The following is a 115,343-nucleotide window of genomic DNA, read 5'->3' on the forward strand; positions in this document are numbered from 1 at the left end:
ACCTTCCAACGGGCTTTCCTGCACGGCGCCGTTACTGCTGTATAAGTCTTTTAAGGTACGGTGCAGATGCGTTTCATTATAGGTATTGATCATTCGTTAGATGTATGCACGCAATTCGAGTGCATCCAGCTGTTCCAATATGTAATAAGTCGTCACTATGCCTCTTTCTTCACGGGTACGCTTTCCGGCTACCTGATACACAATCATCTTATTGGTCGGAAGCGGCGGCATTAACCGATTACCGTTCATATCATACAGCGAGCCGATCGCCAAGGTATTGGAAACTTCTTGCGTATCTCCGTCGGGAAATACCATATAATATTCATAAAGCGTCATAGCGACACTATAACAGTTTTTTTTATCCCCACACAAGAGCAAAAGAGTAGGCAACTGCACTAGGAATTTTTTAAACGGCTACCTTTTTTCTGTGCGAAATTTTATCTAAAATTTCGCACACTTTTTCCTAGCAGGCGGATAAACACATCAGGCTGAGTAGATAAAAAGCGCAGAATTATTGAGGCTGTGAGACCATTTGAACCGCGCAGAGGTTCAACTCTGGTTGAATAGCCTCAATAATTCTGCGAGGAATTCAAAAAAAGCCTGATGTGTTTACCCTAGCACGTAAGCGCGCCTTTCCAGAAAAACGCATTGGCAGGACGGATTTTTCGCTCGCCGATAAGCTGCGAAACAAGATTGCCGATGTCGCCGGCGCGCCAAAGCGGAAGGTTGCCGTGTAACAGGCGGATAAGCTGCGGTGCGGTGAACTTCCGTTTATTGGCAGCGATAAACTTGACAAGCTCCCGTTCGTCTTGCGGATACAACAGTGCCGTTCCGCTGCATACATCGCAGCCTGAGCAGGCAATGCTTTCGTCCCCTGCATGAAGCGGAACCGCCCGCACCTCTCCGAGCGCTTCGAGCAATACCTCGCGCCGGCAGCGCTCGCTTTCTGCAAAATCGACCAAAATTTCTGCCCGCTTCCGTTGTTTTTCCGGCATCAGCGCAATCCGAGCCTTATCGTCCGGACTCCATAGCAAAACAGCCTGTGCGGGGCTTCCGTCCCGCCCTCCCCTACCCGCCTCCTGTACGTATGCTTCGGCGGTAGGCGAAGCGTTTAAGTGAATAACGGTGCGTACGTTCTTTTTATCCACTCCCATGCCCCACGCGCAGGTTGTTACCAGTATTGCGCTGTCATGCCGGTGGAACCATTGTTCCACCTCATCTTTTTCGTCCCGCTGCAAACCGGCATGATAAAACCGAATAGCCTTATCCCGCAGCGTATAACGCAAGAACGCAGCGGTTTGCTCGGTGCCGTTCCGCGTCGCGCAGAAAATAACCATCGGCCGCTTCCGCTGCATAACCTCCTGCAAAAGGGCGGGTGCTTTTACGCGGCATTGCCGTACGTAATAGCTGATATTTGTCCGATCCGATTCCCCTCGTACCAGATGCGCCCGCCCGTCAAAGAGCAGCTCGCCGATGCGTTTCAACACATCGCTTCCCGCCGTCGCGGTAAAAGCGGTAACGGCAGGCGGCTTTAACGTTTCGATAACCTGTTTAAGCGTTTGGTAAGCAGGCCGAAAGCTGTCCCCCCATTCACTGACGCAATGAGCCTCATCTATGGCAAGATGGGCAATGCCGCGCTTCGCGATGCGGTTCAGCACCTCCTCCTGCATCAGGATTTCGGGGTTTGCAATGATAAGTTTTGCAGGAGGTTTGCCGTCCGTACCTTCGAGGCGGGCATACTGCGCGGCGCGCTCTTCTCTACTCTGACCGCCGCGGAACAAGACCGGCTCAAGATTCCCTTCGCACATCCGGCGCATCTGGTCGCTCATCAAGGCTAAAAGCGGATAGATAATGAGTGTCGGTTTATCCAATAGCAGCGCCGGTACCTGAAAACAGAGCGATTTTCCCGCACCGGTCGGCAGCAAAACAATCTGCCTGCCCCGCAAAACGCCGTCCTCATCGTACAGCTCAGTCAAAGGTTCCCCGATGCCGGCAGGAAAGTCATTCTCCTGTCCTTCGGCAACCGCAGAATTATTCAGCCGTTCAGCAGCTTCCGCAGCGTGTACGGCATCGAGGATGTTGGCAATGACAAGCCGCTGCCACGGATACAGCGCCGGAATCCCGAATACGGTCTGTGCGCAGATCGAAACGGCATCAGCCGTTTTTTCCAAGCTGTATTCGGGATTATCCGATTCAAAAACTACCGGACAGCTTTCCGTGTCGGGCAGCGCTTCGTCCTGTTCAAAAGGATAAGAATTTACTCCTTGGTAAAGGTTTGTTTCATTGATGATATTCATACCTAGTATATATATCACCAATGAAAAAACGGCTTGAAATTTTGACTATTCGGCGATAATTGCCTCAAGCGCGGTTTGCATCATCGCGGTAAATGATGTCTGCCGCTCTTCCGCAGTGGTTTCCTCGTTGGTAACCATATTATCGGAAATGGTAAGCAGTGCGAGCGCCTGCCGCTTATATTGCGCGGCAAGGGTATACAGTTCTGCGGCTTCCATCTCAATCGCCAAAAGGCCGTACTTTGACCACAGCTTCCATGTTTCAAGCTCGTCGTAAAACACATCCGAAGAAGCGATAGCCCCAACCAGCGGATTATAACCCAGCCGGACGGCTGCATCATACGCATGCTTTAAGAGCTTCCAGTCTGCGGTAGGGGCAAACTGAGTGCCGCGGAAACGGAGAGTGTTTGAACCGGAATTAGTCGCGGCGCTCATACCGATAATCAATGAGCGCAGCGGAATATCCTTCTGCAATGCGCCTGCAGTACCGATACGGATTGCTTTCTGCACGCCGTATTCGCGGAAAAGCTCGTTCGCATAAATAGAAATGGACGGTTGCCCCATGCCGGTGCCTTGTACGGAGACCTTTACCCCCTTATAGGTGCCGGTAAACCCGAACATACCGCGCACTTCGTTGTAGCAGCGAGCATTTTCCAAAAAGTTTTCGGCAACAAATTTTGCCCGCAGCGGGTCGCCCGGCAACAAAATCCGTTCGGCAATCTCGCCTTGCTTTGCCCCAATGTGAACACTCATCATATCCTCCTGTTTATCAAAAAACTTTCTTTTATTGGTAAACCTTAAAAATATCGATTAATCCTTTAATCCTTCCACGGAAAAATAAGATTGCGGATTGACCGAGTACCGACCGTTTCCCTGTCTTCCGCAAGTAATTCATCCCACGGTATTTGCTTCCGCGCAGTCTGAATCGGTATTTCAGGATGCTGCTCCATCCAATCGTACTTGTACATTCTCAACCTAAAGGCATTGTTCCACGCAAGTAAAAGCCCCGAAAAACCCGGCGCCAAAAAAGCTAAGAACGGCGTCAGTACGATAAGGATAAAACTATACAGCACCATAAACAGCGTAAATCCCGTATTGTCAAAAAACACAATAAAGCATTTTTTAAGGCACTTGCGGAAATCCGATTCAAGCCGGCTCCGTATCGGGAAGAACCATAAAAGAGACAGCTGTATCACTGCAAAAATCCATACAACGCTGACGCCGAGAAACAGCCCGAGAAAATTTTGGAATGAAAAATAGTAAGGGACAGCGACTCCTACAACCACCCAACAAAAAGTTTCGATTAATGCGAATAAAACGCCGTGCCGCCACGTATACTTTATTTCTTGGAAAACTTCTTTAAATGAAAACGATTTATAATCGGCTACCCGCGCCATTATATTGGAAATAGCCAATAGCAGGATTCCCATCAGGATAATGCACACGAATAAGCTGAATAAGGACAGCACCGGTAACGCTGAAAGCAAATAGGCAACGCCGAAAAACAAAGAGACAATCAGTATACCGGCAACATTAAAAAGGATGAGCGGAAGGAAATTATCCCATCCGTCAAAAAAATTCTTTTTAAGAAAAAATCCGATCATGCGGCGATACTACCATAAACGCCGGAATAATACTATCGGGAACCTCTAAACACCTCAGTTTTTATAAGCTTTCCTTAGATTTATTTACGGCAAAACCGGCGGTTGCATAAAGACTTCAATTATAGTAGACTGGCGCGCATAATCAAATCAGAGGAAGTGCTAAAAACAATTTTTAGAAATTCCCAAAATTCGGAGAAAGTGATGAAATTCTTTTTAAAAACAGCAAAATCGGCAGCCCAAACGGCAAAATCCGCGGCAGGAAGTCTGTTGTGCCGCACCGGACTATTCTTGTCTGCGCTCTGTTTATCAGCAATACTTGTTTGCTCATGCAGTAAGGCGGAACAGAAACCGCTAAAAATGGTTTTTTATCCCAATGAATCAAGCGAATCTATGAAAGATGCCCGCGCGGCGTTTCAAGAAATATTACGGGAAGCGGTCGGCCGGGACGTCGAAATCCTCACAACGACAGATTATAACATCGCATTGGAAGCACTCGTTTCCGGTAAAGCCGATATGGCGTATGTCGGTGCGGAAGGGTACCTTACCGCTCATAAGCGGAACAATGCCGTTATCCCCATTGCAACAAATTCAGGCCCCAGCGGCACGCTTGACGATGCGAAATATTACAGCTTTATCGGCGTACAGCACAAGGATGCCGACACATATAAAAAAGCGGACGGCAGCTTTGATTTAAGCCTATTGAGAGGTAAAAGAATGTCGTTCGTGGCGGCAAGTTCGACATCGGGTTATGTGATTCCGGCACGTGTTTTAGCCGCAGCTTTTTCGCTTGACAATACCGACGACTTGATATTAAGCGATAAGGTGTTTTCCAAGGTGTTATTTGCCGGCTCTCATCAAGGCTCACAGGTAAACCTTTTCCGCGGCGATGCCGATGCGGCGGCTTTTGCCATCCCTCAAACAATCGGGGTGTATGAACTGCTCGAAGGGGAAGACTATAAAACAGGCGCCGTATACCGCGTAACGGAAGGCGCCGACGAACCCTTTACCTCATTTGCCGGAAGTGAAATGACCGTCATTCGATCCATTCCCGTCTTAAATGCTCCCATTACCGTTAATACAAATACGGTTTCCGCTTCCGATATAAAAAAAATACAAGATGCTCTGACTTCGGATAAAACGGCAAATAACCCCGGAATTTTTAACGTCAAGGACTCCGGTAAAAAAGGTATATATCCCAAGTATTCGGAAAAGACACGGATGGTTGCTACCGATGATGCATGGTATGATGAACTTAGAAATTCTACAAAGTAATGATCCGGTATCTTACGAGAGTTAAAACCGTTGATTACCTTTAAAAATGTTTCAAAGCAATATGCGGGCGGCAGACTTGCGCTGGATTCCGTCAATGTGACAATCGAACAAGGCACGATAGTTTCGGTTATCGGGCCGTCAGGCGCAGGTAAGACAACCTTTATCCGCTGTATCAACAGACTGATTGACTGTACTGCCGGTACAATTGAAATTGACGGCGAAGCGATTCAGCAAATGAACAGTCTCCGTTTAAAACAGCTTCGTAGAAAAATCGGAATGATTTTTCAGAACTACAATTTAGTGGAACGGCTGACTGTTTTGGAAAACACGCTTCACGGCTGCCTCGGCGCTTTGCCGTTCTACCGCAGCTTATGCGGACTGTATCCGCAAAAAGAAAAAGAGCAGGCACTGGCAATACTCGAAGAGCTGGGCATTTCGGATTATCTTTATCAACGGTGTGCCGATTTAAGCGGCGGACAAAAACAGCGTACCGGTATCGCCAGAGCGTTGATGCAAAATCCGCAAATACTCTTGTGCGATGAGCCGGTATCTTCACTTGATCCGCAAAGTGCTCAGGACATACTTGACTATATCGAAAAAATAGTCAGAACACGGAATCTTACCTGCATTATGAATCTGCACCATGTCGAATATGCAAAGCGGTATTCCGACAGGATTCTCGGTTTACGCGGCGGACGACTGTTTTTTGACGGTAAACCGCAAGAACTTTCCGAAGAAATACTGCGCGGTATTTTTTCTTCCGGCTCTCATACGGAAAAGAAAGAACACCATGAAATTTGATCTTCCGACAGGCTTACCGCGGCCGTCCTTTGAATCCCGACAGCACAACCAATCATCTCCTGAAAATTTTTTTAAGAAAAAAAACCTCAGAACATTTACCATTATTTTTACCGCCGCGGTGTTATACATTGCTTCGGCGCTTATGACCGATTTTACTGCGTGGAATGCGCTAACAGGCATCCCGCGCGGACTATATTGGCTGGTACGGAACTTTCTGCCTTCGAGCCAATCGCTTACCGTACTGCCGCTCATTTTTAAAACTTCGCTGCATACTGCCGTCATTGCGGTAACGGCTTCGACTGCAGCCTTTTGCGTTGCCTGTATAGCGGCAATTGCCGGCTCCCAAACCACCGGACGCTTCCGCATCCTGCGTATTGTCTGCGCCGGCACAGCTTCTTTTTGCAGAAACATCCCGCTTCCGGCATGGTCTATCCTATTGCTGTTATCCTTTAAGCAAAATGCCGTAACGGGTTTTTTAGCGCTTTTTTTTATTACCGCCGGACATCTTACACGCGCCTTTACGGAAATTATCGATTCTCATGCCGAAGAATCCTATACAGCCCTGGAAGCGGCCGGTGTACCGTATATCCCGATTATCATCCACGGCGTATTGCCTAACGTTCTTCCGCTCTTTATCTCATGGTTACTCTACGCTATAGAAACCAATGTCAGAGACTCCGCTTTGATCGGCATTTTAACCGGGACGGGAATCGGTTTTCTCTTCAATCTGTATTTTAAGAGTTTCCGCTACCCGGAAGCAGGACTTATTATTTGTATATTGATGATACTGGTACTCTGCATTGACAGCATTTCCAACACGGTGCGGAGGATATTATTATGAAAAGACACTCCCGTACCATCCGCAACGGACAGCTCAAAGAACGATGCACACTCGCTATCGTATTTGCCGTCCTATTCGGTATCAGCATCTGGGGATTTTTTCTGCTGGCGGAAGAAACTATCGATTGGAAAGATTCGTGGCATAATTTACTCCACTACGGACGAATTCTTTTTTTACAGCCGAAACGCTCGGATCATCTTCCGCTCGGCGAACTCGCGTATTCGCTCGGCATCAGCTTTGCACTATCGATTTTAACGACAATCGGCGGCGCGGTTATCGCATTTTTCTTGGCGCTCGGTGCGGCCCGGAATATTGCCCCGCCGGCCGTTGCAAAAATTATCCGTACTATTACCGCGCTTATCCGCGCAATTCCTACAATTATTTGGGTGCTGGTTTTCTCGGTTACGGTGAATATCGGTACGGATGCCGCCGTTATCGGTATGTGCTTCCACAGCATTGCCTATCTGGTAAAGGTTTTTTCCGAGAGCTTTGAGCAGATTAACCGCGACACTATCGACGCCTTACGGGCATGCGGGGCGGGCTTTACCGGCATTATTACGCAAGCGGTTATTCCCGTAGCGGCGACTTCCATTATTTCGTGGACATTCTTCCGTTTTGAAATTAACTTCATAAATGCCGTCGCAATCGGCGCCGCGGCGGGCTCAGGCGGCATCGGATACTATTTATTCATGGCCGGTAATCTTTATTATGATATACGGGAAGTCGGCGTCATCACATATATTATTTTCGGTACGGTTATTTTACTGGAGATGCTTTCCTTACGCCTACGAAAAGGAATAAAGCAGCACTAAGAATATACCGACACTGTATAAGGAACCTCTAAAAACTGCAAGCCTATCGGCTTGTTCTGTAAGGAAATGGTTTGTCATATCCGCTAAAGCGGATTGCGAATCGGTTTTTTAGAGATCCCATAGGGAGTTTTAAATGAAAAAACATATAGCGCATATTTTTGTTTGCTTTTCAATTATATACGCCGCCGCTGCCTTAGAAATAACCGTGCCTGAATTTAACTTCGGGGTATCGGCTGCTAAGCAGCCGTCGAGCTCATCGCAGGTTACTATCGTCCAAGAATCTTCCGTAAACTTCCGTTTACTGCATGGAGAACGTTTTTACAGCGACCTCAACCTTGCGCTATACATTAATGATGTACTCGGTTTCTTTAACCCGCAACTACCGTCGCGCATACCGGGACAATTTACCTTTATAGATTTTTCCCTGAATTTTCCATTTCTCGGAGGCAAGCCGCTCTTTTTATCGATTTTTACGGGGCAGCATCAAAGCCTTACAGGTACACACTACAGCGTTGATTTTCTTAAGCATGGTATACGGCCGATAAAAATGTATGAAAACGATAGCGCCACGCTTTTTACCCCGCCCCACCCGCGTGAAGCAATCGGCATCAGCTTTGCAGGACTTACTTCAAACACCGGATACATCGGCAGCTCCATAGCCTGGAACGGCGAAATGAAAGATAAACAAGAATACAGCATATATGCGCAAGGCGGTGCTTTCTCGAATATTGCACTTATCAACACCTACCTGTCTTTTCATATTACCGATAAAGCGGCGGCACTCTCACTCGCCGCATCCGCTTCCGTGCTTTTTACCATCCATGATAATTTCGGTATCTTTACACAGCTGGGTTTGCACAAAACGAATTTTAGAAGCACAACCTTACAACAGGACGCTGTCGGGAATATCTTTGCATTTTTTGAACCGCGTGTCAGCCTTGAGCATGCAAACTTTGATTTTACGTTCTTCGTATCTAAGATCCGTGAACCGCAGCAGAACGGATTTTTCCCGGCTGCTCCGCTTATAAAGCCGTTTACCGTCTTTCATCACGAACTATACGGCGGGTTGAATATGTTCTTTGGATTCGGAAATCTTGAATTTGATAAAATGCAAGGAGGTCTCTACAGCTTCGTTGCAATGCCTATAACTCGTGCAGTCAATATGTCTTTCGTATTGCTCGCCCTTACGCCGTTTTATACGCTCAATATCGGCCCCTGTGATCTTGAGCTCCGTTGTTCGGTTTATCCGCTCCTCTACGCCACACCCTCCTCAATGTTTGAGGGCAAGATAGCGTTAAAGCGTAATTTGTAAACATGAGTGGATATAAATGTCATTTTTGTGCCGAATGCGACGGACACGGGTGCCTCGGCGAACTGCCCGGAATGGGAGGCGTATTTGAGAGCGCCAATTTCATCGATAATTGCGCCGCTTGGAAAAAGTACCGCACCGATACGATTCGCGATGATGAATTACCGCCTATTCGATTAGCGCCCATTACCGGCGGCGTTGAAAATGTCGGATACAACGATGAGGCCGCGTTCTACTTTGATTTAATAGAAGCCTGCGCCGAAGCAGGTTTTTTGCTCAGTATCGGAGACGGCTGCCCGGATGCAAAGATACAAGGCGGACTTGCAGCCTTGCAGCGCTATAAAAAAACCGGAGCGGTATTCATTAAACCCTATCCGAACGCCCGTATCTTTGAGCGGATAGATTGGGTGCGTAGCTCCGCCGATCTGATAGGGATAGATATCGATTCCTATAACATTGTAACGATGCGCAACCTTGTTCAACTTGAACAAAAAGACGCGCATAGTTTAAAAGAGCTACAGCGGTATGCAAAAATGCCCTTTGCAATTAAGGGAATTTTTTTACCGGAGAATGTCGAGTTGGTAAAAGAACTGCGGCCTGATGTTGCCGTTATCTCCAACCACGGCGGAAGGATAGAAACACGGCGCGGCAGCACTGCCGATTTTCTGGCAGAGTACGGCGATACGCTCCGTAAGTTTGCCGGTGAGGTGTGGGTAGACGGAGGTTTGCGGAGTCGGACGGATATTGCCGCTGCAAAACAACTCGGGGCGGCGCAAGTTATGATTGGGCGTCCCTGCATCACCGCACTATTGAGCGGCGGCGTTACAGGTGTGCGGGAACTGTACCGCCGTCTTACCGAAGATTAACCGATGCTGCTATTGCGGATTAACCGATGGTTGTCAGAATAGATAAAATACTTGCGGCGAACGGACTCGGTTCGCGGAAAGATATCAGGCGGCTTTTACGGAAAGAAGATTTCCGCATCAACGGTACGAGGGTAACCGATGCAGGGACGCTTCTTGACCCGGAACACGACGCGCTGTCCCGCAACGGAGAAACGCTGCATCTCCGTACCTGCTGCTACCTTATGCTCAATAAACCTGCAGGAGTTGTTACCTCCACCGCAGATCCCTTACACAGCACCGTCATGGAACTACTGCCGCCGCCTTTTTCCGCAATGGAGTTATTCCCCATCGGACGGCTCGACCTCGACACCGAAGGACTTCTCATCATTACCAATGACGGTGCTCTTACCCACCGCCTTACCGCCCCGAAATCTGCCTGTATAAAAAGCTATTACCTTGAAACCGCCGAACCTTTTACCGAAAACGCTTTTACCGCCGCCCGGATAGCCTGCGCCGAAGGATTGCCGCTGGGAAAAAACTTTACCTGCCTCCCCGCAACCTTTGAACGTACGACAAGCCAAAGAGTAAAAACGGAATGGGCATTTTTAATGCACATCTGCGAAGGAAAGTATCATCAAGTAAAAAAAATGGTAAAAGCGCTCGGAAATGAGGTTGTATATCTCAAGCGGATTGCTATGGGCGATGTTACGCTCGATCCGCAATTACCGGCAGGTTCTTGCCGTGAGCTTACCCCTGATGAAATTTCGATACTGACCTCACACAATTGATACTGTGCGCTCTGTTGTCCGCTGCCCTTCCTTTTGTTATACTTTAACCGATATTATGAATATGCAATTGACTTCCGCACAAAAAGGAATTTTGTGCATCATTGGTTCGGCGTTCTTTTTTACCGTGATGAATTTATGTGCAAAGCTATCGGGAAATTTGCCGTCTATCCAAAAGGCGTTTTTTAGGAATAGCATTGCCTGCTGCACATCGCTCTTTTTTCTGATAAAGAGTCGCCGGTTTATTTTACCGCAGAAAAAGAATCTGCCCTTTCTGATACTGCGGACTGTATTGGGAACTGCCGGCTTGATTTCAAATTTTTATGCCGTCAGTCACTTAGCGCTTGCCGACGCCTCCATTTTGGCAAAACTTGCGCCTTTTTTTACGATTTTTTTCTCATTCCTTTTTTTAAAAGAGCGTATACGGTTTACCCGCCTGCTCGCAGTGGTATGCGCATTTGCCGCAAGCCTCTTAATTATCAAGCCGGCTTTTGCCGGAGCCGGACATATCTTTGCAGCTTCTATAGCCTGCTTCGGAGGGTTGTGCGCAGGCGGCGCATATACTTGCGTCCGCTATCTGCTAACGCATAAAGAATCCGGTCCGATGGTGGTGTTTTTCTTTTCGACGGGCTCGATGTTGATTTTACTGCCTTTTTTCATCTACAGCTTTGAACCGATGAGCATGCAACAGCTCTTTTGGCTGCTTGCTACCGGAGCTGCGGGTGCAGGAGGGCAATTTACCGTTACCGCCGCGTATTCTTATGCTCCGGCAAAAAATATCGCCGTTTTCGACTATACGCAAATTCTCTTTGCCGCAGCATTCGGCTTTTTACTATTTCATGAAATTCCCGACCGCTACAGCGTCGCCGGTTATGTTATTATCTGTACTATTGCGCTTATACTGTTTTTAAAGAAAGAATAGAGCATCGCTAAAATCCAACCGATTTTTAGCGATACCCTGCTATCGTTTTTTTAAAGCAATTTATGCGGTTACCAGCGGCAGCAGCTCCGACGGTTTTGCGATGATATGCGTTGCCCCCGCTCCTTCCAATTCGGCGCGGTCGCGGAACCCCCACAGTACGCCGACGGTCGTTAAACCCGCACTTGTGCCGGTGTTGATGTCTACTGCAGTATCGCCGATGTAGAGGCATTCCTGTTTTTGGCGGCGTAAAAGCGCTAAAATTTCAAATACGCCGGTAGGATCCGGTTTGAGCGGAACCCCTTCCCGCTGTCCGAAAACGGCAGAAAAAGTACCTTCCGCAAAAAAAGCTCGGATTATTTTTTGAGTAGTCGGCTGCGGCTTATTCGAAAGAACCGCTAGTTGAATACCTCGGTTATGCAATTCGTTAATCATCTCCGCAATGCCGTCGTATAAGGTACACAGGTATAAAAAATCGGCATCATAGGCTGCGTTGTAATCTTTCAAAATCGTGTCTTCTAATGCAGCATCGGTAACGCCGTGGTATGCCAATACCCGATGGATAAGCGTACGTGCGCCGTTTCCCGCAAACCGTTTAAAATTCTCAACCGGTGCAGGGGGCAATCCGTGCTTTGCCGTTTCGGTATTAACAAAATAAGCAAGCGTGCGCACGGTATTGGTCAATGTACCGTCCAAATCAAAAATACAGGCCTTAATCATAATAGAAGAGTATACAAAATCTTTCCTTAAAAAGCCAGACGGCAGCAGGATCGATGCATAGAAGTTGAACAAGGCGTAAAACTTTGAAAACGGGATACATGCACCCAAGACCAATACATCAGTCGGTTACGTACTGCTTATAGTCTCCGTAGCCGGCGGCATCCATTTCTCCGTAGGGAACAAACCGCAGCGAAGCTCCGTTGATGCAGTAGCGCAAGCCCGTTTTATCTTGCGGACCGTCGTCAAAAACGTGCCCCAAATGGGCGCCGCCGGTTTTTGACGTAACCTCAACCCGTTCCATCCCGTGGCTGCTATCGCGTGTAAAATCTACCGCCTGCGAGGTAATCGGTTTGGTAAAACTCGGCCACCCACAGCCTGCATCGTATTTATCGCTCGAAGAAAAAAGCGGTTTTCCCGTCACGATATCTACATAAATGCCCTTTCCGTCAAACTTGTCATATTCGCTGGTGAACGGCCGTTCGGTTGCCTTCTCCTGCGTTACGCTGTATTGCAGCGGTGTCAGTCGTTCCTTGAGCTGCCTTGTATCCGGCGTTTGAAACTGTGCTTCATCGTGCAGCGGCACGGAGGCAAGGTTTAAGTTGATATGGCAGTAGCCGTTAGGATTTTTTTCCAGATAATCTTGATGATATTCTTCCGCTAAGACAAAATTCCGCAGCGGCGCTGTTTCTACCGCAATCGGGCGCGTATACCGTGCCTGCATCCGTTTTAAAAAAGCTTGAATAACCGGTGCATCAGCCTTATCGGTGTAGTAAATTCCGGTGCGGTACTGCCTGCCGATATCATTCCCCTGCTTATTCACGGAAAGCGGGTCGATAATGCGGAAATAATGTTCCAGCAATTCTTCAAGCGCGATAACGCCGCTATTATATGTTATCTTGACCGTTTCGGCATGGTCGGTACCGTGTATTTGCTGATAGTCGGTAGTACCGGTTGTACCGTTTGCATACCCCGTATCGGTCTCGACGACGCCCGCAATGCGGCGGAAATACCCCTCGACGCCCCAAAAGCAGCCACCCGCCAAGTAAATTTCTTTTATATTCCCTGCCGTTATCATAGATACACCTCCGCCCCCGCCGCTTTTCGCCGGGGATATGTTGATTCCGCCCTGCGGTTTATGTATTTCTCCTGCTTGTGCCTTTATACAGCCGCAGAGAGCCAAGGCAATACAGAGCGGTATCGCTAAATGAATACGTTTATAAATCATAATTGTGATTTTCAGCTCCTGTTTAATCCGATTGGAAATTCCCATTGGAAAGTCGGTAATCTTGTCAAAAGCAAGCGATGGTAAACAGAGAGCTGTAGTGCAAAGTTACAAATTAGTAATTATTCCTGTTTTTTCTCTACTGATTTTAATGCGTCGAGCGCAGCTTTGGAATCCTGTTGAGCAACGGCGATAAGTTCGATAATATGCGGGTACTTTGCCAAAAACTCCCCCCATCTTGTCAGTCGCTCTATTTGGAATTGTTCTGAAGCGGAATACTGAGCTTCTTTTGCGGCGGTTTCCGCCAACAGCATTTCCCGCTGCTGCTCATACAGGTTATATGCCTGTTCTGCAATCTTATAGGTATGGATATCGGGAATTGTCAGCTTTGTTAACGTAACGGCTTCTACGGAAAAGTCCGGCTCTGTTGCTTTAGAAAGTTCGTCTTTAATTTTTTCGGAGAGCGTGTGGTAGTCGGTTTTTACTTGCTGATATTCATAAGTGTTGTCGATCAGTTCCGAAACATACCGGTACATAATCGTTTGCAAGGCTGCCTGTATATGCGAATCGATATATGATTCAAGCATTTCCTGCGTTTGGATGGTATCTTTTTCTACGACCGCTACCAGCCGGTCGGATTTTAGTGTAACGAGAGCGTCTATGCCGAATGCCCACGAAAAATTATCCTTTGTATTCAATACTTTGCTATATAAATCAGCCGACGGAAGCGAACCGTCTGCCGCATAGTGTACCGGCCGCGGCGTAAGATCGAATACCAGTATCTGTGCATTTGTGGGAACAATCCGTTCCCATCGCCATGTAAAATTTCCCGGGGTAATTGCCTGCCGATAGTATCCGCCCGACCTTGACAGCATAACGCCGTATTTTCCTGCAGGAATGGAGAATTGTGTCCATCCGAAAAAAAACACCGCCGCTCCGCAAGCGAGTACAATCAGTGCCAAAATCAATAATTTACGAAATGCTTTCATATCCATCCTCTACCGATAGCTAGACTTTAAATTTGCCGACTTCTTCAGTTAAATTTTCAATGCTTCGTTTATTCTTTTGCGTTATTTCGTTTACTTCTTGAACGGCATCATTGATCTGTGCAGCTCCTGCGGCCATTTCGTTCATACCGTCGGTTATGATACGAGTTAGATTATCCAACTTGCGCATTTCTTCCGCTACACCTTCTCCGCCCTTCAGCATCTCCTCTGACCCGGCTTGTACTTCAATCGTAACCATATTGATGTTTTTAATAGCGGCTAATACTTCTTTACTGCCGTTTTCCTGTTCGCGCATTGCTTCGGTAAGGCTGTTACTCATATCTCTTACCTGCCCTGCGAAGTTAAATATGGTATTGAATTTCTCCTCTACGGTCTTTGAAGATGCGGAAAGCGTTTCTATTTCTCCGCTCAGCATTTTAAGCGTTGTGGTAATAGTCTTTCCCTGTGCTGCAGAATCTTCCGCCAATTTGCGGACTTCATCGGCAACGACGGCAAAGCCTTTTCCCGCTTCGCCCGCGTGGGCTGCTTCGATAGCCGCGTTCATTGCGAGTAAGTTCGTTTGCGATGCGATATGCTGAATAACGCTCGACGCTTCCATCAGCGAGCCGGACTCTTCGGCTATTTTTTTCGTTACGGCATTCGAGGTTACCAATGTGGCTTTACCGTCATCGGTTGCGGATGCAAGGCTCTTTACCGCTCCGTTTGTTTTTTCCAGCGTACCGGTAATAGAAGCAATATTTGCTACCATCTGTTCAATCGAAGACGAAGATTGAGCGACGCTTGCCGCTTGCGTTTGAATGCTGTTATTAAGCAGTTTAATAGTGCGGATAATTTCTTCAACGGTTGCCGCCGTTTCGGTAACGCTCGCCGCCTGTGTTAAGGCTTGCTGCTTAACACCCTCGATATTGGTACTGATTTCATGCACCGAACTTGCCGTTTCTACCATATTGTTTGCAAGTTCATTGCCGATATCTTGCATGACGGAACTATTTTCACTGATGGATTTTATCGAATTTCCGATTTTCTCGATGGTCTGATTGAAATACTCGGACATATCGGTAATTTCGTCGTTGCCTATAACCGGAAGTCTGACCGTTAAATTACCTTCTCCTTGCGAAATATCTTTTAATGCGTATACGGCAGTTTGTATGGGCTTTACCAGTTTAAGCGCAACCAGATACACGATGAGAAGCGCTCCGATAAATATACAGATACCGGTAATCATCATAGAGAGCGACATTGTATTGACTTTCCTCATAAATTCCTGATAGGGAGCATTAATAACGATTGTCCAGCCCGCTATTTTGCTTTTTGCGTATGCAGCTATTTTTGAAATTCCTTTATATTCGTAATAACCGGTAGCAGGTGTTTGCGCTTTTAAAGCAATTTGTTCGAAAGTACCAAGACTGGTAAAATTTGAGTCGGTTTTTCCCGCTTCGGAGGCATTAAAAAGCGTTTCCACCAAGGAAGTGTCTCTATCAGCAATAGTCGTTCCCGTTAACCCCATAATATAGCAGATGCCGCTTTTTCCGACGACAATATCTTCAATATTTTTTGAAAGCAGCAATCCGTCAACATCGGCCGAAAGAACACTGTGCACGTTCAGGTTTTCATCAAGAATCGGAACGGCAAGTGTAATAACAAGCGTTCCTCTTGCCCGTTCTCTATACGGTTCTGAAATAAAAGGAGTACCTGAAAGTGCTGTCCGGAACCATAACCTGTCTCCTACTTGCACGGTATTTCCGACATAATAAAATGTGCCGTCCGGATCGGTTACATCCAATTCAATGATTTTACTGTTTGTTGCAGCTTCTTCTTGTAAAAGCGCGACTCTCTGTTGATATGAATATGCAGGATCGGTTAAGAAGGGCATACGGGCAATGCCGTTAAGAAATTGAAAGAGTGCGGTTATTCTTCCGTCAATAATACCCGCAACGTCCACAGCCTTGTCCGTTAAATGCCTTTCAATTTTTTCGGTTACGGCTTTGCGTGCAATAGTAATTGCAAGTACTGCCTCGGTACTACCGGCAAACACGACCAAAAGACCGAAAACAAGAATAAGTTTATAGCGGATAGGAAACCGTTTCGATGTTGTTTTTTTCATAAGGGGGAGGCTCCTTTCCCAAGCATTTGATGCCGCCAATCTAATAGTAATTTCACTGCATCATCCGTACTGATTGTAGCCCTTTTACTTATGAGTGTCTATCCGCATTGTGCTTATGATGCCGTTGCCCTGATAGTGATAACGGTGTCGGCAATGTTGAGCGTCGATGTACGGTGCGAAACAAGCACGATCGTCTTTCCCGCCCCGGATTCCTTCATCGATTTAAGTATGATGCGTTCGTTAAGAGCATCCAGATTGCTTGTAGGCTCATCGAGGAGAAGGAAGGGTGCATCGTGTAAGAAGGCACGGGCAAGTCCGATACGCTGTTTTTCTCCACCCGAAAGGGTGTCGCCGAGTTCTCCGACCGGCGTGTCATAGCCGCCGGGCAGGGTGGTAATAAAATCGTGGATGGAAGCTTTTTGTGCTGCTGCGATAACTTCTTCTTCCGACGCATCCAATTTGCCGATTTTGATGTTGTCGGCAATGGTGCCTTTGAAGAGCTGGCTTTCCTGCGTAACACAGGATTCCATCGCCCGCAATGCGCCGGTCGGCACGGTTTTTATGTCCTCACCCGAAATGCGTATTACACCTTTCTGCACTTCCCAAAACCGCATTAAGAGTTTCAGCAAGGTAGACTTACCCGAACCGCTCGGGCCGTGTATACCGGTAATCGTATCTTTTTTGATGACGGCGCTGTAATCGCTCAGGATAGCTTCTCCCCCGTAGTTGAAATCGATATGATCGGCAGCGGCGCCTTCGAATGAGCGTTGCTTGCCGTCGGCAGGGATTTCTTCTACGAGCGGCTGTTCTTCCAACAAGCTGAGGATACGGTCGCCACTCGCCAGCGTTTGGTTTAAATTATTGGAAAGCTGGGCAAGGGCAAGCACGGGGCCGAAAGAGGCGCTCATACCGAACGTAATTCCCACTGCGGCGGCGAAATCAATGCTTCCTCGCCGGAAGAGAATAATGGAAAGAAAAAGCTGCGCAAAGGTAAAAAACAGGACGGCCGTGTTGGTTTCGACCCGCTGCCGGGCTTCCTGCATGCTTAAATACTCGCCGCGCTTTCCGAGATCTTCCGAGCGCCGCCGCAGTTCGGCACGGATACGGTCGCCTGCGCCGTATTGAATAATTTCTTCCAAGCCGCGCAGGGATTCAAGGACGAAGCTGTTCAAATTCCCGAATTCAGTTCTAAACGCAAGTCCCTCCCCGCTTGTCCGCTTGCCGTTGCGCAGCGGAATAATTACGCCGACCGTGATGTACCCTACAAGTGCGACCGGCACTGCGATAAGGCTGCGGCTGCCGAGAAAGATCAGCATACACACGGAGGTCAGCGCCGCAATAACAATCGGGGAGATGGTATGGGCGTAAAACACTTCCAAAAGCTCGATGTCGGTAGTGATCAGCGTAATCAGGTTTCCCTTGTCTTTACCTTCAAGCTTTGCGGGGGCGAGTTTCCGTAACACGCTGAATACTTTGTGCCGGATAATCGCCAAAAGCTTAAACGCGATATAATGGTTGCAGTATTGCTCGCCGTAGCGGAGCGCTCCCCGCAGCACGGCAAGGATGATTAAGCCTGTAACGATATGCGTAAAACTCAATCCGAAAAGCGTTTGTCCTACCGGTATATGGGTACGGAGCGCGGCGATAAGAGCCTCGCCACCCAGAACGGTAATAAATATCGCGCATAAAAAGCCGAGCACTCCTGCGGTAATTGCAATCAGCATAACGGGAAGGAGCGGGCGGACAAGGGTAATCAGCGAGCCCATAATGGTAAGGGCGCTTCTGCGTTGCGGTGTATTCATAAGCGGTGTATTCATAATTAAAGCTCCTCCTCTGCTGCATGAGCGGCGGCGCTTCCGTACCGTTCCAATTCGGACTGGTTTTTGTACAAAGCGCAATAGCGGGCGTTTAAGGCCATCAATTCGCTGTGAGTGCCTTTTTCCGTAATCCGGCCGTGCTCCATAAAGTAGATGCAGTCGGCGTCTACGCTGTTTGCCAACCGGTGCGAAATCAATAAAACCGTCTTGGTCTGTTTCAGTTCATGGATAACCTGTAATATCCGCTCTTCACTTTCGATATCGATATTGGAGGTTGCTTCGTCAAAAATATAGACGGGGCTGTCAAACAGGAGGGCGCGTGCCAATGCAAGCCGCTGCCGCTGCCCGCCGGAGAAATTCGCACCGCCTTCCTGCAGCTCTGTGTCCAACCCTTTTTGCGTTTCCAAGAAATCGGAAAGGTTTACTTTTTTCAGCGCCGCGGTCATTTCTTCTATAGAAGCGTCCGGCTTCGCAATCCGTAAGTTTGCCGCAACGGTTCCCTTAAAAAGGTACGCATTGTGTTTCACGACGGTAATATGCCGCATGATACGCCGCTCATCGATTGTTTTAAGTTCGGCCTCACCGAAGAGGATGTTTCCCGTATAATTTTTATGCTTTCCCGAAAGGAGCGCGGCGATGGTACTCTTGCCGCATCCGGATTCCCCTGCAAGGGCGATAAAGGAACCGTGAGGAATGGTAAGATTGATATCCGTAAGAATAGCGCGCTGTTCGGTATAGGAAAACGACAGGTCTTTAACGCTGATACCGGCGGCCTCGGCAATTGAACCGTCCGCATCCGCAGGTTCGGGAAGATCGAGCACGTAAAAAAGCTTATCCGAGGCGGCCATACCGTTCATCGCAATGTGGAAAAAAGAGCCGAGCAGCCTGAGCGGGATAAAAAATTCCGCAGCCAACAGGATAATGCTGAATGCCGCCGCAACTGAAATACTTCCTGCAGCAAATTGATAGGCCGCGGTGATGATGCCGGCGGCTGCTCCCCCGTAGGCAATCACATCCATCACGGTAATGGAATTGAGCTGCATACTAAGCACCTTCATCGTGATACGCCGGAAGTGCTCGGCTTCTTTGTCCATTTCTTCTGCCTTTACCTCATCCGCCTGATATATTTTCAGGGTGGTCAGTCCCTGCAGGTTTTCCAAAAAACTATCGCCGAGCCCGGCGTAAGCGCCCCAGTATTTACTAAGCAGCCGCTTAGCGACTTTTTGTACGGCTACGATGGAAAGCGGTATAAGCGGAACGCAGATGAAGAGAATGACCGCAGCCTTAAAACTGACCGGCGCCAGTACCGCAAAAAGGGTGAGCGGCGCGAGGAGGCTGTAGAAAAATTGAGGTAAGTACCTGCCGAAATAGACTTCAAGCTGTTCGATCCCGTCCGAAGCAAGCTGCACTACTTCCGAGGTAGCGATAGCATCCCGATACGAAGCGCCGAGTTTCAACAATTTTGCGTAGAGGGTATCCCGCAAGGTTGTTTTGACATCCCTGCCGGCAAGAAAGGCATAGCGGGTAGCGTACTTTGTTGCGATAGCCCGCACAGCGAGCGCCGCTATGAAAACAGCTGCGGCGGTCAGCATTCCCTTTGAAGAAACCGTGCCGTTGAGCAAAGCTTCCAAAAGCCACCCGATAAAAAACACCGTCACAATCTGCGAAACAAGGGCGATCCACTGCCACAAAACATTAAGATAGACATAGCGCTTTGAGTGCGCCAAGAGTATAATTAATCTTTTCTTTATCATAAATGAACGGGCAGCATAGTATCATGCTATGGCAAAATCGGCAAGCCGTGGGTAACAACCGCGGGCAACAAAACCGGCAAGCCGCAGATCAAACCGCAGATATCGATGAAAAGCCGCTAAAATTCTCATTTGCCAATACGAGAATCATCATATATAATCGAAGATACATCGCATTTCAAGGTAACCTGTTCTAAAACGGAAGTTTCGGAACAGGTTTAATGTTATATGCGAAAACCATTTTCTAGGAGTTCTTATGAGTACAAAAAAGAACAAGGAAGTCTCGGGCTTTCTTAAAGGCGTGGAAAGGATTGGAAACAAGCTGCCGCATCCGGCTATGCTTTTCTTTATCCTCAGTATTATTGTTGTCATCATTTCCGCTATTGTAGCGGCGCTTGGTGCACCTGTTACCTACTTTGACGCGAAGAAAGGACAGGAAGTAACAATAAAGGCTGTTTCGCTTTTGAATGCCGACGGATTTCGCTATATTTTGAACAGCGCAACGAAAAACTTTACCGGTTTTGCACCGCTCGGTACGGTATTGGTTGCAATGCTCGGTATCGGTGTCGCCGAATGGACAGGACTTATCAATACTTCATTGAAAAAGCTCCTCACTAATATTAACCCCAGATTGCTGACTGCCGTTGTCGTTTTTGCCGGTATTATGAGTAATATCGCCTCCGACGCAGGTTACGTCGTGGTTATTCCGCTTGGCGCTATCGTATTTGCGAATGCGGGACGCCATCCTCTGGCAGGTCTTGCCGCAGCCTTTGCCGGCGTTTCCGGCGGTTTCTCAGCAAACTTACTATTGGGAACCACCGATCCGCTCTTAACCGGTATCACAATCGAAGCGTTGCACAATGCCGGTATGGATATTCCGCTTGATCCGACTTGTAACTGGTATTTTATGATTGTTTCAACGTTCCTTCTGACTATTGTAGGTACTCTTGTAACCGAAAAAATCGTAGAAAAGAACTTGGGCGAATACCACGGTACCTATCAGCCGGACAATATGCCTGTTTCCCCCGAAGAAACACAGGGATTAAAGCGTGCCGGTATTTCCATTCTGATTATGGTAGTGTTGCTTGCTATCGGTATGTTCGGATTGCCCGGTCTTCCGTCTCTTGCTATTTTAAGCGAAGTGAATCCTAAAACAGGACTAAGTTCTCTCAGCAACTTTATGCACGGCGGCTTGCTTCCCGTTATCTTAATTCTTTTCTTGGTTCCAGGTTTGGTATACGGTAAAAAATTAGGAAAAATAAAGAACTCGGTAGACCTCGTAAAAGGGATGACTCACGGAATGAGTTCGATGGCAGGATATCTCGTCCTCGCATTCTTTGCCGCACAGTTTGTCAGTTATTTCGGTAAGACAAATCTCGGTACGATTATTTCCGTCAACGGTGCAAACTTTTTAAAGAGCATCGGCTTTACCGGTTTACCGTTGATTATCGCATTCGTTATTATTTCCGCCTTCTTGAACCTCTTTATCGGTTCCGCCTCTGCAAAATGGGCTATTATGGCGCCGATCTTCGTACCGATGATGGTAAACCTCGGCCTCTCACCGGCTTTAACGCAGGTTGCATACCGTATCGGCGATTCAAGCACCAACATCATCACCCCGTTGATGAGTTATTTTGCGATGATCGTAGTCTTCATGAAAAAGTACGACGATGATTCCGGTCTCGGCACATTGATTTCGATGATGCTTCCGTATTCAATCGCATTCTTGCTTTCATGGCTCGGCTTGATGATTGTTTGGTATGTAACCGGTTTACCGCTCGGGCCGGAAGCATTCTTAACATTATAAGAAAATAAGGGAAATATCTAAAAAAACGCCGGAATACAATGTTCCGGCGTTTAAAAAAAGTTTGTAATAGCCTATATCAGGCAGGGCAGCCCTGCCGATAAGTATTTCTATTGCTTTTGGACATCCTCGCAGATATTTTCTTCCGTTTCGTTATCGAAGTAGCGTGCTTTTTCCATAGTCGGGACAAAGTTAAGCGATTCGCCGATTCCCGCTTCGACAGTACCGAATGTTCGGGCAATAACCTGCTGGTTCTTTGAAGCCAGATAAAGATGCGTCTCCGCTCCGAGCGGCTCCTTAACGGTAATCTTAAGCCGCATACTGTTTTGCGCATCATCGCTTTCGGTAACAAGCTGAAGGTCTTCCGGGCGGATACCGAAGAATACATTTTTACCGACATACTTCTTTAAGCGTTTTTGCTGATCTTCGGTAGGATGCAATACGAAGGTACCTTCGTCGATAGCAATGCCGCCGTCTTTTTCTATTACCTTGACGTTTAAGAAGTTCATAGGCGGCGAACCGATAAAGCCCGCTACGAATTTATTTACCGGATGGTTGTAGAGATAAAGCGGCGAACCGATTTGCTGTACCTTTCCGTCCTTCATAACAACGATTTTGTCGCCCATCGTCATTGCTTCAACCTGATCGTGGGTAACATAAATCATGGTAGCTTTTAAGCGGTTGTGCAGGTCGGAAATTTCGGCACGCATCTGAACGCGGAGCTTCGCATCGAGGTTGGAAAGAGGTTCGTCAAATAAGAATACTTTGGGGTTACGGACAATAGCGCGCCCTACTGCGACACGCTGGCGCTGGCCGCCCGAAAGAGCCTTAGGTTTACGGTCAAGCAGCTTTTCAATGTCGAGGATGCGGGCAGCTTCATGTACCCGGCGTTCTATTTCCTGTTTATCGACTTTGCGTATCTTTAATCCGAATGCCATGTTGTCATAGACGGTCATGTGCGGATAAAGCGCATAATTCTGGAAAACCATTGCGATGTTACGGTCTTTCGGGGGAACATCATTCATGCGTTCGCCGTCTATGTAGAGATCGCCTTCGCTGATTTCTTCAAGTCCGGCTATCATACGGAGTGTCGTCGATTTACCACAGCCGGACGGTCCGACAAATACCACAAACTCTTGGTCGTCAATAACAATATTGGCATTTTCTACCGCACGGACATTTCCGTCGTAAATTTTGCCGATATTTTTTAACTCAACTTTTGCCATTACGGCCTCCTAAAAATTATCCTATAAAAAAAGTATACCCTCAAATTCCCTGTCTGTCAAACAACAACAGAAACAATACCTATTTTATTCTGCCGGTGTTTAAAAACAACCTGATGCAACTTGCCCCGGCGGAGCTTGCTAGCCAATTTAGGCGGAATATGCTATAGTAACGCCGGAGTATGCTTGAATTAAAACCGATTATTATAAAAGAAGAAGACGACAAAAACGATGTCTATTATACTCTGACATGGACGGCCTTAACCCGCGCGGACAAATATAAGATAACAACTTCCGTTCCCGCAATAGCCGGTATGTATGAGCTGTATTATATGGATTCTCATAAACGGCTCAATTTACTGGCTATTACGCATGCGTGGTATGGGGGCTTACGGAGTAATTTGCGGCAAGCGGTCGACCCGTTCCATACCCATGACCTTGAAATGCGTGCGCTGCTTGAAGAATCTCCGTTGTACTACCGGTATTCCTGCTCCGATTCCTTCGGGGATCTTTTGGATACCGTGTGGTTCTTACATACTGTTTATTTTCCCGACGATGTGCGGGTGCAGCATTCGCAGCGGTACCGCAAAATTTTTTTACGAGAACAAGCTCCCGATAAAATATATTGGCTGGATTAACCTATGAGTAAACTTACAAAAAAAGAAATCGGTGCGCATATCGCGCTTTTAGTTGCGGCAATGTTCTGGGGAACAACCTTTGTCGCCATCAGCAGTACGAGCGATTATTTTCCTCCTGCTTTTTTAGTCTTTACGCGCTGCGCTATCGGGGTTACCGTGCTGATGCTGGTGTTTATCAAACGGCTAAAAAACTTGTCCCGCTCGTATTTTACCGTTTGCGCCTTTCTCGGCTTCCTTATGACAATCGGATATCTGATGCAAAATCTTTCGATTGCCGCAGGGTGCCCGCCGGGGCGCTGCGGATTCTTGGTTGCGACGTATTGCGTTATCACCCCGTTTATTGCATGGTTCGTTTGGAAAAGAAAACCGAATATCTATCACGTTGTTGCGGCCGTTCTTTGTCTGGTCGGAATCGGCTTTATTTCGATGCCCGATCTTTTAAAGGATTCAATTGTCGGCTTAAACCTCGGTGATTTTCTTGCACTGATAGGAAGCGTGGTTTTTGCGGCCTACCTCGTGTATCTGGGACGGTATGTCGACACCATGGATCCTATTTTGCTGACCATCGGAAATCTTTTCTTCGGCGCCGTGTATGCAGGCCTTTATACTTATTTTTTTGAAGACAACGCTAAAATCGTATGGAACGGGCATTCCGTCTTTGCCGCCCTTTATTTAGGCGTTGTCTGTATGTCGCTAACCAATATACTGCAGGCAATCGGTCAACGGGAGGTTGTTGCATCGACGGCTGCGCTGATCTTTTCCCTCGAATCGGTATTCGGTATTATTCTTGCCGTTTTGTTCTGGCATGAGAAGGTAACGGTTTCGCTTTTCATCGGTTGTGTTCTCATTTTTATCGCCATTGTAATATCCGAAACAAAACTCGGATTCCTCAAGAAAAAACTGAGTAGTAACGTATTTAGAAAAATTTTCTCTCAGATAAAGGAATAACACCCCGATGACCGATAGCGAATGGAAGGCGTTTTCGGCATTTAGAACCGATTTTAAAGCGGTATGCCGAGAGTGGCTTAAGCGCTGCGGCTATGAATATGCAGCACCTGATGAATCGTTGTCCGCCGTGCAAAAATCAACTGCGCAGGGAACGCTGCATCTATTACAGCAGGCTGCGGCGGCGGAAAATGGAACTCCGGCTTACCCGAACGAAACCCCTATTGTATATAACCATAGTTTGGATGCAGTGCAAGCCTCCGATGAAATAAAACTGATCATCATCAGCGATAATCCGGGGAAAAATGAGCAGCTGCATAAAAATCAGCGCTACCTAGTGGGACAGGCTGGAAAGGTTGCGGAAAGCTTTTTCCGCCGCCATCCCGAACTCAACATCGATTTCCGGCGAGATGTTATCATCCTTAATAAAACGCCTGTCCATACCGCAAAGACAAAAGAACTTACCTATTTACTCAAGCACGGCGGTAGGCAATTCCGCAACCTGTTCGAAGAAACTCAAAACCGGCTGGCCGCCCATACCGCTGCCCTGCAGCGAGCGCTGAAGTGTCCGCTGTGGCTGGTAGGATACGGTGAATTAAGAAAAAAATCCCTTTTTACCGCTTATGCGGATGAGCTTCGGCGGCAGTACGGCGGACAGAACGATGCACCGGTCTATGTGTTTCAGCATTTTTCTATGAACTGCTTTGCGATCGATTTTAAAAAATTGAGCGGAGAGCATAAATCTACGGAAGAAAACCTCCGGGCAATAGGCTTGCTGCACCGTAAAGAGATACTAGGTTGGTAATGATTCGGAAGATGTATAGTGTAAGAAAGGCGGAGCCGGGGGATTTAGCGGCGGTGATGCAGGTCGAACGGCAGAGTTTTGAAGAAAACATCGTTGAGGAGGAAAATGTTTTTGCCGAGCGCATTGCGTACGCTTCCGATTGCAATTATGTCCTCATCAAAGCCGATACGCAATCCGTGTGCGGGTATTTTACGGCCGAATTATGGGATTCCGCAAAGATTGAAGCCGATGCATTTGCGCTCGGACATTCGGTACGGGAGCGCTATCAGCCGGCAGGGACGGCGTTATATATCTCTTCGTTTGCGCTGCTGCCCGAAGTACGCGGCCAAAGAATTGCCGAAGCATTTTTTGCCTCCGCTATAGAACACATCTCCGCCGTTTTCCCGCAGTTGGAACGGATTATCCTGCTTGTACATGAAGACTGGCGTAATGCAATCCGTATTTATGAAAAACAAGGCTTTATCCGCATGCAGGTTTTAGACCGATTTGCATGGTTCGGAAATAAGCGGGCTTTTATCTACGAAAAATCAATATAGGCGCCGACGGTGAAATTCTTAATTCATAGTTATGAATTGATAATGCAAAATCCTATAATCTATGCTATAATGCAGTCAGTGAGAGGGAATCGCTATGTCTACTGCGAACAGAAAATATAAAGACTCGGTATTTGTTGACCTATTCAGTGAAGATGAGAAGGCAAAAGAAAACTTCTTATCGCTGTATAATGCTTTACACGGAACAAACCTTCAGCTTTCCTGTCCTGTAGAAAACATAAAGCTTGATAATGTCATGTACATGAATATTGTCAACGATGTTTCCTGCCTTGTAGACAATAAGATTATCGTTCTTGCTGAACACCCTCGCTCAAGAATGTACATCCATGTACATTCTTGAGCTGCAAGTTTGCAGAGCAAACTTGTTCCTGCGTGGAACCAGCGGCATCCATGCCGCTTCTGATACGGAAAAAACTCTACCAATAAAGGGCAAAAACTGATAACCAGACGACAATTTATACGCGCCAGCACTTTTGAAAATAGATGATGCAGATACATCGTCAACAAATGTACATCCGTGTACATTTGTTGACGGCGAGTTTTTGTTGTGCAAAAACATCGCTGTTGTGTGGAACCACTGACATCCTGTCAGTAGACGCAGTAGATGCGCCATATATTTTCAAAAGAGAGGAGGTGATCAATATGTTAATCGCCGAATATGATTATGACACAGATATTGCAGTACAGAGAGAAGAAGCAGGAAAAATAGCCTTTGCCAAAGGAATATCTCAAGGAATATCTCAAGGGATATCTCAAGGGTCCCATCAAAAAGCACTTGAAACGGCACGATTGATGAAACAAGCAAATTGTGAAATTCCATTTATAGCAAAGATGACCGGCCTAACCCAAGCAGAGGTCGAATCAATTGGTAATTTATAATGTGTAATGTGTAATCAATTTGTAATTGGTAATTTGTAATTACCAATTATCCATTACCCATTGAATTACCAATTACCTCCTCTTAGCTTTGCTCCTGACGCGGATTGGTATTGTTGTTGAAAGCAGAGGCTGGTTCCACTGCAACTGCATCATCGGAGTCCGTATTTCCATTTAGTAATTTTTAATTAAAAATGATGAATTATCCTCATTTTTCAAGCCAAAAACATCTAAAAGTCATATAAGGATTGTAGGAGGAGTGAATGACACAAAAACCTTTTGAAGACCTCACCATTGCAGATGATTTCATGTTCTGTAAGGTTATGGAGTATGAACCTATCTGTAAAGAATTTCTTGAGATGCTTTTTAATGCTAAAATCGAGAAAATCACGTATCTATCGTCCCAAAATACCGTTACCGCTAATTCCGGAGCCAAAACCGTCCGACTGGATGTATTAGTAAAAGACAAAGCCGGCACATCCTACGATATTGAAATGCAAGTTGGAAATGAGTATAACATACCGAAACGGATGCGGTATTATCAGGCTGTGCTGGATGTCGCCTTTTTAGATAAAGGCTATTCCTATAAAGCGCTCAACGAAAGTTATATCATCTTTATTTGTCTATTTGACCCTATCGGCAGTAACAGAGCAGTCTACACGTTTGAAAATATCTGTATTGAGGATAAAAGGCTCCCCTTACAAGATGGAACCAAAAAGATTATACTAAATGCGAACTCGTTTAGAACCGCAGATAATAAGGAATTACAAGGCTTTTTACAGTATGTAAAAACCGGCAAAGTAACGACAGCATATACAGGGAGGATAGAGCAAATGATACAAACAGTAAAACGCAACGAACAGCTGCGGAAAGAATACCACATATTACCGGCAGTATTGATGGATGCCTTTGATGAAGGCGAAGCCCGCGGCAAATCACTCGGCCTTGCAGAAGGTGAAGCGAGAGGTCGCTCAGAGGGTTCCCGCCAAGCAAAGCTCGAAACGGCAAAAAATCTTCTACAATTCGGCCTTTCGCAGGAAAAAATAGCGCAAGCGACTGGCCTTACCCAAGCAGAGGTAGAAGCAATTTGTAATGTGTAATCAATTTGTAATTGGTAATGTGTAATTTGTAATTCATAATTACCAATTATCCATTATCCATTACCCATTTCTCCTGTGTTTTGTTATAGCGACGAGGATTTTGATGATTTCTTGGCAGTCTTGGTAGATTGCAGAAAACCCTTCTTCACCGATATATCCGCTTTCGTGTAAAAGCTCCAGCCAATATTCTGTTTCGCTTGCCTCTTTGAGCGAGATATAGAGCTTTGCATAAAAGTCTGCCTTGCTTTGTCCCTGCTGGGCTTCTTTAATGTTTGCTCCGATGCTCGTTCCGCTTTTTAAAAGCTGTTTTGACATAACAAACTCACGGTTCGTATCACAGAGCTTATTCTTAATTTGTAATGGATACTGTGTGATTCATAATTCATAATTCTGAATTGTTTTTCCCTCAGCTTCAGTTTTTATCAAAAAACGATGAATTATCCCCATTTTGTTAGCCATTTCTTCATCCGTGCTTTATATAAAGGGTATGGAGGCAAAAATGGAAGACACCTATAGATTAACACTTAAAAACGATTATTTATTCAAGCTCTTGCTCGGTTCGGAAGAAAATAAAGCCTGCTTGCAGGACTTTCCTGAATGCGTACTGGATATGCCCAGTGGTATGATTGCAGACCTTGAACTGCTGGACAAGGAACTTACCAAAGATGAGATAACCGATAAGACCGGTATTCTTGATGTCAAGCTTCGATTAAAAGACAGCACGACCATAGACATTGAAATACAAAACTCTTGGTCTGCCGAATTTATTCCTCGAACACTGTTCTATTGGTCTAAAATGTACATTGAAGGCTTTAAAGAAGGAGAACCGTATACCAGTCTTACAAGATGCCATCATCACATTCTCAAGCGCCGTAAGGTAGTTGACAAGGTGGAATTGCTGAAAGACCAAGCCGATGGTGTCCCGCCGGACAATCGTCAATTCCTTGGAAGACAATTTTGAAATATCCTGCCCCGCCAGCTCAATCTTGCCGAGCGACGGCTTATCCATACAGCCGATGATGTTCATCAGTGTTGTCTTTCCCGAACCGGACGGCCCCATAATCGACAGCCACTCGCCTTCTTCAACCGTTAAATTTATATTATCCAAGGCTTTAAGATCGCCGTAAATCTTTGAAATTCCGCTCAATGTTAAAATATCCATATAATTCTCCTTTTCTACTCCCCGCGTAAAACCAAGGCGGGGTCGATATCTACCGTGGCGCGCACCGGGAACAAACAGGAAACAATCGTAATGACAATCGATGCGATGACCGTAAACGGCGCGAGCTGCACCGGGAACGACACTTCGCGGGCAAATACGCTGATGCTCACGTTATCGGCAAACACATAGCCTAATACCACGCCGAAGATACCGCCGATTAAGCCGAGCATCACCGCTTCGCCCATAAAGTCTTTAACGACGCTGCTGTTCGAAGCGCCGAGCGCTTTTTTAAGGCCGATTTCTTTTCTGCGCTCCGCAACAACCGCCATCATCGTTGTCGTTACGCAAATCATCGTTAAGAACAACACGATGATGGTAACAATCCACACGAGCGCCTGCAGCTTGCTTAAAACCACATCCTGAGATTCCGTTACGCGCTTTACAAGCCGCGGCGTAATACCGCTCACTTGCTTCGATACGGTGTCGGCTATCGATTTCAGGTATTCCTGATTGCCATCGATGCTGCATTCAATAACATCGAACCGATCGTCATACCCGATAATCCCCTTGATGTCCTCAAGGCTCATAAAGATGAATTCTTCTTCCACGCCGCCGGTGGTAACAATGCCCGACACGGTGCATTCGGTGACGGTTACATCGCCGTTCGGTTTCGGCGTATTGACGATAAAAGTATCGCCGACCGACAATTCAATGTTGCGGCTTATTTCATGTCCGATCAGCACTTCTTTTTTATTGTGCGGCCAGTCCCCGCGGACAAGCCAATACGGACTATTACTTTTTGCACTTTCCAGATCGGTCGCGGCGATCATATACGGCTGCTCGTTCACCTTTGCAGACTGATAGATGTACGGCGCAAAACCGACCAGCTTATCGGGATCGATTGCCTGTTTAATAGCACCGATTTGCTCCTCCATAATCTTGGCTTCGCTTCCCGCCGGAAGGAATATCAAATTTGCGCCGTATGAGCGGAACACCGTCCCCATCTGGCGCGGAATATCATAGTAAATAGTCAGCAAGCCCGACAGCACCGTAGAACCGATTGCGATTGCCAGCAACGCGACAAGCATCCGCGACCGGCGGCGTACCAGCGAACTGGTAATCATCTTTAAATACATTCTGTTTCTTGTCATAGCGCTTCACTCCCGTATCCGCTTTCCGCTTGAATCTTATTTTCCATGCAGCACCTCCGTAGGATTCAGCTTGAGTAAATACCGTACCGAAGGCAGACTGCCCAACAGGGTAATAAGGAAGATGATAAGCACGACAATCGGAATAACCATCGGCGCGGGAGGAATAGCCGAACCGAATACGCTTCTCCCGATAATCTGCGTAAGTCCCAATCCTGCAAAGTAACCGATCGTTCCGCCGATTAAACCGATAATCATAATCTCCGTCAGCACCGAAACCGTAACCGCCGCGTTGCTTGCACCGATAGCTTTCTTTAAGCCTATTTCCGCGCGTCTATCCATTACGCTTGCCGTTACGAGGTTTGAGATTCCCAGTGCAGAAGCGAGCAAACTTAACACCGTTATTAAAAGCATTAGCAGCGTGGTCTTATTCAAAATCGCACCTTCGGATTCGGCGACCTGCCGTACCGGTTTTGCAACGGCATCGGTAATCACCTCCTGAATCTGATAGCAGATACTGCTGACATACGCGGTGCAGTACCATACCTCCATCTCTTTGATGGTTAAGCTTAAAGGGTTCCGCGCAGCCTTTCGTGCAAGGTCGTTATCGGGTGTTGTAAGGGCGCTTACTTCGATACTTTCGCATACGCCGGTCTTGCCCAATAACCGCTGCGCCGTATGAAGGGGTGTAAAGATGTATTCATCTTCGTTACTGCCCGAATTGAATATACCGGAGACTTTCAGCGCTTCGGTTCCGGCAGGTCCTGTTACTTCGATAACATCGCCGACATGGATGGCGTTTCTTCCTGCAAAGAGGCTGCCGATCATGCAGCTTGAATCATCGTCATCGGAAGCCCATGCGCCGGTTACTTCCCACCACGTCCGCATACGCCTGATACCGGTGATAACTTCCTGTCCGGTGTGCAAATCTATTTTATAATCGAACCACGTACCGGTCAGGCGGACGGGTTTATTTTGTCCCTTATATTCGACGGACACGTTTAAAAACGGAGCATAGTCAACAATGTTGTATGCCCAAAATATAGTCTTAATTTTATACAGCTCGTCTTCACGCAAATACTTTTTGGTGCTCCCCGACTCTACTCCGTAAATATCATCCAAAAGCGAGGCTTCTTTATGCACGACATTGATATTCGCCCCGTAGGTTTTAAGCTCTTGGTTTACCTTATCCCCTACTCCGAGCATCGTATTGAGCATTGCGCTTGAAAGGCTTGCCCCCAGCGCAATGGTAAATGCAATCATCGCCATCTTCCCTTTTTGACGGAAGAGGGAACCGGCTATCATTCTCCAAAACATTGCTATCGAACCTCCATCATTTAAAGCGGTGCGCTTCCGCTTCGAGATCGGCTATCTTTATTTTGATCTTTTCGTCATGGATGATGTATGCAATCGGCACGGGGTTGCATCCGCCGGGGAATCCGATGGTTCCCTTATTCATAACGACATCGCAGAGTTTACAGATAACCTCTCCGTTCCGTTCAAAATATCCGGTAGGACCGCAGATATCGCACGCATCAAGCCCTACGCCATAAGAGCCTTCGCTCTTTTTAATGGCAATAAACCGGACTTCAATTCCCTGCTCCGAAGTATACGCATACCGATGCAGCTTATCATCTTCCAATTCCGAAATAGGAATCATCGCCATACCGTCGGCAATCGTATAATTTTCCGGAGGCGAAAGCGGAACTTCCCGGTCGACATAGTGCCGCAAAACGGACAGAGATAAAACCGAACCGATCAGCAAGACCAGCGAAAATTTCGCCCACCGGCGTGCGTTGCGCTTTTGCGCTTTCAGTTTTCGCAGCTCGGCATTGTTGTGATACACCTCCGTAATTGTCCGGTTCTTCTGCCAGAGGATTATCGGCGGAATCATAATGAATAGGATAATAGCGAAGGTAAAGAAATTGGCATGGTTTACTACCGTTGCAATGAATGCAAAGATAAAGTCATTGCGGGGGATAATACCTAAAGAATAGAGGCGCTGTAAAATAACGACAACCTGCGTAACACCGAAAATACAAAGCGCACCGGCAACTGACAGTTTAAGCTCTATATCGGATAACTTAACCAGCGTTTTATAGATAGCCAAGCCGGCGCACAGCATACTCACAAGGCCGAGCACATAACCTATCAGTCTAAACAAGACAATCGTGCTTACCGCGCTTTCGCCGTAATTGACCAATGTGGTTGCCAGCATGATGATAACGGGAAGATAGTAAAATATCATCGAAGCCGCATATAAAAAGACCGCCGCACTAAAAAGATTTTCATAGAGGCGCGCCCGTTTCCCTTTATGATTGGTAGAAGTAAAAAGCAGGATAAGTAAAAATACAAGCGAGATGGTAACAGGAACCATGCACCAAAAGGCAAAACGCGTCCTGTTGATATAATTGGGAATTGATCTAAGAATTGCTGAAACAATACTGCCGGCAATACCCAGCAGAATACTTACTAAAACGACAAACCGTTTTTTTTTTCGGATTCTTCCGTTCTCTCGGACTCTTGAGTTTTAAATGAAGCAAATACAACGGCTAACACCAATGCAAAGGCGATACCTGCTTCAAAAACTCTTATATAAAATTTTAAGATGATACACCTCCAAGAAAAAACCGGCGGTAACCGCCACTCTTTCCCAAAACATACCTTTCAATAGGAGTATCTTGCAAAGAAAGAATAACGATTACCGCTTAGTGTGGCAAAGCAGTTTCCAAGACAACCTATCCCGAAACGGAAGTTTCCAAACAGGTTGATTGTAAGACATACCGATTAACTATTTAAATGAACCGGCACCGCCTTAAAACTGCATACTGTTTACCACTGAGGTCCTTTCCATTCAAAATCTTTCCATTCGACAACGAGCGGTTCCGTCCAGAAACGGCCGGTAACACCGGTTTCTTTGTCAACGTGCAACAGGTAATCGTTACCCGGAGCTTTGATTTCGAATTTGACATTGTATTTGCCGAGACCTTCTTCGAACTTCATGTTTGCACCATAGTGGGGGCCGTCATCGGCATTCATCGGCATAAATGCAACTTCCTGCACTTTGCTCGAGCCTTGCTTTTGAACATAAGCCTTAACATGAAGATACGGAACAAAGTCGCCTACGCCGTAACCGAGCGCTTTACCCTCATCATTTGCGTGGATATCCGCTTCGATGTGGCAGTCAGCTTCGTTCTTGGAAAGGCTGTTTCCGGCAGGTTCCATGTCAACCGGCTGGAAGTAAACGCCACCGATGTGGAGCGGGCCTACATCCTGTTCGTCTCCGATTGGGAACTCATCAAAACCTGCAGCTTCTTCTTCAGTCGGTGCAGGAGCCGCAGCTTTTTGTTCTGCAGCGGGTTTTGCCATTTCCTGCTTTTGCGCAGGTTTTTCACATGATGCAAGCACAAAAGCGATTGCAATCAGTGCAAAAAGAAAAGATACGGTTTTCTTCATTTTGAAACTATCCTCCTATAAATATCTTTATTTTCTTTTTGTTTCACATTCATTACAGCCTTGCAGGACACCGGTTATTTTCCGCAATCCGGCAGCCCAAAAGCAGTTGTCATCGGCGATCTCAAAAACTTTGCTTTTGAGATCGCCCTATATTTTTTTTACTTTTGCCCAATCTTCGCCTTTTCAGCTTCAATTTGAGCACGCTGTTGTTTATTCTTTTTTGCATATACAACAGACATTATGATAATCACCGCAAGTACGATAATCTGCGGAATGAGACTTTCATACGTTGCATAAATACCGAGGAAGTCCATTTCAAAGCCCATCCACGGAATAACGGTCTTATTGACAACACCGGCAGCTTGCAGTTCCGACACACCTTTTCCGGTAAACGAAAAGCACATCGCATACATCAATACGCTGGTAACCAAGAAGAAAGGTTTAAGCGGAAGACGCACGGTTAAGAACCTAAATACTAGGAACACCGCAATCAAAACAACCGCTGATAGCACAATCGCCAAGATCATTGCATTCCGGCCGCTCGTTCCATGAATGGGAACACCCTGGAAAAAGAGAATAAGCTCGGCGCCTTCACGCGCAACTGCAATAAAGGCCGCGAAAATTAAGACCCATTTATTTCCGGTAGAAACCGATGCTTCAACCTTCTTATGAATGTACCGTTCCCATGCTTCGGTTTCGGACTTTGAAAGCATCCAGTTACTGACATAGAACAACACGATAACTGCGACAAACATACCGATGCCTTCAAAAACTTCCTGAGCGATGCCGCTCTGAGCACCGGCAACAGCGCCGAACAAAAAGGCCAGCAGAATACTAACCAAGATACCGCCCAACGCACCGACATATACCGACATGATATATTTCTTTTTTCCCGTTTTTACAAGATAGGCGATAATAGCGGCGATAACAAGGATTGCTTCCAAGCCTTCGCGGAGTACCAATACAAAACAGGAAATAAACGTTGCAACAACTGCCGATTGAGCGGTATTTGCAGTCTCGCTGCCGCTTTCGTCCAACGTGCCGTCAAGCTCGGCTGCATCATGGTAAAGCATTGCAATAAGCTTATCTTTATGCGCTTTTACCATCTCGCTGTCTTTATCGCTGTAGACATTTCGACGATATTCATAAAACGCATTTTCCACCGTTGTTTTACGGGCACCGGAAAGATACCCCATCGTTATCTTTTCCATCCCTTTAGATTCATAAAACCTAAAGTAGGCAACGTTCACTTCGTCATACGCCTCTTTGGATTTCCCTTGAGTATAAAGATCGTAGGCATTATTGAGGTGCACTTCCATCTTTTTTACAATTCCTGTCCACGAATCCAGCACCTCTTCGTCGTTTGCGGCATACAGTCCGCTAACCGGAATAAATATGAACGATAAAGCGAACAAAATTGCGGCAAAGGTATGTTTTTTATTCTGTGTAATATACATAAAGCCCTCAACTAATTAGCTAAAACTTACAAATACGCCGCTAGTATATCACTCATAAAAATAATGTCAAGGGTTAAACCGGCACTTGTCAAACCGGCCGTTCAGCTCCGATAGTAGTCGGCGGACCATGCCCGGGAAAAAGAAGGAACGAATCATCATAGACAAACAGCTTCTTTTCAAGCTGCTCGGCAAGCGTTTTGGCTGCAAAACTGTGCAGCGTAGTACCGGGGACTCCTGCGGAAAGACTGTCGCCGGTAAAAATGCAATTATCTATTTTAAATAAATAAGAATCAGGCGAATGACCGGGCACCGACAAGCATTCAACGGAAAACCCTGCAATTGAAAGCGTGCAATCCCCCCGCAGCATTTTCCCATGTTTACCGACAAGCGCTTGATCGGCTGCATAGATGCGCGGGTTATAAATTTTTAGCAGCGTCGGAAGCCCGTACCCGTAATGACGGATATGATTATGCGTAATGCATACACCGGTAAGCGTATACCCGTTTTTTTCGATATGCGCGATTACCTCACCGGTTATCTTTCCCGGATCGATAATCAATGCCTCTTTGCTCACCTCGTTTCCGACAAGATAGCTGTTTACGGTGCCTTGCGATGAATAGTGGGGATATATCTTCATCGTACAAATTCCTCAGTATCAAAATGAGCGACGCGCGTATTGGAAGATTTAAACGATACGTCATTATATATGTTTTTTAAAAAAGACACTTTTTTGATATTGCAGTTTTCAAACGGCGTATTATGTAACGAGCACCGGATAAAACGGGAAGCGTATAAATCCGAATCCTTAAAGCCGCATTTATGCGTTTTAATCCCGGTAAAATTATTGATGAGCAATTCGGCATCGGTAAAAACGGTATCGTCAAAAGAGCTTCCCGCAAAGCAGGAAAACTGAATATCGGCTTTATCGAATATGCAATGCTCAAAACGGGCAAAGTCAAAAAAAGACATCCGGATACGCGTGCCGATAAAAGAGCAGTTCGTAAAACAAGCATGAGCAAACGAGCAGCCGGTCAGCCTTTTCCCGGAAAAGTCAACACCGCTCAGAGTAAGCCCTGCAAAATTCATGCTGTTAAGATCGGAACCCGACTCCAGCGCTGCAGTCAAATCCGTGTAAGACAGTTTTTTATCCATGTTGAACATACCGGTAGGCTCCTGTTGAAATCGTGTTAGCACCTATTATACTGACTCTATCCTATTTGTCAAAGTTAGTGCCTTTTGAAATATACGGCGCATCTACTGCGTCGCCTTGCCAAAAGTGTACATCCTTGTACACTTTTGGCAGCGAGTTTCGACTTTGTCGAAACATCGCTTCTGATATAACCAGCGGCATCCATGCCGCTGCTGAAAATCCTCAACGTATCATAGATACGCCTGCGGTACTTTTTTGCCTATCTCCTATGTTTTTTGTCAAGCAGAAGAGCAAAATTTTTTAGTTTATTAACCGTATTAGGCAAAAATTTGATTTCCATGCGGGAATCACGGACATCAGCATAGAAAAATAAGAGATTTTGTGATATAATCAATCTATCTTAATTTAAAGAGAGGGTGCATTTATGTCTTATGACGCTATGGTAGAGCAAATAAAAACTGTTCCTCAAGAATGCCTCGTCGATATAGAAAATTATATACAGTTTGTTTTGTATCGATACAATCTTAACTCTAGAACTGAGAAAAATAAAAATTTATCAAAATATTTCGGTTCTGTGAAGTTCAATAAGGATGCTCTTGTATTCCAACAGGAAATAAGAAATGAATGGAATTGACTTTCTCGCAGATACAAATGCATTGATTTATTTGCTTAATTGCAGCCTCTGCCATCGTAAATAACTTGCCCCTTATTACTGCTGATAAAGGTTTTAACCAAATTGAAGAATTGAATTTGCAAGTAATTGCGCCGATTGTGTAACAAAAACTAACATTTTCCCTGTCAAAAATACAAGCAAAAAACATCCCTCCCCCCCTCCCCCCAATAAGACAGTTGATGAATGGAACTTCGGTAAGACGGTTTTGTCCGGTAAAGGTCTTGCATTTGAACAAACTGCGGAGCTTTCTCATGCCGAAAACAATACCATTGCAGTCAGTTATACACTGCGGGATATAGCCAATCTAACGCTTAACTTCGATGCTGTAAAACTAAAGGTTGAAGCGGAACAAACGAGAACATGGAATGATCTTACGAGCGGTTCGTCAATTCAAGAAAACACTCAGCTGCGGCTGACTGCGATAGGACTTTCCGCCGACACTCCCATACAGGCATGGAAAATAGGAAATACAATCGTTCCGGCAAAGGGGCATGAGCTTACGTATACCGTACGGAAAGCCGATGTCGAGGACGGCGTCATTACCATCAGCTACGCACCAAAGACCGCGAAGAAGTTTACCCTCAAGTTTGAGGGAGCAAAGATGACGGTAACAATACAGCAGCAGCACGGGTCGTGGAAAAAGCTTTCAAGCGACGCACAGGTGGAAGAAGGAACGCAAATCCGCATTGTAGCCGACAACCTTCCGGCGGGGCATCTCGTAGATACATGGACTATCCGAAAGAGAACAGAAGAAGCTAATGGTAACAGCACTTGGTTCCGCGTCGGTTCAGACTATACCGAGGGTAACGCCATTAACATCAGCTACACAACAAAGAATAAATAGCAGATGAATAATAGTTATATCATAATTCTCGACATAATGGTAGAGGAAAATAACTGCTTTTTTCAAGGTATTAGATAGGTCTACGGTGGTGGTGAACACCGATGGTTAAACTCTTGGCGGTTCTGATACGTTGAGGATTATCAGAAGCGGCATGGATGCCGCTGGTTATATCAGAAGCGATGTTTCGACTTTGTCGAAACTCGCTGCCAAAAGCATACAAGGAAGTATGCTTTTGGCAATGCGACGCAGTAGATGCGTCGTATATTTGGAACAAACCTTTTTGAAAATAGCTCTGCCGTCAGCCTTTTGAAATAGACGATGCAGATGCTAGGAGCGTACAAAAAACACCCGCAGGCGTACTTGATGTACGTCGAGGACTGTTTTTTGTTAAGCGACAACGCAGATGCACCGTATATTTCAAAAGGGCTAGGCGTGCCACTCCATATCCTTATCCATCGGATACATCGGACTCGGCAGATGTTTGTAGTGCAGACGGGAGAACACTTCGTTGGTACTTCCGTCGGTAAGGACGAGCATCGAGCGTTTTGCAATGGCGCGGATTTCCGGTTCAAGGTATCCGAGCTTAACGACGATGATCTTACGCTCAGTCGGTTCAACCCCGAGCGCCCGCATCATTTCGGGGTCATAGCAGCCGACATGCTTTGACGTTACGACGACATCGACGCCGCTTACATCCAACAACGCCATATCGCTGTTCTGTGCTTCAGCCCATGCCTTGCATAGTTTTTTTACCGTTGCTTTTACCTGAATGGGTGAACTCTTTTCCTTGTCGAAGGCGGCGCCGAGCGTTCCCTCTACAATATGCCCCTCTCCCGCTTTAAAGGATGCCGCGACTAAGGAAGGGTCATAAAAGGCCTGATAGCAGAGCGGCGGATTTAACGAGGTTAAGAAGGGGTCTGCAAGGATTGCTTTTAAGAAGTTGGTTACATCCTGCGAGGAACCGGCGGTAGGGTTGTCTCCCGAATCGGACAGCACGACAGGATAAACGCCTGCTTCAACACTCGATCGGGCATGAACAAGAGCGTCGGCGGGTTCACGGGTTTCGTTGTAAAAACAGAATTCTTTTCGGGTATCCCAGAACAGCTGCGCAAGCTCCCGTGCCTTTTCCGTTGCGAGCTGCTTATCGCCGTCGGTTACCACCATCGCCGTAACACCGTTGTCGGCGGTATCCGCCCACGGAAAGCCGAGCAGGTAAGAAGCGGCCATAATGTGGGGCTGTTTTTCGTATTCGCGTAATGTCGCCGTCAGTTTTTTCATCGGCTCTACGCTGGTTTCAGACTGTTCCCCGGCAATAAGGAACGGAATCTTAACCGCCGACATAACCGGCCGGATGCCTTTTTCCAAGGTTTCGATAGTCATACGCGCCGCATGGATACCGATTTCATACGTGTCCGTATGCGGGGCGCACTTGTAGCCTACATAACCGTCTACATAGTCGAGCATCCGCTGCGAAATCGTTGCGTGCATATCGAGCGACGACAAGATGGGAATGTCGGGACAGATTTTGCGGATATCTTCCAGTAAATCGCCTTCCGCTTCCCCGATTTCGCGTACCCGCATCGAACCGTGCAGGGAAAGACAGAGCGCATCCAGCGGCAGCGCATCCTTAATAGCCTGCAAGAATTCTTTTTTCAACGAAAGGTAGTAGTCCTTATCCCATTCACCGTTCGGGACTGCCCGCGCGATAAGTGCCGGAATAACTTCGTATCCCGCTTCTTTCAGCGTTGCGATAGAACCGAACACGGAACTTTGTCCTTTCCCCTCTAAAAGATCTTTTCCCCGTAATACCCAAATGTCATCGATTCCTGTGGTAATCGGGTTAAAAGTATCGGACTCATGGTGCATTCCGCCCACAAGTACGCGCTTTTTTCTATTATTCATTTAAAAACTCCTTCAATGATGTTCGAGATGTCCTTTAGCCGGAGCGGCAGGTCTTTATTCTTTTAAAGCGCCTTCTCCAAAGCCCTTAATCAGCTGTGCATGGAAGATAATATAGAACACAATCATCGGGAGCACGCCGATAACAAGGGAGGCATACTGCAACCCGTAGTCGATGTTCAGCCGTCCTGCAAATTGAGTGATTGCAACCGGTAAACTTTTTAGTGCAGTCTTGGTCGTAAACACGAACACAAATAAAAATTCATTCCAGTGCTGCAGGAAGGATAGAATAACCATTGTCGCAATGACGGGAACGGATAACGGCATAATCATCGTCCAGAATATATAGCGGTACTTTGCACCGTCTATTTCCGCCGATTCAATGAGCGCATTGGGAATACCACGGACATACGACATCGCAATCATAATGGAAATCGGCAAGTCGAATGCAATATACGGAATAATAACGCCCAAACGCGTATTCACCATGCCGAGTTTCGCTTCCAGTTGGAACAACGGAATAATAACCGCATGAACGCTGATCATCAAACCGAACGCAAAAATCGAGGTAAACACCTTCGCCGATTTAAACGGGAATTTTGTTAAGCCGAATGCTGCAGCCATTGCAAGAAGCATGGTAGAGACGGTTGCCGTAACCGTATAAATAAAACTGTTCACCAGCGCAATACCTAAACCGCCCTTTGCCCACGATTCAGTATAGTTAAAAAAGGTTGGGGCTTCCGGCAGCGCCAATGGATGCATCATAATTTCCGCATTCAGTTTAAAAGACGAATAAAAAAGCCAAATAAGCGGGAATAGCGTAAGCACCGCAAAGGTCAGCATAAGGATATAAGCGCTTGCTTGCCAACCCTGAGAGGCTTGCTGCAGCATATTTCGTTTCATTATCATATCAAGCCTCCTAATAATCAAAGCGTTTTGTTACGGCACGGCTTATCAGCAGGGCAGTAACGGTAAAGATAATAATGATAACGGCCAACGCGCTGCCGTATCCGTAATTTTGGAACACAAAAGTCGTATTGTACATATAAACGGCGATAACTTCCGTAAAATGCGCGGGGCCTCCGCCGGTCATTGAATAGATAAGATCAAAACTCTTAAAGCTGCCCGAAACCGCAAGAATGGTATTGATAAAGATAACGTTTGCAAGCATCGGTGCAATAAGACGGGTAAAAATCGTTCCTTCCCGCGCACCTTCCAGCTGCGCCGCTTCTATAACGCTGTAGGGTATCCGCTGCAAGTTTGCTAAAAAGATAACCATATACAGACTGGTATGCTGCCACAGCAGAACAAACAGAATCGGGACAATCGCAAGATATTTATCTTCAAATATCGTCATGATATAGTCCTGATTACCGGTTAAATCCCGTATAATCGCAGGGATAACGCCGACGGGAGAAAATATCCGGTTCCACAGCTGTGCAACGATAACGGAGGAAATAGTTATCGGTAAGAAAATCAGTACTTCAAAAAAATTCTCATGTTTTACCATTTTCCGGTAAAGCATATACGCAAGCAGCAGTCCGAGCGGAATCTGCCCTAATACCGAAATCAGTACGATGAGGATATTATTCCGCAAACCGATATAGAAAACGGGATCGGTAAACATTCTGATATAGTTGCCGAGCCCGATAAATTCCATTTTTCCGTAGCCTTTCCACTTTGTCAGGCTTAAATAAAAGCTGAACAATACGGGAAAGATAATGATTCCGATGTAAATAATAAAAGCAGGCAAGATAAAAGAAAAATAGCTCGTCCGCTTTTGACGTAAGTAAGTCATATACCGTAAACCGCCTCGTTGTTAATTCTTAATTTTGAATTTTCTGCCGGGAAATGTTGCTTCTCACAAGGAACGGGGCGCGTCGGGGATGTCGAAAAAGTAACCGACGTTTGAGACATCCCCGTTTTCCCCTTATATTTTTTTACTTCTTGCGATGAGAATCGTTAGCGGAAACCCATGCTTCGTATTCGTTTGCAAGCTGTGCGGGAGTTTTCTGCCCAATCATAACTGCTTGAATACCGGGGTTCAGTATGCTATTGACACCTTCGCTGTCCATCTTCGCATCGATAACATAACCCATGCTCTGGTTATCGATAAGGTTGATGTATTGCTTTGTCAGCTGGTCGATATCGAACTTGGAAAGATCAAGCTTATAAGTAGTGGTAGTACCGTACTTTGTTAAAATTTCGCAAGCTTCTTTACCGGACGTAAAGGCAATGAATTTCCATGCCGCATCGGCTTTTGCGCCCGTCAATTTTGCATTCATACCGAAAGCTTCGCCGATTGTCGCGGCGCTTGAACCGTGTGTAACCTCGCCTGCAACAGCGGGGAACGCCATCAGCTGATACTGTGCATAGTCTTCGGGTTTTGCAGCATTTTTCAATGCGGAAATACGCCAGCCGGCATCCAAAAGGTATACGGCCTTATCCGCAATAAATTCACCCCAAGAAGCGGTTCCTTCCATCTGGTTTACTCCGGGAGGGAAGAGTTTAGCATCGGTCATTGTTTTAATAACGTTGATTGCATCGACGAATTGCTTGTCGGAGAATTTAGCTTTTCCGACCATTGCATTATCAAACCATGCGGTACCTGCCATGCGGTCGGTCAACATGGACAATAAAAGCGATTGAGCCTGCCACTGTCCCTTATTTGCAAATGCAAGCGGGGTTAAACCGGCTGCTCTGATCGCCGGGACCTGAGCAATCATTTCGTTAAGCGTTTTCGGAGTTGTTAAACCGAGTTTCTTCTGCAGTTTCGGATTGACATAGACAACCGTACATACCGCGAGGTTTTGAGAAATAATGTAGATTTCTCCATTCGGCCCCTGAGGCGCCCAAACGGCAGGATTGTACTGTTTTTTTAAATCGTCCGTCAGATACGGGCGGAGATCTTTTACCATACCGCGGTCGAGCACATAACCGGAACGGGCACCTGCATAAGTGGTGAACACATCCGGAATATCGCCGGAAGCAGCCATAATCTGGAACTTATCATGGAAAGCTTCGCCGCTTACATATTCGAATTCAAGTTTGATATTCGGATATTTCTTTTCAAAAGCCGCGACGGTTTCGGGCCAGTAGGCAGACTGCGGGTTTGCCAAATCCATTTGCATGTATACCGAAAGGGTTACCGGTGCATTCGGATCGGCCTTGGAATTATCCCCCTGCCCCATTGCAAAAACCAATGCAGCGGTACACAAGCACACAAACAATAGCGCAATGCTCTTTTTCATTGCATCCTCCTCAGGTAGACAATCATTACCGTAAAAAACCGATTTTAATTGTCAACTTTAAATTAGTAGATAAAAAATAGTATAGCATTGGTTTGTGCTTTTTACCAGTAAAATTTTTTCAAAATTTAACGGATTTTTCTATTAAATTTCTATTACATTTAAACGGCAACGCTTCGGTTACCTATCAAGCAGTGCCTGTTTAAGGTATTCAAAACATTCCTGCAGGTCGGTACAGCGGAGAACCGCATAATCGTCAAAATATGTCGGCTGTTCGTTGACTATGGCAACCGCTCCGCCTGCCTGCAGGGTCAGCTGCGGTAGGGCTGCGGCAGGATATACGGTAAGGCTGCTGCCTAATACCAGCAATAAATCCGCCCTGCCGCATTCTTTTTGAGCTTCCGTTATCGCAGCGGACGGGAGCGCCTCCCCGAAAAACGTAATATCAGGCTTTAATGCGTGCCCGCATTTGGGGCACAGCGGCACTTGTCCCGTACGGGCAACCTCGACGACATCTTCAAAAGTTGTGCTGTATGAACAATATGTACAGCTGTGCCGAGAAGGAGAACCGTGCACTTCGATAACGTGTTTACTTCCGGCTTTTTGATGCAATAAGTCGATATTTTGGGTAATAAGCGCTTTTAATAGTCCTTTAGCTTCCAAACCGGCAAGCACCTGATGCACAATTGACGGCTCTTTTTCCTGTAACCCGTAGATAAATTCCTTTGCAAGCCGGTAGTACACGGACGGGTTTTCTCTAAAGACTTCTATATCGAACATCTTATCGGTTTCGGGCAGCGTATAGAGGCCGTTCTTTCCTCTAAAATCCCGAATACCGGACAAGGTACTAACCCCTGCACCCGTAAATGCAACGCAATGCCGCGCCGCCGCTATGCGATCCGCTAATTCCCGATATGTTGTTTCGTTAGTTTTCATACAGGTCTCCTATCACTTCTGTCGAATATCTCCAATTATTCAATTCTTAATTGATAATGCATTCAAGGGCATTATTCAAGGATATCCCTAAAAACCGAAGTTTTTAGAGGTGCCTGTAAGCACTCATTTTCTTCCATGGAATAAAGCGGTTGACCCGTCTGCAATACGCGGCATATTCATCGCCGAAACGTTCTGCAAGCCATTTTTCTTCCGTCAGCTTCATAAACACGGTGAGGTATAGCCAGAAAAGCGGCGGTAAAATCAATACATACCAATTTCTGCAAAACAGCAGCGCACCGGTACAGATAAAAAGAAAGGCTGAATAAATCGGATTACGCACAAAGGCATATACGCCGCCGGTTTCAAGCTGATTTGATTTTATCTTAATATCGATGCGGGAACCCATTACTGCAGAACACCACAATATAATACCGCCTACAACGCACAAGATGCCTGCAATGACAAAAATGAGCGTAAGATTTGTGCCGACCGTCCCGCTTGTAAGCATGCCGAATGTTACCGGAGCAATACCGGCGGCGGTAAATGCAATCATAATTGCAATACACACCGGTCCGATTCCCATTACCGGCAGATGGTCTTGTTCGTTTTGTTTCATAGCCGAAAGCTCCTTTTTACTACGGATGGTACCGATAAGATGCTGTAAACTCAACACAGGATGCTGGAACAGCATACGCGGCCCGCTATACCGCATAACTATGCGGATTTGCCGCCGCATTTCCGGTTTATAGCAGTGTACGGGACAGACATTACAAAACGGCTTTTCCGGTTCATTGCGGTATCGGCATTGTGCAATCCGCTTATGTGTATAAGCCTTTAAACCTTCCGAATCGATAACCTCCGTATCAGACATGGGCTGGTCAGTCCGGTGCGCCGCAGCATATACATCGATCATCGAATCAACTAAATGCACCTCATCTTCTATCGTCATCTTATGCATATCGATACCTTATGAGCAAAAACACTGGGGATGTCTCAAAAGTCGGTTACTTTTTCAACATCCCCGCGTCTAAACTCGTTTCTGCGTAAACCCCAGACATCCTCGCCCAAGAATGAACCTCCATGTTCATTCTTGGGCTGCAAGTTTACCTTGCAAACTTGTTTCTGCTTGGAACCAGCGGCATCCTCGCTCAACAATGAACCTCCATGTTCATTGTTGAGCTGCAAGTTTGCAAGGCAAACTTGTTACTGCATAGAACCACCGCCATCCTTGGCGGTTCTGTGCCGCTTCCTTACGCCTTTACAATCGGCACCCAGAGTTCCATCCGGTAATCGGGGCTATACATATCCCCCTCCGAATATGCTTCAAAGTCGGGGGTGCCGGCATGGCAGTAGCCTTGTTCGGGGAAGAAGGTTTCCATAACGTACTTCCAGCCTTGGTGGATACAGCCGGGAACTGCACCGTGCAGCCGGACGACTGCGTATTCAGCTTCGGGAATGTGCATCACCGCTAAGCCGAGCGCTGCCGCCTTTTGTTCGTCGCAGCAATCGTATGCTGCGGTATAAATGAAGGTTTTCCCGCCTTTCACCTCGGAACAGACGCCGAAGCTCTTACCGTTTCCAAGTTTCGCAAGCTCCTCATGCGGTGCTTTTTTAAAAAGGCTTCCCCACACTTTCGGAAACTCACTTGTTTGATCCGCTGCAATCTGCACGCCTGCAAGCGTAAATCCGCTCTTTTTTTCAATTTTAACTTCCATAGTTTGCCCTCCATTGACGGTTAAAGATAGTTTAATCGGAGCAAACGACTTAAATGCTTTTCCGTTCCGTACTCCGCTCGGGCTGACACCGTGGAATTTTTTAAACGCAGCGGCAAAGGAGTCTGGCGATTCATAGCCGTAGGCGAGCGCAATGTCGATAATCTTTGCATCGGTATTGCGTAAATCCGCGGCAGCCAGGCTAAGCTTTCTAAAACGGAGATATTCAGTTAAGGGATACCCGACCAATATCGAAAAAATTCTGCTGAACAGCGGATAGGAATAACCGGAAATGCGCGCAATCTCCGCTTCATCATATCCCGTCTCAAGCGTCTTTTCAATATAAGCCATTGTTCCGTTAAATGATTGAATGATATTCATCTTTTGCTCCAAAAACTATGGAGAGTATAATGCATATAAAAAGAGCCGTCCCGATATTTGCAGTACAAAAAAACTCGTTAGCTAAGCGGTGTATATGCGGGTATATTCAGAATCGGCAGGGTTTCCGGAGAAGTTACCTTTATGCCGTAGTTGGTACCGTCGTCCGCTCTTTCTTCTAATAATACATAGTATACCGAGAAAGAAGGCTGGGGACAATCAATATTGTGCATAATATGCAGTTGCTAACGCTAGTGTAGAGCGTATTCGGTTTCCGTTCTTTCGGCGATATGCGGGAGTTGTTTCAGCATATCCTGAGAAACGGCAGTATAGTTGCGGATTAAGTCGGCGACGCTGCTGCCGAAACGCTGACGTTCCAGCATAGCATAAAAGATGCAAAAAAGATCGGTGATTTCCTGTTTTGAGGCGAATACTTCCGTAAGCGTTTTTGTCAATTCGGTGTAAGTTGCGCTTAAAAAATACGCTTCATCTTTTGCGGGAACAACCGAAGCGGTGTCCGTACACAGCGCCTGTATATATTCGCGAAGGCAGCGGTCAATTGATGCATACCAGTTTTCTACGGCTCTCTTCGTATCTTCTTTAACTTCGCCGGTAAAGCCGGGGTTTCCCTCGGCGGAATTTCGGCTTGTGCCGGTAGTAGTCTCGGCAGCCGGTATGCACTTTTGAATTTTCCGCGCTTCTTTATAGAGCCGCTTTAATTGCTTTCGCAGTGCGGCACGCCGTTTTTTTGCCGTCCCAACTGTTGTTTTTCTCAATTTTCGAAGCAGCAGCCATGCTCCGGTGCTTACCAGTGCAAGGAAGCCGGCGCCCAAAACGGCCGCGCCGTATAACAAAAAGTCTGTTCCCGGAATCATCAGCGGCGGCTTCGGCTGCTGGAGACTTATCCGTTCGCCGGTTGCCAAAAGCGAAGAAACGGTGATTGCCGGGAGCTTAGTATGTAACGGTAAGAAACTAAGCACGGGAAAATCTATCTCTCCCGTTTCCCACGGCACAAAGATGATAGAAAGGTAATATTCCGCTTCCCGCTTCACAATCCGTATCTCGTTTACGGTCATCATATCGTTTTGCGTGATGTTTTTAAGCGGGATCGAATCGCCGGCCGTAAAGCCGCGGTCTGTTAAAGATGCGCATTCTTTTTCCGACAGCAAAAACAGAAACTGCGCAGTATCGCCGACAAAGATACGCTGCGGGATGAGCACGCCGTTCATAGCATCATATCCGCAGGCGGCCGGTAGCGGCTAAAAGATTGGAACCCGTATTTGCCGGTCAAAAAAAATTGATTTAAAAGCTTTACCGTATTGCCGTCGTACGGCAGCACAAGCGGATAGGCGCCGCAGCGGATGCAGGTATTTTCCCATTGCTGCGTATCTTCGGCTGCACGGCGGATACGGTCTTGCCGGAACCGATGCGAATTAGTCGGCAACAACCGCTCAAGTCCCGTTTCGGGGTCGGTAAAGCGCAATATTCCCGATGCAGGCAGCGCTTCGTCATAAGGAGCGGTAATACGGATTGCCGCAACATCATGGCGGCGTGCCAATAGTCCCAATTCTTTTTCAAAATTTTCTACTTTAAAATCCGATAGGATAATAACGAGTGTCCGCTGCCGCAGCGATTTTGCCGCTGCTTCGAGTGCGGAAGTTAAGGCGGTACCGTTATTTTTGCTGCCCGAAACGGCAATCCGTTCCAGTGCATTCAGTATATGTAAACTCGGTTCTCTGCCGCGGCGGAGTTGGAACATCCGCACAACCTTTCCGTCAAAAGCAAGGAGCCCCGTATAGCTATGCAGGTGTTCGGCCGCAAAGGTTATCAAGGCCGCCGCTTCCAGCAGTTTTTCTTGCGGTGAATAAACAGCGCTGCCTGCTTCCATCGAAGCCGACACATCGGCAATTAAAAAAAGCCTCATATCCCGTTCTTCACGGTAGAGCTTTACAAAGGTTTTACCGCTGCGTGCCATCAGGTTCCAGTCGATACTTCTGATATCGTCTCCGGCTTCATATTCACGCAGCGCATCAAACTCAATACCTCTGCCACGGAAATGACTGCGGAAGCTTCCTGCCTGCATTCCCTGCGCAATGGAGAGCGCTGCCAGCTGTAATTGTTTTGACCGTTCGGCTAAGTAACCGGTTTTCATCTATCTCGAATCCTAAACCGGTCTCCATTCTTTAATTCCGTTACGGATGACCGATTCGTGTAAGGGTATACAAAAACGGGGATGGCGAAAAAGCAAATGGCTCTTACGGCATCCCCGTTTTGACGGTATTTACGAGTTTGTCCGCTTACATGACTTCAAGGAAGGGAACAAGTACCAGTCCCGTTGCGTTTTTCAGTACGATATAGACTGCTTTTGCAAGCGCGAGCCGGGTTGCGGCAACATCGGCGTTTTCGGCGCCGAGGATGGGGCAGTCGTGATAGAAGCGGCTGAACAGCTTGCAAAGGTCGTACAGGTAGCTCGTTATAAACATCGGCGCATACTGAGCTGCCGCTTTGTCAACTTGAGCGGGGAATTCTTCCAGTTTTTTCAGTAATTCCCACTCTATGTCGGAGTTGAGCAGTTCCGGTTTGCAAACGCCTGCCTTTGCTTTTTTGCCTTCTTCCGTATCAGCCTTGCGTAAAATAGAAGAAATACGCGCACCCATGTATTGGATATACGGGCCGGTGTTGCCGTTGAACGAAAGAGACTCCGAAGCATTAAAGAGCATGTCTTTTATTGTGTCCACTTGGAGCAGGAAGTAGTGCAATGCGCCGAGCGCGACCTTTTCCGCAACTTCTTCGGGATTGCCTACTGCGTCTTCACGGCCTTTGGATGCAATCTCTTTTAACGCGCTGTTCTTAAGCTCGGTAATAAGATCGTCCGCATCTACAACGGTACCTTCGCGGCTCTTCATCTTACCTTCCGGAAGGTTCACCATACCGTAAGCGAGGTGATATAAGCCGCTGTACCATTCGTAGCCGAGCTGCTTCATAATATAGAAAAGCACTTTAAAGTGATAAATTTGCTCGTTACCGACGACATAGATGAGCTTATCAAACGGCCATTCAGCGTGGCGGGTTATTGCAAGCCCGATATCCTGCGTGATGTATACGGATGTTCCGTCTCCGCGCAGAAGCAGTTTCTTTTCAAACCCGATCGATTTAAGGTCTATCCAAATGGAACCGTCTTCATCTTTATAGAAAATACCTTTCTTTAAGCCTTCCAGAATTTCGGCACGTCCCTTGCGGAATACATCGCTTTCAAAGAAAAGCTTATCAAACGAAACACCGGTGCGGTTATATGTTTGCTGAATACCCTGCAGCGCCCAGCCGTTCATCTTTTTCCACAGTTTTATCGTTTCAGGATCGCCTGCTTCCCATTTCCGCAGCATTTCTTGTGCTTGCTCTTCAGCTTCGGGATGGTCTTTGCTGTATTTGTGGAACTGCACATACATATCGCCGACGAACTTATCGGGCTTTATGCCTTCTTTTACGGGGTCGATACCGTTTCCGAAGAGCTGGTAGGCAAGCATCGATTTACAAATATGTACGCCGCGGTCGTTGATGATGTTGGTTTTGTATATATCCGCTCCGCTGAATTGTAAGATACGGGAAAGGCTTTCGCCGATGGCATCGTTACGCAGGTGTCCAAGGTGCAGCGGTTTGTTCGTGTTCGGGCTTGAAAACTCAACCATGATTTTTTTACCGGAGAGGGTAGTTGTTTTCCCGTAGTTCTCATTCCGATCAATAATAGTGTCGAGAATTTGAGCGGCGGTTTCTCCCTTGGGCAAAAAGACATTGATATACGGCCCTACCGCCTTTACTTCGCCTTTTCCCTTTAGAGAAGGATCTGCTTGCAGTTTGGGCAACAGCTCCGCCGCAATTTTAGCGGGAGCGGAACGCAGCGTTTTTGCAAAACTGAAAAGCGGAAAACCTAAATCTCCCAAATTCGGATCGGGCGGTGTTTCCATACCAATCCGTTCCGCAGTAACGGCTTCCGTTCCTTCGGGCAGCATCGATGTTAATGCACGTGCAATACTTTCTTTCCATAATAACCGTATATCGTTCATAATAACCTCACTCATGGGAGCTTCTAAAACGTTCGGCCTTAGAAACGCCCTTGTGTTTATGATTTAGGGAACCTCCGGAACTATCGGTCTTGAGAGGCTCCGTTCAGTATAAAAAATTCCAAGGCTTCGTGCAAGAGGGCGTTTGTATGGTAAAAAGTGTTAAATTTTACTTGCATTAAAAAAAAACTGTGTTATAATTGTTTCTATCTTTTGCAGGGAAGACGGCTGACCGTGTTTTTTTACGCGAAACAGCCTTTCAGCGGTCATCGTACCGCATCCCGCACTATAAGTTATAGGAGGCTTATATGTCCGTATTGAGTGTTACCAGTGAAATTAAAACACTGCGTAAAGTATTGCTTCATAGGCCTGGTGCCGAACTACTTCATTTAACTCCCGACACCTTAGACGAGTTGCTGTTTGACGACATTCCGTTCCTGAAAGTCGCACAGGCAGAACACGACGCCTTTGCCAAGATTTTGAGAGATAACGGAGCTGAAGTTCTGTACCTCGAAGACCTTGCCGCAGAAGCAATTAAAAAACCCGAAATTAGAACCAAGTTTATTGAGCAGTTTATCAACGAAAGCGGAGTTTATTCCGACAAATACAGAGAAATAGTTCGCGAACTGCTGACCAGCATCAAAGATAACAAACAGTTGATTTTAAAAACAATGGAAGGTATTGATATTAAAGAACTTAATGTCAAGGGAAACGTTTCATTGGTAGATTTCGTCGGCGATTCGGATTCGTCGATGGTTGTTAATCCCATGCCTAACTTGTATTTTACCCGTGATCCCTTCGCTACAATCGGAAACGGTGTAAGCTTGAATAGAATGTTCTCTGTTACCCGCAACCGCGAAACAATCTATGCCGAATACATTTTCAATCATCATCCCGATTATGCAGGCAAGGTTTCTAAGTTCTATGATCGTTACGATCCGCCTCACATTGAAGGCGGCGATATCCTCAATATAAGTGAAAAAGTTTTAGCTATCGGTATTTCTCAGCGTACCACTGCAAACGCTATCGACCTTATCGCAAAGAAGATTTTCTTTGACAGCGATTCAAAGATCGAAACAATCCTCGCGTTTGACATTCCGGTAAGTCGCGCATTTATGCACTTGGATACGGTATTCACACAGATCGATCACGACAAATTTACCATCCATCCCGGAATCCTCGGCCCGCTCCGCGTATTCACCATCACCAAAGGCGCTGCAAAAGGCGAGCTGAAGATCGTAGAAAATGATACGACACTCGAAAAGACACTTGCTCAGTACACCGGAACCGGACATGCAGAGCTTATTCAGTGTGCGGGAGGCGACAGGATCGCAGCAGCACGCGAGCAGTGGAACGACGGTTCGAACACGCTGTGTATCAGCCCCGGAACAATTGTTGTATACGAAAGAAACGACGTTACCAACGAGATCCTCACGAAGCACGGACTGAAGGTTCTGACAATGCCGAGCGCGGAACTTTCACGCGGCCGCGGCGGTCCCCGCTGTATGAGTATGCCGCTCGTACGCGATAACTAATCCGTACGCCGCTCCACAATACCGATATCGCCTTTTCCCGTTTATACCGGATATTAAAAGTGCGGTGTCGGTATGTTTTGTTTTTGTACTACAACTTGCACAACCAAAATCGCTGTGGTACAATCACAAGATGGGAAGCGTTTCCGTACGAATAGTATTGGAGGCGTTTCCCTTATTCTTTACTGCCTGCAAGAGAGCGGGCATCAATTTAGCGCTATGTATAACATAGCAAGGAGTTTTTATGGGTGTGAATCTTTTAGGACGAAGCTTCTTAAAATTATTGGATTTCAGCTCAGCAGAAATCAGGTATTTGTTGGATCTTTCAAAAGAATTAAAAAAATTGAAGATGACGCATACCCCGCACGATCACTTAAAAGGAAAAAACATCGTATTACTGTTTGAAAAAACCTCAACCCGTACACGCTGTTCTTTTGAAGTCGCCGCTATGGATTTAGGTATGGGTTCAACTTTCTTGGATCCGGCAAGCTCCCAGATGGGACATAAAGAGAGCATCGAAGACACCGCACGGGTTTTAGGCCGCATGTATGACGGTATCGAATACCGAGGATTCAGCCAAGAAATCGTTGAAAAATTGGCAAAATATGCGGGTGTTCCGGTTTGGAATGGCTTAACCAACGAATTCCATCCCACCCAGATGCTTGCAGACGTACTCACCGTTGAAGAGCATTTCGGTCATTTAAAAGGTATCAAACTGACGTTTGTCGGCGATGCACGCAACAACGTTGCCAATTCACTGATGGTTGTATGTGCTAAGATGGGTATGCACTTTACCGCATGCGGCCCCAAGGATCTGTTCCCTGCCGCCGACTTGGTAAAGACTGCTGAAGCGATTGCAAAGGAAACCGGTGCAACCATTACGCTTACCGATGATGTCGAAAAAGGCTGCAAAAATGCAGATGTATTGTATACCGACATTTGGGTATCGATGGGCGAACCCGACAGCGTATGGGAATCCCGCATTAAGCTGTTGAGCAAGTATCAGGTGAACAAGAAGATGATGGCTCTTGCCAACCACAATGCTATCTTCCTGCACTGCTTGCCTTCATTCCACGACTTGAATACGAAAGTCGGACGCGAAGTGAACGAGAAATTCGGTATTCCCGAAATGGAAGTAAGTAACGAAGTCTTTGAATCGGCACAGTCAAAGGTGTTCGATCAGGCTGAAAACCGAATGCATACCATTAAAGCGGTTATGTATGCAACCTTAAAGTAAAGCGAGCACACTACGGATATGAAAAAAGAAAGAATTGTTGTAGCGCTCGGCGGAAACGCACTTGGAAACAACCCGCAGGAGCAGCTTGCGTTAGTAAAAGAAACGGCAAAATCGATTGTCGCACTGGCCGAAAACGGCTACGAAATTGTTATCGGACACGGTAACGGACCGCAGGTCGGTATGATTAATTTGGCTATGGACTATGCCGCAAACGGGACCGCAGGCACTCCTGCAATGCCGTTTGCCGAATGCGGTGCGATGAGCCAAGGATACATCGGTTACCACCTGCAGCAGGCAATCGGCGACGAGCTGAAACGCCGGAATGTTAAACGCGAGGTTGTATGCCTTATCACTCAAGTTCTGGTGTCCGCAGATGATCCCGCGTTTACAAATCCCAGTAAGCCCATCGGTATGTTCTATACAAAAGAACAGGCCGACAAAATTAAAGCTGAAAAACCGGATCAGACATTCGTTGAGGATGCAGGTAGAGGCTACCGCCGCGTTGTTCCGTCACCGCAGCCGGTTGCAATCATCGAACGTCCCATTATCGAAGAACTGGTTGCCGCAGGGCACATCGTTATTACCGTCGGAGGCGGCGGTATTCCGGTTCTGCAAAAGGCAGACGGCTTACACGGCGTCGATGCGGTTATCGACAAAGATAAGTCTTGCGCAAAACTCGCTGCCGATGTTAAAGCCGATAAACTGGTTATCTTAACGGCGGTTGAGCAGGTTTGTATCAATTTCAACAAACCTAACCAGCAAGCTTTAAGCAAGCTGAACATTGCCGAAGCGGAAAAATACATCGCCGAAGGGCATTTTGCAAAGGGCAGTATGCTCCCCAAAGTGGAAGCATGTTTACAGTTTGTCCGCAACCACAAAGCAGGACAAGCGGTTATTACCTCGTTGGCAAATGCAGGCAATGCGCTGAAAGGCGGTAACAGTACGGTTATTACCGCTAACTAATCTATAGCGCTGCGGCTAAATATACCTCATTTACCGCAGCGCTTTCGGTTATCCCCGGTATTCCGGTTGGAGAGACGTTGTCTTTCCAGTCGGACATTGCATTGTATATCGTATAGATGCGTATATACGATGCAAACCGGTTTTTAAATAAATTGGAGGAAAAAAAATGGGAAAAGATAAAAAAAAGAGGGCATCCCTCTCTGCATTCTCAATTTTGTACATTATTTTGCTTGTGTTGGCGGTAATCACATGGATTATCCCCGACGTACAGAGCGCAACGCTCGGTACTATCGTTATGGCGTCATACAATGGATTTTCCAATGCGCTTGACGTTTGTTTCTTCGTATTAGTACTCGGCGGTTTCTTGGGTATCGTAACAAAAACCGGTGCGCTTAATGCAGGTATTACTCACCTTGTAAAAAAATTGAAGGGTAATGAGCTTATTCTTATTCCTATTCTGATGACACTGTTCTCAATCGGCGGTACAACGTATGGTATGGCCGAAGAAACGGTTGCTTTCTACGGACTGCTTGCCGCAACAATGGTTGCAGCCGGTTTTGATTCAGTCGTTGGCGCCGCTACGGTATTGCTCGGCGCAGGTGTAGGTGTTCTCGGCTCAACCGTAAACCCCTTTGCAACCGGTATCGCTATTGACAGTATCAACAAGAGTTTTGAAGAACTGGGTATTCAGAGCAGCGTAAACAACGGTATTGTTATTGCTTTGGGTATTGTTCTCTGGCTTTCTTCTCTCATCATTGCTTGTTCATTTGTTATGGCTTATGCAAAGAAAGTAAAGAGAGATAAGGGATCGACCATTCTTTCATTACAAGAACAAGAAATCATGAACGCGGAATTCTCAAAGAAAGATACGGATGTTGAAGTTGAATATACCGGAAAGATGAAACTTTCGATGGGCATCTTTGCATTCGGCTTCTTGGTAATGATTATTTCCGTTATTCCGTGGGATAAGTTCAATGTTACCGTATTCCAAGGTTGGTCTTCTTTCCTGACCGGTGCTGCAATCGGTGAATGGTGGTTCGGCGAACTGGGTATGTGGTTCTTTATCATCGGTTTGATTATTGCGTTTATCAATAGATTTACCGAAAACGAAATTGTTTCCGCATTTATGGAAGGCGCAAAGGATATTATGGGCGTTGTTCTGGTTATCGCTGTTGCTCGCGGTGCTTCCGTATTGATGGGCGAAACCGGTTTGGACAAGTACGTGCTTGAGCATGCTTCAAAAGCATTGGAAGGTTTACCGGCATTTGCATTTGCACCGCTTTCATACATCCTGTATGCATTGCTGTCCTTTGTTATTCCGTCAACCTCTGGTTTGGCAACCGTATCGATGCCGATTATGGGTCCGCTTGCACAGAACTTAGGCTATAACCCCGCTGTTATGGTTATGATTTTCTCGGCAGCATCCGGTATCCTGAACCTCTTTACCCCCACGAGCGGTGTTGTTATGGGCGGTCTTGCGAGCGCACGTATCGAATACAGCACTTGGCTCAAGTTTGTCGGCAAAATCCTTGCCGTACTGTTTATCGTCAACCTCGTCGTTCTTACGGTAGGTATGATGGTTCTTTAAAAAAGCGCTGCCTCGGCATAAAAGCTGAGGCAACAATTCTCTATTATATAAACTAAAGCAGCCTATTAATCTTTATGGGTTAATAGGCTGCTTTAGTTTAGTGTGTACGGTAAAGTTTTCGTTATACTTTTTTTACTGATGGGTATTCTTTTACCGTATCATGCAGTTGAATACTTTGAGATATGAAAACCGTTTTAACGGAAAAATAGAAAAAACGAAAACTGTCGCCATCCCCCGCCCTCTTGACTTAAACTTGAATTTAATTTGTATATATAGTAAGCAGATAGATGCTAAGATATTTTCCGCTAAAGCGTTGAGGGTTATAGGAGGTTGTTATGAACGAATTTAACGGCGTGGCCGATACGATGCTTATACCGATGGCAGCTCGGATTTATGCGTCTAAACATTTTCCTGAATATTTTTATGATAAAACCGCTTTGTCGCTGGAAGCAAAAATTCCGGCAGGAACATTTGAGCGGATTTGGAAATCGTCGTCAGAATATACGATGCTGGCTTCCGTCGCCCGTTATTATAACTTTGACGAGATGATAAAAGCCTTTGCAGCCAAGCATCAAAAATGCAATATCATCAACCTTGGCGCGGGGCTGGAAACGGCAGCATTCAGATTGGCGGAAGTCGATGTTCCTTTTTACGAAATAGATTTACCTGAAGTGATAGAACTGCGTAAAAATATTTTAAAATCGAAAGAAAACGAAACCCTTATCGGTGCAGATATTTTTACACTCGAATGGGCAAACGGCATTGATCTTTCCCTTCCGTCGTTGCTGATTGTGTCCGGTGTATTCCAGTATTTCCGCGAAGAAAAAGTGCTAACCTTTTTATCGGCGATTAAACAGCGCTTCCCCAAAGGTGAATTGATTTTTGATGCCACCAATTCGATCGGTATAAAATACGCCAATAAATATGTGCAAAAAACAGGGAACACTTCTGCACAGATGTATTTTTATGTGGATGACGGCGTGGCTTTTGCACAAAAATGCGGCATGCAACTGCTGGAACAGCGCTCTTTTTATACCGTTGCACGGAAAATGCTCAAGCGCAAATTAAAGCTGTATACCCGCATTGCAATGAAAGTGTGCGACGATGGCGGTAGAACCATTATTTTACATTTAAAGCTGAATTAAGCGGATATTCAGGACAATCGCCGGGAACCTCTAAAAATATCAGTTTTTAGAGATACCCTGCTATGTTTTACCACCGCGGGATATTGTAGGAAAAACTCTTAATCTTACTCTTGTTCAATTAAAAAAAGTATGCGATAATAATAGACAAATGGCTGTTAGTGTAAAACTCCCGGATATTTTACGCACTTATGCTCTGCGTTTTAATAGTCCATTTGTTGGGATTAGCGAATTAACCGATTATTTACGAAAGTATGCTCAAAGAAATATAGCCGAAAAGCCTGAATGCGCTTCTTTTATCGATATATCGGAAACAAGATTGTTAACAGAGCTCGAAGCTCTTGAGTTGGAAGGAAAAGTAGAGCTCATCGACGATAAACGGAAAGGTAAAATCGTTTTTGTTCCGTTCTATTTCCTTGATAAAGTAAGCCGGCAATATGAAACGATCCGTGAAAAACCGGAATTGCCGTTTCCGCTTGCCAGCTCAATACCGCAGAATTTTTCCAAGCGATTCCTTAGATATATCAGAATAAATACGGATTTTACCGACCTGCAGCCGGAAACGGGAAACGATACTTTTCTGTATCAGCTTATGTTTCCGGACGATACCCCTCCGCTTATATTCCCCGGTAATTTTTCTACCGATCAGATGCTTGATTTTGCAATTGCAAAATTGCGTTTTTTCTTTCAGAAAGATGAATTGAGGGATTTTATTCAAAAAAAATTGATAACGGCTAATCCCGGAAAAGAATATTCAATTAGAAAATTTATTCTTACGATTCAAGCCCATTCTTCAGAGGCGATGTATACCTTAAAAAAGTCGGGCGATGTCTACTTGTATTGGAGCTATCTTTGTTCCGTAGTAAAGCAGGAATTTTCCAAGAAAACCGAAAAAATGAGTGATGAAATCACCATTTTACAGGCCATTTTTATCATTGAATACCTCAATAACTATTACCGGAATAAGACACAGCAGTCTCTCCAGCGGGAAACGGCGCTAAAGAATCTCGATTTGGCTCTTCAAAAACCTCCTTATTATTTTAATAAGAACGCTATTGTTAATTTTAAAGATTCCCGCGGGGTACCGCTGCTCGGTCAATACAGTCAGCAGGATCTTGAAGATTATATACAGGAAAAAACAGCTTCGGACGGCGATGCCAATTTACCCGATCTTCTCAGCTTTAAAACACCTGACGGAGAACGGTACTACATCATGTTGGATAAAACCGTGCCGCTGATTATCTCGCTCGTAAATGATAACCGGAAGAAATTACGGGATGTTTGCTTAAAAAAATGGTACCAACAGTTGATCCGTTTTGAACAAACCGAGGCAATGCACACTGACTCTGCATTCAATCAGCTTTTAAAGACACTCTGTTCGGAATATGTGCCGATATTGTATGCATTGCTGGGTGCACCGTTTATCCCTATGCTGTCTGCCGATAAACGTATTACCGAACATCAGGCAGCAGAAATCAGAAGAATATTTTCCCGCGATCGGTTGTTGTCGTATATCGACTTATTTATGTTGAACAGACAAGAACTGTTAACCGACGCAAGAATTCTATTGCCTTTTTGGTATACAATTCCGATTATTTCTTCTATTATTGCTTTCTTTATGCGTCCTAAAAAAGCACGGCATACTACACGAAAGGGGAATTCCAAATCGGAAGCTCTGCCATCGCAATCGCAAATTACCAGTAAAAAAATTTCACCGCGGGAAATAGCAAGCGAGCTACAGGCAGAATTTATTCCTGCGAATAAAAGTTTACAGGACTGTATTATTGAACAGCTCGATCTATGGAATACGATTATCGATCCCGTAATTAGAAAGCAAAATGCCGACGATGTTAACGCCTTTATCCGCGACCAAGTAAAGATAGCGCATAGGACTCAATCGTTTTCAAAGCTAACCTCCGACCGTATCCGGAATTTAGCGGATGCGATTGTCAGTACGCCCGGTTTAGCGAAGGTAAAAAATAAAGCGGCGCTACGGCTTTACACGGAATACTATATATTATGGCTTGTGCTGCATTCCGTGTAATCAACAACCCCGACGCAAGCACCGGGGTATTAAACTCTCCGCACGAATAAAAAGATAGGCATAATTCTATTGCCGTTTTGTAAATATCATCTGTTCGATGGTGTTCTTTTTTTGTATCTTAATGATATAGAAATAGATAATTACCGTATGCGGTAAAAAGTAAATTTATGGAGGAAATTAGTATGGCTATACTACATTTAAATCAAGACAATTTTGATAAGACAATCAATGCTGCGGAAACGGCATTGGTAGATTTCTGGGCGCCGTGGTGCGGACCTTGTAAAATGCTCGGTCCTGTTTTTGAAGAAGCGGAAAAAGATGCAAACGGCAAAGCAACCTTTGCAAAGGTTAATGTTGATGAACAGCAAGACCTGGCAGTCAGATTCGGCGTTACCAGTATTCCGACGCTCATTCTTTTCAAAAACGGACAGGAAGTAAAGCGCTCTCTCGGATTTATCGATAAATCCAAGATACTGGCACTACTCTAAAAAGCATAAAAGAAAGCAATTTTATAAAATAATGTAATGCCGGCATGTTTCGTCTGCGGAATAGCCCGTCTGCCGAACAGCCGGTTTGAGATATGAAACCTTGTGAAAAAAGCTCACCTTTAGAGGTTTTCAATCACCTTATATATCCGTTTTAACGAAAGTGTTTTTTTTGTTTCCGGCGACACGGCTGCGATAATACCGCAGAAGAGAGCTTCTCCTTCTTCGGGCATATCGAATGTCCGGGGCGTAAGCATAAGGCTGCGTGCCAAGGCAGCTTCGATGGAGCTTCCGATGATTGAATGGAATGCACCTATCATTCCCGCATCGCTGATATAGCCGGTACCGCCCGCGAGGATACGTTCATCGGCGGTTTGCGTATGGGTATGAGAACCGAATACACAGGAAACACGCCCGTCAAGATAATAGGCAAGAGCTTCTTTTTCTTGTACCGATTCCGCATGAAAATCAACCATCACTATTCCGTCAGGCACCGTTCCGTCAGTGTGTTCCGGCAATAAACGGTCAGCCGTTTGGAAGGGACAATCGATCGGCCGCATATTTTCTCTTCCTTGTACATTCAGCACCGTTAATGTGCCCCGCGGTTTACGGACTGTAATAATACCGCTTCCCGGTACGAACGGATAATTTGCAGGGCGCAATATCCGCGCTTCTTGCCCGAAAGTATCTCTAAGGTCAAAACGCTCCATACTGTGATTCCCGCCGGTAATAACATCAACCCCGGCGGCAAATAATCGGGCTGCTTGCTCCGGCTCTATTCCCGAGCCCTTTGCAGCGTTTTCTCCGTTCACTATGATAAAGTCAGGATTTTCTTCTTTTATCAGCTCCGGTATAACCCGTACTGCAACATCAACACCCCACGCTCCGCAAATATCACCGCCGAAAAAAAGAATTAATGCATCCATCTTTCCGCTGCACCCGCTACCGCTTAAACACTTCGTAGACTTTTTTAAGGGCGGCAACAAGGGCGTCGATGTCTTCCTGCGTGTTGTAGATACCGAGGCTTGCGCGGCAGCAGGAGTGAATTCCCATGTACTCCATCAACGGCTGAGTGCAGTGGTGTCCGCTTCTGACCATAACTCCCTGTTCATCCAAGATGTACGACGTGTCATGTGAATGCACATCCTTTACGTTAAAAGCAACCGTCGGCACCCGCCGATGCGCATGGGTGTAATACACATCCACAAAATCAAGCCCCTGCAGCGCGGCGATGAGTTTTTGGTGCAGCCCTTCAACGTAGGTATGTACGGCATCGAGCCCTAAGCCTTTGAGAAAATCGAGACTTAGTTTAATCGAATGGATTGCCGCGGTATCGAGGGTGCCGCCTTCGTACTTGGCGCCGCCCGCTTTAAACTCGCTTACCTGCTCACCGACGAACTCGATCATACTGCCGCCGTAAAGGAAGGGAGACATTTTATCGATAAGGGCACGCTTTGCATACAGCACCCCGGCGCCGAACTCCGCATAGATTTTATGCCCCGAAAACGCAAGGAAGTCGCAATCCCACACGGCAACATCATGAGGATAGTGCGCAATGGACTGTGCCGCATCGATAACCGCAACGGCGCCGTGTTTATGCGCTTCCGCAATAATGTCCTGCACGGGGAATACAACGCCGGTGGTGTTTACGGCGGCAGTTACCGCAACAATCTTGGTACGGCTGCCGAGCAGGGCTTTAAAACCTTCCATATCGAAGTTTCCGTTTTCGTCCAAGTACACATACCGCAATGCCGCGCCGGTTTTCCGCGCTACAAATTGCCACGGGATCAGGTTTGCGTGATGGTTGGCAATGGAAATAATGATTTCGTCGCCGGCATGGAGCTGCTCCAGCCCGTAGCAGTACGCAATGATATTGAGCGATTCGGTAGCGTTCTTGGTAAAGATCACTTCGCCGGAAGAATCGGCGCCGATAAAGTTGCCGACAGCCATACGGGCAGCCTCAATTAATGCGGAAGATTCTATCGCAAGCGTATGCGAACCCCGTCCTGCATTCCCGTTGCTACGGGTGTAGTAATCCTGTATTCCGTCAAGCACCGCCTGCGGACGCTGCGCTGTTGCGGCGGCATCTAAATAATGGATATTTCTATTCTGTAATAGCGGGAAATACTGTTTATACATAGGTTATTCCTTTGAGGGTAAACACATCAGATGTTTTGTTATATTCCCCGCAAAATAAGAGGCTGTTCAACCAGAATTTCGCCGCTTTGCGGCTCAAATGGTTGCCCCGCCTCTTATTTTGCGATATTTAATTTACTCATCTGATGTGTTTACCCGTCCTGTTTCTAAAAATAAGGTGCGAAATTTTAGATAAAATTTCGCACATAAGGAAAGCAACCGCTTTAAATATTTCGGAAGCGGTTGCCCTGCTATTCTTCATCTGTTTCAGCCGATGCGGAAAGACGTGCGTCAAATTCTGCGTTCAGTCTGTTCCGCACCGTTTCGTCGGGGATAGCGTTGAACACCGGGCGGAAGGCGGAGTCGATAATCAGCTTTTTAGCACTCAGTTCGTCGAAGCCGCGGCTCATTAAATAGTAGAGTTTTTCTGCGTCGATGGCGGAAAAGCTCGCGGCGTGTTCCCCGATAACGTCATCTTCATCGCAGAAGATGGTCGGGATGCTGGCGGCAACGGCGTTTTTATCCAGCATAATGCTGTTATCCGCAAAACGGGCAACGGAAGCGGAGCAGCCCTTGTTGAGGAAAATGTTGCCGCGGAACATTTTATGCGCTTCGTTTTTCAGCGCGCCGCGGGCTTTGATTTCCGACAGGGTATTTTTTCCGTTGATAATCAGATTATGTTCAATATCCATCCGCCGCGCTTTGTCGGTAAAATAAAGCGGATAAACGAATACTTCCGAATTATCGTTTTGGATATACGACGAATACGACGCTCCCGTTTTTTGCGCACCGAGCTGTATGTCGTGCACGGTTATCCGCGCCGCTTCCCCCACGTCCATCCGCACCGTTTCAAAGCTGAGCGCAGAGTCGGCAAAGTTTTGAATTTTGATAATTTCAACCTGTGCATGGCTGCCGACGCTGATACTGATCAGCCCGTTCCGGTACGATTGCACCTCCGTGGATTTGGGATCGGTGTCAAAATAGAGAATGAGCCGCGCCGCTGCGTTATTAGCTATGTCGATATAGCTCTGGTCGAACAGCACCGGATGTTCGGCATCTACCGAAAACCGCACAAAGAAGTCCTGCAAGGCGCCGGCGGCAGCATCGATTTTGAGGTAAAAACCGCTGTTCCGCTTTACCTGCACTTCATCGGTAAAGTGCTTGCCGAGTCCGCAATTTTTTTCGCGCGGAGATTTTTCTACATTGAATATCCGTGCCTGCTGTTCCGCAGGGCATGTTTTAAGAAAGTCTGCAATCGGCATATACTGAGCCGCCGGAGCTTCGGTATGAAAGAACATGCCGGTAAACGGAGCCGACGGCACATCCTGTATATGATAATCGAGCCGTTTAAAATAGTTTTCGTTTCTCATCAGCCTATCGTCCCCTCCAGCTCAATAGAAATAAGGTTATTCAGCTCAACGGCATACTCAAGCGGAAGTTCTTTAGAGATCGGTTCGACAAAGCCTTTGATGATGAGCGATTTAGCCGTCGCTTCGTCAAGTCCGCGCTGCATCAGGTAAAAGACCATAGAATCGCTGATGCGTCCGATCTTTGCTTCGTGTCCGATGTCGGCATCGTCGGTATGGCTTTCGATAATCGGGATGGTGTCGGTGCGGGACTCGTTATCCAGCATCAGCGATTCGCATTCGGCGAGTGCCTTAGCGCCGGTTGCATCCTTGCCGATAACCAGCAGACCGCGGTAGTTGGACTCGCCGCCGTTTTTCGCAATAGAGCGCGAGTGCATTTCCGACACGGTGTTCTTGCCGATATGGACGGTTTTAGTACCGGTGTCGAGACACTGCCCCGCGGAAGCGAAGGTAACACCGGTAAACTCGGAGCGCGAGCGGTCGCCCTTCAAAATGCTCATCGGGTACAGCATGGTTACGCGCGAGCCGAACGAGCCGGAGACCCATTCGATAGCGCCGTCTTCTTCCACGATTGCCCGCTTGGTATTCAGGTTGTAGAGGTTACGCGACCAGTTTTCGATGGTGGAATAGCGCATGGTCGCCTTTTTGCCGACGTACAGTTCGACGGCGCCGGCATGGAGCGCGTTTTTATAGTATTTAGGCGCGCTGCATCCTTCGATAAAATGAAGATAGGCTCCTTCATCCACGATGATGAGTGTATGCTCAAACTGACCCGACTGGTTTGCATTCAGTCTAAAGTAGGATTGCAGCGGCAGTTCAACCTTGACACCCTTGGGTACATACACAAATGAACCGCCCGACCACACTGCGCCGTGCAGAGCCGCAAACTTATGATCGTCCGGTTTTATCAGCTGCATAAAATGTTCGCGGACAATATCCCCGTACTGCAGCACCGCCGTTTCCATATCGAGGTACACAACCCCTTGGTCGGCAAGGTTTTTCTGCAAGCTGTGATACACCACCTCGGAGTCATACTGAGCGCCGACACCTGCCAGCGAGGTTTGCTCCGCCTTGGGAATGCCGAGCCGGTCAAAGGTCTGCTTAATCTCCTCCGGTACCTGATCCCAATCGGTGGCAAGCGGTTTTTCGTCCGACACAATATAATGGATAATCTCTTGAATATTGAGGTCTGAAATGTCGGCGCCCCAATCCGGCATCGGGCGTTCAAAGAAATACTGCAGCGATTGCAGCCTCAGGTCGAGCATCCACTTGGGTTCAAGCTTGCGGGCTGAAATCTTCCGTACTACCTCTTCGTTCAGTCCCATCCCGGTGGAATAGCTATAATCGATACTGTCTTTTATATCGTAAATGCCGCGTTCGATGTCGGAAACAAAGGTGCGCTTCCGGTTTTGGAACAGCGGCGAGCGGGAATCTCTAAAGTCGTTACTCATACCGGCTCCTACATCCCCGCATATCCGTGCTTTTGAATATGCTCTACCAATTCGATGCCGCCGCTTTTTACCAGCGATCCGTTGATTAATACGTGCACATGATCGGGCTTGAGATAGTCGAGTACCTTGCTGTGGTGCGTGATGATCAAAATCCCCATATCCGGCGTTTTGAGTTTTGCAACGCCTTCAAATACGGTCTTTGTCGCGTCGACATCCAATCCCGAATCCGTTTCGTCCAAAATAGCGAGCTTAGGCCGCAGCACTGCGAGCTGGAGAATTTCGTTCTTTTTCTTTTCCCCGCCGGAAAAGCCGACGTTCAAACTGCGCTCGATATATTCGGGATTGATGCTGAGCGTTTCCATCAAGCGGAGCAGCTCCTTGTGAAAGGTAAGCGCCGGTATCTTTTTACCGGTTACCGCTTCCTTTGCCGCGCGGAGAAACTCTTCAACCTTTAAGCCGGGGATTTCTTCAGGATTTTGAAATGAAAGGAAGATACCTTTCCGCGCGCGCTCAAAAACAGGCAAGTCATTAATCAAGGTTCCTTCAAAAAAGATCGAGCCTCGGTCAATTTGAAAGACAGGGTTACCGGTAATCGCAGCGGCAAGCGTCGACTTGCCCGCTCCGTTCGGTCCCATAACGACATGTATCTCACCGGCATTGATGGTAAGATTAAGATTATGCAAAATCGGCTTTTCATTCACCGAAAGATGTAAGTTTTCTATATGTAATAGCGGTTCCATCTGCAACTCCTATAAAAAGTCAAGAAGAAAATATCAAGTTTCGATTGACTCTGTGTGAAATTTGTAATGGTATATTATAGCGACTTGCAAAAACCGTTACAAGACTTCAGCTCTAGCAGGAAATACAAAAAACCGGTATTTTTGTCGGCAGGAGGACGATATGATAACTCATAAATATTTAAGAAAGATACTGCCGCTTTTTATGTTGGGCATTATGCTTACCGCCTGCACAACTACCGGTCAAGTTAAGCAGAAACATGAATTACCGAATTCGGTATTACCGGTATTAATAGAACATCCCGAACGTTTTTTTTGGGAGATTAGAGGCAATAAAGGTTCGGTCTATGTGCTTGGGACTGTTCATGTTGCCGATAAAAGTTTTTACCCTCTGCAAAAGAACGTGCTGGATGCATTTGATAAAGCCGACCGGCTGGTAAGTGAGCTTGGCGGTATGCCGGAGATGGAAGCGTTTGTCGGAGAAATGCAAAGTGTCATTATAAAAAATATGAATGCCGATCCTAAAAAGAGTCTACTCAATGTTTTATCTGAAGACGATCTTGCCTTTCTATACGAAACAATCGGCGATGATACGGTACACCAGCTTGCACTTTTTAATCCGTGGATTTTAAATACGGTATTGGCTCAGTTTTTAATGAGTAAAATAGGACTGAACGCGGGAGACGGTATCGATATGTATCTAATACAGCGGGCAGAAAATAAAAAAATTGAAGCGCTTGATACCGCTCAGCAGCAAATTGCGGTGCTTTCATACGGAACTTTTGACGATCAGCTTGCAATGTTAAAAGATTCTATACAAGCACTGCGGGATATCGATGCAAACAGGGAAGAAATGCATAAAGTTCGAGACCTTTACCTGAGTAATAATCGGAAAGAACTTTCAGCCATGCTTGTCGACTTACTTTTTGAAGTTCCGTCTTCTTTCTCCGAAAAAAAAACGCAAGCCTATATCGACACGCTGTTAACGGATCGGAACCGGATATGGGCGCAGAAATTCGGCGAATACCTGCGCGAAGGCGGTAACACATTTGTCTTTGCAGGTACCGCGCACTTCCTTGGAAAATCAAGCGTATTTGAAATCATGCGGCAGAAGAACATGCTTAAATAAGGGGGTACCCTGCAGGGCGGTTTATTCCGCCTTGCCGAATCCGTACTCATCCTGATCGGGAGGGGTATACCAATCGACGGCAAACCAGAGACCGGGGTCGGCAAGGTCTTGTGCAATTTGTCCGAGCGCGACCTTTGCCGTCGTTTCCGCAATAAGATAGCGTTTGCCGTTATGGGTAAAGCGGGCTCCGTCTCCGGGGCAGTCTACAGCGGCGACCGCGTGCTTTTGCTCGGGAGCAATCATCAAAATCGAATCGATATTAAAATGCTGCAAGATCACAGACATCAGCAAGGCACGGCTGTCGCAGTCGCCGCTTTGGCCGGTGCATACCGACGGTATATTGAGAAAGTCCGCACCGTTTTCGTCCCTCGTGTACGTAAAGCCCTGCATCCATTCAAGCAAAGATGCCGCGATTGTCTCTGCAGCCGGCATTTTCCCTTCTTGGCCGACTTCGATTAACTCTTTTTCCAACATCAATGAAAGATGACGGCAGCGGGCAATGCTGTCGCGGTAAATCATCCGGTAATAGCGCTGCCATGCTTTTTGCTGCAGCGGAGAATTGAGGTATCGTGTCAGCAATGCGAACTCTCGGTCTATGACCGCCTGATTCGCTTCGGAATCGGAGCGGTCAAAATGTACGGAAAGCTTTTTTCCGTTAAAGAGTACTTCTTTTTTTATCGTTCCCTCTTTGGGATATACCGCCTGAATCATCGGACCGGGTTCAAAGAAGGATTGCCTACCGGTAAATACGGCATCCAAGCTGGAAATCATCATCGGCTCATATTCCTGCGCCTTTTCCGCCTGCGTTGTCGTTAAGATAACCAGCCAGCCGCTTTGTTCGGCAAGCGGCTGCACCAAAAGCCAGCCTGCCTGCTTTTGGTTTTGCTGCGTAAACTGAAGATTGGCGACAAGCGCAGGATTTCCCTGCATCAAAAACTGTATCGCTTTTTTTTGCGCTTTCAGCTGAGAAAAAATATGATCCGCCGCAGCCGCTACCGTGCCGAACTGCTGATACGGGTAGAGCGCAACCTGCAAGCCGACAGGAATAATCGTATTTTGATACACATAGCGTGCATTTTCCCGGGAATTGACAAGGCGGAATCCTTCCGGTAAATCAAGCGTATAACCTAACGATGGATTACCAATCAGCTCCGCCCTAAGCGGATAACCGATACCAAAGATCAGAAGAATTAAACATAAAAAGTGCTGAATTTTTTTCCGTTTCATCCTATACTCTCCGTATGCACGATACACAACAAGCTATTGTAAAGAAATCCATTCCGATTGTATACGAGGACGAAGCTCTTTGTATCGTTAATAAGCCCTACGGTATTCCGGTACAGGGCGGCGCTCATGTTTCGATATGCCTCACTGAAATTTTAAGCAAGCAGCTCGGCTCTGAAATATTTCCCGTGCACCGGTTGGATAAAGAAACGTCCGGCCTGTTGGTAACTGCAAAAAGCGCCGATGCAGCCCGCTCGTGCCGCGCTTTGTTTGAATCTCAAGCTGTTGAAAAAGAATACCTTGCATTATGCTTCGGCGGTTTTGAACCTTCTGCACACAAGAAACCGGTTAAAAAGCTTCCGCCGGAGGGCATTATCGATACGCCGATTGTAGAAAACGGTAGTCCAAAGCCGGCCTCAAGCGCGTATAAGCTTCTCGCAAGTACGGATGCCTATAGCCTGTTTTCCGTTCGGCTGCATACCGGCAGGATGCATCAAATCCGTATCCACCTTGCCGGTATCGGCTATCCGATTATCGGCGACGACAAGCACGGAAACTTTGCCCTTAATAAGCAGCTTTGGAAAACAGCCCGCATCAAAAAACTCCAGCTGTGCGCCTATCGCCTGATGTTCCCCATCGGCGGCAAAAAACGTCTTTTTACCGTACCGGCGCCGGAGCATATACAAGCGGCGATTGATGTGCTGATACCGGAGGGCAATTTTGTATCTGTCCATCCATAAATGTTTTGATACGTCGAGAATTTTCAGCCTACCCTATTTTAATCGGATAAAAGCGAGTATTTGACAGCACCCTCAATATTGACAATCGGACAAAGATATATAACTATGTCGATATGAAGGTTTATATGAAATCAAAAAAAGTTCCGTATATCGGGCTGCTGTGTTCCGTTCTTTTCCTCTGCGTTGCCTGTAAGGATAACGCCTTTATACGGCGGATGCAGGACATGGAGATGGGCGTCAAAAATCCCTCTTCTATAGAAGAATTGCAATCGGCCATACAAAAATATCAGGGAAAGATCAACGACATTCTTACGATGGAACAGCGGATCGGCATTTGGTATAAAATTCTCGGCCGCCGGTACATGGATAAAAAGATGTACAAAAAAGCGCTCGAAGCCTTCCGCAGCGCATTGGAATACTTTCCCGAAAATCAGCATGTGTTTTATCAAATCGGCGTATGCGCCGCCATCATAGCAAAAAGCACCCTCGATTACCCGAATATGGGCCTTGACGAACGGCAGGCATACTTTGATCTGTCGGTCTCCGCCTATAAACGCGCCGTGGAGCTTGACCCAACCTATACGCGGGCGGTGTATGCACTGTCCGTGCTCTATGTCTTTGAATTGAACCGTCCGGAAGATGCCATTACGATTATGGAACCGGTGGCCGCCCGCGAGAAAAAACCGCTTGACTCCCTCTTCATTTTGGGGCGCGCCTATTATATGACCGGTCAATACGAAAAAGCGATTGCAGCCTACGACCGTATTATCAAAACGAGCGGAAGCGCCGAACAGCGTGCCGATGCCGAACGGAATAAGGCTTTTGTAGAAAATGCACGGCGCTAAGGCTTTGACGGCAGAATGCGCGGAAAGTAAATACGGCAGGGCATCTCTAAAAATCTAACCGAGTTTTTAGAGGATCCCGGGAAGTAACAGGATTCTACATATACGTTGATGAACACAACAACCGATTCCGAAAAGCGGAAACTCTACATAGCACTCTCTTATTGCTCTTTTCTCAAAGGCAGCGAACGGCTTTTGCTTGCCCGCACGCTTGACACTTTGCAAGCACTTACAGTAAGTTCAATAGACACGTTGAGCCGGATCGTGCAGCGGAGCTTCCGTACGCGCAGCTACAAGCCCGAACTGCTTGAACAGGCGGTGGAAAAGGCCGAGTCGCTGATGAAGTATTGCCGAATCAACATGACGTTTTACGACGATGCCGACTTTCCTCCCCTACTGCGGGAGATTCCCGATGCGCCTTTTTTGCTGTACTACCGCGGCGTTTTGCCGAAAGCGGATACGCCCGCTGCGGCGATTGTCGGTACCCGCCGCCCGACAGGGAACGGCATTAAGGCTGCGCTGCAGCTAGGTACCGAATGCGGACACGCGGGCATTCCCGTTATTTCGGGATTGGCACGGGGAATCGACACCTTCGCGCATCGGGGAGCATTGGAAGGCGGCGGGCTTACGACGGCGGTGCTGGCCTGCGGGCTTGACCGGCTGTACCCGCAGAGCAATGCGCGGCTTGCAGGCAGAATCCTCGAAACGGGCGGCTGTATCCTCAGCGAATATGCGCCCGGAGAACCGCCCCTCGCGTACCGCTTCCCGCAGCGTAACCGGCTGATTTCGGGATTAGCCCGCGCAACCGTTGTTATCGAAGCGCCGGCAAAATCGGGGGCGCTTATTACTGCAGACTTTGCCCTCGAACAAGGACGCGACGTATGTATACACGGCGGGATGACGGATTCCGTACAGAATACCGGCTGCAAAAAGCTCGCTGAAGACGGGGCTATTCCGGTAGAACATGCCGGCGACCTTTTGCGCGAATGGGCGCATCCGGCTTTGCAGTATTTACAGAGAGAACAGCGCATACAACTACCTTTGTTTGAGAAAGGAGCACCATAACATGGCGAAAAAAACCGCAACAAAAGCAACATCAAAAGCAAAAAAAACGAACTTGATTATCGTAGAATCTCCGGCGAAAGCAAAAACGATTGAAAAGTATTTAGGCAGCGGCTATACGGTTAAAGCTTCGATGGGACACCTGATCGATCTGCCCAAGTCCCGTATTGCAATCGATATTGAACACGGCTTTCAGCCCGAATATATCACGGTACGCGGTAGAGCCAAGCTGTTAAAAGAGCTGCAGCAGGATGCAAAAAACGCCAAGCATGTCTTTCTCGCAAGTGATAATGACCGCGAAGGGGAGGCTATCGCCTATCACCTCTGCAATGCAATACGGGAAAAATGCGAAGATGTCCCGATAAACCGCATCGTTTTTAACGAGATTACCCCGCAGGCAATTAAAACCGCCGTGCAGAATCCTATGGATATCGACGAGTCAAAAGTCAACGCTCAAAAAGCCCGCCGCGTACTCGACCGGCTTGTCGGCTATAACCTTTCTCCTCTTCTCTGGCAAAAGGTAAAGAACGGGCTTTCCGCAGGGCGGGTACAGTCGGTTGCGCTGCGCCTTATCTGCGAACGGGAAGTGGAAAGTTTTATCCCCGAAGAATTTTGGACGCTTGAAGGCTCTTTTAAAAAAGGCAAAACAGCCTTTAACGCCCAGCTTGCTCTCTATAAAGGAGAAAAACCTACGCTGAAAAACGAGCGGGAGGTACAGGCCATCATCGATGTATTGCACGGGAAGGAGGCGGCGGTTACCGATGTCAAAAGCACCCAAAAGACCATCCATCCTAAGCCCCCGTTTACAACCTCCACGATGCAGCAAACCGCGGCAAACAGGCTCGGCTTTACCTCCCGTAAAACGATGCAGATTGCACAGCAGCTGTATGAAGGTATCGCCGTCGGCTCGAGCCGCGTCGGTTTAATCACCTATATGCGTACCGACTCGGTGCGTATATCCGATGTCGCCCTTGCGGAGGTGCGTAAGTGGATCGGCGAGCAGCATCCCGCCTTTTTGCCTGAAAAACCGAATTTCTACACCGTCGGCGCAAAAGCACAGGATGCCCACGAAGGTATCCGCCCCACATACTGCAATTATACGCCCGATTATCTAAAGGACTACCTGAACCGCGACCAGTTACGCCTGTACACCCTTATCTGGGAACGCTTTACCGCGAGCCAGATGACCGGCGCAAAGACGGAAACGCTCAGCTATGAAATTTCCGCCGGTGATGCGGTTTTTAGGACGGCTTCTACAAAGGTAACGGACAAGGGCTTTTACGCCGTGCTGAATCTGCTCCTTTCAAAAGAAGAGAAAGGCAAAACCTTACCGGTATTAAAAACCGGCGATACCCTGACGGTGGACAGCCTTACGCCCGAACAGCACTTTACGCAGGGGCCGGCTCGCTATACCGACGCGAGTATCGTTAAGATGTTGGAACAAAAAGGCATCGGACGCCCGTCGACTTATGCGCCGATTATTTCGGTGCTGCTCGACCGCTATTACGTCAGCCGCTCCAATAAGCAGCTCGTTCCCACCCAGCTCGGCAGAATGATCAACGATATTTTGGTGGAGAACTTCAACGATGTTATTGATGTCAACTTTACCGCCGGTATGGAACAGAAATTGGACGAAATAGAAGAACACAATGCCGATTGGTCAAAGATTATCGGCTCCTTCTATACCCCGTTTATCACGCAGGTAGATTCGGTGATGGCTCATTTAGGCAGTTTGAAAGGAAGCCTCGACGAACCGACCAACTTTACCTGCGAAAAGTGCGGCAAGCGGATGATGAAAAAGCTCTGCCGCTTCGGTTTTTTCTTGGCATGTGAAGGCTTTCCCGAATGCCGCAATACAAAATCCATTCCGCTGGCAAAATGTCCGCGGCCGGGATGCGGCGGCGACATCGTATCCCGACGGGCAAAAGGACGGGGAAAAGAATTCTTCGGCTGTACAAACTTTCCGAAATGCAATTTTATCTCTCACTTTAAGCCGATTAACGCAATATGTCCGAAATGCGGCTGGTTCTTGGTAGAAAAATACGACAAAAAGAACGGCAGCTATAAGGCCTGCGTAAACCCCGACTGCGATTACCTGCACAGCATTGTCGAAGGTGTGGAAGACCGGGATATCGAATAGCCGATGGAGCAGGTCTTTGAGGACTACCTCGCCTACAGCGCGGGTGTGAGGCACTTTTCCGAAAAAACGATTGAAGCGTACCGGAACGACCTCAAGCTTTTTTCAGCATGGCTTGCAGAAAATGAACTACCCTTTACCGAAGTTTCGAAAGTGCAGGTACGCATCTTTGTCGCAGACCTCGGTAACCGGCATTTTGCTCCGGCAAGCGTCAACCGTATCCTGTCTTGCGTGCGGGGACTGTACCGCTATGCCCTGCAGAAAGGCCTGTGCACGACAAACCCCGCCGCGCTTATCCGCAACCTCAAACAACCGGACAAGCTGCCCCGCTTCCTCTTCCCTGACGAAGCGGAACGCTTCTGCGAATTTCCCAAAGAAGCGGGAATTTTATGGTATGCCCGCGATGCAGCGCTCTTTTCTTCGCTCTACTCCACCGGATGCCGTGCGGCAGAGCTGCAGGGGCTCAAAATAACGGATTTAAAGGGTGAGTGCCGCTGGGCAATCGTGCGGGGAAAGGGCAGCAAAGAGCGTAAGGTGTTTTTTGCGGATTTTGCTCAAGAAGCGGTGCAGCGGTATTTGACGGAACGGGCGGAATTGATTGCCTATCTAAAAGAACAGGACGGCTTAAAGACGCCTGTTGCGGAAGAGGCTCTTTTTTTAAACTGCCGCGGCGGGGCGCTTACGACACAGGGCATACGCTACATCATCGATCGGTATACCGCCCTGCTTCCGAACTATAAAAAGCTTACGCCGCACGCATTCCGGCATAGTTTTGCCTCCATGTTTATCACGCGGGGTGCGGATATACGGGTTGTGCAAGAACTGTTGGGGCACAGCAATATCGCAACCACGCAGCGGTACACGCATATCACGGCAGCCCAGCTCCAAGACCTGTACCACAAAGCCCACCCGCATGGGTAATTCATAATTTTTAATTAAGAATTAGCGAAGAATTTTCCGCATTTTTCCGGCCATTTTTGCATCCGTGCTTTATATAAAGGGTATGGAGGCGTAAATGGAAAACACCTATACCTTAACCCTTAAAAACGATTATTTATTCAAGCTTCTGCTCGGCTCGGAAGAAAACAAAGCCTGCTTGCAGGACTTTCTTGAATGCGTACTGGACATGCCCGCCGGTATGATTACCGACCTTGAATTACTGGACAAAGAACTTAGTAAAGATGAGATAACCGATAAGACCGGCATTCTCGATGTTAAGCTCCGCCTAAAAGACGGAACAACAATCGATATTGAAATTCAAAACTCGTGGTCCACCGAATTTATTCCCCGTACATTGTTCTATTGGGCTAAAATGTACATTGAAGGCTTCAAAGAAGGTGAACCGTATACCAGTCTTACAAGATGCATCGCTATTAATCTGATCTCCCAAGGATTTAAGCTCAATAGTGAGGTGCACTCTGCCTATCGCATACTGGAACAACAAACTTATCAACAGCTCACTGATTTATTAGAGATACACTTTCTGAACTTGGCGGCAGTAAAAGGGACTAAGATACGGCAAGCTATCACTACCAAAAAGCAGGAAAAACTGTTAAACTGGTTGCGGTTTATAGAAACGGACGATAAGGAGGAGAGAGCCATGTTAGCGACAACTTCACCGATATTACAAATGTTGAATGAGAAAATCGATGTTCTCAGCTTGAATCCTGAAGAACGGAAGCTGTATGAATCAAGAATGAAGCTGAAAAGCGACATAGCAACCATTTCTGAAGTGCAGTTCAAAGCAGGAGCCGAATGGGGTCTTGCGGAAGGTAAAACGCTTGGCCTCGCAGAAGGAGAAGCCCGCGGTCGCTCAGAGGGTTCCCGCCAAGCAAAGCTCGAAACGGCAAAAACGATGCTTAGTATGGGCTATCCGCAGGCCGATATTTGCAAAATTACAGGACTATCTAAAGCAGAAATTGAGGCCATAAAATAAATTTGTTCTTTATTTTGTGAGGATACTAAAAAACAATCTGATGCGATTACCTTCCTTTTATGTGAAATTTTTCCTAAAATTTCACACTTTTTTCTCCCTGCAGCAGCCTTAATCGATAACGACAGAACCTTGCCGGAGTACGCGGGGTGTGCCGGACGTTAAATCGACCAGCGTAGAAGGGAGCCCCTCAAGATTACCGCCGTCAACAACTAACCCGACAGAATCTTCAAACTCTTTACAGATGGTCTTTATATCGGTAAGCGGAGGAGTTCCCGAACGGTTGACGCTTGTCGAATACACCGCGTCGCCTGCAGCAGCAACGACACTCCGCAGCCATTCATCCGCAGGGCACCGAAAGGCCTGTGTCCCCTGCCCTTTTAACGGCACAATGAGAGTCAGCGGTGCAGGCCACAGATTCAAGATATGTTCGGGAATTTTTAGTTCGGTATAGCGGTAAATATCCGCAGGTTCGGCAATAAGGGCGATAAACGGCTTATTTTCTTCTCTTCCTTTAATGCGGGCAATTGATTCCGCAGTTTTTCCGATCAAACCGGAAAATCCGTAAATCGTATCGGTTGGGATAATGATAACATTACCCTTCTTGAGTTCCGCTGCAGCAGCGGCTGCCGAATTAGGAGATTTTTTTTGAATACGCATTTTTTCTACTCATAATCATTTCGCACATAATCACAATAATGCTCATCGAAACAGCGATTGTTTTACAAACGGCATCCGGCACATAGCGGGGTGCTTCGATCAGATAGGCAACACCGGCATCGTCGGTACGCTCTGCAGTACCGGAAAAGTTCATCAATTTGATAAGCCGTTCGTTTTTTTGGATATACCCCAATTCATGCGCATACACGGCAATGGTTTCGGGGTCGGAAGAAAGATTTGCAATACGGATATTCAGATTTTCACCCATATCCGATAAGAGCTGAACATGCTGAACAAGCGCCTCACGCTGCCGCCTTAACTGCTGGCGTGCAAAAAAACCCCGCGGCCCCAAACAAATGCTCAAAACACTATAGACAAACGCAAACACAAAAAGAGGCGTAATAACTTTCAAATAAAATTTCATACTTATTCTAATAACGGCAAAATAAATATTTTCTTGAATTTTATTTAGAATAAGGTATAATAGGAAAGTGAAGCTCAAGAGCTAACCTTTAGAGGCTTCAAATAAGACTTCTGCTTATGTTATATACAGGGTATGCCGATACATGATATAATAACATCGCCCTTCGTGGAGAAATATTTATGGATAAGTTTAACAAAACCGACGATTTATATGATCCTAATTTTTCTATAGATAGTGATAGTACGGAAAAATTAGACATGTATGGTGTATGGCTTAAAAAAAAGAAAGATAGTATCGAACCGCTTGATTCGGATGATTCGCAAATAGCAAGTGATTCCGGTATAGAAGATCAAAATGATATAAATTTTGATGATGATTTTTCATTTTCTAATTCGGATATGGATACCGATATCAAAGCACCCGAGCTTGAGGAATTAAACGATATAAACTCTTTGGATACAGTACCTCTTGAAACGGATTCCTCTTCTTACACCGGAAACGATTCTTCCGATGTTCCGCTTGACGAAGACAGTTTCGAATCGCTTGATTTGGATGATTTTTTATCCGATGAAGGCTCGCCGGAACCGCAGGAAGTCTCCGAAACCTTTGTTGAAGAAGAGCCGATAGACCTAGACTTCACCGAAATGACAGACGATACGGAAAAACCGATGGATAATGATACTCCTCCTGCAGGACTGGAAAATTTCAGCGAAATTTCACTTGACGATTTTGAAGATGCCGCTCCATCCGATTCTTCCGGCTCGGACGGTAACTTTGAACCGGTTGATGATTTTGACGATATCATTAAAGGCGATACCACAGAAGAGCAAAATAGCGAACAAAAAGAAAAACCCGTCTTAGATATTAACGTTACAGCGGACGATGAAGCGGCTAAGGTACAACCGCTTTCCGAGCTTTCGTCGCAGGTCGTAGAAGATAATGCAGATATTCCGATTTTCGGAACGCATGAAGATAAAGAAGATAAAACCGATAGTAAAACTGCCGATACGGAAGAACCGGCCTTCTTTGACGATATTGAAGCGGTTAAACAGGATTTGCTTTCAACACCGCAGAATACCGAACACACTAACGAAACTGAACCGACAGCACCTGCTCCGGCACAGGAGACAAAGGATAGCATGAACACAACGGCCGAAACATCGCAACACCCCGCCGCTGAGCAAGATAAGGCAACCGAGCTGTTGATGAAAATTGCTCACGAAATCAGCGATCTGAAAGCAGAACTGAACAACCTCAAAGCCACGATGACAGCTCAATCAAAAACTGTTGCCGAATCTTCCGTAAAAGATACCGGAAATCCTCAAACGGAAAAAAATGCCGATACGGAAAGTTCGGGCTTTTTCAGCGATGATGACACCGACGAAACAATTGCTCTCACCGGCGATGAATTAAATAACATCCTTATTACCGCGGATTTTACCGAAGAGCGGAATAGTGAGGATGGGGAGCGGGCTCCCGCTGAAGAAACTCAAGCAGCGGAAGAAGAAAACGAAAACTATGAAGTACCGCCCGTACTGACTAAAGATATCGATCCCGATATGGAAGAAACACCGCCTGCCGATCATTCCTTTGAAGACAGTATTGCGGAACCTGAACCTGTAGAATCGGACGGCGATTATAAACCGGAAGCGGAAGGAGAAAAACTCCTTGCTTCCGATCCTGTCTTTAATGTAGAGGCGGCGCCGATTACATCACTGCCGGAGGATCTCAGCTACCTTGACGAATCGTCGGAGGTTCCGGATGAAGGCGAAGAGCTTATTGATAACGATTCATCGGATCAAGAAACAGCCGAACTTGAAGAAATCGGAGAAGCGGAACCGGCAGATGAAGAAAGCGACTTTGAAGATATAAATATCGAATCTTTCGATATACCTTCCGAACAGGAAATCGAAGTTCCGAATATCGAGCCCATAGCCGAAGAACCCAAAGCTGCTGCAGTTATCGAAGCCGAACCGGAGACTGAAGAAGTACGGTTCCCCGCCGAAGTTACGGAAGAACGCACAATTCATGAACTACAAAACGACGAAGATTTCCCCAATCCCTTTGCGGATGCTTCAACGGCTTCCGAAGCGGAAATAAAAGAAGAAATTATCGAAGAACCCTTTGTAGCCGATGCTCCGGTTATTGAGTCGGCTGCCGAAGAAACCGGACATGAAGCACCGATAGAAGAATTGGATGCAATTCCGGAATTGGAGCCTGAAGAAGAAGGTAATTCTAAAGAACCGAAACAGGAAACATTGTTACAGGCTGCAACCAAGAAACGGGAAGCCACAATCTCCATTCCGTTAGAGCTGAAAAACGAAATCAAATCGGTTCTTTCCTATATGGATCAGCTGTTGGAAGCCTTACCCGAAAAGAAGATTGAAGAGTTTGCCAAATCAGAATATTTTGAAACCTACAAGCATCTTTTTGAAGAATTAGGCATTTCCTAATATAGCACTGTCTCTTTGCCGCTATGCAACCCCGCATAGCGGCCGGCCGCCTTCCCCATGCTTCCCTTTCGTCTCCATTCAAAGTACAATCCAAATAAAGAAGCGGAACAATTCGCCGCCTCTATTGAAGGCACCCCTTCCATTATCGTCATAACCGAGCCGGGCGAATCCTACCTCGCCCCCGCACTGAAAGCACAATTTCCATACACAAAACGTATCGCAATACGCTACAGCGAAACGCTTTTTTCCGATTCCGATGATCTTTGGGATGCCGTATGGCGGCCGGGAAACGGAAGCCTGCCTTTTTTTTTACTGTCTCATATACCCGATGAAAAATTAGCCGGAACCCGTTTTTTAAGCTGGAAGGCTGCCGATAAAGCGTTTCCCGATGAGGCGGAGGCAGCTTGGAATCAGATCCGGTATACAATCAATATGCTTACAAGCGTCATGCATACCCGCTCCTTTTTCGGAAATAAATGGCTCAAAAACACCGTCGATAATTTTATCCGGCTTGAACGCCCTGCACTGCTGAGCTTCGGAGAACGGAATTTTATCCTAGCGGGAGCAGGCCCGACCTTGGAGCAGCTCACCGCGGCGCAAGCGGCGTCATACTCTATCCTTGCCGTATCATCGGCGTGCAGGGTACTAACGGCTCGGAATATCCCGATAGACCTCTGCATCGCTACCGACGCCGGCTATTGGGCATTACCGCATTTTGACAGCCTGCCTGCAGGCGTCCCCGCAGCCTTTCCGCTCGAAGCGGCCGTTCCCTCATCGATATTAAAAGCTCATCCTTGTGTGCCGCTTTCCTACAATTCTCCGCTGGAAGCAGCGCTCTTTACGGCCGCACATCTGCAGCCGCTTACAGCCCGCGAGAACGGCACCGTAACGGGAACGGCCTGCGAACTGCTGTTACGGCACACCAACCGGAATATCATCCTTGCAGGCGTCGATCTGGCAGCTGCAAAAGGGTTTACCCATGCCCGGCCGCATGCAAGCATCACACGTCTGTTTGCTGCGGCGAATAGACTTAATCCGCTTGCGGGTACGCTCGCCGTACAAAACTTTGCATCTCAATCGCTTGAAACCTACCGGCAATGGTTTTTGCAGCTGCCTCCTGCATCCGCACGGAGACTTTTCCGCGCCGGTACGGGGGGTGCGCCGCTACCTAATATCAAACCCGTAGACCTAACGGCCGGCGCCGCCGAAACCGCTCAACCTGCAGTATTATCGGCCGATACCGCCGCCCGCATGTGCAATACACAGTCCGGCAGCACGAACAACACGCAACCTTGCAGCACGCAGCTCGGCACCGGTAATCCACCTGCCAAACACAAAAACAGCGCCCAAGATGCGGCGCTGCTTTCCGTACACCCCTACCCCGCGCCTTCCCGTCCGGAACGCACTCAAATTGTATTCTCTCTTTTAAACACGCTGCGTACCGGACTGCCGGCCTTAATCGCAATGGAACCGGCGCGGCTTACGGAGGATGCGGCAACACTTGAAAAGCAGATATGCGCATTATGCAGCTATACCGCGTACTGCAACGTTGTAAAAAATCCTACGGATGCAAAAGCACAAGCAAATCTGACCGAACAGGTAAGCCGCGTACTCGGCGCGTTCATTAAAAGGATAGAAGCATGACGGTTTTAGAGAAGAACCTCGCTGCGATAAGCATCGAACAGCCGGAACTCGCAGAAAACCTCCGGCGGGCTCGCACAGGAGTCGTCTATAAAGGCATCGCAGCGGCAAAAACAGGCGAACCGGTGCCTCTTTTCGCATCGGGGCAGGCGCTGCAATCCCTCTACAATCCCATACGGGAGGCGGAGCGCGCCGTTACCGCATCCGCCGGGTTTATGCTCTTTTGCGGGCTGGGAAACGGCATCCACCTCAAAGTTTTTTTAGATAAGCATCCTCAATCCTTTTGCGCAATTACGGAAGCCGATTACGAATCGTTTAAACAGCTGCTCTCGCTTATCGACTATACGGGATTGTTATCCGACAGCAGGGTGTTCCTTTTGCCGCCCTGCACCGACGGCACGTTTATATCAGCACTCGCGGCTTCCTATTTACCGGCCGTACACGGTACCTTCGGCTATCATATTTTAAGAACATGGAACGAATACTATAAAACGCAAACCGAAGATTTGCCGGAGAAAATCGAACAAGCGCTCGAAAAAATCAAAGCGGATTTTTCGGTTCAAGTTCATTTCGGAAAAATCTGGCTGCGGAATATCTTTTTGAATTTACGCCTCGCCGGCGCCGTTAAGCCTGCATACCCGCACACGGATACAAACCGGACGGCGTTGGTATTGGGAGCCGGACCAAGTTTGGAAGAAGGCTTGTTGCTGCTTAAACGGTGCCGACAGCGGTACACGGTCTTTTGTACCGATACAGCCTTTCCAGCCGCGTGCACCAGCGGGATTATACCTGAATTCTTTATTGCGATTGACCCGCAGCATATTTCGTATCAGCACACCATCGGCGTCATACCTAAGGAAACGACCGGTATTTTCGACCTTTCTGCTAACACAGCCGGAGCGCGCCGCTTTTATGAAAACGGCAATGCCTTGTTCTTTACGGCAGGCGGCCATCCGCTCGTCCAAACCGCCGCGCTTTTTTCTCCTTTTCCGCCGCTTACCACGGGTTCCGGCACTGTGGCCGTCGCAGCCTACCATGCAGCGCAAGCGCTCGGATACCGGCATATCGAATGCAGCGGTATGGATTTTGCCTACACCGGCGGCAAAGCATATTCCCGCGGCACCTATCTTTCGGATCAATATGCAGGCAGCGCGGCGCGTATTTGCCCGCAAGAAAACTCTTTTGTCCGCCTTATGTTCCGTACCGAAATTTACGGCAAACGGACGAAGAAAGGCCTTACCTATCGAACGCCGCTCTTGGATTCCTATCGGGAGGCTTTTGAAGCGGAAAAGCAGAGTGTTATCCGCTGGCAGCACGCCGATTTTCAGCAATTTCCGTATACGGCATTCCTCTCATCCTTTATGCAAAGCTTACAGCAACGAGGCCGGAATACCGAAATGAGTCTCCTGCCCGCACTTGCATGGTGCAAAGTACATAGAAAAGAAAAATTCACCGATATTGAACTTGTATCGGAACTCATTTCGGAGTATACTGATTTATGATGAAAAAAATATTGATGTCGGTATATGCAGCATGTGCATTACTTGTTATTATAGGAAGTCTACTCTGGTTTGTGTTTACTCTCAATAGCGATTCTGCTGCGGGGAAAACGGAAGCGTTGAAGCGCTTTAAAGTATTTGCCCAACACACCGGCGAGATTCTATCGGAATCCGCTCAAGAAAACGATTATACCCGTCTACAGATACGGCTTGAACAGCTGTGCCGTAACTACAGCAAATATGTTCAATCGGTCGTAATGAGAGATTCCGCCGGTATCGTATTTATCTGGCCGCAAAATACCGACTTTTTTTCATATAACGAACAATATGTTGTCGAAGTAAAAAATTTACCGCTCTTTTTTACCGCTGCACAAATACATATCCCGATTAAAGAAACCGGCAATACGGTTACCGTCCATGCGGCACTGCAGACACTCCCGATGGAAACTATCTTTAACCGCGGTCAGATAGTATTTTTTTTACTGCTGCTGATTGTGCTGATGACCGTCATGGTATTGGTTTTTTCATATATTGATCTAAAACCTGCGCAAAAGAAATCGGTACTTAAAAACGAGCCCCATGTTTCGGAAACAGCGGTAACCGATTCGGAAATTACTCGGGCAGACTATACGGCAGAAGAACATGGAATGGAGAATACCGTTGAACCGGATAGCATCCCGCAAACCGGTGCAGCAGCCGCCCCGCAAGAAGAACAAACGGATATCGGCGAAACTCAGTCTTCCCCGCATCAAGAACCGGCAGCAGAAGAAAATGGAACAAAAACGCATGAGCCGTCTCCTTTACCGTTAAACGTACAGCTGGAATCCTTAAACCGTCTGCACATCTATGACGATGAACGGGAAAAGCGGACGGAAACCGAGTCGCAGAACGAATCCGGCATTGCAAAAGAGCCTAGCACGCCGGCAGCCGGCAATGAAAGGAACTTAGACGCAGAAAATTACGGTTTTTTTGAAAACCATACACAAACGTTGAAACCCGAAACAAAAGAAACCGAAAAACAAGCGTCCGTTACGACATTTGAGAACACCCCGCTCGCAGATACCGCGCATGGCGAAAACCACTCCCTTGAACAGGCAACGCTCATCGAAGAATTGACAACCGCCATTACGGAAACCGCCGTTGCAGAAGAAGATTTAACGCTCATGCTTATCCATGCAACCGATCTTCCGCATAACCAGCAAATTATCCACTTATTGCGTTCAACGCTCGACCGTATTCATAAGATATTTATCTTTAATAAAGACATTCTCGGGGTAATGATATTTTATGCCCCCTTAGATCAGGCGATGCAAATTGCGAGCACCCTCTATGACGAAATTCATACACTGTTGGATGATTCTGTGAAACAAACGCTCGGCATCGGGCTCACAACACGAGCGGGGCGGCTTATTCCCGCTCCCCGTATGATCGAAGAAGCGACCGCCGCAATCGGCAAGGCCATCCAAGAAGGCAGCGATCCTATTGTCGCCTTTCGAGTTAACCCCGATCAATATAGACGATGCCTTGCCCGTTTAAGCTAAGCTCGGAACCGGTTGACAGAGTGATATACTCTTATTATTATGCTTTTGCCGTTTTGCAAACGGCAGCGTCTTGCCTCTAAGACGATGTTATAAAATACTCCAAAATACAACGGATGGTTCATTATGAGTAACAAAGTTTCTTTCTTTTTCGGAAATTATTCCTTATCTGCAGCTCCTTTCGACGAGGACGATGACTTCGACGACGATTTTGATGATGATTTCGACGGCACCGATTTTGATGATGATTTCGACGATGATGATTTTGACGACGACTTCGAGGATGATTTTGACGATGACTTCGATGACGATTTTGACGATGAGGACTTTGATGAGAACTATGACGATGAAGACGGTTTTGACGACGACTTCGACGAATAAACTATAAGAAAAAAGGCTGCCGGTTTCGGCAGCCCTAACATCGTAGACAATCGGTTTTATCTATTGAGCTGAAGCCGTGTCGCAGCGGTGTTTATGCAGAAATTCAAAATCAGCTAAATATTGCAAACGGGACTGTACCAGATACAGTAACTCATTATACATATCAAAGTTTACTTCCAACGCAATCGGAAATACATACACTTCCGTTTCATTACAATACCGTTTGATAAACTCAGGGTCATTGACAAAGCCTAAACTTATCATATTGCTGATGCGGTCGGCGCACTTCAGTACCTTTGCACGCTGCGAGCCGTGCCTGATAATGTGCTGCAGATATTCAGCCTTTGTCTGCCCCGGACGGCGGGTAACTTCCATCACCAGTTCGTAGACTGCAGGAGATTCCGAATCGATAGACAGCAGTTCATTCACGTTAAAATCCGGTATATCTTCCAATACATCATGGATAATCGAAGCTTTCAGTAAGACACTGTCAATATAGCCGTAATCGATCAGCGTTGCCATAGTATCAATCTGGTGCCGAAACATATTGCCGCCTGCATGGCGCGCCTTACCCCGTAGACCGGTTGCCAAATGGATATAGGGAGCAAGGTACATCCCTTTTAAAAGCGCTACTTCATGTTGTTCCATCTTTTCATCCTCATTACTTATTGACCCCTATACGAGATCACCCAAATACAGCGTCAATTTTTCAATCCGCCGTTCCGCTTGACGCAGTTTTTCTCTCTCCCCTTCGACAACCTCAGTAGGCGCATGATCCGTAAAACTCGCATTTGAAAGTTTTGCCGTTAATCGGGAGACTGCCTGTTTCTCTTTTTCGAGTTCTTTGGTAAAACGCGCAGCCAATTGACTGCGATCTACCTCATCACCGGTAATAATAAAGGCTTCAAAACCGGTTCCAACCGTTCCGATGGAATTTGCAGGTTTGTCGGCGGGTGTTTCGATAAACGTAATCTCCGCAAGCCCGGCCAAAAGCTTAATCAAGTCGACATTCTCAAAAGCAGCCGCTGCGGGAGAACCGGATTCGATATAGAGCGCTATACGCAGCTTGAGCTGGGGATCGATACCGCATTCAACTCTGAGTGCACGGATAAGCCGTACGATATTCTGCAGTGCAGTAAAACGCGCAGCGGCAGCCGTATCGATGCGTTCCTCGCAATATGCAGGATAATCGGCGGTTATCAGCGCTTCGGCACGGCGCGAAGCTCCGGCGGCGCAATTTTCGGGGAGTTTGCGGTAGATTTCTTCCGTTACAAAGGGCAGCACGGGATGCAGCAGCCGGAGAGATTCTTCCAAAACGGCAAGCAGTACCGAGGTTATCCGGTTCTTTTCCGCCTCATCTCCGTTCTTGTAAGAGAGTTTTGTTCCTTCGACATACCAATCGCAAAAGTTATTCCAGAAAAATTCATAAACGCTCTGCCCCACCTCGTTATAGCGGTACCCTTCAAAGGCAGCCCGCACGTTCTTAACCGTTTCGTTAAGGGTATGGTAAATCCAACGGTCAAGTTCGGTTAATTCCGATGAGGAAACGGAAACGATGCGCCTCCCTTCGAGGTTTCCCAAGATATAGCGCGAAGCGTTCCAGATTTTATTGGCAAAACGGGAGCCGAGCTTAAAGGATTCGTTGTCGATAAGAATATCCTGCCCCTGCGTACACATAAAGGTCAACGTAAATTTAAGGGCGTCGGCGCCGTACTCGTCGATGATATTCAGCGGATCGATACCGTTGCCGAGCGATTTTGACATCTTACGCCCCTGTTTATCGCGTACTAAACCGTGAAGATAAATATCACGGAAGGGAACGGTGCCGGTAAATTCAAGAGCCGCCATAATCATGCGGGAAACCCAAAAGAAAATAATATCGTGGCCGGTGATAACGGCGGATGTCGGGTAATAACGCTTAAAATCTTCGGTTTTTTCGGGCCAGCCAAGCGTCGAGAACGGCCACAGCCAGCTGGAAAACCACGTGTCAAGCACATCGTTGTCTTGCTTGAGAGCAGTGCTTTTACAGTGAGGACATTCGGTTACATCTTCTACCGAAACCGTCATTTTACCGCAGTCCTGACAATACCACACCGGAATGCGGTGCCCCCACCACAGCTGCCGGGAAATACACCAATCGCGGATGTTCTCCATCCAATGGCTGTACGTATTCTCCCATTTTTGCGGATAGAACACGAGCTCGCCTTTTTTCCATGCGGCAAGCGCTTTTTCCGCCAGCAGGTGCATTTTAACAAACCATTGCTCCGAAAGGTACGGTTCTACGACGTTATGACAGCGGTAGCAGTGCCCAACGGCATGTTTAATGTTTTCCTTTCCCTTAAATAACTCCAGCGCTTCCAAATCGGCGATTACCGCTTCGCGGGCGGCTTTTACTGTCATGCCGCGGTATTTTTCGGGTACGGACGCGTTAAGTGTACCGTCGGGATTCAATATATTGATAACTTCAAGGTTGTGCCGCTTGCCGACTTCCCAGTCATTGGGATCGTGGGCGGGGGTTATTTTTACCGCGCCCGTCCCGAATTCTTTATCGACATAGCTGTCCGCAATGATCGGAATACAGCGGCCGGTTAGCGGGAGTACCAGTTTTTTTCCTACTAAATGAGTATAGCGGGGATCGTCCGGATGTACCGCAACGGCGGTATCGCCCAAAAGCGTTTCGGGACGGGTAGTCGCTATTTCGATATATTCCGAAGCGGACGGCATACCGTTTGCATCCGCGAGGGGATACAGAATGTGATACATTCCGCCTTTGGTATCCTCATGGTCAACCTCATCATCGGCAAGCGCAGTTCCGCATGAAGGACACCAGTTCACCAAATAATTGCCGCGGTAGATGAGCCCGCGCTCATAAAGCGAAACAAAGACGGTGCGGACGGCATGGGACAGCCCTTCGTCCATCGTAAACCGTTCCCGAGACCAATCGACGGAAGCGCCGATTTTGCGCAGCTGATTGGTGATAATTGCGTGATGTTTTTCTTTTACTTCCCACGTCCGTTTGAGAAAAGCTTCCCGCCCAAGGTCATGCCGGGTTTTGCCTTCGGCTTTTAATTGACGTTCAACGACATTTTGAGTTGCGATACCGGCATGGTCTGTACCGGGAAGCCAGAGCGTTTCGTCGCCCTTCATGCGGTGGTAGCGGATAACGACATCCTGCAGCACATTGTTTAAACCGTGCCCTATATGCAAAACACCGGTTACATTGGGAGGAGGAATAGCTACAACATATCTACCGGCATCCGCAGTTTTTTTAACCGGTTTAAAGCAGCCCTGCTTCTCCCAATCCGCATAGATTCTATCCTCAAAATCCTTAGGGTTATATGCTTTTTCCAGTTCAATGGTGTGCAAAGTGTCTTCCATGACGCAAATCTCCTATTCTCTTTTTTTCTATAATAAGTTGGTATTTTAGTTATTTTTCCGCTCTCGTTCAAGGGAGTAATTAATTTGTGTTTTTCACTCATGCTCACGGCGAAAGGTATGAAGTGGACGCGTTTTTATCAAACTATTATTTTTATTCCGGTTACTCTCGCCATTCTGGTTACCGGTTATCCATGGAAACTTATACTGAACCCTCAGTGGGGAGCATTGCCCCTCATGCTAAAAAGTATCGGCCTTGAATCGCTCGTAAAGCCGTGGCTCGGTGAACAACAATATGCATTGACGGCTCTTTCATTGGTATCGTCATGGCAATGGGTCGGTATTCCCGCTATGATGATTTTAGCAGGTTTACAAACCATCCCCGACGATTTGCTGGAAGCGGCCGATCTCATCGGTACCCTGTTTTACCGTGTAGGGATTGCGGGGCAACATCCGGTGGGTATTCCGAATCCCGGTATGGGAGCGGCGATTGCAACGGTAACGTTTATTATGCTGATGGTCGGAGTCGGCATAATGTTACGCTTAACACAAGGCGGAAAGGATTAAGGAAATACAATGAAAGCTTCTCTTGCAAGACACAAAATGCATATCGGTTCTCATATTGTAACGCTCGGTTCGATTTTTCTTGTGTTGCTGTTCGGCGCTATGGCATCTTATGCGTTGGTAAACTGGAAACATAAGGCTTCGCGTTTTTTATATCTGTTTTTTATTGCAGGAATGATGCTTCCGATAAAAATCGGCAGTATCCGGCTTTTGCAGCTTATTAAAGGGATGGGGCTTTTAAATACGCTCTGGGGGCTGTTCCCCGTATATACGGCGATGGGGCTGCCGATAGCTGTATTTGTTTTGACCGAATTTATCCGGCAAATTCCTGCCGAATTGACGGAAGCCGCCGTTATCGACGGAGCAAAACGCAGCAAAGTTTTTACTATTATTATTCTGCCGCTTTTGCGTCCCGCTCTTGCAACCGTTGCTATCTATAATCTTATCCCGTTTTGGTGTTATATCTTACGATGTCGAAGAACTTTATTAGGGGATTAACTGCAGGCGCCGTAAAAGGATAGACATACGCCCGTATTTCCAATAGTATATAAAACCTATGTACTCAATCGACCATATCCGCAATTTTTGCATTGTTGCTCATATCGATCACGGGAAGTCCACGCTTGCCGACCGTCTTATTGAAAAGGCTAAGGTTATCGACGAACGCTACTATCGGGCACAGATGACCGATAACATGGATATTGAACGGGAGCGCGGCATTACCATTAAAAGCCAAGCGGTTACCATTCCGTACCGCGCCGCCGACGGGCAAGATTACCTCTTAAACTTTGTCGACACTCCCGGCCACGTAGATTTTACCTACGAGGTCTCCCGCGCCATTGCATCCTGCGAAGGGGCAATCCTCATTGTGGATGCGACGCAGGGTGTGGAATCGCAGACGCTTTCCAATATGTACCTTGCACTTGAGCACAACCTCGAAATTCTGCCGGTGATCAATAAGATCGACTTACCGGCGGCGGATATTCCGGCGGTTTCCGCCCAGATTGACCATGATTTAGGTCTTGATTCGGATATTGCCGTTGCGGTTTCGGCAAAGACCGGGAAAAATATCGATGCACTTTTTGAAGCCATCGTCAAACACTTTCCGCCGCCGACAGGTTCTGCGGATGCCCCCTTGCAGGCGCTCATCTTCGACTGCCACTACGACGCATACCGCGGTGTTATCATCCATCTGCGGGTGTTTGAAGGGACGGTAACGCCGGGCATGACCATCCGCTTTATGCACAGCAATGCCGAATACCGCGTGGAGGAAACCGGTGTGTTTATCCTCGACCTTGTGCAGCGGGATGCTCTGCGTGCGGGAGAAGTAGGGTATATTATAGCCGGGATTAAAACCGTGTCCGATGTGCAAGTCGGCGACACGCTCACCGATGCTGCCCGTCCCTGTGCGGAACCGCGAGCCGGGTTTAAAGCGGTAAAGCCGGTGGTGTTTTCTTCCGTATACCCCGTCGATACCAACGACTACGAGCAGCTGCGCGATGCCTTTGAAAAGCTCAAACTGAATGACGCGAGCCTCACCTACGAAAAAGATTCTTCGGTGGCACTCGGACACGGCTTCCGCTGCGGCTTTTTGGGACTGCTCCATCTGGAAATTGTGCAGGAGCGGCTGGAACGGGAATTCGATCAGTCGGTTATCTTTACGGCGCCGTCCGTGCGCTACCGTCTCCATCTGCGGAACGGCGAAACGATGATCTGTGATAACCCCGCCGAATATCCAGACGAGGGCAGAATCGCCTCCGCGGACGAGCCGTATATCAGGGCGAATATCATCACCCCGACGGAATACCTCGGCAATATTATCTCCCTCTGCATCGAAAAACGGGGTGTACAGACCAACATGAACTACCTTGACCAAAAGCGGGTGGAGATTACCTACGAAATGCCGCTTGCGGAAGTGTTGTTTGAGTTTTACGACCGGCTGAAAAGCATCAGCCGCGGCTATGCTTCTTTTGAATATGAAGTAATCGAAATGCGGCCGACGGAGTTGGTTAAAATCGATATTCTGCTGAACGGCAAGCCGGTGGACGCCCTTGCGCAGCTTTCATATAAACCGAACGCCTACAACAAGGCGCGCCACGTCTGTGAGCAGTTAAAGGAAGAAATTACGCGCCAGCAGTTCAAAATCGCCATTCAGGGAGCTATCGGCAGCCAAGTTATTGCACGCGAAACCGTTAATCCCGTGCGCAAGGACGTATTGGCAAAGTGCTACGGCGGCGACATTACCCGCAAGCGTAAACTCCTTGAAAAGCAGAAAGAAGGAAAAAAGCGCATGAAGATGGTTGGGGACGTAGAGCTGCCGCAGTCAGCCTTCCTTTCGGTGCTTAAAACCAAGAGCGAATAAGCGTTGTCTGCTGTTTTTATCGGAATATATCGGCTATTTTACAAACTGATAAGAATAGAAGATTGGACGATACTGGATTTGAACCAGTGACTTCTACCGTGTGAAGGTAGCACTCTACCACTGAGTTAATCGTCCGTTGTTAAACAATGAAACGACTGTAGCATATTCGCCGTTTTTAGGCAAGCGGACGAATTCAATTATTACAGAGAACCACACAGGCTTCTGCAATTGCGCTCTTGCCGGTATATGGGGATGTCCCAAAAGCCGGTTGCTTTTTCGCCATCCCCATATCACATTGTCCGTAACAAATTATTGCACGGTGCCTGATTTAACGTGTTTCATCACCAGCGGTTGGCCGTTTACCAACAGCCGTTTACCGGCGGCGCATACGTGGGAGTCTTCTACCGTAAAGGGCACTGCAAAGAACAGTTCCGCATCGATAGCTTGAGGTTTCTGTGCCGGCGGTATGCTTGCGGCTGCACCTTCCAGCGTTACCGGCGTACCGGGAGCCGCGCCGGGTATCCCGACAAGCTCCACTTTCTCGTTTCCGTCCGCATCGGTATAATGGGAGGCTAAGAGCATTCCCTTCGATTCGATACCGCGCATTTTCCGGGGCTTTAAGTTTTCTACAAGGATAATATCCGCCCCGACCAAATCGTCGGCGGCAAAGTACGGTACCAAGCCTGAAAGGATAACCCGTCCGCCCTCAGAACCGTCATCGATGGTTTCTACAAAGAGCTTATCGCCGTGCGGGTGCTTTTGCACGGAAAGAATCTTTGCGGTTTTAAGCGAAATATAATCGGTAAACAGCTGTTCGGGAGAGATGTCCGCCCATTCAGGCTTTGCAGCCTGACTAGCGCCGTCTGCCGCTCCTTTCTGAGCTCCGCCCGCTTTTGCCTGTTTTCCGGCTACCTGTTTACCCGCTTGTTCGGCGCGCTCCTTCTGACTGCCGGAATAGCGCTCGCGGTATGCGGCAATCGCATCGTTTTCAAGCGTTTTAAAGATGATGGCCGGGCGCTGTACCCGCTCCAATCCGCTTCGCTGTAAGAGATTTTCCCATGCAAGGGTTCCTTCGGGGCGGGGCTGTACGGGATGTTCCCAGTCAAAGACATTGCCTGACCATATCTTAATTCCTAAGAACGAAGCAACCGCATCGGCGTATTCCGGCATATACGGGTGCATTAAAATCAGCAAATCTTTGATCAAATAGCACAGTTCAAACAGGAGCGCCTCAGCTTTTTCGGGATCGGCCTCGCGGTTTTTCCACGGCTCTCCGTCCTGAAACGCCTTGTTGGCAACGGAGGAAAGTGCAAACAGTTCATGGAAAGCATCACGCAGTTCAGCCTCTTCAAGCAGTGCCGTAATCTTTTCTACGCTGTACTTTGCCGCGGCACGAAGAGATTCCGTAACGGAGCGGACGCCCTCACGGGACGATGCGAGACCGTCCCGCTGAGGAATAACGCCGTTATAATAACGCGATACAAAGGTAAGCGTCCGATTTATCAGATTACACAAGTTCCCGACCAGTTCGCTGTTGACGCGCTCCTGAAAATCCTTCCACGTAAACAGGGCATCGTTCTTTTCGGGACGGTTATAGAAGATATAGAACCGCCACATATCCGCCGGAATCTCCGAATCCTTCGCATCGGAACCGAACACGCCGATTCCCTTCGATTTGGAGAACTTGCCGGACTCATAGTTGAGGTATTCGCTGCTCGAAATATGATGGAGTTTTACCCAGTCCTTTCCCGATGCAATGAGCGAACAGGGGAAAATCACCGTATGGAAAGGAATGTTATCTTTCCCGATAAACTGGAAGAGTTCGACGTCGCTTTGTTCAAGCCACCAATTTTTCCAATCGGCGCCGGTTAAATCGGTAAAGCATTTTGTAATAGAGATATATCCGATAGGAGCATCAAACCAAACATAGAAGACCTTATCTTCAAAACCCGCTTTCGGAACGGGAATACCCCATTTTAAGTCGCGGGTAATGGCGCGTTCCTGCAAACCGTCGCGCAGCCAGCCCTTGGTCATCTGCACGGCATTGTTGCTCCACTGACCTTCTTTGCTGGCTTTCTGCATCCACGGTTCATACTGCGGCACAATACCCGGCAAGTCGATATAGAGGTGCTTGGTGCTGCGGGGTTCCGGAGCGGCGCCGCAGGTGGAACAGCGGGGCGCTTTCAGCTCGGTTGGTTCCAGCAGCTTACCGCAGTTTTCACACTGGTCGCCGCGCGCGTCTTCGTATCCGCAGTGGGGGCAAGTGCCGCGTACATAACGGTCTGCCAAAAAGCGGTTACAGTGCGCGCAATGGAGCTGCTCAATGGTATGTTCTTTTATAAAGCCGTTTTTTTCGATGTCTTTAAAAATGCCTTGCACAATTTCGGTCTGCTGAGGTGTAGAGGTGCGTCCAAAGTAGTCAAACGAGATATTAAACCAATGATAAATATCGCGGTGAATTGCATGGTAGTAGTCGCACAGTTCGCGCGGCGTTTTGCCTTCTTCAAGGGCTTTCGTTTCGGTTGCGGTACCGTATTCATCGGTACCGCAGACGTATAAACTCGTGTATCCGCGGAGTCTGCAAAAACGCGCAAAGACATCGGCGGACAATACTTGAATGAGATTTCCAAGATGAGGAACATTATTCACATAAGGAAGTGCTGAAGTAATCAATTTTCGTTTCATATTCGGGTATTATAATGTTCGGGACAAAATCAGTCAATCTTTTGAAAATATACGGCACATCTGCGTTGTCGCTACGTCGAAATAAATGCTCGACGTACAAAAAGTACGCCTCCGCTTTATTTCGGCTAGGCTCCTAGCATCTGTGTCGTCTATTTTCAAAAGCGCTGGAAAGGCGACGCATCTACTACATCGCTTCTGATATAACCAGCGGCATCCTTGCCAATGTTTAAGCGGCGTTGCCGCTTAAACTTGCAAGTTTTGCCAAAGGCAAAACATTGCTGCTGAAATAAATCCTCGACGTAGCAGAACCGCCACGGATGGCGGGGGAACATATCAGTAACGAGTTTAGACGTAAGGCTAAACTCGTAGCCACAGAATGTACAGGACGTACATTCTGTGGCGTGTCTCCGCTTTATTTCGGCTAGGCTCCTAGCATCTACCTCGCCTATTTGCAAAAGGCTTACGGAGGGGCTTTTCTTATGTAAGTAATGACCGTTTTACATCGGCATAACAACAGATGCCGGTTTGTTTCCATTCACAGTCCTTGCAAATGCAGCCGTATACGGGTTCGGTTAATCGGGTTTCGAGTATTTTGTTCAGTTCGGTATATGAATAATTTTTTTGTTCCAATCGGAGCTGTAACAAAACGGCATCATCAAAGGCGGTTACTTTTGCTTCCGACCGGCAGCGGTTTCCAATTCTTTCGGGGCAAGGAGCGCAAATATCATCGAGTCCCTTCCCTAAAGAAATAGTGCAGCCGGCTTTTAATCGGTCGATTACACGCTGCATATTTTCGACAAACGCAGGGGAATAGCCCTTGCCTTTAAATGCGCGGGTACATAAAAGATGATGCGGCCGCAGATTGAGTGTTTCCATTTACGGTATTCCTCACAGCGTTTGTTTCAAACTTAACGGTTCTCCTTAATTATAGCAAAGAGAAAAAAGTAATACAAGAAAATGCTGATTGACACAGCCGGCATTTTTCGGTATAGTAGCTGCATATTTTTGCGGATGTCGTATAACGGCTATTACCCCAGCCTTCCAAGCTGGAGACGAGGGTTCGACTCCCTTCATCCGCTTATAACCGCATAAGCTCTTCTTTTAAATTTACTCTAATTCATTTATTCTTGTTTAATTTACTCATACTGCACCCCAGATGCTGTGATTATCGGTCTATTTCAACTATCCGGCATATCACACTAAACCGTACACAGAGACCAACCCATTGACACTGCCCGTATAAAATCCTAATAATAACGCACAAAGGAGGCCAATAGAGTATGAATCAAAACAGCCTTAATTCTCAGCCGCCGCATTTCGATAAAAAACATGTCAGTTCTATCGGTACAAAGCTGTTGATTGTTACTATTATATTACTGCTGCTTCAATATGGAATTATTGCCTATAAAGATTGGCGGAGCATAAAAAGGTTTTCGGAAAATCAGATTAAAACCACCGCCGATCTTAAATATTCCGCATTTTATAACGAATTGAATAGCTATGCGCTGATCGGCCGCCTTATCTTGGATAATGTTGCCCGTGATTCTAATATTATTCAAGCCTTTGCTTCACGTGATAGGGAGCGATTGCTGGAATTAACACAGCCGATTTTTGATGATATAAAGCAAAAATATAGGGCGCAGCAGTTCCATTTTCATACCCTGTCGGCAATTTCGTTTCTCCGCGTCCAGAATCCTTCAAAATTCGGGGACGATCTTTCTTCCTTTAGGGCAACCATTGTAGCTGCCCAAACGCAAAAAAAAGAAATTTACGGTCTTGAGATTGGTGTGAATGATTTAGGGTTTAGAGTTGTCCGGCCTCTTTTCAATACGGCAGGCCAACAGCTTGGAACGGTAGAGTACGGCGGCGCCGTGAATACGGAATTTATAGAACAATTTGTCAAGAATACCACCCAAGAAGTATTAAAAGGCGGTCTAAAGGTAACCGTTGTCGCACGCACTTTGGATAATACCTATCAGCTTATCGGTTCCAATTTTGAAAACAAAAACGATACGGATGCCGCACAAATTATGGAAGCACTGCCCGATGACGGTATGTTTCGTATTCAGAATACCGATGCCTTTGCCTATTATCCGCTAAAGGATTTTTCCGGAGAAAAAATCGGATATGTAAAATTTTGCTTTTCGATCGAAAGTATTTTAAAAAGCAGGATGGATTTCTTCCTTAAAACGGCGGTTATTCTTATTATCATTCTGATTCTTTTTGTACTAACTATTACAAGCTTTACCCGAAAATTTATTATAAAGCCTGTCCAAAAAGTTATCCATGCGCTTATGTCTATCGCAGAAGGAGATTTAACTGTCCACCTGTCGGTTTCGGGCAACGACGAAATAGCAGAACTGTCGCGGTATTTTGAGCAAACTATTGAAAGAATCGGTTCGGTTATGGAAGCGGTATCACAGAACACGGGCACAATGCAGGCTGTCGGAAAAAAACTTGCCGGTAACATGGCAGAAACGGAAACAGCCGCAAACGAAATAGAAAAAAGTGTTGCAGTGGTACAGAATCAAACGGTTGACCAAAGCGCGAGCGTAACGGAAACGGCTGCAACAATTGAGCAGGTAATTAAAAGATTAAAACAGCTGGATCAAAGTATAGAAGCCCAAGCGGAAAGTGTCGCACAGTCATCGGCGGCTATAGAAGAAATGGTTGCAAACATCGGTGCCGTTTCCGACCGTTTAGGAAAGAATAATGCGGTTATCAAAACGGTTTACGATCAGACTAAAAACGGCAAAGAGAGAGTAAACTATGCCAATGAGGTTGTTGCCCAGATTGCCGAAAAAACCGAGGCTCTTTTGGAAGCAAGCCAAGTTATCCAGAATATTGCCAGTCAAACCAATTTATTAGCGATGAATGCGGCAATAGAGGCGGCTCATGCGGGTGAGTCGGGCAAGGGTTTTGCGGTTGTTGCCGATGAAATCCGCAAACTTGCCGAAGAGTCAAATACACAGGGAAAACAGATTGGTGCGGTTATAAAAGATTCAATACAAATAATCGGTACCTTAACCACCGCCGGAGCCGGAGCAGCAAAGAGCTTTGTAGAGGTGTACGAATCGGTTAATCAAATCTCTCAACAAGAAGAACAGATTGTCAGCGCAATGTCGGAACAGGAGAGTACAAGCCGTGAAGTATTGGCTGCAATACGGAATATTAACGAGGTTACCGGAGGAGTCCGCGATGCTTCCGCCGAAATGCTGCGCGGAGGCGAACAAGTTGCACAGGAAATGCAGCGCCTCAGCCAAATCACCATAAGCATCAGCGAGCACATGCGCGGTATGGTTACCGCCTCCGAGCGTATCGGCGATACCGTGCAAGCGGTTAACGGAATTACTCAAGAAAACACTGTAAGCATCGAAAATCTTGCTGCAGAGGTTAGAAAGTTTAAGATATAAGGGCATCTCTAAAAAGAAAGATTTTGCACGCAGGTACTCAACAGAGCGGTTCTTTTGCCGATAAGATAAAAGGAACACGCGATCGCATGGGGGATTAAAAATGAGTTATAACAGTCAAGCCTTAACGGCATATAAAGAGACTCGCGTCAAAACGGCAAGTCCGGGTTCTCTGATTATTATGCTGTATGATGAGGGTATTAAAAACATTACCCTTGCCCTTGAAGGCATGCCTGACGGAAAAATCGAAGCGGAAAATATTGAGCGCATTCATCAATATATTTTAAAAGCGCAAGATATTATTACGGAATTGATGGCTTCTTTAAACATGGACGATGGAGGGGAAATCGCCGAAAACCTCTTATCCCTTTATTCGTTCTTTAATCAGCAGCTTTTCCAAGCGAATATGCAAAAAGATCCGCAGCCGCTGATAACGGTACGGGCAATGATGGAAGAACTGCGCGAAGCATGGCATCATGTCGTCAATTCGACCGCAGCCGCCGCAGAAATAAAACCGGTTGCTTCCGGCGTCAATATAGCAGGATAAGAGAATGCATACCGCCACACTTAATGATTCAGAAATTGCCGAACGGGTCGCAATCTTAAAACGCTTTCGTTCGCTGCTAGAGGAGCAGCGGCTTAAATTCCGCGAATACCTCACGGTATTGGAAAAACAAGAAAAAAGTATTTCCGCCGAAAATACTGAAGCCGTCCTACAGCACACCGAGCTGGAAGAGTCTATCATTGCCGAAATATTCACTATCCAAAAAGTAATCGATCCGCTGGAATATATGTACGCCAATATCTGCAAAAATACGGAACATTCGGACATTCCGCATCTTAAAACGGATTTGGATGACTTACAAAAAAGAGTTTTGGCTCAAAATAAAAAAAATCGTGAGTTGTTGCAGACGCATATCACCGGTTTACGGCAGCAAATTGCATCTCTAAAACGGCCTTATGCGCATAAAGAAAGTATCTATGCAGGTACTGCCCGTACCGCTACCATCGTCGATTTCAGCCTATAGATTTTAATCTATACTTGAAGCATTCGACCTTATGCGTTGCACCCTTTGCACGGTACATATCCTATGAATATTCCTTTACCGTCACAGCATCAGGCAAAAGAAAAAAGCCCGGCGGCGTATACCCGGAAAATCGGCAGCTGCATGACCTATCGATCGGATATTGTATGGATCGATATTACCGATAAGAGTCAAGACATCCTTACGCTGATAAAAACTCACAAGAACATTGAGTATTTTCCGGTATGTGCAAGCAAAATCGATGCGGTTATCGGAATTGCCGGAGCCCGGGACTATTTACAGAGCAGGCTGGAAACACCGCCGCCTAATTTACAAAAGATTTTAACCAAACCGCTGTTTATTCCCGAATCTCAGACCATCGAGCATACGCTTGAATTACTTAACGAGCATAAGGCAAATGCTGCCTGCGTTATCGACGAATACGGCGGAATCGAAGGCTTTGTAACAAAAAACGGATTATTGAATAGCTTGTTTAATAGAAGCGTTCAGACAACAAGCAATACCGAACGGCAAACCGCTACGCAGGCTGACGGCAGCATCATCGTCAATGCGCAGATGAGCCTTGACGAAGTGCAGGCACTTCAACTTTTAGAAGATATGGAACGCTCCCCCGCCGAAGAATATTACACCCTTGCCGGTTATTTACTTGCACACTTTGACGCTATTCCCCAACCGGGAGACAGCATCGACACCGGTTCTTACATCTGTACAGTGCTTAGCATGAACGGGCAGCGTATCGATCAGGTCGCAATAAAAAAGAAAAACTAAAAAGAATACTCCAAAAGTCGGCTGCTTTTTCGGATAAATATCTAAGGCGAAGGCTTTATTTTAGGTACTGTTTGTGGTAAACTATATAAGTCTCTAATGTTAAAGAAACATGAGGCATTCTTCCTCAGCGTTGCCGAGGAAGGCCGCCCTAAATATTCCTTTTTGGACGGCATGTTTTACAAAATGGTATGTACAAGGAGCTACAGTATGAAAAAGATCGGTGTTGTCGGCGCGGGTACGATGGGGCAAGGAATTGCCGCCTCATTCGCTTCGAGCGGATATCAGGTTACGGTGTGCGATATAAAAATCGAATGGGCACAATCGGGAATAGATAAAATTGCAGCAAATTATGATAAATTAGCTGCGAAGGGCAAAATGACGGCGGAAGCTGCCGCTACCGTAAAAGGTAATCTAAAAACGGGCGTATACAAAGATTTAGCCGACAGCGATTTAATTGTCGAAGCCATATTGGAAACAAGCGAAGCTAAAAAGACACTGTTTACCGAATTGGACGGAATTTGCAAAGAATCGGCTATTTTTGCAACAAACACATCTTCTTTATCCGTTACGGAAATTGCAAAAGGGATTAAGCACCCTGTCATCGGTATGCACTTCTTTAATCCCGCCGATAGAATGAAATTGATAGAAGTTATTTCCGGGCTCAATACGCCGGTTGAAGTAAAAAATACCATCATAGAAACGGCAAAGACTTTGGGCAAAACGCCGGTTGAGGTGCACGAAGGTCCCGGTTTTGTAGTAAACCGCATCCTTATTCCTATGATTAATGAAGCCGCCTTTATCCTGCAGGAAGGTATTGCCAGCGCCGAACATATCGATACGGCAATGCAACTCGGCGCAAATCACCCGATGGGGCCGCTTGCCCTCGGCGATTTAATCGGCCTCGACGTTGTATTAGCTATTATGGACGTATTGTACCGCGAAACGGGCGACAGCAAATACCGCTGCTGCACACTGATTCGTAAGATGGTACGCGGCGGATTACTCGGCCGCAAAACGGGAAAGGGTTTTTACGATTATTCAAAGTAAAAAGTAGGAATAGCAGATGAACACAGTATTATTTCATATAGACGGTCATATTGCGACAATCACCATTAACAAACCGCAGGTTTTAAATGCATTGAGTACCGAGGTATTGACCGATCTTAAACAGGTATTGGATGAGATTGAAAAAATAGAAAATATTTATGCGGTGATTATTACCGGAGCCGGGGAAAAAAGCTTTGTAGCGGGTGCAGACATCGCAGAGATGAAGGATAAAAACCCTAAACAAGCGACCGAATATGCCGAGTTTGCCGACGGAATATTTTTCCGCATAGAAAACTTCCATTGTCCCGTCATTGCCGCGGTGAACGGTTTTGCCTTGGGAGGCGGCTGCGAGCTTGCAATGGCCTGCGATATCCGCATTGCATCCGAAACCGCACGGTTTGCTCAACCCGAAACAGGCTTGGGAATTACGCCGGGATTCGGCGGTACTCAACGTCTTCCGCGGTTAGTCGGTGCGGGGCGTGCAAAAGAATTAATCTACACCGGCCGTACGATAAAAGCGGACGAAGCGCTCGCAATCGGTCTTGTCAATAAAGTAACAAAACCGGAAGCTTTAATGCAGGAAACCCTCGCCATGGCACAAACCATCTGCCAAAAAGCGCCTTTTGCCATTAAAAAAGCAAAGGAAGCCATCAACAGAGGTTTGCAGGTAAGCATCGACAAAGCAATCGCCGTTGAAACGGAAGAATTTGCGCAATGTTTTGCAACGGAAGACCAAAAAATGGCCATGACCGCTTTTGTCAAAAAAGAAAAAATCGAAAAATTTAATAACCGCTAGGAAGAGTTATGGATTATAGTTCGTTATATAAACAAAAACTGACCACTGCGGAAAAGGCCGTCCAAGCGGTCAAGTCGGGTGATTGGGTCGATTACGGATGGGGGAACAACACCCCCGCCGCATTCGATAAAGCATTTGCAGTACGGCTGCCTGAGCTTGAGCATGTTCATATCAGAGGCGGAGTTGTTCTGAGGGAACCGGAAATCTTTAAAATAAAAGATCCTCAGGCTCATTATACGTGGAATTCTTGGCACATGTCGGGTTATGAACGTAAAACCATTACGGCAGGTTTCGGCTTTTATATTCCGCTCCGCTATTCCGAGCTGCCGCGCTGGTATTACGAAAACATTAAGCATCTTAACGTATCGATTTTCCAAACAGCGCCGATGGATAAAGACGGCTTTTTCAATTTCGGGTTGAATGCCTCTCACCTAAAAGCGGTTACGGATTGTGCAGATATCGTTATTGTAGAAGTCAATAAGAATATGCCGAACTGCGTGAACAGTGTCGATGACAAGATCCACATTTCCGATGTCGATATGATTATCGAAGGTGATAACCCGCCGATAGACGAATTGGTCGATAAGGGAGAACCTACCGAAGTCGATAAGGCTGTCGCAAAGCTCATCATCGAAGAAATTCCGAACGGCGCATGCCTGCAGCTCGGTATCGGCGGTATGCCCAATACGCTCGGTGCGATGATTGCAAAATCCGATCTAAAAGACCTCGGCGTGCATACGGAAATGTATGTCGATGCTTTTGTCGATATTGCCAAAGCGGGAAAAATCACCGGCGCAAAGAAAGCAATCGATCCGGGGCGGCAAGTATTTGCATTTGCTGCAGGTACCAAAAAGCTCTACGACTATGTAAATAACAATCCGGCATGTATGGCGGCGCCCGTCTCCTATACGAACGACGCACGGGTTATTGCACAAATCGATAACTTTATGTCCATCAACAATGCCGTGGATATCGACTTGTTCGGTCAAGTAAATGCCGAAACATCGGGAACCAAGCATATTTCGGGAGCGGGCGGACAACTCGACTTCGTCTTGGGCGCTTATCTATCTAAAGGCGGAAAAAGCTTTATTTGCTGCTCTTCAACCTTTAAAGATAAAAACGGAGCGCTTTCTTCCCGTATCCGGCCGACACTTGCGCCGGGTTCCGTTGTTACGGACACCAGAGCCAATGTTCATTGGTTTGTTACCGAATACGGAAAGGTCAACTTAAAGGGATTGTCGACGTGGCAGCGGGCAGAGGCCTTAATTTCGATAGCCCACCCCGATTTTAGAGATCCTTTAATCGCCGAAGCGGAAAAACTCCATATCTGGAAACGATCCAATAAACGGTAGGGAACGGGGCTGTCTCAAAAGTTGGTTACTTTTTAGACAGCCCCAAGCCCGATGGTTTTCTTTCTGTGCGGAATTTCGTAAGTATAAGGTTCGTGTTTATCGCACACCAATTGTACCCAATATAACAAAATTTCGCGCAGGTTTTTAAAAAAAAGGATAAAGAGTATGCAAACAATTAAAAATATAAAAGCAGTTTTTTTTAGTCCTACGGGCAACACCAAACGGGTTGTTGAATCGATTGCCGGACAGTTGGCGCAAAAGCTTTCCGTGCCGGCCGAATCGGATGATTTTACGCTGCCTGCCGCCCATGCTGATACCAGAACGTATTCGGCTGAGGATTTGGTCATTTTCGGCGTGCCGACTTATGCAGGGCGCATCCCGAATAAGGTATTGCCTTTTGTGCAAAACTTGTTTAAGGGAAACGAAACGCGCGCCGTAGCGGTGGTTACCTTCGGGAACCGCAGCTTTGACAATTCGTTAAGCGAACTGCACAGTGAATTGGAAAAGAATAACTTTTCGGTAGTTGCCGCCGGCGCTGTAGTATGCAAGCATGCATTTGCCGAGGTAGGCATTGGGCGGCCGGATATCTCCGATGAGGAGCGGATAACTGCTTTTGCCGAAGAGGTTTTTGAAAAACTTCAAAAATCCGGCGGTTCTCTGCCCAATGCCTCAATAAAAAAGAACGAAGCGCTCACCGCCTACTATGTACCGCTCGGCACCGACGGAAAACCGGTTAATTTTTTAAAGGCAAAACCGGTTACTGATAAGGCAAAATGCGACAACTGCGGCGTTTGTGTAGACGTATGCCCGATGGGCTCTATCGATAAAAACGATGTATCCTTAGTTCCGGGCATCTGCATAAAGTGTCAAGCGTGTATTGTGTATTGCCACACAAAAGCAAAATCATTCGACGATCCGCTATTCCTATCGCATAAAGCCATGCTGGAACAAAACTATACGCGCCCAGCCATCTCGGAATTTTTTTCCTAACCATAAGCCGAACAAACGTATCAGACGAGCAAATATAAATCGCAAAATCAGGAGATTAGGCAAGCATTTGAACCGTCTTCAACTGTTGTACATCCGTATACCTCTCTACCGATATACATCCTTGTATATCGGTAGAGGACAAGTTTTGTTCCAAAACTTGTTTCTGACCTATCCCACGCCCATCCTTGGGCGTATTGAAGGCGTGTTTTGTGAGCGCACAAAACATCGCTGCTGCGTGGAACCACCGCCTTCCTTCTGCGAAAAATTTTTAAAATTTTTCGCAATTTATTTCCAAAGCCGAATAAACGTATCAGGTGAGCAAATATAAATCGCAAAATCAGGAGATTGGGCAAGCATTTGAACCGCAAAGAGGTTCAACTCTGCTTGAACAGTCTCCTGATTTTGCGGGGATGTAAAAAACGGCCTGATACGTTTATTCGATACGCTTTATTTTTTCTTCAAATACTTTACGCTGTCGAGGGCAACGGCGGCGATGATGATAAATCCCTTAAACACAAACTGCAAGTTGGTGTCAATGCCGAGGAAGGTTAAGCAGTAGGTTAAACCGGTAAAGATGATAACGCCGAGCACCGCGCCTTCAAGCTTACCGATACCTCCGTTGAACGAGATACCGCCGACTACGCAAGCAGCGATAGCGTCAAGCTCGTAGCCCTGTCCGGTACCCGCGCTGGCATTCGCCTTAAACGCCTCGAAGAAGGCGCCGAAGCCGTAGAAAATACCCGCCATGATAAACACGCTCATCGTTACCTTGAATACGCTGATGCCGCTCACGCTCGCGGCTTCGGCATTGCCACCTACCGCATACATGTTTTTGCCGAGTACAGTCTTATTCCAGATAAACCATGCAACCGCAATCGCGATAACCGCCGGGATAATCAGCTTAGGGAACGTTACCAGTTCTCCATTCACTACGCCGAGCACCCACCGGCCGCCGAAAAAGTCCTTGATACCGGCGTCGATGGACCCTACCGGCGTACCGCTCGTCCCGAAGAACAAAAGCCCGTAGATAATCAGCTGGGTTGCAAGCGTCGAAATAAAGGGGTGAATTTTCAGCCATGCGGAAAAGAAGCCGGCAAACGCGCTGAACACAACGCATAAAATGATGGAAATACTCACGGAAAGCAGTACCCGTATCGGCATCGCAATCGCGGTAAAATCCCACGGCCCCATGCCGAAGAACGTTACGATATTCTGCCCCGGATGGAGAATTAAACCGGTAACAACCGCACCCATTGCAACCATACGCCCGACGCTCAAGTCCGTACCGGCAAGCAGGATGAGCCCCGCAACCCCCAGCGCGTAGAACATACGCACCGACGACTGTTCCAAAATCGTCAGAATATTGGAAATGGTCAACAAATTGCCGCTTCCCGACAAGGGAGCGACGATAATACACACCACAAAGAAGATAGCGATGGCAATGTACAACCCGTTTGCCAAAAAGAACTGCGCCGGGGTAAACTTATACGCATAATCTTTAAAACCCAGCACAAAGTTTTCTGAAAAACTCGTCTTACTGTTGCGCAGATGGATATTTTTCTGTACCCGGTCGACATATACCTGATGCTTTGCCGTTTTGCACTTTCCGAGTGCCGTTTCATAATGATTTTTTGCATCGAACAGCGCGGATTTAAGCGCATTCCCGGCAGCGGTAAGCTCCTGCTGCAGTTCCCGCCGGTCTTCTTCCGATGTTTTACCGGCAAAGGCTGCGGCAATATCCTGCTTCTTTTTTTCAGCTGCCTCGGTAATGTTTTGCACCTTTGCGGCATATTCCTGCTTATGGTGTTCCGCTTTTTCGTCCTCGCTCTTTTTTACTTCCTGTTCAAACGCCGCGGCAAGCGCATTAACCCGCTGAACCGCCTTATGCGTCAGTTCTTTATCTTCATCCTTATGCTGCGCCGCAACGGTTTTAGCATCTTCAATCTGTTTTTGAAGCCCTGCAATCCGGCTTCTTTTTTCTTCGGCGCTCAGCAATTTATTCTTACGGATAGCGGCAATCTCCTGCATCACTGCGGAAATCTTATTCACTCCCCCAGCCCGTAATTCATCCAGCCGCTTCGTATATTCCGACAGAACGGCATCTTCCGCTAAAAGTTTCGCAGTATCCGCCTGCGCAATTTGTTCCGCAGTAAACGTATACTGTGTAAGATTTTCGGGTGTGTCTTTCATCCTAACCTCCGGTATATTTCCGTATTCAATCGTGTTTATAGATACCGAGCGGAAAGCCGCAACAGCGCTTCCTGATCGGTGGTGGCGGTATCGACAATACCGGCAAGGCGGTAGTTCGACATAACGGCAATGCGGTTGGTAATGCCCAAAATTTCCGGCATCTCGCTCGAAACAACGATAATCGTCTTTCCCGCCTTTGCCATTTTAATAATCAGCTGATAAATTTCGTACTTAGCGCCGACATCGATACCACGGGTCGGTTCATCCAACAGCAGAATATCGGGCTGGCGTTCAAGCCATTTGCCGATAATCACCTTCTGCTGATTACCGCCGCTCAGTGCGCTGATCAATTCATCCGCAGAAACACACTTTGTGTGCATAGTCTTTATTTCACGGTCGGCCGCCTCCTGCATTTTACGGTTTGACAGCACACCGAATGTTTTATAGGTTTCGATATTTGCAATAACGGTATTAAATTTGATGGAAGCCTTGCCGAACATACCGTTGAACTTCCGCTCCTCGGTTACGGGCGCAAAGTTATAGGCCATCGCATCCTTTGAATTGGAAAAATGGAGCTTTTTACCGTCAAGGATCATCTCGCCGGAAGCAACGGTCCGCAAGCCGAAGATGCTTTCCAAAAGTTCGCTCCGTCCCGCTCCTACAAGACCGTACAGCCCGAAAATTTCTCCCTTTTTTACCGTAAAGGAAATATCCTTTAGCTGCGGCTCATACCGAGTGGAAAGATTGCGTACTTCAAAGTAGTCGTCGCCCACCGTATTGTCCACATCGGGGAAACGCTTTTCGAGCGAACGTCCGACCATCGCCGAGATCAATTCATTCATATTTGTGTCGTGAATATTCTTTGCAAGCGTCAACCGCCCGTCGCGCAGCACCGCTACTTCGCTGCATATCTGAAAGATTTCATCCATTTTATGCGAAATATAAACAAACGACACGCCCCGCTTGCTTAACGTCCGTACAATCGAAAACAGTTTAATCACTTCCGGCTCGGTTAAAGAAGAAGTCGGCTCGTCCAATACAATCACCTTCGCATTATACGAAACAGCCTTTGCAATCTCCACCATCTGCCGCTGCGAAACCGACATCGTACGCATAATCGTGCGGGCATTCACGCTCATCCCCAGCGAGGCAAAAAGCGCATCGGTATCCTTCTGCATCTTTGTCTCATTCACCGCGCCGAACCGAACGGGATATCTGCCTAAAAAGAGATTATCCATCACCGTACGGTCAAGGCATTGGTTCAGCTCCTGATGCACCATCGCCACGCCGTTTTCCAGCGCATCCTTGGGAGACTTAAAATCGATCAACGTATTGTCAAGAAAAAAACGCCCTTCGTCCTTCGCATAAATACCGAACAAGCACTTCATCATCGTCGATTTTCCGGCGCCGTTTTCTCCCATCAATCCGACTACAGCGCCTCTTTTAACCGTCAAACTGATATTTTCCAATACCTTGTTCTTGGCAAAAGACTTTGAAAGATTTTTAATTTCCAGTACCGTGTCTTCCATAACTATTCCTTATATGGTTTTCGTTTTCGGAGTAGAAAGCTCCCCGTACAGCACATCCGATAACTTTTTTAATTCTTTTATACCTTTGATACATTCTACGGTAAGCATTGATTCCGCCATAAGACAAGATATATCGAATGACGGAAAGCACTACTTGAAAAGAAAACGGTAATGCATAACGCATCATCTTCTGAAAGTTACGCATTACCGGTTATACATTGCCAATTATTAATACTTCAGCTTGCCGGTGTAGTCTGCGCCGGAGTTGGTCTTTACCATATTGACGGCGAATGCGTCAAAGTTATTCAGGTTGGTAAAGCGATCCAAGCAGCTGGATTCGTTTTGTCCGTCGCCCTGTACGATTGTCAGGTCGAGGTTCAAAAGCGGTGCATAGTATTTCAGTGCCGGCACATACGAAGAAGAAAGGAAGTTGTCGGCAGAGTTGTAGATTGTCAACAATACCTTTTTCTTATCGGCCTGTGTCTGCTTGATGCCTGCGTCGCGGCTGCCGCCGGAGTAGTTCTGCCAGTTTTCGGCATTTACACCTGAGTTTTCAGCCATGATAGCTTTTACATCGCCCCAGTACTGTACGGGTGCGGTAATCTTGTTGCCGTATTTGTCGGCGACGGAGATACCCTGCGTATATACGGCTTCTCCGGTTAAACCGTCGAGCAAATTGCGTAATACCTGCAATGTTGCAGTCGCCTGTGCGTCTACGTTCTGAGAGACGGTACCGGAAAGTTTGCCGCTTCCGATTGCTTCGATAGCGTCTGCGTTTGCGTCATAGCCGAAGATCGGAACGCCTGCCGGATAGTTTGAAGCCTGTAAACAGCCCATTGCCATACCGTCGTTGTTAGAAACAACCATGTCGATCTGGTCTGCAAATTTGGTTGCCCAGCCGCCCATCGCTTCGGTAGCGGCATTTGCGTTCCACGTTGAACCGTCGGTTCCGGTCATAGCTTTTCCTTCAAGCTCTACTACTTTTAATGTCTTTCCTGCAATAGTGATGGAACCGTCCTGCACAACGCCCGGGTCGGTAGAACCTGCCCATGTACCGAGCGCCCGTCTGATACCTTCCGTTCTCGCCTTGGAATCGTTATGGCCTACGTCTCCGATGCAGAGCACATAGCCTAAAACACCGTCGCCGTTGCGGTCAATCGAAGCGTCAGCCTTTGCAAGGAAGTTCATAATCAGTTCCCCTTGAACGGCTCCGCCGCCTGCAGCGTCAAAACCGACATAGTAGGTTTTGTCGTTCCAGTTCATCGTCGTCATGTCGATTGCACCGGTCGTCGGATCGGACGGCTGCCGGTTAAAGAACACAAGCGGCTTATCCTTATTGAGCGTTGCGGCAGTCTTTCCTCCGCAGCTTGCAAGGACCAAAAGGCTGCACGCCAGTACAGCCAATACAACTTTGTAAGATACTTTTGAAACACAGTTCATCGTTATCTTCCTCCTCAAAATAAGTCGGTACCATGATATATCGGTGCTGCAAAATCCGCCGTCAGCCGCTCATACGGATAGATACAACTGATAAGGACTTGCGGCACACTACCGGTACCGTTTCGTATTATACTATATGAATGCAAATTTTTCAAAACTTTTTGTCCATTTTTTTCATTTTTAATGCTCAAAATACGGATTTAGTACCCACAATACAGGCGTATTTCAAATAGCGTCCGCTTCGTTTGCCGCGTGGATATAGTCTTTTTTACGATAAAAGGATATATTATATCTAAGGAAGACTTCTAAAAACCGAAGTTTTTAGAAGTTCGCATTAGTAGTGTTCCCTACAGTTATGGGATGAACAAAGGCGGTTTTGTATGGATAATCTGAAAAAAAACTTATCGGATAAGAAAAAAGAGCGGGAAGATTTACAAACAATGCTTAATTCATTGTATAGAGAATACGGCGAAACGCAATTTGAATATGTTTCGCAACGGAAAGAAGCTCTTCCGCATATTGACGAACAAGATTTTGAAACATGGAAATCGCTGAGAGAAGACCGGCAAAAAGATGCGAATACCATTTTAAGCATCAAAACGGCACAATCACGGCAAAGCGAATTAAAAGCGTTCTACAGTGAAGTTGATAAAGTATTACACGATCAACAGCGTGCATATCAAAAAGCGCGGGATAATTTTATTCTGCTTTTCTTCCAAACCTATCAACACACCTCTTTACCGTCTATCGAGCAGATTGTTCAAGCCATTAAACCGGTACAGGAATCCATCGAAAAAACACAACAGGAAAAACAGGCCGTTGAACAGCAAAAAAACGACGCTCATTTTTTTAAAAAACTAACGTTGAGCCCCCAATTGCTGTCGTTAAAAGGGAGATTGAATAGCCTGCAGAAAAAAATGAATGAGCAAATCATTGCAGCCGGAGATGAACTTCTAACGGATGATATTATAATGGAAGCACGCGGCTCAGCCTTTCCGGAACAGCTTGAACCTGCATATATTGAGCTTAAAGCAATCGTTTCCAAGCAGGACGAAATGGAAGACAGAAAAGAAACGCTGGATACCGAACAGAAAAAACTTGAAGAAACTTTAGCGGAATGCGGCGTTACGGATAGCCCGCAAAAGCGGATCAATATGCTAACGGATATGATAAAGGATACGGATAAAAAGATTGAAGAAGCCGAAAGACAGCAAGGCATGCAATACAGCAATGTTTTTTATACTGATGCCGGTCAACGCAATGGAGAAGCATTGACTGATGTACCGGAGCTGTTTAAACCGTATTTGGAATCTATTGCGGAGTACCGTGTAAAACTTGAAAAAAACGCGATCGATATTGAATACACAGAAAATGAGATTGCGCGTAGCAGCGAAATGCATAAAATAGAAACGTTACAAAACGCTATCTCCGGATACAAGGACAGTATTGCTCAATACGAAAAGCTCATCGAAACAGCACAACGGGACATTGCACGTGCGGAAGAAATAAAACAGGGACTTGAGGAAAGAAATAATGAGCTGAAACCTCAAGGTTCTGCGGACTGAAGGGAAATTCGGCTGATAGGGGCAAGTTCCCACTTTTTCGGTTTAAAGAATCCCCGCGCATATACAGCACCGAAACCCGGTTCATAAAGATGGATTTTCCGTACTTGCTTTGTGATGTTCCATTTTTTGATATACATACCGTAAGATTCCAGAAAATTGAGCGGTTCCAGCTTAGTAAAACCGCACCGGGTGTCATAAGCAGCTGTTGCAATTTCAATGTATACACTGTAGGGAGCATCAAGTTCCATCTCAAGAGGGTTCTGGTCTTGAGTAAAGCACGCTCCAACTTGTACGCTCACGATATTATCTATCGGTAAGAGTACCTCAACAGGATATCCTCCATAGCCGAATGAGATCCGTGCATTACGGAGTATTTCCCCCGAAATTTCAAGCCGCTTATTGTTCGGAGCAAGATAGCGGTACATACAATCGATCAATTCAAATAAGTTAATACTTGTATCTGCTGCTGTGCTGAGTATGAGTTCTATATCATTCACCGTTGAATGATATAGAACATTCTCCGGTATCGGCATGGCTGAAATTACTTCTTTAATGGCAGGATACGCCTCATCGGCACTCATTCCCGCCAGCTGAAAAGAAGAGAAAGAAAAAAGAAATAAGATAGGCAATAGCTTTTTAAACATTATCAATAAAATCCTTTATTTTTATTTACGGCAGTGTCCATTCTATTTTTTTTGTTTCGCGCTGCTCGAAAGCTTCGGCAAGCAGCGGCATGATGTTTATCCGTGCAAAGATATCTTCGGCGTCTTGCCGCCGCGTATGCAGCACCGGATGTTTGGGAGAAAACAGCACACAGCAATCTTCATACGGCAAGATGGAAGTTTGGTATGTCCCGATATCGACCGCGTACCGTATAATCTCTTCCTTGTCCATACCGATAAGCGGCCGCAGAATGGGAAGTTTTGCACAGCCGTCGGTAACGGTAAGGTTTTCGATCGTTTGGCTTGCGACCTGCGCAAGGCTTTCGCCCGTAACCAAGCACTGGGCATTGATTTTTCCGGCGAGCATCTCCGCGGTGTGCATCATACACATACGGAGCAGCAGCGTCAAATACGGTTCCGGCACCGTCCGCTTTAAGTGCTGCTGTACCTTGGTAAACGACACAACGGTCAAGTATCCGCCGAGTCCGTACCGAGCCAAGATGCCGGCTAAGGTTTCCACCTTTTGCTGGGCTTCCGGCGACGTATACGGATGGGAGTGAAAGTATACGTAATCAACCTTCATACCGCGGAAAAGCATTTTGTAACCGGCGACGGGAGAATCGATTCCTCCCGACAACAGCAGCAGCGCCCGCCCCGAACAGCCGCAGGGGAGTCCTCTCCGGGCGGTATGCTCCACGCCGTAGATGAACGCCTGCTTTTCGCGCACCTCGATGCTGATGACCGCGTCGGGGTGATGCACATCGACGGTCAAAATCTTCGCCGTATGGATGGTTCCGCCTACTTCCCGCGCAATATCGTAAGAGGTAAGCGGAAATTGTTTGTCGGCACGGCGGGCTTCAATTTTAAAGGTGCGCGCCCCTTGAGCCTGCAGTACGCAGGCTTCGGCAACAGCCGTCGCGGAAATAGCTTCGAGCGTTTTATCCGCCGGCTTTGCCTGCGCCCAGCTTGTAATGCCGAAAAGATGATTCAAAGCCGCTTCCACCCGCGGCTGCAGGGACACATCCGCCCGTACATACATCCGTCCGGCGCGCACCTGTACGTTCGGCGGTGTTCCGTCAAAATAGCTTCTAAAGTTTTGCGCAAGCCGCCGCTCAAAATCCTTTAAGTTCCCTTTTTTAAGATTTATCTCTCCGATTTTTGCCAGATAAAAAAGTTCCGCCATGTCAGTCTCGTTAAACCTCCGTTACATTATTACATTGCTAAATTGTGCCCGCAATGGCGGTGCCGAACGTAATTGCATGGTCGAGGGATACCAAATCAAAGTAGATGCCGCGCTCTTGCGTAAGCGCCGTGTAAAGGTGCGCAATGACGGCTTCGTGCAAATGGTGCGTTTTAAAAAACGTTGTTCCCTCTGCGAGGATACAGACGGGCAAAGCGGGATTTTTCCCCTTGCCTGTTTTAATGACAGCAGCCGCGATATTGCCCGCAGCGAGCCGCGCCGTACGCATAATCACCGCATCCAATATCCGGTAGAGTACCTCGCGGTCTTCTTCCGTGCCGCCGGCTAAAAGAAGCCCCAACGGAGTTTGGTCTGAATACGGCGCCTGCAAAAAGCGGTTCACATCGATGAGCGGAATGTCGGCAACGGCAGCAAGGGCTTTTTTGACGCCGGCGGAAAAAAGATTATCCGCAGCGGCTGCCCGTATCATCACCGAAGCAACCGATCCGAGGTAGGCGCCCGAGCACATTTTTTCAAACCAAAACATCTGCGGCTGGTCGGTTTTTTTGGTAAACGCTTCGTCAAAATCGCTGCGGGGCTGTTTGTTCGACTTTCCCGACTCGCAGACGACAATCTGTGCGGGCAGCGTTACGGTACCGGCGCTGTTCGATGCAATTTTAGGGATGTCTTGATATTCGATATATGCGGCGTTCATTCCGGTTCCGAGGATAAACCCTACATACGAATCATACTTTTTCCCGCCGACGGCAGTAGAGGCTCCTGCGAGGAGCGCCGCAACCGTATCGTTCAAAAGCACAATGCGTTTCAGCTTATTCCAGCCCCGCCGCATCAGCGCCGCCTCCAGAGTTTGACCGACTAATGAGCCGATTACTTCGGGTGCTTTGATCTCTTTGGAAAATTGCAGCACTTCGCCGTCGCCTGCAGGGGTAATTTTTATCGCATACGAAAAACAAAAAGCGATGGGATCCGCCGCATTCTTTAAATGATCTAAATAAGAAGCGATCGTCTCAAAAAACTCCGCTTTGGAATATTCCCGATCGGTTGCCGGCATCGGTTTCCGTTCAATCTGACTAATAGACGGAATGCTGTTTTCGTCAAAGGTAACCAAACATGAGCGGAAATTGGTTCCGCCCGCATCGATAACGATAACCGACGTATTCTTAGGCGGCTGCTGAGGAGGCATAAACCACGTCGGTATCATATCCAGTGCCGGCCCCGTACCGACGGGAATAGCCGGATACTGTTTAAGGCCTTCTTCCATGTCGTAAAGCAGCGTATCGATAACCGTATTGACCGTAGGGCCTTCCCCATCAAAATTATGCCGGCCGAAAAACGCAGCAACTGAATGCCGAATGTCCATTGTAATGCCTCCCGATAAATTCATGGGGATGTCTCAAAAGTTGGTTACTTTTTCGACATCCCCGCGAGTTTAAAACTAAGTCTTTATAAAGTAATGACTTAGTTTTAAACATCGCATCTAAATCTAAGGAAACTGTCCAAAAACTGAAGTTTTTGGACAGCTCAAAGCATCTCTAAAAACTAACCGAGTTTTTAGAGATGCCCATTCTATAATAGCGGAATGCTCTGCCCAGCGCACTGTGCCCGCATGTCGTCGGGCCATACCGAAACCTGCGTTTCGCCGATATGCGCTTTCCGCAAGAAAAACATACAGAGCCGCGACTGCCCGATCCCTCCTCCGATGGTTTGAGAGAGTTCCCCGTTCAGCAGCTTGGTATGAAAGAACAACGATGCCCGTTCCATGCACTTGCGGGCAGCAAGCTGTTGCCGCATCGTTTCGGGACTTACCCTGATCCCCATCGACGATAGTTCAAGCACATCCCGCAATACGGGATTCCACACCAGCAAGTCTCCGTTTAACCCGTGCCGTCCGCCGCCGGTTTCGGTAATCCAGTCGTCATAGTCGGGCGCGCGGCCGTCGTGCGGTTCTCCATTTGCAAGCGGAGCGCCGATACCGATTAAAAAGACCGCACCGTGCTGTTGGGTGCATTTCCGTTCCCGTTCCTTTGCGGAAAGGTGCGGATATTGCGCATAGAGGTCTTCCGCATGGATAAAGGTAATATGATTCGGCAAAATCGGCTCGATTGCGGAATAGTTATCATAGATAAAAAACTCGGTACATTTCAGGCAATCGTATATTTTTTCTACGGTTGCTTTTAAAAACTCAAGAGTTCGGCAGGATTCCTCCATTGCAAGCTCCCAGTCCCACTGATCGACATACAGCGAATGAATATTATCGAGCTCCTCATCGGCACGGATCGCATTCATATCGGTATAAATCCCAAAGCCGGGCTGTAATCCCATTTCCGCTATTTTAACACGTTTCCATTTTGCAAGCGAGTGAACGATTTCAAGCTCCTGTTCGTTCATGTCCTTTACCGGAAAGTGAACAGCCCGTTCTATACCGTTCAGGTCGTCGTTTAACCCCTTCCCTCTTGGTACAAAGAGCGGCGCCGTAACACGGGTTAAATGCAGCCGTGTAGACAATGTAAGCTGAAAAAAGTTTTTAATACGGATGATAGCCTGTTCCGTTTCTTTACCGCTTAAAATCGGCCGGTAGTGCTCCGGAATATAAAGGTGCGACATAAACTTTAACTTTCCTTAGGGCGCCTTTAAAAGTTAATTTGATTTTTAGAAGATGCCCGACGAGAGAATATGCCAATCTATCTTTTTTTTGAGGAAAAAACAAGAGGACAGCCGCCTCGCACAGGAGAAAGGTAACCGCTTAAAGTATTTCCGGTACGGCTAGTATGCATATAACGATTTTCTTGACTGAAACCGGTAAAAATGCAATACTTATTTCGATTTTATAGGTATCTTCTAAAAGCTTCGGTTTTTAGATCTTCCCTTATACCTTTTTATAGGAGAAATATAATGAAGAAAAGCATTTGTATCCTTTTTTTGCTAACGGTATTTTCGGTAGGTTTTTTATCTGCCACCGTAAAGATGAACCTTGAGCTCGGCCCGGTGTATACCTATTTCGGTAGCAGTGCGTCTTTCGACGGCGGGCACAAATCATGGACAACCCATACCGGTGGTGTGAACATACTCTTCGGAGTCGAATTCGTCAAAAATTTCGGAGTATACGTAAACGCAAACCTTGCGTTCGGAAAGGAGTATTGGGATAAGTTTTCATCAAAGAAGCACTATTATGGAGACTTGGAAGAGGTAGACTTGACGTATGCAATCGACAGCCAGTTCGGGTTTTTCTATGTATTTCGCCCCATAAAAAAACTGGATCTTACACTCGGCGCCGGAATCGGCATCGGCGGGAGCGGATATAAGCATACATACGCTAAGGCTTCCTCAATACTAAACGCGGAACGATCGCAAGCCAATATCGGCGGCGGGATAAATTTTACCGTTTCCTATATGTTTACTAAAATGGTCGGAATCTACGGCGGTGTGTCGGATACTTTATATGCCCCCGTATACATAAAATACAGCGACGGTAAAACCAAGCCAATAGAAAGTACAAACATATCCGGAAAGATTGCCAATTCATTCAATATCAAAGCCGGTATTCAATTAGTCTTTTAAAAATAAAAAAAGCCGGTTAAAGAACCGGCCCGCCGTCTGGCTATCGGCCGGTTAATGGGTGGGAGGGGAACTAACCGGCCGATACCTTATATATCGGCTGTATTATATTAAACCTTAGTGTATTTTGTTATTATTTTAAGGAACGATTTCCTGTAAAAGAACATCCATCGTCATCGTCAGCTGGTAGGTTTTTCCCGTCTCGACGGTAATTTGGCGGGTCAGCTCATAACTCCCCATCTTAAAAACGACGGTATGTACCCCAATTTCGACCGGCAACGGCTCTTTTGAAAGCGGTATTTCTTGGCCGTCAAGGAATACCGCTACATTTTCCGGCGCCTGAATATGCAAGAGCGGCGTAATCGACTTAAGCTGCACTTCAAGCTGCGTAATTTTTCCCCGTTCGATAATACACGAACGCATTTCCGTGCGGTAAGCGTCGGAATTGATACTTACGGAATATGTCCCCGGCAATAGAAGCTGCAACTCATCAAACCGCGTAAGATATTCGTTATTCAGCTTGACAGTAACCGGTTTTTGCTCCTCATTATCGGGGAACTGCAGTTTTAATTTTAAACCGCCTTCGGCAATCAGCAGCGGACGCACAATAACGGTAAAAGAAGCCTGTTCAAAATCTTCCGGCAGCCCTTTCATAACGGGATTCAAGCGCAGCATAAAAGGATTCGCCGCATTGAGGCTGTTATACGGCAAAATCTCACTGTTTTTTATTTGTTTAAAGCTGTACTCTTTTTTTACCGGAATTCTAATGATATGAGAAAACCTGTTCGGCAGCAGTGCCGTAGTGATCGCTTTAGCCGAATAGTCGATGTGCTTTTTTGCAGGTTCGGGCTTTATGTCGGTATATACCGTATAAGCGATGGAATTCGGATAATTCATACTTGTCTTATCCTGCTTTAATTCAAGCTCTATTCCTTCCAAAAATAAGAAATCGCTTTTAACCGAAAAGGCAACCGCATCATTATAACCGATGGTAAGCGAAACCGGTTCAAATACCTCTGTGGTAAAGGTATAGGTATGCATATTGCTTACCCTAAAGCTATCGGGGTAAAAAAATGAAACGGCAAATAAGAAAAAATATGACGTTATACATAAGAGCTGCTTCATGATTTTGCTTTCTTTGTATCGATGAAAAGTGACGGATCTTTTGCCTTTCCTTGCTCGCGTACCTCAAAATGGAGGTGCGGACCTGTGGAAAGACCTGTAGAACCGACATACCCGATGATTGTACCTGATTTTACTTTTTCGTACAAGCGGGCATTAACCTTGCTTAGATGGCCGTACAGGCTTTCCCTGCCGTCATCATGGCGGATAAGGATGTAATTGCCGTAGATATTGCTGTATGCGGTTTCGATAACTTTGCCTGCCGTACACGCATAAACGGGACTCCCTGCCGGAGCGGCAAGGTCGATTCCGGCATGGTAGGTTGACTTACCGGTAAAGGGACTTTTCCGCATACCGAAGTCGGAGGTAACAACGGCATGCTGCAGCGGAAAACGATAGAGCGGAATAAAAAAGAAGCTGCGTACGGTACTGTCAAGCAGCGCATTAGGAAAACATTCTACCCGTATGGTCTTTGCAGGATCTGCAGCAGAAGGCAATGTGATTGAAAAGGATTCTGTTTTAAGCTTTTTACTGAATGCTTCCGTCAATTTTTCTATATCGGAAACAGCCTTTTCCGGAAGATAGAGCGCCGGTAAGGTAGGCAGCAAGAGTATTTTACCTGCGATATTCGTTTTTACCGATTCAATGCTATTCAAGGTAATAAGCGCATCATAAGGGATGCTGCAGCGGGCAGCTATGCGGATAACGGTATCTTCTTTTTGAGCCTTATAGCGATAAAATTGAAGCGGCAGTTCCCGTGCGGTTTTTCCCGCTGCAAGCGCCTTTCGGGCATACAGCACATCATCGCTATACTGTTGAAAAATATGATTTTGGGGAGACAGTTCCGGTATTAGCGGCAGTTCCGCGTAACCGGCTGCTGCAGCAGCGTGGATAAAAAGAACAATTACGTAGCAAAGCGGGAGTTTTTTCATTACCATGCAGATTATGGGCGCTACATTCGGTCTTCCGAAACCCCAAAGGCTACAAAACCGTATACTATAAGCGATAAAATAAGCGCCAGAAAGGCTAATATGCGATGATAAGTGAAAATCAATATAAAAAAGAGGATAAATCCTCCAAGCAGGATGAACTTTTTTAACAGCGAATATAGAAACTTCCGCGGATTGGCTTTATAGTTTTTTATGCTGCGTTTAACAATGAAAAACAACA

98 protein-coding genes, 2 tRNA genes and 4 pseudogenes are annotated in these 115,343 nt (G+C 46.9%); 51 read left to right on the forward strand and 53 right to left on the reverse strand.

The features are described 5' to 3' along the window. Positions 1-96: 96 nt before the first annotated feature. The 4 genes from HMPREF1222_RS10755 to HMPREF1222_RS10770 all read right to left on the reverse strand — a co-directional run bounded on the left by HMPREF1222_RS10755 (position 97) and on the right by HMPREF1222_RS10770 (position 3,898). Complete coding sequence (locus tag HMPREF1222_RS10755) at positions 97-336, reverse strand: hypothetical protein (protein WP_016519431.1); 240 nt, start codon at positions 334-336, stop codon at positions 97-99. 278 nt (positions 337-614) lie between these two features. Further along, a complete protein-coding gene (locus HMPREF1222_RS10760) occupies positions 615-2,297 on the reverse strand; it encodes a RecQ family ATP-dependent DNA helicase (RefSeq protein WP_016519432.1) in 1,683 nt (560 codons plus the stop codon). A 45-nt stretch (positions 2,298-2,342) separates the two neighbouring features. Next, positions 2,343-3,047, reverse strand: a complete 705-nt coding sequence (gene deoD / locus HMPREF1222_RS10765) for a purine-nucleoside phosphorylase (protein WP_006190157.1) — start codon at positions 3,045-3,047, stop codon at positions 2,343-2,345. Between the two features lie 65 nt (positions 3,048-3,112). After that, positions 3,113-3,898 (reverse strand): hypothetical protein, encoded by a 786-nt coding sequence (locus HMPREF1222_RS10770; protein ID WP_006190156.1) that lies wholly within the window; start codon positions 3,896-3,898, stop codon positions 3,113-3,115. 201 nt (positions 3,899-4,099) lie between these two features. Between HMPREF1222_RS10770 and HMPREF1222_RS10775 the strand changes: the two genes are divergently transcribed. From HMPREF1222_RS10775 to HMPREF1222_RS10810, 8 genes are all read left to right on the forward strand, one after another. Continuing rightward, positions 4,100-5,170, forward strand: coding sequence for a phosphate/phosphite/phosphonate ABC transporter substrate-binding protein (locus tag HMPREF1222_RS10775; RefSeq protein ID WP_016519433.1), 1,071 nt, complete (start codon positions 4,100-4,102; stop codon positions 5,168-5,170). A 30-nt stretch (positions 5,171-5,200) separates the two neighbouring features. Continuing rightward, complete coding sequence (phnC, locus tag HMPREF1222_RS10780) at positions 5,201-5,971, forward strand: phosphonate ABC transporter ATP-binding protein (protein WP_006190152.1); 771 nt, start codon at positions 5,201-5,203, stop codon at positions 5,969-5,971. After that, positions 5,961-6,812 carry an ABC transporter permease subunit gene (locus HMPREF1222_RS10785; protein WP_016519434.1) on the forward strand — a complete coding sequence of 284 codons (852 nt, stop codon included), beginning with the start codon at positions 5,961-5,963 and terminating at the stop codon, positions 6,810-6,812. The genes phnC and HMPREF1222_RS10785 overlap by 11 nt, the downstream gene beginning before the upstream one ends. Further along, positions 6,809-7,624 carry a PhnE/PtxC family ABC transporter permease gene (locus HMPREF1222_RS10790; protein ID WP_016519435.1) on the forward strand — a complete coding sequence of 272 codons (816 nt, stop codon included), beginning with the start codon at positions 6,809-6,811 and terminating at the stop codon, positions 7,622-7,624. The genes HMPREF1222_RS10785 and HMPREF1222_RS10790 overlap by 4 nt, the downstream gene beginning before the upstream one ends. Positions 7,625-7,757: 133 nt before the next feature. Further along, the gene (locus tag HMPREF1222_RS10795) at positions 7,758-8,936 is read left to right on the forward strand and encodes a hypothetical protein (protein ID WP_016519436.1); all 1,179 of its coding nucleotides are present in this window, start codon (positions 7,758-7,760) and stop codon (positions 8,934-8,936) included. Between the two features lie 2 nt (positions 8,937-8,938). Next, complete coding sequence (locus HMPREF1222_RS10800) at positions 8,939-9,799, forward strand: alpha-hydroxy-acid oxidizing protein (RefSeq protein WP_016519437.1); 861 nt, start codon at positions 8,939-8,941, stop codon at positions 9,797-9,799. Positions 9,800-9,825: 26 nt separating this feature from the next. After that, on the forward strand, positions 9,826-10,566 hold the full coding sequence (locus HMPREF1222_RS10805) for a 16S rRNA pseudouridine(516) synthase (RefSeq protein WP_016519438.1): 741 nt from the start codon (positions 9,826-9,828) through the stop codon (positions 10,564-10,566). A gap of 55 nt (positions 10,567-10,621) precedes the next feature. Then, positions 10,622-11,485, forward strand: a complete 864-nt coding sequence (locus HMPREF1222_RS10810; RefSeq protein ID WP_016519439.1) for a DMT family transporter — start codon at positions 10,622-10,624, stop codon at positions 11,483-11,485. A gap of 60 nt (positions 11,486-11,545) precedes the next feature. Here the strand turns inward: HMPREF1222_RS10810 and HMPREF1222_RS10815 are convergent, their stop codons facing one another. The 6 genes from HMPREF1222_RS10815 to HMPREF1222_RS10840 all read right to left on the reverse strand — a co-directional run bounded on the left by HMPREF1222_RS10815 (position 11,546) and on the right by HMPREF1222_RS10840 (position 20,106). After that, positions 11,546-12,202, reverse strand: a complete 657-nt coding sequence (locus HMPREF1222_RS10815; RefSeq protein WP_016519440.1) for an HAD family hydrolase — start codon at positions 12,200-12,202, stop codon at positions 11,546-11,548. 118 nt (positions 12,203-12,320) lie between these two features. Beyond that, on the reverse strand, positions 12,321-13,427 hold the full coding sequence (msrB, locus tag HMPREF1222_RS10820) for a peptide-methionine (R)-S-oxide reductase MsrB (protein WP_081636906.1): 1,107 nt from the start codon (positions 13,425-13,427) through the stop codon (positions 12,321-12,323). A 119-nt stretch (positions 13,428-13,546) separates the two neighbouring features. Beyond that, on the reverse strand, positions 13,547-14,413 hold the full coding sequence (locus tag HMPREF1222_RS10825) for an SPFH domain-containing protein (RefSeq protein WP_016519442.1): 867 nt from the start codon (positions 14,411-14,413) through the stop codon (positions 13,547-13,549). 19 nt (positions 14,414-14,432) lie between these two features. After that, positions 14,433-16,535 carry a methyl-accepting chemotaxis protein gene (locus tag HMPREF1222_RS10830; RefSeq protein ID WP_016519443.1) on the reverse strand — a complete coding sequence of 701 codons (2,103 nt, stop codon included), beginning with the start codon at positions 16,533-16,535 and terminating at the stop codon, positions 14,433-14,435. 113 nt (positions 16,536-16,648) lie between these two features. Next, positions 16,649-18,352 carry an amino acid ABC transporter ATP-binding/permease protein gene (locus HMPREF1222_RS10835; RefSeq protein WP_016519444.1) on the reverse strand — a complete coding sequence of 568 codons (1,704 nt, stop codon included), beginning with the start codon at positions 18,350-18,352 and terminating at the stop codon, positions 16,649-16,651. A 2-nt stretch (positions 18,353-18,354) separates the two neighbouring features. Further along, positions 18,355-20,106, reverse strand: coding sequence for an ABC transporter ATP-binding protein/permease (locus tag HMPREF1222_RS10840; protein ID WP_016519445.1), 1,752 nt, complete (start codon positions 20,104-20,106; stop codon positions 18,355-18,357). A gap of 253 nt (positions 20,107-20,359) precedes the next feature. Between HMPREF1222_RS10840 and HMPREF1222_RS10850 the strand changes: the two genes are divergently transcribed. Further along, positions 20,360-21,910 carry an AbgT family transporter gene (locus HMPREF1222_RS10850; protein WP_016519446.1) on the forward strand — a complete coding sequence of 517 codons (1,551 nt, stop codon included), beginning with the start codon at positions 20,360-20,362 and terminating at the stop codon, positions 21,908-21,910. 107 nt (positions 21,911-22,017) lie between these two features. Here the strand turns inward: HMPREF1222_RS10850 and HMPREF1222_RS10855 are convergent, their stop codons facing one another. Beyond that, positions 22,018-23,133 (reverse strand): ABC transporter ATP-binding protein, encoded by a 1,116-nt coding sequence (locus HMPREF1222_RS10855; RefSeq protein ID WP_006190118.1) that lies wholly within the window; start codon positions 23,131-23,133, stop codon positions 22,018-22,020. Between the two features lie 179 nt (positions 23,134-23,312). Between HMPREF1222_RS10855 and HMPREF1222_RS10860 the strand changes: the two genes are divergently transcribed. The 7 genes and pseudogenes from HMPREF1222_RS10860 to HMPREF1222_RS10890 all read left to right on the forward strand — a co-directional run bounded on the left by HMPREF1222_RS10860 (position 23,313) and on the right by HMPREF1222_RS10890 (position 28,048). Beyond that, positions 23,313-23,768: a hypothetical protein gene (locus HMPREF1222_RS10860; protein ID WP_006190117.1), complete on the forward strand. Its 456-nt coding sequence runs from the start codon at positions 23,313-23,315 to the stop codon at positions 23,766-23,768. A 3-nt stretch (positions 23,769-23,771) separates the two neighbouring features. Then, positions 23,772-24,716: a DMT family transporter gene (locus HMPREF1222_RS10865; RefSeq protein WP_016519447.1), complete on the forward strand. Its 945-nt coding sequence runs from the start codon at positions 23,772-23,774 to the stop codon at positions 24,714-24,716. Between the two features lie 7 nt (positions 24,717-24,723). After that, complete coding sequence (locus tag HMPREF1222_RS10870; RefSeq protein ID WP_016519448.1) at positions 24,724-25,518, forward strand: hypothetical protein; 795 nt, start codon at positions 24,724-24,726, stop codon at positions 25,516-25,518. An 11-nt stretch (positions 25,519-25,529) separates the two neighbouring features. Further along, positions 25,530-26,054, forward strand: coding sequence for a GNAT family N-acetyltransferase (locus HMPREF1222_RS10875; protein WP_232502161.1), 525 nt, complete (start codon positions 25,530-25,532; stop codon positions 26,052-26,054). Between the two features lie 94 nt (positions 26,055-26,148). After that, positions 26,149-26,376: pseudogene (locus HMPREF1222_RS10880) on the forward strand (hypothetical protein); the annotation flags it as partial. Positions 26,377-26,714: 338 nt separating this feature from the next. Next, positions 26,715-26,951 carry a hypothetical protein gene (locus HMPREF1222_RS10885; RefSeq protein WP_016519449.1) on the forward strand — a complete coding sequence of 79 codons (237 nt, stop codon included), beginning with the start codon at positions 26,715-26,717 and terminating at the stop codon, positions 26,949-26,951. A gap of 260 nt (positions 26,952-27,211) precedes the next feature. Continuing rightward, the gene (locus tag HMPREF1222_RS10890; RefSeq protein ID WP_016519450.1) at positions 27,212-28,048 is read left to right on the forward strand and encodes an Rpn family recombination-promoting nuclease/putative transposase; all 837 of its coding nucleotides are present in this window, start codon (positions 27,212-27,214) and stop codon (positions 28,046-28,048) included. Between the two features lie 60 nt (positions 28,049-28,108). On the opposite strand, the gene HMPREF1222_RS10895 is transcribed toward HMPREF1222_RS10890, so the two are convergent. After that, positions 28,109-28,423, reverse strand: coding sequence for a four helix bundle protein (locus HMPREF1222_RS10895; RefSeq protein ID WP_051122540.1), 315 nt, complete (start codon positions 28,421-28,423; stop codon positions 28,109-28,111). Positions 28,424-28,547: 124 nt separating this feature from the next. Here HMPREF1222_RS10895 and HMPREF1222_RS10900 point away from each other — a divergent pair. Then, positions 28,548-28,898 (forward strand): annotated as a pseudogene (locus HMPREF1222_RS10900) (Rpn family recombination-promoting nuclease/putative transposase); the annotation flags it as partial. Here the strand turns inward: HMPREF1222_RS10900 and HMPREF1222_RS12650 are convergent. From HMPREF1222_RS12650 to HMPREF1222_RS10935, 8 genes and pseudogenes are all read right to left on the reverse strand, one after another. Continuing rightward, a pseudogene (locus tag HMPREF1222_RS12650) lies at positions 28,896-29,210 on the reverse strand (ABC transporter ATP-binding protein); the annotation flags it as partial. The pseudogenes HMPREF1222_RS10900 and HMPREF1222_RS12650 overlap by 3 nt on opposite strands. Before the next feature lie 14 nt (positions 29,211-29,224). Beyond that, entirely contained in the window at positions 29,225-30,361 is a 1,137-nt protein-coding gene (locus tag HMPREF1222_RS10905) for an ABC transporter permease (protein ID WP_016519453.1), read from the reverse strand. Between the two features lie 36 nt (positions 30,362-30,397). Further along, the gene (locus HMPREF1222_RS10910) at positions 30,398-31,675 is read right to left on the reverse strand and encodes an ABC transporter permease (RefSeq protein ID WP_016519454.1); all 1,278 of its coding nucleotides are present in this window, start codon (positions 31,673-31,675) and stop codon (positions 30,398-30,400) included. Positions 31,676-31,691: 16 nt separating this feature from the next. Then, positions 31,692-32,735, reverse strand: a complete 1,044-nt coding sequence (locus HMPREF1222_RS10915; protein WP_016519455.1) for a Fe-S-containing protein — start codon at positions 32,733-32,735, stop codon at positions 31,692-31,694. 455 nt (positions 32,736-33,190) lie between these two features. After that, positions 33,191-33,814, reverse strand: a complete 624-nt coding sequence (locus HMPREF1222_RS10920; RefSeq protein ID WP_006190014.1) for an iron transporter — start codon at positions 33,812-33,814, stop codon at positions 33,191-33,193. A gap of 158 nt (positions 33,815-33,972) precedes the next feature. Next, positions 33,973-35,271 (reverse strand): FTR1 family iron permease, encoded by a 1,299-nt coding sequence (locus tag HMPREF1222_RS10925; RefSeq protein ID WP_016519456.1) that lies wholly within the window; start codon positions 35,269-35,271, stop codon positions 33,973-33,975. Between the two features lie 88 nt (positions 35,272-35,359). Continuing rightward, positions 35,360-35,908 (reverse strand): MBL fold hydrolase, encoded by a 549-nt coding sequence (locus HMPREF1222_RS10930; protein WP_006190016.1) that lies wholly within the window; start codon positions 35,906-35,908, stop codon positions 35,360-35,362. Continuing rightward, a complete protein-coding gene (locus tag HMPREF1222_RS10935) occupies positions 35,905-36,432 on the reverse strand; it encodes a pentapeptide repeat-containing protein (protein WP_016519457.1) in 528 nt (175 codons plus the stop codon). The genes HMPREF1222_RS10930 and HMPREF1222_RS10935 overlap by 4 nt, the downstream gene beginning before the upstream one ends. An 867-nt stretch (positions 36,433-37,299) precedes the next feature. On the opposite strand from HMPREF1222_RS10935, the gene HMPREF1222_RS10945 reads away from it, so the two are divergent. Then, positions 37,300-37,938 (forward strand): hypothetical protein, encoded by a 639-nt coding sequence (locus tag HMPREF1222_RS10945; RefSeq protein WP_016519460.1) that lies wholly within the window; start codon positions 37,300-37,302, stop codon positions 37,936-37,938. A gap of 426 nt (positions 37,939-38,364) precedes the next feature. Here HMPREF1222_RS10945 and HMPREF1222_RS10950 read toward each other — a convergent pair whose 3' ends face one another. The 11 genes and pseudogenes from HMPREF1222_RS10950 to argS all read right to left on the reverse strand — a co-directional run bounded on the left by HMPREF1222_RS10950 (position 38,365) and on the right by argS (position 50,172). After that, positions 38,365-39,840 (reverse strand): M81 family metallopeptidase, encoded by a 1,476-nt coding sequence (locus HMPREF1222_RS10950; protein ID WP_016519461.1) that lies wholly within the window; start codon positions 39,838-39,840, stop codon positions 38,365-38,367. A 54-nt stretch (positions 39,841-39,894) separates the two neighbouring features. After that, positions 39,895-40,746 (reverse strand): carbohydrate ABC transporter permease, encoded by an 852-nt coding sequence (locus HMPREF1222_RS10955; protein WP_006190025.1) that lies wholly within the window; start codon positions 40,744-40,746, stop codon positions 39,895-39,897. A 10-nt stretch (positions 40,747-40,756) separates the two neighbouring features. Beyond that, positions 40,757-41,635 (reverse strand): carbohydrate ABC transporter permease, encoded by an 879-nt coding sequence (locus HMPREF1222_RS10960; RefSeq protein WP_006190027.1) that lies wholly within the window; start codon positions 41,633-41,635, stop codon positions 40,757-40,759. 142 nt (positions 41,636-41,777) lie between these two features. Further along, positions 41,778-43,088, reverse strand: coding sequence for an ABC transporter substrate-binding protein (locus HMPREF1222_RS10965; protein WP_006190029.1), 1,311 nt, complete (start codon positions 43,086-43,088; stop codon positions 41,778-41,780). Positions 43,089-43,265: 177 nt separating this feature from the next. After that, positions 43,266-44,021, reverse strand: coding sequence for a Sir2 family NAD-dependent protein deacetylase (locus tag HMPREF1222_RS10970; protein WP_016519462.1), 756 nt, complete (start codon positions 44,019-44,021; stop codon positions 43,266-43,268). Between the two features lie 103 nt (positions 44,022-44,124). Next, positions 44,125-44,637, reverse strand: a complete 513-nt coding sequence (locus HMPREF1222_RS13350) for a methyltransferase family protein (protein ID WP_342302594.1) — start codon at positions 44,635-44,637, stop codon at positions 44,125-44,127. A 21-nt stretch (positions 44,638-44,658) separates the two neighbouring features. Further along, positions 44,659-44,979, reverse strand: a pseudogene (locus tag HMPREF1222_RS13355) (nitrous oxide-stimulated promoter family protein); the annotation flags it as partial. 292 nt (positions 44,980-45,271) lie between these two features. Further along, on the reverse strand, positions 45,272-46,114 hold the full coding sequence (locus HMPREF1222_RS10980) for an AraC family transcriptional regulator (protein ID WP_016519464.1): 843 nt from the start codon (positions 46,112-46,114) through the stop codon (positions 45,272-45,274). 248 nt (positions 46,115-46,362) lie between these two features. Further along, positions 46,363-47,340, reverse strand: coding sequence for a hypothetical protein (locus tag HMPREF1222_RS10985; RefSeq protein ID WP_016519465.1), 978 nt, complete (start codon positions 47,338-47,340; stop codon positions 46,363-46,365). Then, complete coding sequence (locus HMPREF1222_RS10990) at positions 47,337-48,263, reverse strand: DUF58 domain-containing protein (RefSeq protein WP_006190049.1); 927 nt, start codon at positions 48,261-48,263, stop codon at positions 47,337-47,339. Before HMPREF1222_RS10990 ends, HMPREF1222_RS10985 begins: the two co-directional genes overlap by 4 nt. A 145-nt stretch (positions 48,264-48,408) precedes the next feature. Continuing rightward, positions 48,409-50,172, reverse strand: coding sequence for an arginine--tRNA ligase (gene argS / locus HMPREF1222_RS10995; protein ID WP_006190050.1), 1,764 nt, complete (start codon positions 50,170-50,172; stop codon positions 48,409-48,411). A 305-nt stretch (positions 50,173-50,477) separates the two neighbouring features. Between argS and arcA the strand changes: the two genes are divergently transcribed. The 7 genes from arcA to trxA all read left to right on the forward strand — a co-directional run bounded on the left by arcA (position 50,478) and on the right by trxA (position 59,163). Beyond that, positions 50,478-51,704, forward strand: coding sequence for an arginine deiminase (gene arcA / locus HMPREF1222_RS11000; protein WP_016519466.1), 1,227 nt, complete (start codon positions 50,478-50,480; stop codon positions 51,702-51,704). A 241-nt stretch (positions 51,705-51,945) separates the two neighbouring features. Then, the gene (gene argF / locus HMPREF1222_RS11005; RefSeq protein ID WP_006190055.1) at positions 51,946-52,938 is read left to right on the forward strand and encodes an ornithine carbamoyltransferase; all 993 of its coding nucleotides are present in this window, start codon (positions 51,946-51,948) and stop codon (positions 52,936-52,938) included. Between the two features lie 18 nt (positions 52,939-52,956). Further along, positions 52,957-53,901, forward strand: coding sequence for a carbamate kinase (gene arcC, locus HMPREF1222_RS11010; RefSeq protein ID WP_006190056.1), 945 nt, complete (start codon positions 52,957-52,959; stop codon positions 53,899-53,901). Between the two features lie 166 nt (positions 53,902-54,067). Next, positions 54,068-55,489 (forward strand): YfcC family protein, encoded by a 1,422-nt coding sequence (locus HMPREF1222_RS11015; RefSeq protein ID WP_016519467.1) that lies wholly within the window; start codon positions 54,068-54,070, stop codon positions 55,487-55,489. Between the two features lie 335 nt (positions 55,490-55,824). Further along, the gene (locus HMPREF1222_RS11020; RefSeq protein ID WP_016519468.1) at positions 55,825-56,634 is read left to right on the forward strand and encodes a class I SAM-dependent methyltransferase; all 810 of its coding nucleotides are present in this window, start codon (positions 55,825-55,827) and stop codon (positions 56,632-56,634) included. Between the two features lie 316 nt (positions 56,635-56,950). Beyond that, positions 56,951-58,675, forward strand: coding sequence for a hypothetical protein (locus HMPREF1222_RS11025; RefSeq protein ID WP_232502158.1), 1,725 nt, complete (start codon positions 56,951-56,953; stop codon positions 58,673-58,675). A 182-nt stretch (positions 58,676-58,857) separates the two neighbouring features. Further along, complete coding sequence (gene trxA / locus HMPREF1222_RS11030) at positions 58,858-59,163, forward strand: thioredoxin (protein ID WP_006190066.1); 306 nt, start codon at positions 58,858-58,860, stop codon at positions 59,161-59,163. 119 nt (positions 59,164-59,282) lie between these two features. Here trxA and HMPREF1222_RS11035 read toward each other — a convergent pair whose 3' ends face one another. From HMPREF1222_RS11035 to sufC, 5 genes are all read right to left on the reverse strand, one after another. Further along, positions 59,283-60,086, reverse strand: a complete 804-nt coding sequence (locus HMPREF1222_RS11035) for a TIGR00282 family metallophosphoesterase (RefSeq protein WP_016519469.1) — start codon at positions 60,084-60,086, stop codon at positions 59,283-59,285. Positions 60,087-60,102: 16 nt separating this feature from the next. Further along, positions 60,103-61,299 (reverse strand): SufS family cysteine desulfurase, encoded by a 1,197-nt coding sequence (locus tag HMPREF1222_RS11040; protein ID WP_016519470.1) that lies wholly within the window; start codon positions 61,297-61,299, stop codon positions 60,103-60,105. 248 nt (positions 61,300-61,547) lie between these two features. Next, positions 61,548-62,666 (reverse strand): Fe-S cluster assembly protein SufD, encoded by a 1,119-nt coding sequence (sufD, locus tag HMPREF1222_RS11045; protein ID WP_016519471.1) that lies wholly within the window; start codon positions 62,664-62,666, stop codon positions 61,548-61,550. Continuing rightward, positions 62,666-64,114, reverse strand: a complete 1,449-nt coding sequence (gene sufB / locus HMPREF1222_RS11050; protein WP_016519472.1) for a Fe-S cluster assembly protein SufB — start codon at positions 64,112-64,114, stop codon at positions 62,666-62,668. The genes sufD and sufB overlap by 1 nt, the downstream gene beginning before the upstream one ends. An 8-nt stretch (positions 64,115-64,122) precedes the next feature. Then, positions 64,123-64,854: a Fe-S cluster assembly ATPase SufC gene (gene sufC / locus HMPREF1222_RS11055; RefSeq protein ID WP_006190079.1), complete on the reverse strand. Its 732-nt coding sequence runs from the start codon at positions 64,852-64,854 to the stop codon at positions 64,123-64,125. Positions 64,855-65,014: 160 nt separating this feature from the next. On the opposite strand from sufC, the gene HMPREF1222_RS11060 reads away from it, so the two are divergent. Further along, complete coding sequence (locus tag HMPREF1222_RS11060; protein WP_006190080.1) at positions 65,015-65,980, forward strand: TraB/GumN family protein; 966 nt, start codon at positions 65,015-65,017, stop codon at positions 65,978-65,980. A 21-nt stretch (positions 65,981-66,001) separates the two neighbouring features. Here HMPREF1222_RS11060 and HMPREF1222_RS11065 read toward each other — a convergent pair whose 3' ends face one another. Continuing rightward, positions 66,002-67,207, reverse strand: coding sequence for a hypothetical protein (locus HMPREF1222_RS11065; protein WP_016519473.1), 1,206 nt, complete (start codon positions 67,205-67,207; stop codon positions 66,002-66,004). Positions 67,208-67,221: 14 nt separating this feature from the next. Here HMPREF1222_RS11065 and HMPREF1222_RS11070 point away from each other — a divergent pair, with 14 nt between their 5' ends. From HMPREF1222_RS11070 to HMPREF1222_RS11095, 6 genes are all read left to right on the forward strand, one after another. After that, a complete protein-coding gene (locus HMPREF1222_RS11070; protein ID WP_016519474.1) occupies positions 67,222-67,944 on the forward strand; it encodes an RluA family pseudouridine synthase in 723 nt (240 codons plus the stop codon). A 125-nt stretch (positions 67,945-68,069) separates the two neighbouring features. Beyond that, positions 68,070-68,789: a tetratricopeptide repeat protein gene (locus HMPREF1222_RS11075; protein ID WP_006190092.1), complete on the forward strand. Its 720-nt coding sequence runs from the start codon at positions 68,070-68,072 to the stop codon at positions 68,787-68,789. 108 nt (positions 68,790-68,897) lie between these two features. Beyond that, positions 68,898-69,851 carry a DNA-processing protein DprA gene (gene dprA / locus HMPREF1222_RS11080; RefSeq protein WP_016519475.1) on the forward strand — a complete coding sequence of 318 codons (954 nt, stop codon included), beginning with the start codon at positions 68,898-68,900 and terminating at the stop codon, positions 69,849-69,851. A gap of 1 nt (position 69,852) precedes the next feature. After that, positions 69,853-71,988 carry a type I DNA topoisomerase gene (topA, locus tag HMPREF1222_RS11085; RefSeq protein ID WP_016519476.1) on the forward strand — a complete coding sequence of 712 codons (2,136 nt, stop codon included), beginning with the start codon at positions 69,853-69,855 and terminating at the stop codon, positions 71,986-71,988. A gap of 3 nt (positions 71,989-71,991) precedes the next feature. Beyond that, positions 71,992-72,906: a tyrosine-type recombinase/integrase gene (locus tag HMPREF1222_RS11090; protein WP_006190098.1), complete on the forward strand. Its 915-nt coding sequence runs from the start codon at positions 71,992-71,994 to the stop codon at positions 72,904-72,906. A gap of 94 nt (positions 72,907-73,000) precedes the next feature. Then, positions 73,001-73,921: an Rpn family recombination-promoting nuclease/putative transposase gene (locus tag HMPREF1222_RS11095; RefSeq protein ID WP_016519477.1), complete on the forward strand. Its 921-nt coding sequence runs from the start codon at positions 73,001-73,003 to the stop codon at positions 73,919-73,921. Between the two features lie 108 nt (positions 73,922-74,029). On the opposite strand, the gene HMPREF1222_RS11100 is transcribed toward HMPREF1222_RS11095, so the two are convergent. Both HMPREF1222_RS11100 and HMPREF1222_RS11105 read right to left on the reverse strand, forming a co-directional pair. Continuing rightward, complete coding sequence (locus HMPREF1222_RS11100; protein WP_016519478.1) at positions 74,030-74,578, reverse strand: L-threonylcarbamoyladenylate synthase; 549 nt, start codon at positions 74,576-74,578, stop codon at positions 74,030-74,032. Continuing rightward, positions 74,553-75,002, reverse strand: a complete 450-nt coding sequence (locus tag HMPREF1222_RS11105; RefSeq protein ID WP_016519479.1) for a septum formation initiator family protein — start codon at positions 75,000-75,002, stop codon at positions 74,553-74,555. Before HMPREF1222_RS11105 ends, HMPREF1222_RS11100 begins: the two co-directional genes overlap by 26 nt. A gap of 179 nt (positions 75,003-75,181) precedes the next feature. On the opposite strand from HMPREF1222_RS11105, the gene HMPREF1222_RS11110 reads away from it, so the two are divergent. The 5 genes from HMPREF1222_RS11110 to HMPREF1222_RS11130 all read left to right on the forward strand — a co-directional run bounded on the left by HMPREF1222_RS11110 (position 75,182) and on the right by HMPREF1222_RS11130 (position 82,514). After that, positions 75,182-77,455 carry a midas domain-containing protein gene (locus HMPREF1222_RS11110; RefSeq protein ID WP_016519480.1) on the forward strand — a complete coding sequence of 758 codons (2,274 nt, stop codon included), beginning with the start codon at positions 75,182-75,184 and terminating at the stop codon, positions 77,453-77,455. Positions 77,456-77,512: 57 nt separating this feature from the next. Then, entirely contained in the window at positions 77,513-79,099 is a 1,587-nt protein-coding gene (locus HMPREF1222_RS11115; protein WP_016519481.1) for a 6-hydroxymethylpterin diphosphokinase MptE-like protein, read from the forward strand. Next, positions 79,096-80,598: a motility associated factor glycosyltransferase family protein gene (locus tag HMPREF1222_RS11120; protein WP_016519482.1), complete on the forward strand. Its 1,503-nt coding sequence runs from the start codon at positions 79,096-79,098 to the stop codon at positions 80,596-80,598. Before HMPREF1222_RS11115 ends, HMPREF1222_RS11120 begins: the two co-directional genes overlap by 4 nt. Further along, the gene (locus tag HMPREF1222_RS11125; protein WP_016519483.1) at positions 80,595-82,136 is read left to right on the forward strand and encodes a hypothetical protein; all 1,542 of its coding nucleotides are present in this window, start codon (positions 80,595-80,597) and stop codon (positions 82,134-82,136) included. The genes HMPREF1222_RS11120 and HMPREF1222_RS11125 overlap by 4 nt, the downstream gene beginning before the upstream one ends. Before the next feature lie 123 nt (positions 82,137-82,259). After that, positions 82,260-82,514: a hypothetical protein gene (locus HMPREF1222_RS11130; protein ID WP_016519484.1), complete on the forward strand. Its 255-nt coding sequence runs from the start codon at positions 82,260-82,262 to the stop codon at positions 82,512-82,514. 60 nt (positions 82,515-82,574) lie between these two features. Here HMPREF1222_RS11130 and HMPREF1222_RS11135 read toward each other — a convergent pair whose 3' ends face one another. After that, positions 82,575-83,162 carry a hypothetical protein gene (locus HMPREF1222_RS11135; RefSeq protein ID WP_006189024.1) on the reverse strand — a complete coding sequence of 196 codons (588 nt, stop codon included), beginning with the start codon at positions 83,160-83,162 and terminating at the stop codon, positions 82,575-82,577. Between the two features lie 27 nt (positions 83,163-83,189). Beyond that, on the reverse strand, positions 83,190-85,892 hold the full coding sequence (locus HMPREF1222_RS11140; RefSeq protein WP_016519485.1) for a valine--tRNA ligase: 2,703 nt from the start codon (positions 85,890-85,892) through the stop codon (positions 83,190-83,192). A gap of 117 nt (positions 85,893-86,009) precedes the next feature. On the opposite strand from HMPREF1222_RS11140, the gene HMPREF1222_RS11145 reads away from it, so the two are divergent. From HMPREF1222_RS11145 to lepA, 3 genes are read left to right on the forward strand one after another with little or no spacing between them, the layout of a single operon-like run. Next, positions 86,010-86,456 carry a carbohydrate ABC transporter permease gene (locus HMPREF1222_RS11145; RefSeq protein WP_244870173.1) on the forward strand — a complete coding sequence of 149 codons (447 nt, stop codon included), beginning with the start codon at positions 86,010-86,012 and terminating at the stop codon, positions 86,454-86,456. Between the two features lie 9 nt (positions 86,457-86,465). Further along, complete coding sequence (locus tag HMPREF1222_RS11150) at positions 86,466-86,951, forward strand: carbohydrate ABC transporter permease (RefSeq protein WP_016519487.1); 486 nt, start codon at positions 86,466-86,468, stop codon at positions 86,949-86,951. A gap of 58 nt (positions 86,952-87,009) precedes the next feature. After that, entirely contained in the window at positions 87,010-88,815 is a 1,806-nt protein-coding gene (gene lepA, locus HMPREF1222_RS11155; protein ID WP_016519488.1) for a translation elongation factor 4, read from the forward strand. A 63-nt stretch (positions 88,816-88,878) separates the two neighbouring features. Here the strand turns inward: lepA and HMPREF1222_RS11160 are convergent. The 3 genes from HMPREF1222_RS11160 to HMPREF1222_RS11170 all read right to left on the reverse strand — a co-directional run bounded on the left by HMPREF1222_RS11160 (position 88,879) and on the right by HMPREF1222_RS11170 (position 92,376). Beyond that, positions 88,879-88,950, reverse strand: a tRNA-Val gene (locus HMPREF1222_RS11160). Between the two features lie 174 nt (positions 88,951-89,124). Next, a complete protein-coding gene (gene metG / locus HMPREF1222_RS11165) occupies positions 89,125-91,500 on the reverse strand; it encodes a methionine--tRNA ligase (protein ID WP_016519489.1) in 2,376 nt (791 codons plus the stop codon). 477 nt (positions 91,501-91,977) lie between these two features. Next, the gene (locus HMPREF1222_RS11170) at positions 91,978-92,376 is read right to left on the reverse strand and encodes a DUF1284 domain-containing protein (protein ID WP_006189030.1); all 399 of its coding nucleotides are present in this window, start codon (positions 92,374-92,376) and stop codon (positions 91,978-91,980) included. Positions 92,377-92,507: 131 nt separating this feature from the next. Between HMPREF1222_RS11170 and HMPREF1222_RS11175 the strand changes: the two genes are divergently transcribed. The 9 genes from HMPREF1222_RS11175 to HMPREF1222_RS11215 all read left to right on the forward strand — a co-directional run bounded on the left by HMPREF1222_RS11175 (position 92,508) and on the right by HMPREF1222_RS11215 (position 100,909). After that, positions 92,508-92,579, forward strand: a tRNA-Gly gene (locus HMPREF1222_RS11175). A 201-nt stretch (positions 92,580-92,780) separates the two neighbouring features. After that, on the forward strand, positions 92,781-94,913 hold the full coding sequence (locus HMPREF1222_RS11180; RefSeq protein ID WP_016519490.1) for a methyl-accepting chemotaxis protein: 2,133 nt from the start codon (positions 92,781-92,783) through the stop codon (positions 94,911-94,913). 100 nt (positions 94,914-95,013) lie between these two features. Next, positions 95,014-95,457 carry a flagellar export chaperone FliS gene (gene fliS / locus HMPREF1222_RS11185; RefSeq protein ID WP_006189032.1) on the forward strand — a complete coding sequence of 148 codons (444 nt, stop codon included), beginning with the start codon at positions 95,014-95,016 and terminating at the stop codon, positions 95,455-95,457. 4 nt (positions 95,458-95,461) lie between these two features. After that, on the forward strand, positions 95,462-95,938 hold the full coding sequence (locus tag HMPREF1222_RS11190) for a hypothetical protein (protein ID WP_006189033.1): 477 nt from the start codon (positions 95,462-95,464) through the stop codon (positions 95,936-95,938). Between the two features lie 63 nt (positions 95,939-96,001). Next, positions 96,002-96,724 carry a transporter associated domain-containing protein gene (locus HMPREF1222_RS11195; protein ID WP_016519491.1) on the forward strand — a complete coding sequence of 241 codons (723 nt, stop codon included), beginning with the start codon at positions 96,002-96,004 and terminating at the stop codon, positions 96,722-96,724. A 207-nt stretch (positions 96,725-96,931) separates the two neighbouring features. After that, the gene (locus HMPREF1222_RS11200; RefSeq protein WP_016519492.1) at positions 96,932-97,771 is read left to right on the forward strand and encodes a 3-hydroxyacyl-CoA dehydrogenase family protein; all 840 of its coding nucleotides are present in this window, start codon (positions 96,932-96,934) and stop codon (positions 97,769-97,771) included. 16 nt (positions 97,772-97,787) lie between these two features. Further along, positions 97,788-98,567, forward strand: coding sequence for an enoyl-CoA hydratase-related protein (locus HMPREF1222_RS11205; protein ID WP_016519493.1), 780 nt, complete (start codon positions 97,788-97,790; stop codon positions 98,565-98,567). Between the two features lie 8 nt (positions 98,568-98,575). Continuing rightward, complete coding sequence (locus HMPREF1222_RS11210; protein WP_016519494.1) at positions 98,576-99,919, forward strand: butyryl-CoA:acetate CoA-transferase; 1,344 nt, start codon at positions 98,576-98,578, stop codon at positions 99,917-99,919. 165 nt (positions 99,920-100,084) lie between these two features. Continuing rightward, complete coding sequence (locus tag HMPREF1222_RS11215) at positions 100,085-100,909, forward strand: EFR1 family ferrodoxin (RefSeq protein ID WP_016519495.1); 825 nt, start codon at positions 100,085-100,087, stop codon at positions 100,907-100,909. 447 nt (positions 100,910-101,356) lie between these two features. Here HMPREF1222_RS11215 and HMPREF1222_RS11220 read toward each other — a convergent pair whose 3' ends face one another. The 3 genes from HMPREF1222_RS11220 to HMPREF1222_RS11230 all read right to left on the reverse strand — a co-directional run bounded on the left by HMPREF1222_RS11220 (position 101,357) and on the right by HMPREF1222_RS11230 (position 106,068). After that, positions 101,357-103,099 carry a galactose/methyl galactoside ABC transporter permease MglC gene (locus tag HMPREF1222_RS11220; RefSeq protein WP_016519496.1) on the reverse strand — a complete coding sequence of 581 codons (1,743 nt, stop codon included), beginning with the start codon at positions 103,097-103,099 and terminating at the stop codon, positions 101,357-101,359. 35 nt (positions 103,100-103,134) lie between these two features. Then, positions 103,135-104,628, reverse strand: a complete 1,494-nt coding sequence (locus HMPREF1222_RS11225) for a sugar ABC transporter ATP-binding protein (RefSeq protein WP_016519497.1) — start codon at positions 104,626-104,628, stop codon at positions 103,135-103,137. Positions 104,629-104,856: 228 nt separating this feature from the next. Beyond that, positions 104,857-106,068: a substrate-binding domain-containing protein gene (locus HMPREF1222_RS11230; protein ID WP_016519498.1), complete on the reverse strand. Its 1,212-nt coding sequence runs from the start codon at positions 106,066-106,068 to the stop codon at positions 104,857-104,859. Positions 106,069-106,448: 380 nt separating this feature from the next. On the opposite strand from HMPREF1222_RS11230, the gene HMPREF1222_RS11235 reads away from it, so the two are divergent. Next, positions 106,449-107,633, forward strand: coding sequence for a hypothetical protein (locus HMPREF1222_RS11235; RefSeq protein WP_016519499.1), 1,185 nt, complete (start codon positions 106,449-106,451; stop codon positions 107,631-107,633). Here HMPREF1222_RS11235 and HMPREF1222_RS11240 read toward each other — a convergent pair. The 4 genes from HMPREF1222_RS11240 to asnA all read right to left on the reverse strand — a co-directional run bounded on the left by HMPREF1222_RS11240 (position 107,615) and on the right by asnA (position 112,100). Beyond that, positions 107,615-108,277: a hypothetical protein gene (locus tag HMPREF1222_RS11240; protein ID WP_006189045.1), complete on the reverse strand. Its 663-nt coding sequence runs from the start codon at positions 108,275-108,277 to the stop codon at positions 107,615-107,617. The genes HMPREF1222_RS11235 and HMPREF1222_RS11240 overlap by 19 nt on opposite strands. A 25-nt stretch (positions 108,278-108,302) precedes the next feature. After that, entirely contained in the window at positions 108,303-109,478 is a 1,176-nt protein-coding gene (gene thiI, locus HMPREF1222_RS11245) for a tRNA uracil 4-sulfurtransferase ThiI (RefSeq protein WP_016519500.1), read from the reverse strand. Between the two features lie 37 nt (positions 109,479-109,515). After that, a complete protein-coding gene (locus HMPREF1222_RS11250; protein WP_016519501.1) occupies positions 109,516-110,856 on the reverse strand; it encodes a hexokinase family protein in 1,341 nt (446 codons plus the stop codon). 206 nt (positions 110,857-111,062) lie between these two features. After that, positions 111,063-112,100: an aspartate--ammonia ligase gene (gene asnA, locus HMPREF1222_RS11255; RefSeq protein ID WP_016519502.1), complete on the reverse strand. Its 1,038-nt coding sequence runs from the start codon at positions 112,098-112,100 to the stop codon at positions 111,063-111,065. 288 nt (positions 112,101-112,388) lie between these two features. On the opposite strand from asnA, the gene HMPREF1222_RS11260 reads away from it, so the two are divergent. Beyond that, positions 112,389-113,054, forward strand: a complete 666-nt coding sequence (locus HMPREF1222_RS11260; protein ID WP_016519503.1) for a DUF2715 domain-containing protein — start codon at positions 112,389-112,391, stop codon at positions 113,052-113,054. 135 nt (positions 113,055-113,189) lie between these two features. On the opposite strand, the gene HMPREF1222_RS11265 is transcribed toward HMPREF1222_RS11260, so the two are convergent. Further along, positions 113,190-114,176 carry a hypothetical protein gene (locus HMPREF1222_RS11265; RefSeq protein WP_016519504.1) on the reverse strand — a complete coding sequence of 329 codons (987 nt, stop codon included), beginning with the start codon at positions 114,174-114,176 and terminating at the stop codon, positions 113,190-113,192. After that, positions 114,173-115,111 carry a LysM peptidoglycan-binding domain-containing M23 family metallopeptidase gene (locus HMPREF1222_RS11270; protein ID WP_016519505.1) on the reverse strand — a complete coding sequence of 313 codons (939 nt, stop codon included), beginning with the start codon at positions 115,109-115,111 and terminating at the stop codon, positions 114,173-114,175. Before HMPREF1222_RS11270 ends, HMPREF1222_RS11265 begins: the two co-directional genes overlap by 4 nt. Positions 115,112-115,343: the final 232 nt, after the last annotated feature.

The sequence above is a fragment of the Treponema vincentii F0403 genome, from assembly GCF_000412995.1.
Taxonomy (GTDB): domain Bacteria; phylum Spirochaetota; class Spirochaetia; order Treponematales; family Treponemataceae; genus Treponema; species Treponema vincentii.

What these genes read in the sequence shown, in the direction of transcription:
- HMPREF1222_RS10870 (WP_016519448.1), top strand. Translation starts at nt 24,724, where the DNA reads ATGACCGATAGCGAATGGAAGGCGTTTTCGGCATTTAGAACCGATTTT.
- thiI (WP_016519500.1), bottom strand. Translation starts at nt 109,478, where the DNA reads ATGGCGGAACTTTTTTATCTGGCAAAAATCGGAGAGATAAATCTTAAA.
- HMPREF1222_RS11235 (WP_016519499.1), top strand. Translation starts at nt 106,449, where the DNA reads ATGGATAATCTGAAAAAAAACTTATCGGATAAGAAAAAAGAGCGGGAA.
- HMPREF1222_RS10790 (WP_016519435.1), top strand. Translation starts at nt 6,809, where the DNA reads ATGAAAAGACACTCCCGTACCATCCGCAACGGACAGCTCAAAGAACGA.
- HMPREF1222_RS11215 (WP_016519495.1), top strand. Translation starts at nt 100,085, where the DNA reads ATGCAAACAATTAAAAATATAAAAGCAGTTTTTTTTAGTCCTACGGGC.
- HMPREF1222_RS11225 (WP_016519497.1), bottom strand. Translation starts at nt 104,628, where the DNA reads ATGGAAGACACGGTACTGGAAATTAAAAATCTTTCAAAGTCTTTTGCC.
- HMPREF1222_RS10910 (WP_016519454.1), bottom strand. Translation starts at nt 31,675, where the DNA reads ATGTTTTGGAGAATGATAGCCGGTTCCCTCTTCCGTCAAAAAGGGAAG.
- HMPREF1222_RS10955 (WP_006190025.1), bottom strand. Translation starts at nt 40,746, where the DNA reads ATGATAATGAAACGAAATATGCTGCAGCAAGCCTCTCAGGGTTGGCAA.
- HMPREF1222_RS11060 (WP_006190080.1), top strand. Translation starts at nt 65,015, where the DNA reads ATGATAACTCATAAATATTTAAGAAAGATACTGCCGCTTTTTATGTTG.
- HMPREF1222_RS11210 (WP_016519494.1), top strand. Translation starts at nt 98,576, where the DNA reads ATGGATTATAGTTCGTTATATAAACAAAAACTGACCACTGCGGAAAAG.
- HMPREF1222_RS10990 (WP_006190049.1), bottom strand. Translation starts at nt 48,263, where the DNA reads ATGAAAACCGGTTACTTAGCCGAACGGTCAAAACAATTACAGCTGGCA.
- HMPREF1222_RS11135 (WP_006189024.1), bottom strand. Translation starts at nt 83,162, where the DNA reads ATGGAACAACATGAAGTAGCGCTTTTAAAAGGGATGTACCTTGCTCCC.
- HMPREF1222_RS10805 (WP_016519438.1), top strand. Translation starts at nt 9,826, where the DNA reads ATGGTTGTCAGAATAGATAAAATACTTGCGGCGAACGGACTCGGTTCG.
- HMPREF1222_RS11220 (WP_016519496.1), bottom strand. Translation starts at nt 103,099, where the DNA reads ATGAAAGACACACCCGAAAATCTTACACAGTATACGTTTACTGCGGAA.
- dprA (WP_016519475.1), top strand. Translation starts at nt 68,898, where the DNA reads ATGAACACAACAACCGATTCCGAAAAGCGGAAACTCTACATAGCACTC.
- HMPREF1222_RS10760 (WP_016519432.1), bottom strand. Translation starts at nt 2,297, where the DNA reads ATGAATATCATCAATGAAACAAACCTTTACCAAGGAGTAAATTCTTAT.
- HMPREF1222_RS11065 (WP_016519473.1), bottom strand. Translation starts at nt 67,207, where the DNA reads ATGAAACGGAAAAAAATTCAGCACTTTTTATGTTTAATTCTTCTGATC.
- HMPREF1222_RS10960 (WP_006190027.1), bottom strand. Translation starts at nt 41,635, where the DNA reads ATGACTTACTTACGTCAAAAGCGGACGAGCTATTTTTCTTTTATCTTG.
- HMPREF1222_RS11145 (WP_244870173.1), top strand. Translation starts at nt 86,010, where the DNA reads ATGAAGTGGACGCGTTTTTATCAAACTATTATTTTTATTCCGGTTACT.
- arcC (WP_006190056.1), top strand. Translation starts at nt 52,957, where the DNA reads ATGAAAAAAGAAAGAATTGTTGTAGCGCTCGGCGGAAACGCACTTGGA.
- HMPREF1222_RS10935 (WP_016519457.1), bottom strand. Translation starts at nt 36,432, where the DNA reads ATGTTCAACATGGATAAAAAACTGTCTTACACGGATTTGACTGCAGCG.
- HMPREF1222_RS10925 (WP_016519456.1), bottom strand. Translation starts at nt 35,271, where the DNA reads ATGTATATTACACAGAATAAAAAACATACCTTTGCCGCAATTTTGTTC.
- HMPREF1222_RS11120 (WP_016519482.1), top strand. Translation starts at nt 79,096, where the DNA reads ATGACGGTTTTAGAGAAGAACCTCGCTGCGATAAGCATCGAACAGCCG.
- HMPREF1222_RS10920 (WP_006190014.1), bottom strand. Translation starts at nt 33,814, where the DNA reads ATGAAGAAAACCGTATCTTTTCTTTTTGCACTGATTGCAATCGCTTTT.
- HMPREF1222_RS11105 (WP_016519479.1), bottom strand. Translation starts at nt 75,002, where the DNA reads ATGAAATTTTATTTGAAAGTTATTACGCCTCTTTTTGTGTTTGCGTTT.
- HMPREF1222_RS10965 (WP_006190029.1), bottom strand. Translation starts at nt 43,088, where the DNA reads ATGAAAAAGAGCATTGCGCTATTGTTTGTGTGCTTGTGTACCGCTGCA.
- HMPREF1222_RS10785 (WP_016519434.1), top strand. Translation starts at nt 5,961, where the DNA reads ATGAAATTTGATCTTCCGACAGGCTTACCGCGGCCGTCCTTTGAATCC.
- HMPREF1222_RS10865 (WP_016519447.1), top strand. Translation starts at nt 23,772, where the DNA reads ATGAGTAAACTTACAAAAAAAGAAATCGGTGCGCATATCGCGCTTTTA.
- HMPREF1222_RS11230 (WP_016519498.1), bottom strand. Translation starts at nt 106,068, where the DNA reads ATGAACTGTGTTTCAAAAGTATCTTACAAAGTTGTATTGGCTGTACTG.
- sufC (WP_006190079.1), bottom strand. Translation starts at nt 64,854, where the DNA reads ATGGAACCGCTATTACATATAGAAAACTTACATCTTTCGGTGAATGAA.
- arcA (WP_016519466.1), top strand. Translation starts at nt 50,478, where the DNA reads ATGTCCGTATTGAGTGTTACCAGTGAAATTAAAACACTGCGTAAAGTA.
- trxA (WP_006190066.1), top strand. Translation starts at nt 58,858, where the DNA reads ATGGCTATACTACATTTAAATCAAGACAATTTTGATAAGACAATCAAT.
- HMPREF1222_RS10775 (WP_016519433.1), top strand. Translation starts at nt 4,100, where the DNA reads ATGAAATTCTTTTTAAAAACAGCAAAATCGGCAGCCCAAACGGCAAAA.
- sufD (WP_016519471.1), bottom strand. Translation starts at nt 62,666, where the DNA reads ATGAGAAACGAAAACTATTTTAAACGGCTCGATTATCATATACAGGAT.
- HMPREF1222_RS10985 (WP_016519465.1), bottom strand. Translation starts at nt 47,340, where the DNA reads ATGAACGGCGTGCTCATCCCGCAGCGTATCTTTGTCGGCGATACTGCG.
- HMPREF1222_RS10905 (WP_016519453.1), bottom strand. Translation starts at nt 30,361, where the DNA reads ATGACAAGAAACAGAATGTATTTAAAGATGATTACCAGTTCGCTGGTA.
- HMPREF1222_RS10840 (WP_016519445.1), bottom strand. Translation starts at nt 20,106, where the DNA reads ATGATAAAGAAAAGATTAATTATACTCTTGGCGCACTCAAAGCGCTAT.
- HMPREF1222_RS11170 (WP_006189030.1), bottom strand. Translation starts at nt 92,376, where the DNA reads ATGGAAACACTCAATCTGCGGCCGCATCATCTTTTATGTACCCGCGCA.
- HMPREF1222_RS10915 (WP_016519455.1), bottom strand. Translation starts at nt 32,735, where the DNA reads ATGGTTCCTGTTACCATCTCGCTTGTATTTTTACTTATCCTGCTTTTT.
- deoD (WP_006190157.1), bottom strand. Translation starts at nt 3,047, where the DNA reads ATGAGTGTTCACATTGGGGCAAAGCAAGGCGAGATTGCCGAACGGATT.
- HMPREF1222_RS11115 (WP_016519481.1), top strand. Translation starts at nt 77,513, where the DNA reads ATGCTTCCCTTTCGTCTCCATTCAAAGTACAATCCAAATAAAGAAGCG.
- HMPREF1222_RS10800 (WP_016519437.1), top strand. Translation starts at nt 8,939, where the DNA reads ATGAGTGGATATAAATGTCATTTTTGTGCCGAATGCGACGGACACGGG.
- HMPREF1222_RS10980 (WP_016519464.1), bottom strand. Translation starts at nt 46,114, where the DNA reads ATGAATATCATTCAATCATTTAACGGAACAATGGCTTATATTGAAAAG.
- HMPREF1222_RS10810 (WP_016519439.1), top strand. Translation starts at nt 10,622, where the DNA reads ATGAATATGCAATTGACTTCCGCACAAAAAGGAATTTTGTGCATCATT.
- HMPREF1222_RS10770 (WP_006190156.1), bottom strand. Translation starts at nt 3,898, where the DNA reads ATGATCGGATTTTTTCTTAAAAAGAATTTTTTTGACGGATGGGATAAT.
- HMPREF1222_RS11270 (WP_016519505.1), bottom strand. Translation starts at nt 115,111, where the DNA reads ATGGTAATGAAAAAACTCCCGCTTTGCTACGTAATTGTTCTTTTTATC.
- HMPREF1222_RS10835 (WP_016519444.1), bottom strand. Translation starts at nt 18,352, where the DNA reads ATGAATACACCGCTTATGAATACACCGCAACGCAGAAGCGCCCTTACC.
- HMPREF1222_RS13350 (WP_342302594.1), bottom strand. Translation starts at nt 44,637, where the DNA reads ATGAAACAAAACGAACAAGACCATCTGCCGGTAATGGGAATCGGACCG.
- HMPREF1222_RS11040 (WP_016519470.1), bottom strand. Translation starts at nt 61,299, where the DNA reads ATGTATAAACAGTATTTCCCGCTATTACAGAATAGAAATATCCATTAT.
- HMPREF1222_RS11110 (WP_016519480.1), top strand. Translation starts at nt 75,182, where the DNA reads ATGGATAAGTTTAACAAAACCGACGATTTATATGATCCTAATTTTTCT.
- HMPREF1222_RS11015 (WP_016519467.1), top strand. Translation starts at nt 54,068, where the DNA reads ATGGGAAAAGATAAAAAAAAGAGGGCATCCCTCTCTGCATTCTCAATT.
- HMPREF1222_RS10890 (WP_016519450.1), top strand. Translation starts at nt 27,212, where the DNA reads ATGACACAAAAACCTTTTGAAGACCTCACCATTGCAGATGATTTCATG.
- topA (WP_016519476.1), top strand. Translation starts at nt 69,853, where the DNA reads ATGGCGAAAAAAACCGCAACAAAAGCAACATCAAAAGCAAAAAAAACG.
- sufB (WP_016519472.1), bottom strand. Translation starts at nt 64,114, where the DNA reads ATGAGTAACGACTTTAGAGATTCCCGCTCGCCGCTGTTCCAAAACCGG.
- argF (WP_006190055.1), top strand. Translation starts at nt 51,946, where the DNA reads ATGGGTGTGAATCTTTTAGGACGAAGCTTCTTAAAATTATTGGATTTC.
- msrB (WP_081636906.1), bottom strand. Translation starts at nt 13,427, where the DNA reads ATGATTTATAAACGTATTCATTTAGCGATACCGCTCTGTATTGCCTTG.
- asnA (WP_016519502.1), bottom strand. Translation starts at nt 112,100, where the DNA reads ATGTCGCACCTTTATATTCCGGAGCACTACCGGCCGATTTTAAGCGGT.
- HMPREF1222_RS10885 (WP_016519449.1), top strand. Translation starts at nt 26,715, where the DNA reads ATGTTAATCGCCGAATATGATTATGACACAGATATTGCAGTACAGAGA.
- HMPREF1222_RS11265 (WP_016519504.1), bottom strand. Translation starts at nt 114,176, where the DNA reads ATGAAGCAGCTCTTATGTATAACGTCATATTTTTTCTTATTTGCCGTT.
- HMPREF1222_RS11090 (WP_006190098.1), top strand. Translation starts at nt 71,992, where the DNA reads ATGGAGCAGGTCTTTGAGGACTACCTCGCCTACAGCGCGGGTGTGAGG.
- lepA (WP_016519488.1), top strand. Translation starts at nt 87,010, where the DNA reads ATGTACTCAATCGACCATATCCGCAATTTTTGCATTGTTGCTCATATC.
- HMPREF1222_RS11020 (WP_016519468.1), top strand. Translation starts at nt 55,825, where the DNA reads ATGAACGAATTTAACGGCGTGGCCGATACGATGCTTATACCGATGGCA.
- HMPREF1222_RS10795 (WP_016519436.1), top strand. Translation starts at nt 7,758, where the DNA reads ATGAAAAAACATATAGCGCATATTTTTGTTTGCTTTTCAATTATATAC.
- HMPREF1222_RS11250 (WP_016519501.1), bottom strand. Translation starts at nt 110,856, where the DNA reads ATGGACATTCGGCATTCAGTTGCTGCGTTTTTCGGCCGGCATAATTTT.
- HMPREF1222_RS11070 (WP_016519474.1), top strand. Translation starts at nt 67,222, where the DNA reads ATGCACGATACACAACAAGCTATTGTAAAGAAATCCATTCCGATTGTA.
- HMPREF1222_RS11200 (WP_016519492.1), top strand. Translation starts at nt 96,932, where the DNA reads ATGAAAAAGATCGGTGTTGTCGGCGCGGGTACGATGGGGCAAGGAATT.
- HMPREF1222_RS10950 (WP_016519461.1), bottom strand. Translation starts at nt 39,840, where the DNA reads ATGAATAATAGAAAAAAGCGCGTACTTGTGGGCGGAATGCACCATGAG.
- HMPREF1222_RS11180 (WP_016519490.1), top strand. Translation starts at nt 92,781, where the DNA reads ATGAATCAAAACAGCCTTAATTCTCAGCCGCCGCATTTCGATAAAAAA.
- HMPREF1222_RS10970 (WP_016519462.1), bottom strand. Translation starts at nt 44,021, where the DNA reads ATGAAAACTAACGAAACAACATATCGGGAATTAGCGGATCGCATAGCG.
- HMPREF1222_RS10825 (WP_016519442.1), bottom strand. Translation starts at nt 14,413, where the DNA reads ATGAAAGCATTTCGTAAATTATTGATTTTGGCACTGATTGTACTCGCT.
- HMPREF1222_RS11240 (WP_006189045.1), bottom strand. Translation starts at nt 108,277, where the DNA reads ATGTTTAAAAAGCTATTGCCTATCTTATTTCTTTTTTCTTTCTCTTCT.
- HMPREF1222_RS11095 (WP_016519477.1), top strand. Translation starts at nt 73,001, where the DNA reads ATGGAAAACACCTATACCTTAACCCTTAAAAACGATTATTTATTCAAG.
- HMPREF1222_RS11260 (WP_016519503.1), top strand. Translation starts at nt 112,389, where the DNA reads ATGAAGAAAAGCATTTGTATCCTTTTTTTGCTAACGGTATTTTCGGTA.
- HMPREF1222_RS10815 (WP_016519440.1), bottom strand. Translation starts at nt 12,202, where the DNA reads ATGATTAAGGCCTGTATTTTTGATTTGGACGGTACATTGACCAATACC.
- HMPREF1222_RS10860 (WP_006190117.1), top strand. Translation starts at nt 23,313, where the DNA reads ATGCTTGAATTAAAACCGATTATTATAAAAGAAGAAGACGACAAAAAC.
- HMPREF1222_RS11125 (WP_016519483.1), top strand. Translation starts at nt 80,595, where the DNA reads ATGATGAAAAAAATATTGATGTCGGTATATGCAGCATGTGCATTACTT.
- HMPREF1222_RS10930 (WP_006190016.1), bottom strand. Translation starts at nt 35,908, where the DNA reads ATGAAGATATATCCCCACTATTCATCGCAAGGCACCGTAAACAGCTAT.
- HMPREF1222_RS10875 (WP_232502161.1), top strand. Translation starts at nt 25,530, where the DNA reads ATGTATAGTGTAAGAAAGGCGGAGCCGGGGGATTTAGCGGCGGTGATG.
- HMPREF1222_RS11190 (WP_006189033.1), top strand. Translation starts at nt 95,462, where the DNA reads ATGCATACCGCCACACTTAATGATTCAGAAATTGCCGAACGGGTCGCA.
- HMPREF1222_RS10830 (WP_016519443.1), bottom strand. Translation starts at nt 16,535, where the DNA reads ATGAAAAAAACAACATCGAAACGGTTTCCTATCCGCTATAAACTTATT.
- HMPREF1222_RS11205 (WP_016519493.1), top strand. Translation starts at nt 97,788, where the DNA reads ATGAACACAGTATTATTTCATATAGACGGTCATATTGCGACAATCACC.
- HMPREF1222_RS10755 (WP_016519431.1), bottom strand. Translation starts at nt 336, where the DNA reads ATGACGCTTTATGAATATTATATGGTATTTCCCGACGGAGATACGCAA.
- fliS (WP_006189032.1), top strand. Translation starts at nt 95,014, where the DNA reads ATGAGTTATAACAGTCAAGCCTTAACGGCATATAAAGAGACTCGCGTC.
- HMPREF1222_RS11195 (WP_016519491.1), top strand. Translation starts at nt 96,002, where the DNA reads ATGAATATTCCTTTACCGTCACAGCATCAGGCAAAAGAAAAAAGCCCG.
- argS (WP_006190050.1), bottom strand. Translation starts at nt 50,172, where the DNA reads ATGAACGATATACGGTTATTATGGAAAGAAAGTATTGCACGTGCATTA.
- HMPREF1222_RS11100 (WP_016519478.1), bottom strand. Translation starts at nt 74,578, where the DNA reads ATGCGTATTCAAAAAAAATCTCCTAATTCGGCAGCCGCTGCTGCAGCG.
- HMPREF1222_RS11075 (WP_006190092.1), top strand. Translation starts at nt 68,070, where the DNA reads ATGAAATCAAAAAAAGTTCCGTATATCGGGCTGCTGTGTTCCGTTCTT.
- HMPREF1222_RS11150 (WP_016519487.1), top strand. Translation starts at nt 86,466, where the DNA reads ATGAAAGCTTCTCTTGCAAGACACAAAATGCATATCGGTTCTCATATT.
- HMPREF1222_RS10855 (WP_006190118.1), bottom strand. Translation starts at nt 23,133, where the DNA reads ATGGCAAAAGTTGAGTTAAAAAATATCGGCAAAATTTACGACGGAAAT.
- HMPREF1222_RS11130 (WP_016519484.1), top strand. Translation starts at nt 82,260, where the DNA reads ATGAGTAACAAAGTTTCTTTCTTTTTCGGAAATTATTCCTTATCTGCA.
- metG (WP_016519489.1), bottom strand. Translation starts at nt 91,500, where the DNA reads ATGAAACGAAAATTGATTACTTCAGCACTTCCTTATGTGAATAATGTT.
- HMPREF1222_RS10850 (WP_016519446.1), top strand. Translation starts at nt 20,360, where the DNA reads ATGAGTACAAAAAAGAACAAGGAAGTCTCGGGCTTTCTTAAAGGCGTG.
- HMPREF1222_RS11035 (WP_016519469.1), bottom strand. Translation starts at nt 60,086, where the DNA reads ATGGATGCATTAATTCTTTTTTTCGGCGGTGATATTTGCGGAGCGTGG.
- HMPREF1222_RS11140 (WP_016519485.1), bottom strand. Translation starts at nt 85,892, where the DNA reads ATGGAAGACACTTTGCACACCATTGAACTGGAAAAAGCATATAACCCT.